Origin of the sequence: Streptomyces sp. NPDC055966, from assembly GCF_042269865.1 — a bacterium.
Classification (GTDB): Bacteria; Actinomycetota; Actinomycetes; order Streptomycetales; family Streptomycetaceae; genus Streptomyces.
Map to the genome: position 1 here is coordinate 1 of NZ_JBHJYK010000014.1, position 113,436 is coordinate 113,436.

Consider the following 113,436-nt stretch of genomic DNA (forward strand, 5'->3'; position numbering starts at 1 on the left):
CGCTCGGACCGGCCGGGCCGGCCGGTCCGAGCGGGCTGCGGCTGCCAGGTCCTTGCCGGCCCAGGGGCCGTCTCCTTGCGGTCCGGGGCGACCGCGTCCTCCAGGTCGATCACCACCACGTCGGCGCCCGCGGTCAGCGCCCCGGCCATGCTGCGCGGGCGGTCGCCGGGGACGTAGAGCCAGGTGAGCGGGGGCCGGGTCGCAGGGCGCCCGCCGCGCGCAGGGCGGCGATGCCGGCCTGTTCGAGGCCCAGTTCGGCGAGGGGCGGTGCCGACGGGGGTGTCGTCAGGGGTGTCGTCGTCCTCATGCGTGGTACTGGTCCTCGATCTCCGGGCGGTACGGCATCGACGCCGACGCCCCGGCCCGCTGGACGGAGATCGCCGCCGCGGCGGCCGCCCAGGACAGGGCCTCCCGCACCGGTTTCTCCTCGGCGAGGGCCACGGCGAGCGCGCCGACGAAGGTGTCCCCGGCGCCCGTGGAGTCGACGGCGGTCACCTGCGGCGCGGCGACGACGAGCGGTTCGGTGCCCCGGGACCGGTACAGACAGCCGGTCGAGCCCAGGGTGACGACGACCTCCGGCACCAGCTCCAGCAGCGCGGCGGCGGCCTCGCGCGGGTCGGTGCGGCCGGTGAGGGTGACCGCCTCGTACTCGTTGGGCACCAACAGGTCGGTCGCGGCGAGGAGTTCGGGCGGCAGCGGCTGGGCGGGGGACGGGGTGAGTACCGTACGGATGCCGTGCCGTCGGGCGGCCTGCGCGCCCGCGACGACCGCGGCCAGCGGGATCTCCAGCTGGAGCAGCAGCGCGTCGGCGGAGGCGATCAGTCCCTCGTCGCCGGGGGAGAGGTGGTCGACGGTGCCGTTCGCGCCGGGGATGACGACGATCGCGTTGCCGCCCTCGTCGTCGACCACGATGTGGGCGGTGCCGGACGGGCCCTCGACCGTGCGCAGGAAGTCGGTGTCCACGCCGGAGTGTTCGAGGGTGTCGCGCATCCGCAGCCCGAAGGCGTCGTTGCCGACCGCGCCGACCATCGAGACGGTGGCGCCGGCGCGGGCCGCGGCGATCGCCTGGTTGGCGCCCTTGCCGCCGGGGATCGTGCGGAACTCCCGTCCGGTCACGGTCTCGCCGCGCTGCGGGGCCTTCGCGACGTAGGTGACGAGGTCCATGTTCGTACTGCCGAGGACGACGATGTGGGTCATGAGCGGGTCGTCTCCACAAGGGTGAGGTGGGCGAGGGTGTCGAAGCCGGTGCCGTCGAAGTCGGCGACGGTGCTGGCGAGCCGGTTCTTCAGCGGGGCCCGCCAGTGCTCGGGGAGCGCCGTCGGTCCGCCCGCGAGGAGACCGGCGACGCTGCCGGCCGTGGCACCGTTGGAGTCGGTGTCCCAGCCGCCGGACACCGCACGGCGGACCGAGCCGGTGAAGTCGCCGTCGGCGTGGGCGAGGGCGGCGACGGTCAGGGCGGTGTTGGGGACGGCGTGCACCCAGTGGTGGGTGGGCCCGTACAGGGCGTGCAGCTCGTCCACGACCGCGTCGAAGTCCTCGTGGAGGCAGGCGAGTTGCAGTGCGTGGTCGATCGCCTGCGCGAGCCGTGAGCGGGGCGGGACCACGCTGCGGCCGGTGCGCAGACAGGCGTGGACGTCCTGGGTGCCGGTGGCGGCGGTGGCGATGACGGCGGCCGTGAACATCGCGGCGTAGACGCCGTTGGCGGTGTGCGTCAACGCCGCGTCGCGGTAGGCCTGTTCGGCGGCGCCGGCCGGGTTGCCGGGGTTGGTCCAGCCGTGCACGTCGGCGCGGATCAGGGCGCCGATCCACTCGCGGAAGGGGTTGCGGTGCCGGGCCGTGTACGGGGGTTCGATGCCGGAGAGGAGGTTGCGGTAGGCGATGCGCTCGGCGGTGAACGTGCGGCCGGGCGGGAGTTCGTCCAGCCAGAGCCGGGCCACGTCCGTGGTGGTGAACGTCCGTCCGTGCCGCCGCAGGAGCAGCAGGTTCAGCAGGGGGTAGTTGAGGTCGTCGTCCTCCGGCATGCCGTCGATGTTCTCGGCGAGGGAGGTGGCGGCCGAGCGGCGGTTCCAGGGGTGCTCGGCGAGCAGGTCGTCCGGTACGCCGACGGCGGTGAAGTAGTCGGCGAGGGGCCAGTTTCCGGCGGCGCGGGCGAGGGCGCGCAGGGCGTCGAGGGGGAGTTTCTCGACGGGTTTGCCGAGCAGACAGCCGACGGCCCGGCCGAGCCAGGCGGCTTCGAGTGCGGCGCGGGTGGTGGTGCCGCCGGACGGGGCGGGCCACTGGGGGCACCGGGACCTGATCCCGTCCAGGTCCGTCGGCTCGTCGTCGGCCAACCGGCTGGGCAGGTCGGCCAGTTCGTCCAGCAGGTCCTCCGCCAGCAGCCGCAGATACCGGGACACCCGGTGCGGCGACGCCCCCGCCCGTTCCGGCGCGTCCGGGCCGCCGGCCGCCCGCCAGCGGGCCTCGATCGCGGAGGGCGACCGGCCGTCCAGGCGGGCCTGGCGGAGTTCGTGGCCGAGCAGGTCCTCCGGCTGGACCCAGGTCAGTCGGAGCATGCGGCGCCTCCGAGTGCCGTGACGGCCCGCTCGTGCGCACGGCGGCGGCGTACGTCCGCCGCGAAGATCTCGCGCGTGACCTCGGTGAGCGTGCGGGCCGGCGCCCACAGGTCGAGCCGGCTGGCCTGCGCGACCGTCTTCGCCCACTCCTCGGGGACGGGCGAGCCGAGGGCGCCCGCGAGGGCACCGGCCATCGTGGCGATCGAGTCGCAGTCGCGGCCGTAGTTGACCGCGCCGAGCACGGCGTGTCGGTGGTCGCCGCCGGAGACGAGCAACATGCCGAGCGCGACGGGCAGTTCCTCGATCGCGTGCAGCCGGGAGGGGCGCCGGGCGGCGAGCGAGGGGGCGCGGTAGTCCGGGCCGACGGTGTCGTACGGGGCGACCGCCGCGCGCAGCGGGCCGAGCGCCGACTCGAAGTCCCGGTGCCGTACGGCGACTTCGCAGACCTTCTCGATCGCCTCGCGCGTGCCGTCCTTCGCCAGGGCGAGGCAGGCCGCGACGACCGACTCGGGGGTCGCGCCCGGGGTCGCGGCGGCGGCGACGGCCGCGGCGAGGACACCTGCCGCCTCCCGGCCGTACGACGACTGGTGCGCACCGGCGATGTCCAGCGCCTCGGCGTAAGCGGCGGCCGGGTTGGCCGCGTTGACCAGGCCGACGGGAGTCATGTACATCGCCGCACCGCAGTTGACGATGTTGCCGACGCCCGCCTCCCGGGGGTCGGCGTGACCGTGGGCGAGCCGGGCCACCAGCCACTTCTCGGCGAGGAAGAGGCGGTGCAGGGGCAGGGTTTCGGCCTCCAGCTCCGGGATCCAGCGGGGGGTGGTCATCAGGTCCGGGACCAGGTGCTCGGCGACGGCGTACGCGTCGAGGTGGTCGCGGACGCGGGCGTAGACCCGGACCAGCGCATGGGTCATCAGGGTGTCGTCGGTGACGTGGCCGTCACCCTTGTGGTACGGCGCGATCGGGCGGGCGGTGCGCCAGGCGTCGCCGTGCCAGGGGCCGACGACGCCGTGCACCCGGCCGCCGTGGCGTTCGGCGATCTGCTCGGGGGAGTACCCCTCGACCGGGCCGCCGAGGGCGTCGCCGACGGCGGCGCCGACGAGGGCCCGGGTGATGCGTTCGTCGAGACCGATGGGGTCTGTTTCGTGAATTAGTTCTGTTTCACAGCTCAGTTCATGTTCTGTGACGGCATGGGAATTGCTGGGCGTCATGCCCCGAATCATCCTCCTGGCCGGGCCGGTTGTGCGGCTTCCAGGAGTCCGGCGAGTTCCACCAGGTCGGTGCCGGTGAGGCGGGGCAGGGCGCAGCCGGACAGGGTGCGGCAGGCGTCCCGCCAGGCCTGCGGGATGCAGGCGCCGCCGCCCAGCGCCCCGGTGAGGGCACCGGCGAGGGCGGGCGCCGAGTCGGCGACACGGGACAGACAGGCGGCGGCGGGTACGGCCGTGTCGATCCGGCCGCCGGCCGCGGTGGCGAGGGCGAGGGCGACCGGCACGGTCTCCGCGGCGGCGATGCCGTAGCTGTAGACGTGGTCGACGATCTGGTGCTCCAGCAGCGGGACGAGGGCGAAGGCGGACTCGCAGCCCTCGGCGAGGGCCAGGGCGTGGCGCGCGTTGCGGCCGATCTCGGAGTCGGCGGGGAGCTCCGCGAGCGCGGCGCCCACGCAGCGCTCCGGGCCGGCGCCGGTGAGGGCGAGCGCGAGTGCCGCGGCCATGGCGCGGGCGCCGTGCACGCCGTCGCCGTCCTGGGTGTAGCGGGCGTCGAACTCGGCGAGTGCGGCGGCGCGTTCGGGATCGCCGGGGTGGGCGACGGCGAGGACGCAGGCACGGACGCAGGCGGCGTCGTCGAAGTAGTGCGGGTTGTCGTGGCCGGTGGCGGGCGGGCGCAGGCCGGTGGCGAGGTTGCCGAGACCGGCGCGGACCGAGATGCGGGCGCGCAGCGGGAGGACGGCGGACTCGATCTCGGGCGCGCGCTCGGCCGCGGCGGCGACCTCCGCGGCCACGGCGGTCCAGGTGAGGTCGATGGCGGCGCGGGTACGGCGCTCCCGGCTGAGGTCGCCGAGGACGTCGTCGTCGCCGGCCCGCAGCACCGCCTCCGCGGCGAAGGCCGCCCACTCGGCGTCGTCGGAGGGGCCGAGGCGCAGCGGCTCGGGCGGCTGGTTGAGGGCGATCGGCACCGGGAGGGTGGTGGTGGCGTTCTGTTCGGCGAAGGTGTCCAGCTCGCGGGTGAGCCGGCGGGTCCACTCGGGCATACGGGCGGCGCGGTGCCGCGCGGCCGGCCAGCCGGCGGCGTCGCCTGCCGCGAGGCCGAGCAGGAGCCCCTCGATACGGCGTACGGTCATGACAGCACCTCACTGCCCGGGTGCCCGGCCAGCGGGCTTCGTACCGTGGGGCGGGGCGGTCCGGGTTCGGGTACCAGCAGTTCCGCCACCTCCAGCACGTGGTGGCCCGCCATCGACGGCAGACAGCGGCCCCGGGACGGGCCGATCGCCGCGGACCAGTGGGCGGGGATCGCCGCCGCGCCCCGGGTCGCGCCGGACAGGGCGCCCGCCACCGCCGCCGTCGTGTCCGCGTCGCGGCCCATGTTGACGGCCGTCAGGACCGACTCCCGGAAGTCGCCGTCGGCCGCCGCGTACGCGCCGAAGGCGAGGGCGACCGCCTCGGGCGCCAGGTCGGTCCAGGGGTAGCCGCCGATGACCACCGCGCAGCGCACCGCCCGTTCGCCGCGGTGGGCCACCGCCACCGCACGCCGCAGGGAGCGTGCCGTCCAGGAGTCCTCGGGGATCACCGCCAGGGCCGCGGCGATCACCACCGGGAGCGGGGCGCCGGTCATCGCCGCCGCCACGCCCGCCGCCACCGCCTGGCCGCCGTAGATGCCCTCGCCCTCGTGGCTCACCGAGCCGTCGATCGCCACGAGACGGGCGGCCTCGGCGGGGCGGCCCGCCGCGAAGACGCCGAACGGCGCCGCCCGCATCGCCAGACCGTCGCTCCAGGCGTGGCGGTGCTGGGCGGAGATGGGGGCCGTGAGGCCCCGGCGCAGGTTCTCCAGCGTGCCGCGCTCACTGAAGCCGGCGCCGCGGAAGGGGCCTTCGGCCCGGTCGGCGATCCACTCGTGCCAGGCCGCCTCCACATGGGCCGGGGTGAGCGCCGAGCCGTGCCGGGCGAGCAGCAGTCCCGAGAAGATCGCGTACTCCGTGTCGTCCGTCCCGCAGGGGTGCTCGGTGACGTAGTCCGTGATGCGGCCCCAGCGGGCGCGGATCTCGGAGGGCTTGAGGTTCTCCGCGGGCGCGCCCAGCGCGTCGCCCACGGCGAGGCCGAGCAGCGCGCCGCGCGCCCGTTCGCGCGGCCCGGCGGTGTCCCCGTTCCCGTCCCCGGCGGCCGGGGACGGGGGAGTGCAGGCGATCGATGCCATGGCGGGCTCCTTCGGCGAGACCACGAACACGCTTTGCGGATGTGTCCCACGGGCCGCCGTCGGGTGTGCCTCCGAGCGGCTCCCGTCACCCAGTCGGCATCTGAGCCTCAGTAGGCACGGATGAGCAAAGTCGGGTAAAGCCGCAGGTTAGCCCAGCCTTCCCTTGCTGGCGGAGAGGAAGTGATCGGCGTACCTTCGGTGTTGTCGAAGAATAGAACTCGTCCAAAGTTAGCTTTGGCTAAGCTATCCCGGGGGCTCCCATGGCCATCATCGAAACCGAGGCCGCGCTGCACGAGGCGCACCGCGACAACCACACGCACCGCGATGTCAACGGCGGCTGGCTGCGCCCCGCCGTCTTCGGAGCGATGGACGGCCTGGTCTCCAACCTCGCCCTGCTGACCGGCGTGGCCGGCGGTTCCGTCGGCCACCAGACGATCGTCATCACCGGGCTGGCGGGGCTCGCCGCCGGTGCCTTCTCGATGGCCGCCGGCGAGTACACCTCCGTCGCCTCCCAGCGCGAGCTGGTCGAGGCCGAGCTCGACGTCGAGCGCCGCGAGCTGCGCAAGCACCCGCAGGACGAGGAGGACGAGCTCGCCGCACTCTACGTCTCCCGGGGCGTCGAGCCCGGGCTGGCCCGTGAGGTCGCGCGGCAGCTGTCCAGGGACCCCGAGCAGGCGCTGGAGATCCACGCCCGCGAGGAACTGGGGATCGACCCCGGCGACCTGCCGTCGCCGCTGGTCGCGGCCGTCTCGTCGTTCGGGTCCTTCGCGCTCGGCGCGCTGCTGCCCGTGCTGCCGTTCCTGCTCGGCGCGACCGCGCTGTGGCCCGCCCTGCTGCTGGCCCTCGTCGGGCTGTTCGGCTGCGGTGCCGTGGTGGCCCGGGTGACCGCGCGGAGCTGGTGGTACAGCGGCCTGCGGCAGCTCGGGCTCGGCGGTGCGGCTGCCGGTGTGACATACGCCCTGGGCAGCCTGTTCGGAACGGCCGTAGGATAGTGCTACCGGTACTTATGCGATGGGCCGCATAAGTACCCGTTACTCGCTGGTTTCGAATGCTTAACCACCGGGCATGAGCCGTAAGCGCCGCGGGCAACGACGCCTGTCGCACCCCCATGGGGCGAGTGAAGACGCTCTCCCCGCCCCCCCGTGGGCCGCCGGACACCGATCCGATCGATCTTTGTCCGCGACGGTCCCCTCGCCATGTCGCCGCCCCGCGCGGTACCGCCGTCACCCCGCGGCACCCCTCGCCGTCTCGTGCGGCACCGCTGCCATGTACCCCGTGGCGTCCGCATGTTGGAACGCGGTATCCGGTTCCCGAGAATCGCTCCATCATGTAACCTGCACGAAATTTTGATCTCACATAGAGATCTTTCGCAGAGGGCCAACGTCGTCCCTCGGCACCTGCCACATGCCACATGACGACGACGGGAGAGCCGATGCGTACGCCGCGCCAGCCGTCCCAGCACTCCGCGAATGGCCAGAACTGGTCGTTCATGGATGCTCGCCCTGCTGCACAGGGTATGTACGACCCCCGCAACGAACACGACGCGTGCGGCGTCGGTTTCGTCGCCACCCTCACCGGCGAGGCGTCCCACACGCTGGTCGAACAGGCCCTCACCGTCCTGCGCAACCTGGAACACCGCGGTGCCACCGGCTCCGAGCCCGATTCGGGGGACGGCGCCGGCATCCTCTCCCAGGTGCCCGACGCCTTCTTCCGCGAGGTGGCCGGATTCGACCTTCCCTCGGCGGGCTCGTACGCGGTAGGCATCGCCTTCCTTCCCGAGGAGGGGACCGAGGACGCCGTCTCACGGATCGAGACGATCGCCGGCGAGGAGGGCCTCACCGTCCTCGGCTGGCGCGCGGTCCCGGTCGCGCCCGAACTGCTCGGCGCCACCGCCCGCTCCACCATGCCGGTCTTCCGGCAGGTCTTCGTCACCGACGGCGCCAGCGAGGGCATCGCGCTGGACCGCAAGGCCTTCGTGCTGCGCAAGCGCGCCGAGCGCGAGGCCGGTGTCTACTTCCCGTCCCTGTCCGCGCGCACGATCGTCTACAAGGGCATGCTGACCACCGGCCAGCTGGAGCCCTTCTTCCCGGACCTGTCCGACCGCCGCTTCGGCTCCGCGGTCGCGCTCGTCCACTCGCGCTTCTCCACGAACACCTTCCCGTCGTGGCCGCTCGCGCACCCGTACCGCTTCGTCGCGCACAACGGTGAGATCAACACCGTCAAGGGCAACCGCAACTGGATGCGCGCCCGCGAGTCCCAGCTGGTCTCCGACCTGTTCGGCCCCGGCGACCTCGACCGCGTCTTCCCGGTCTGTACGCCGGACGCCTCCGACTCCGCCTCCTTCGACGAGGTCCTGGAGCTGCTGCACCTCGGCGGCCGTTCCCTCCCGCACTCCGTGCTGATGATGATCCCGGAGGCGTGGGAGAACCACGTCTCCATGGACCCGGCCCGGCGCGCCTTCTACGGCTTCCACTCCACGATGATGGAGCCCTGGGACGGCCCCGCCTGCGTCACCTTCACCGACGGCACCCAGGTCGGCGCCGTGCTCGACCGCAACGGTCTGCGCCCCGGCCGCTACTGGGTCACCGACGACGGCCTCGTCGTCCTCGGCTCCGAGGTCGGCGTCCTCGACATCGACCCCGCCAAGGTCGTCCGCAAGGGCCGCCTCCAGCCGGGCCGGATGTTCCTCGTCGACACCGCCGAGCACCGCATCATCGAGGACGACGAGATCAAGGCGACCCTCGCCGCCGAGCAGCCGTACGCCGAGTGGGTCGAGGCCGGCGAGATCGAGCTGGGCGACCTGCCCGAGCGCGAGCACATCGTCCACACCCACGCCTCGGTCACCCGCCGCCAGCAGACCTTCGGCTACACCGAGGAGGAGCTGCGCGTCATCCTCGCCCCGATGGCCCGCACCGGCGCCGAGCCGATCGGCTCGATGGGCACGGACAGCCCGATCGCCGCTCTCTCCGAGCGCCCGCGGCTGCTCTTCGACTACTTCACCCAGCTGTTCGCGCAGGTCACCAACCCGCCGCTGGACGCGATCCGCGAGGAGCTGGTCACCTCCCTGCGCTCGTCGCTGGGCCCGCAGGGCAACCTCCTCGACCCGACCGCCGCCTCCTGCCGGTCCGTCACGCTGCCCTTCCCGGTGATCGACAACGACGAGCTCGCCAAGCTCATCCACATCAACGCCGACGGCGACATGCCGGGCTTCAAGGCGGCGACCCTCTCCGGTCTGTACCGGGTCTCCGGCGGCGGTGACTCCCTCGCCGCGCGCATCGCCGAGATCTGCGCCGAGGCCGACACCGCCATCGACAACGGCGCCCACCTGATCGTCCTGTCCGACCGGCACTCCGACGCCGAGCACGCGCCGATCCCGTCGCTGCTGCTCACCGCAGCCGTCCACCACCACCTCATCCGCACCAAGCAGCGCACCCACGTGGGCCTGCTGGTCGAGGCCGGTGACGTCCGCGAGGTCCACCACGTCGCCCTGCTCATCGGCTTCGGTGCCGCCGCCGTCAACCCGTACCTGGCGATGGAGTCGGTGGAGGACCTGCTGCGCGCCGGTACGTTCCTCAACGGCATCGAGCCCGAGAAGGCCATCAAGAACCTGATCTACGCCCTCGGCAAGGGCGTGCTGAAGGTCATGTCGAAGATGGGCATCTCCACCGTCGCCTCCTACCGCGGCGCCCAGGTCTTCGAGGCCGTCGGCCTGGACGAGGCCTTCGTCGAGAAGTACTTCAACGGCACCGCCACCAAGATCGGCGGCGTCGGCATCGACGTCATCGCCGAGGAGGTCGCCGCCCGCCACGCCAAGGCCTACCCCGCCTCCGGCATCGCCCCCGCGCACCGCGCGCTGGAGATCGGCGGCGAGTACCAGTGGCGCCGCGAGGGCGAGCCGCATCTGTTCGACCCGGAGACGGTCTTCCGCCTCCAGCACGCCACGCGCACCGGCCGCTTCGACATCTTCAAGAAGTACACGGACCGCGTGAACGAGCAGTCCGAGCGCCTCATGACGCTCCGCGGCCTGTTCGGCTTCACCTCCGGCCGAGCCCCGATCTCCGTCGACGAGGTCGAGCCGGCGAGCGAGATCGTCAAGCGGTTCTCGACGGGCGCCATGTCGTACGGCTCCATCTCCAAGGAGGCGCACGAGACCCTCGCCATCGCCATGAACCAGCTGGGCGGCAAGTCCAACACCGGTGAGGGCGGCGAGGACCCGGAGCGCCTGTACGACCCGGCGCGCCGCTCGGCGATCAAGCAGGTCGCCTCCGGCCGCTTCGGCGTGACCTCGGAGTACCTGGTCAACGCGGACGACATCCAGATCAAGATGGCCCAGGGCGCCAAGCCCGGCGAGGGCGGCCAGCTGCCCGGCCACAAGGTCTACCCGTGGGTCGCGAAGACCCGGCACTCGACGCCGGGCGTCGGCCTGATCTCCCCGCCGCCGCACCACGACATCTACTCCATCGAGGACCTGGCCCAGCTGATCCACGACCTGAAGAACGCGAACCCGCAGGCGCGGATTCACGTGAAGCTGGTCTCCGAGGTCGGCGTCGGCACGGTCGCGGCCGGTGTGTCCAAGGCGCACGCGGACGTCGTCCTCATCTCCGGCCACGACGGCGGCACGGGCGCATCCCCGCTCACCTCGCTGAAGCACGCGGGCGGCCCCTGGGAGCTCGGCCTCGCCGAGACCCAGCAGACCCTGCTGCTCAACGGCCTGCGCGACCGCATCGTCGTGCAGACCGACGGCCAGCTGAAGACCGGCCGTGACGTCGTCATCGCCGCGCTCCTCGGCGCCGAGGAGTTCGGTTTCGCGACCGCGCCGCTCGTCGTCTCCGGCTGCGTCATGATGCGCGTCTGCCACCTGGACACCTGCCCGGTCGGCATCGCCACCCAGAACCCGGTGCTGCGCGACCGCTTCGCCGGCAAGGCCGAATACGTGGTGAACTTCTTCCGGTTCATCGCGGAGGAGGTCCGCGAGCTCCTCGCCGAGCTGGGCTTCCGCTCCATCGAGGAGGCCGTCGGCCACGCCGAGGTCCTCGACGTCCAGCGCGCCGTCGACCACTGGAAGGCGCAGGGCCTGGACCTGGAGCCGCTGTTCCACGTGCCGTCGCTGCCCGAGGGCGCCGTCCGCCACCAGCTGATCGCCCAGGACCACGGCCTGGAGAAGGCGCTCGACAACGAGCTGATCAAGCTCGCCGCCGACGCGCTGAGTGCGGGCTCGGCCGAGGACGCCCAGCCGGTGCGCGCCCAGGTCGCCATCCGCAACATCAACCGCACGGTCGGCACCATGCTCGGCCACGAGGTGACGAAGAAGTTCGGCGGTGCGGGCCTGCCCGAGGACACCATCGACATCACCTTCACCGGCTCGGCCGGCCAGTCCTTCGGCGCGTTCCTGCCGCGCGGTGTCACGCTGCGCCTGGAGGGCGACGCCAACGACTACGTGGGCAAGGGCCTGTCCGGCGGCCGGATCGTCGTCCGCCCGGACCGCGCGGCCGACCACCTCGCCGAGTACTCGACCATCGCGGGCAACACCATCGGCTACGGCGCCACCGCCGGCGAGCTGTACCTGCGCGGCCGTACCGGTGAGCGGTTCTGCGTCCGCAACTCCGGCGCGCTGGTCGTCTCCGAGGGCGTGGGCGACCACGGCTGCGAGTACATGACCGGCGGCCACGCGGTCGTCCTCGGCCCGACCGGCCGCAACTTCGCGGCGGGCATGTCCGGCGGCATCGCCTACGTCATCGACCTCGACCGCGACAACGTCAACGTCGGCAACGTCGATGCCGTCGAGGCACTGGACGACACGGACAAGCGGTGGCTGCACGACGTGGTGCGCCGCCACGCCGAGGAGACCGGCTCGACGGTCGCCGAGAAGCTGCTCGCCGACTGGGACGCGGCCGCGGCCCGGTTCAGCAAGATCATCCCCAGCACGTACAAGGCAGTGCTCGCCGCCAAGGACGCCGCCGAGCGAGCGGGTCTCACCGAGACCGAGATCACCGAGAAGATGATGGAGGCGGCGATCAATGGCTGACCCGAAGGGCTTCCTGAACCACGGCCGCGAGGTCGCCCGGACCCGTCCCGTCGGTGAGCGCGTCAAGGACTGGAACGAGGTCTACGTCCCCGGCTCCCTGCTGCCGATCATCAGCAAGCAGGCCAGCCGCTGCATGGACTGCGGCATCCCGTTCTGCCACAACGGCTGTCCGCTGGGCAACCTCATCCCCGAGTGGAACGACTACGCCTACCGCGAGGACTGGGCGGCAGCCCAGGAGCGCCTGCACGCGACCAACAACTTCCCGGAGTTCACCGGTCGCCTCTGCCCGGCGCCCTGCGAGTCGGCCTGCGTGCTCGGCATCAACCAGCAGCCGGTCACCATCAAGAACGTCGAGGTCTCGATCATCGACAAGGCGTGGGAGACCGGGGACGTCGCCCCGCAGATCCCCGAGCGCCTGTCCGGCAAGACGGTCGCGGTCATCGGCTCCGGCCCCTCGGGTCTCGCCGCCGCCCAGCAGCTGACCCGGGCCGGCCACACGGTCGCCGTCTACGAGCGCGCGGACCGCATCGGAGGCCTGCTGCGGTACGGCATCCCCGAGTTCAAGATGGAGAAGCGGCACATCAACCGCCGTATCGAGCAGATGCGCGCGGAGGGCACCCGCTTCCGTACCGGCGTCGAGATCGGCCGCGACATCAACGCGCGCGACCTGAAGAAGCGGTACGACGCGATCGTGATCGCCGCCGGTGCCACCATGGCCCGCGACCTCCCGGTCCCCGGCCGCGAGCTCAAGGGCATCCACCAGGCCATGGAGTACCTGCCGCTGGCCAACAAGGTCCAGGAGGGCGACTACGTGGCGCCCCCGATCTCGGCCGAGGGCAAGCACGTCGTCGTGATCGGCGGCGGTGACACCGGCGCGGACTGCGTGGGCACCGCCCACCGCCAGGGCGCGGCCTCCGTCACCCAGCTGGAGATCATGCCCCGCCCCAACGACGAGCGGCACCCGACCGGCCAGCCCTGGCCGACCTTCCCGATCCTGTACAAGGTCACCTCGGCCCACGAGGAGGGCGGCGAGCGGATCTACTCCGCCTCCACCACCCACTTCGAGGGCGACGAGGACGGCAACGTGCAGTGGCTGCACCTCGCCGAGGTCGAGTTCGTCGACGGCAAGCTGACCTCCAAGCCGGGCACCGAGCGCAGGATCCCGGCCCAGCTGGTCACCCTCGCCATGGGCTTCACCGGCACCGACCGGGAGAACGGCCTGGTCGAGCAGTTTGGTCTGGACCTCGACGAGCGGGGTAACATCGCCCGCGACGCCGACTTCCAGACCAACGTGCCGGGTGTGTTCGTCGCCGGTGACGCCGGCCGCGGGCAGTCCCTCATCGTGTGGGCGATCGCGGAGGGCCGCTCGGCCGCCCGCGGTGTCGACCGCCACCTGACCGGTGCCAGCGACCTGCCGGCCCCGATCCGCCCGACGGACCGCGCCCTGGCGGTCTGACCCCGGACCCCTCGGGTCCCCTGCAGACGTCCCGTACAACGGCGTACGGAACACTGACGACGCCTGCCCGACTGTCCCCGACCGGACGCTGGGCAGGCGTCGTCGCATGTCCGCACAGCCGAGGGGAAAGCATGACCGCGATCAGCCTGCGCAAGGTGGAGGAGACGGCCCCGGCGCTGGTCAGCCTGTACAAGACCGCCGGCGTGTCCCTGCGCGAGCACGGCCTGGACGGGCAGCGCGCCGCCGTCTACCTCGTGCTCGACCACTCGGGCTCCATGCGGCCGTACTACCAGGACGGCAGCGTGCAGGCGCTCGCCGACCGGGTGCTGGGGCTGTCCGCGCACCTCGACGACGACGGGCGGGTGCCGGTGGTGTTCTTCTCCACGGACGTCGACGCGGTCACCGACATCGCCCTCGACCGCCACGAGGGCGCCGTCGAGCGGATCGTGGCCGGGCTCGGGCACATGGGGAAGACCAGCTACCACCTGGCGATGGACGCCGTCATCGACCACTACCTGGACAGCGGCGCCACCGACCCCGCCCTCGTCGTCTTCCAGACCGACGGCGGTCCGATCAGCCGGCCCGCCGCCGAGCGGTATCTGTGCAAGGCGGCGAAACTCCCGCTGTTCTGGCAGTTCGTCGGCTTCGGCGACCCGGGCAGCCGGCAGTTCGACTTCCTGCGGAAACTGGACGAGCTGGCCGTCCCCGGCAAGCGGATCGTGGACAACGCCGGCTTCTTCCACGCCGGCGAGGACCCGCGGCGCCTGTCCGACGCCGAGCTGTACGACCGGCTCTGCGGGGAGTTCCCGCAGTGGCTGGCGGCCGCCCGCGCCGCCGGGATCCTCCGGCCGCCCGCTGCGTGAACCGGCCGTCGGTCAGGGCGAGTCCGAGGGGGCCGGCGTCTTGAGCGCGTCCTCCAGGAACACCTCCCGGCACTCCTCGGGGCTGCCCCACGCGGTGCGCAGCGCACGGGCCTTGGTCAGCCACAGGGACAGGTCGTACTCGGCGGTGTAGCCGATCGCGCCGTGCAGTTGCAGTGCCGTGCGGGCCGTCGTGTACGCCGCGTCGCAGGCCGTGAGCTTGGCGGCGGCCACGTCCGCCGGGCGCAGCGATACCGCCGCGCCGAACAGCAGCGGGCGCGCGAACTCCAGGGCCGTCGCGGCGTCGGCGAGGCGGTGCTTGACCGCCTGGAAGGAGCCGACGGGGACGCCGAACTGGGTGCGCTGCCTGACGTACGCCACGGTGCGGTCGAGCAGCGCCAGCCCGACCCCGAGGGCCTGGGCGGCGACGGCCAGCCGGGCCCAGGTGAGCGCGCGGTCGAACGGCGGGCCGGGGGCGAGGAGTTCGCCGTCCGGCACGAGCGGGGTCAGGCGGCGGGCCGGGTCGAGGGAGCGGCGCACCGGGCCTGCCGAGGCCAGGCGCAGCCCGTCGGGGGCGCGGGCGAGGCGGACCGCGGCCGCGTCGCCGTCGAGGGCATGGCCGTGCGGCACCGCTGCCGTCGTCGCGAGGTCCGTACCCGCCAGGAGGCCCGGCAGGAACCGCTTCGCGAGCGGGGGGTCGGCAAGCAGTACGGCCGCCGCGACCGTCTCCGCCAGCGGACCCGGCACCGCATGCCGCCCCAACTCCACGAAGGCGAAGGCCAGTTCCACCGGATGCCGACCCAGCCCGCCGTGCTCCTCCGGCACCGCCAGGCCGAACACCCCCGCCCGGGCGACACGGCGCCACAACGCGCGCCCGCGCGCATGGTCGCCGCGGCTCCAGTCGCGGATCACCGCCGGGGTGTCCGCGGCCGTCAGCATCGCGTGCAGCGAGTCGGTGAAGGCGCGCTGCTCGGCGTCGGGCAGGAAGCGCATCAGCGGCGTCCCTTCGGCAGGCCGAGCAGCCGCTCGGCGACGATGTCCCGCTGGATCTCGTTGGTACCGGCGTAGATGGGTCCGGCCAGCGCGAACACATACCCCTCGGACCAGCCGGAGTCGGCCGACTCGCCCTCGCCGTCCAGCAGATCGAGCGCCGTCTCGTGCAGCGCGAGGTCCAGCTCGGACCAGAACACCTTGTTCATGCTGGACTCGGGGCCGAGCCGCTCGCCCTCCAGGAAGCGGGCGGCGGCCGCGTAGGTGAACAGCTGGTAGGCGCGGGCGCCGATCAGGGCGTCGGCCACGCGCGCGCGTGCGTGCTCGGGGCAGCCGCGCTCCCGCCACAGCTCGGCCAGCCGGCCGGCCGCGGCGAGGAAGCGGCCCGGGGAGCGCAGGGTGAGCCCGCGTTCGTTGCCCGCCGTGGACATCGCGATCCGCCAGCCCTGGCCGGGCTCGCCGATCACGTCCTCGTCCGGGACGAACACGTCGTCCAGGAACAGCTCCGCGAAGGCCGGTCTGCCGTCCAGGCGGCCGACGGGGCGGACGGTGACACCGGGCGCGCGCAGGTCGAACATCAGGTACGTGAGCCCCTGGTGGGGCTTCGGGGTGTCGGGGTGACTGCGGAACAACCCGAAGGCCCGGTCGGCGAAGGCCGCCCGCGAGGACCAGGTCTTGTGCCCGTTGAGCAGCCAGCCGCCCTCCGTCCGCGCCGCCCGCGAGGTGAGGGAGGCCAGGTCGGAGCCCGCCTCCGGTTCGGACCAGGCCTGCGCCCAGACCACCTCGCCGGTGGCCATCGGAGGCAGCACGCGCGCGCGTTGCTCCTGCGTGCCGTGGTCGAAGAGCGTCGGCGCGAGCAGGCTGACGCCGTTCTGCCCGACCCGGCCCGGCGCGCCCGCCGCCCAGTACTCCTCCTCGAAGACCAGCCAGCGCAGCAGACCGGCGTCCCGGCCGCCGTACCGCTGCGGCCAGGACACCACCGACCAGCGGTCCGCGGCCAGTTCGGCCTCCCAGGCGCGGTGCGCCGCGAAGCCCTCCGCCGTCTCCAGGGACGGCAGCGGCGTGCGCGGCACGTGCGCCCGGAGCCAGGCGCGGGCCTCGGCGCGGAACTCCTCGTCGGCTTCGGAATGGGTCAGGTCCACGGCGGCTGCCCCTTTCTCCAGCAGGCTTCCCTAACAAGTGTTTGGTAGGTTAGCGTGACTCCATGACAGGCGTCGAGAGCCCGGCCTACGTCGTCGGGCACGGACTGCTCCGGGGCCGCACCGCCGTCATCACCGCGGCGGCCGGCGCCGGCATCGGCGGGGCGACCGCGCACCGCTTCCTGGAGGAGGGCGCGCGCGTACTGATCAGCGACGCGCACACGCGCCGGCTGCAGGAGCACGAGAGCGAACTGCGCCGCAAGTTCCCGGGCCGGGTGGCGGCGGTGCCGTGCGACGTCACCGACGAGGCGCAGGTGCGGACCCTGTTCGAGACGGCCGCGCAGGAGCACGGCAGACTCGACATCGTCGTCAACAACGCGGGCCTGGGCGGCACTTCGGACCTCGCCGACATGAGCGACGAACAGTGGTCCCGGGTCCTGGACGTGACCCTGAACGGCACCTTCCGCTGCACGCGCGCCGCCCTGCGGTCCATGCGCGAGACCGGCGGCGGGGTGATCGTCAACAACGCCTCCGTCGTCGGCTGGCGCGCCCAGGCCGGGCAGGCGCACTACGCCGCCGCCAAGGCCGGGGTGATGGCGCTGACCCGCTGCGCGGCGATCGAGGCCGCCGCCTACGGCGTCCGGGTCAACGCGGTCGCCCCCAGCCTCGCCATGCACCCCCACCTGGTGAAGGTCACCTCCGCCGAACTGCTGGAGGAACTGACCGGGCGGGAGGCCTTCGGACGCTGGGCGCAGCCCTGGGAGGTGGCCAACGTGATCGTGTTCCTGGCGTCCGGCTACTCCTCGTACCTGACCGGCGAGGTCGTCTCCGTCAGCAGCCAGCATGCCTAAGCCCACCGGTCCCGGCACCGGAAAGGGGCCGGGTACCAGAATGGGTCCGTGCCGACCAAGAAGAAGCCCCAGGTGACCCCGGCAGCGGCCCGGCGCGGCGAACTCCTCACCACCGCCGCCGAGGTCTTCGCCGAGCACGGCTACAACGCCACCACCGTCCGCAAGATCGCCGACCACGCCGGGATGCTCGCGGGCAGTCTCTACTACCACTTCGACTCCAAGGAGTCGATGCTTGAGGAGATCCTGCGGACCTTCCTCGACGAGCTCTGGGACGGCTACGACACCGTCCTCGACTCCGCACTCGGGCCCCGCGAGACGCTGGAGGCCCTGGTCACCGAGTCCTTCCGGGAGATCGACCGGCACCGCGCGGCCGTCGCCATCTACCAGAAGGAGAGCCGGCAGCTCGTCGCCCAGGACCGGTTCGCGTTTCTCGCCGAGTCCCAGCGCCGGTTCGAGAAGGCCTGGCTGTCCACGCTGGAACGCGGCGTGGCCGAGCACGTCTTCCGCGCCGACCTGGACGTCCGCCTCACCTACCGGTTCGTCCGCGACACCGTCTGGGTCGCCGCCTCCTGGTACCGGCCCGGCGGACAGCACAGCCCGGAGGAGATCGCCCGCCAGTACCTGTCGATGGTGCTGGACGGGATCGCCGTACGCGAGTGACACCGTCTGCATCACGCCCCTTTCCTGTGAGGGAGTTGTCATGGCCGAGGCCTACATCGTCGAAGCGGTCCGCACGCCCGTCGGGCGGCGCGGGGGAGGGCTCAGCGCGGTCCACCCGGCCGACCTGGGCGCACACGTGCTCACCGCGCTGGTACGACGGGCCGGGATCGACCCGGCCGCCGTGGAGGACGTGGTCTTCGGCTGCCTGGACACGGTGGGGCCGCAGGCCGGGGACATCGCCCGCACCTGCTGGCTGGCCGCGGGCCTGCCGGAGGAGGTGCCGGGCGTGACCGTCGACCGGCAGTGCGGGTCCTCCCAGCAGGCCGTGCACTTCGCCGCGCAGGCCGTGCTCTCCGGCACGCAGGACCTGGTGATCGCCGGCGGGGTGCAGAACATGTCCCAGATCCCCATCGCCTTCGCCTCCCGGCAGGCCGCCGCCCCCCTCGGCCTCACCGACGGTCCCTTCCTCGGCAGCTCCGGCTGGCGCGCCCGTTACGGCGACCGGCCCGTCAACCAGTTCGCCGGCGCCGAGATGATCGCCGCCAAGTGGGGCATCAGCCGCGAGGACCAGGAGGAGTTCGCCCTGCGCTCGCACCGGCGCGCCCTCCACGCCCTCGACACCGGCCGCTTCGAGCGCGAGACCGTCCCCCACGGTGAGGTCACCGTGGACGAGGGCCCCCGCCGGGACACCTCCCTGGAGAAGATGGCCACGCTGAAGCCCGTCCTCGACGGCGGCACCATCACCGCGGCCTGCTCCTCCCAGGTCTCCGACGGCGCCGCGGCCATGCTGCTCGCCTCGGAGCACGCCGTCCGCGAGCACGGGCTGCGCCCGCGCGCCCGCGTCCACCACCTCTCCGTGCGCGGCGAGGACCCGATCCGCATGCTCTCCGCGCCGATCCCGGCCACCGCCCACGCCCTGAAGAAGACCGGCCTGACGCTGGACGCCATCGACCTTGTCGAGATCAACGAGGCCTTCGCCCCGGTCGTCCTCGCCTGGCTGAAGGAGACCGGTGCCGATCCCGACAAGGTCAACGTCAACGGCGGCGCGATCGCCCTCGGCCACCCCCTCGGCGCGACCGGCGTCCGCCTGATGACGACCCTGCTCCACGAACTGGAACGCACCGGCGGCCGCTACGGCCTCCAGACCATGTGCGAGGGCGGCGGCCAGGCCAATGTGACGATCATCGAACGCCTCTGAGTCCCGGCAGGCGAGCCAGCACCTCCTCCGCCTCTTTCGCGATCCTCTCCACCAGCTCCGCGCACGACGGCAGGTCGTCGATCACCCCGGCGACCTGCCCGGACGCCATCACCCCGAGATCCGTACGGCCGTCCACCATCGCGGATCTCAGCAGCATCGGCGTGTTCGCCGCCAGCAGCACCTGGCTCCAGCTCAGCTCCTTTCCGTGCTTCATGGCCAGGCCGTCCCGCAGCATCTCCCGCCAGCCGAGACCCGACAGCCGCCGGAAGCCGGCCGCCTTCCGCAGCGCGTGGGCCAGGGCCCGGATCCGGCCCGACCGCTCCAGCGCGGCCACCAGGTCCGTGCGCAGCATCCGGTGCGGCAGGCCGTCCACCGCCCGGGTGACCGTGACGTCCCGGACCGTCGCGGCCAGATAGCGGGCCTTCACCGCGTCCGGCACCGTCGAGTCGGACGTGAGCAGGAACCGTGTGCCCATCGCCACCCCGGCCGCCCCGTACGCCAGCGCCGCCACCAGGCCCCGCCCGTCGAAGAAACCGCCCGCCGCCACCACCGGTATGTCCACCGCGTCCACGACCTGCGGCAGCAGCACGCTCGTCGCCACCTCGCCGGTGTGCCCGCCGCCCTCGCCGCCCTGCACGATCACCGCGTCCGCACCCCACGCGGCGACCTTCTCCGCATGCCGCCGCGCCCCGACGGACGGGATGACGACCACGCCCGCCTCCTTCAGCCGGGCGATCAGCCCGGCCGAGGGGGCCAGGGCGAAGGAGGCCACCCGGACGCCCTCCGCCAGCATGATCTCCACCCGGTCGGCCGCGTCGCCCGCGTCGGCCCGCAGGTTCACCCCGAACGGCGCGTCGGTGCGCGACCTCACCTCCCGTATCGCGTCCCGCAGTTGACCGGGCGTCATCGTCGCCGAGGCCAGGATGCCGAGCGCGCCCGCGTTCGCCGCCGCCGAGACCAGACGGGGGCCGGCCACCCAGCCCATCCCGGTCTGCACGATCGGATGCCGTATGCCGACCAGCCGGGTCAGCGCCGTCTCCATCCGCCCCTCACCCCCCGGCCGCCTCGGGGACCTCGCGCGTCCGCGCGCCGCCCGGGTCCAGCAGCTCGCGGATCAGCCGCAGTTCCGCCTCCGCCGGTTCCCGGGTGCGGGGCACCTCGTCCGGCACGGCGAGCGCGAAGCCCGTCGCCTCCCGCACCTGCTCCACGCTCACCCCGGGATGCAGCGAGGCCAGCCGCATCGAGTGGTCGGGGGTGGCGAAGTCGAAGGCGCCGAGGTCGGACACCACCCGCCCGAGGCGGTGGAAGCGAGCCGCGCCGCCCAGCCCGGCCGCCCGGTCGTACCCCACCCCGCAGACCACGTCCACCCGCTCCACGAACACCCGACGGGAGTGCCTCGGGATCCAGTAACTCGTCGGATTGTTCAGTGTGTTGAGCGGTGCTCCGCGCATTCCGAGCAACTGGCGGCGGGGGTGCGCCCAGTCGCCGATGCAGGAGATGTTCTGGTTGCCGTACCGGTCGATCTGGCTCGCGCCCATCATCACGTGCCGGCGCCCGCCCGCCACCAGCTCCAGATGCTGCCGGTACGGCAACCAGCCCTCGGGTGTGCCGTCCGGGCCGACCAGCAGGGCCTCGCCGTCGGTCAGCAGCAGGTCCGGCGCGAAGGTCAGCCGGGCCAGCCGCGCCCCCAGCGAGGGGATCAGACCCATCGGGCTCGCCAGGATCTCCCCGGCCCCGCGCCAGGCCTCGGCGCAGGCGATCACGCAGTACTCGGCGCGGGTGGGCGGGGGAAGGGGGGCCCGCGTGCCCGCCGTCTCCGGCGTGTTCGCTTCCGATGCGTTCGTCTTCGGTGTGCTCATCCCGTCTGCTCCTTCCGCCACTTCCGCACCGCCGCCCGATAGGTCTCCTCGTCCGGGCCGAGGAACCGCTCGGCGAACTCCGGCCAGGGCGTGGTGGCGTAGAGCCGCTGGAACTCCTCGTCCCTGTCGTAGTCCGGTGCGCAGGACGTGAAGTGCGCGCCGTTCGGGGCCTCCACCACGCCGGTCACCGCGAGGCGTTTGAGCAGCAGCGACTGCGGAGGCGCCGCCTTGGTCAGCTCGGCCGTGTCCACGATCCGTTCGCAGGAGACGTAGGCCGCGTCCGCCGCCGCGCAGAACAGGTCGTCGAAGTAGGGATCCGGGCCCAGGTACTGTCCGTTGCCCAGCCGGTCGGCGCGGCCCATGTGGACCAGGGCCGCGTCCAGCCGCAGGGCGGGCATCGCCACCAGCGTCTCGCCGTCCTCGTACGGCGACGTGACTGTCTTCAGGTGGGGGTTGATCCGCATGACGTCCGAGCCGAGGCCCGCCCGCACCGGCAGGAAGGGCAGCCGGTGCGCCGCCGCGCGCAGGCCTGAGAGGAACATCCCTTCGTCGACCTCCGTCAGCTCGAACCCGGCCCGCTCGCGCGCCGCCCGGTAGTGCGGTTCGAGCGGGATCGAGTCGAGGGTGACGAAGGCGGTGACCAGCGTGCGGATCCGGCCGGCCGCGGCCAGCATCCCGACGTCGGGGCCGCCGTACGACACGACCGTCAGGTCCGTGATGCCCGTCCGCAGCAGGGCTCTGACCAGCGTCATCGGCTTGCGCCTCGATCCCCAGCCGCCGATGCCGAGGGTCATCCCGCTCCGCAGCCGGGAGACCACCTCGTCCGCGCTCATCGTCTTGTCGCCCACCTACGCGCCCTCCTTCCCTGACGTTTCGCTCTCTGCCGATGCGCCGCCGTCCCCGGCTGTGCCGTCGCTCCGGGCCGCGCCGTCCCTGACGTCCGCACCGCCCCTGCCCGCCGCACCGCTCCTGCCGTCCGCGCCACCCCTACTGCCCTCTGCGCCCCCGCCCCCGTCAGCCGTCCCGAACGTGTCGCGGACCCGGTCCGCCAGTCCGCTGAGGTTGGCCTCGAAGGTGAAGCCCTGTTCGAAGCGGTAGCTGCGGCGGACGTCGACCGGGTCGATGCCGTTGATCGCGGCCTTCGCCATGCGCAGCAGCCGACCGTCCTTCGCGGCGATCTCGCGCGCCAGCGCCAGCGCCGCCTCCCGCAGTTCCGGCCGGGGCACCACCCGCCACACCGAGCCGTGCCGGTGCAGCTCGGCGGCGCTCGCCGTGCGCCCCGTGTAGTACAGGGCGCGCATCAGGTGCTGCGGGACCAGCCGGGCCAGATGGGTCGCGGCGCCCAGCGCGCCCCGGTCCAGCTCGGGCAGTCCGAAGGCGGCGTCCTCGCTCGCCACGATCGCGTCCGCGTTGCCCACCAGGCCTATGCCACCGCCCAGACAGAAGCCCTGCACCGCCGCGACCACCGGGACCGCGCACTCGTACACCGCCGCGAAAGCCTCGGCGCAGCCGTGGTTGGCGCCGATCAGGGCCTCCCGGCCGGCCGCCTGTATCTCCTTGATGTCCACGCCCGCGTTGAACCCACGGCCCTCGGCGGCCAGCACGACACAGCGGACGTCCGCGTCACGGCCGGATTCGCGCACGGCCGCGGCCAGCTCGGACCAGCCGCGCACCGGCAGCGCGTTCACCGGCGGGAAGTCGACCGTGACGACGGAAATCCCTTTTTCCGGGGACGAACGGGAGACACCCATGGCCGCATCAGCTACCTTTCCACCAAACATTTGTTAGGTGCAATGGCTTCGAAGCTAGCAGCCTGCGCGGACAAGCGGGAGGCCCTGTGGATAACTCGACGGCGCGCCCTGTGGGCAACGCATCGCGCGCCACCACCGTGGTGGTCACCGGCGGCACCCGGGGCGTCGGCGCCGGGATAGCGCGGGCCTTTGCCGAGGCCGGAGCCCGTGTCCTGGCCTGCGCCCGCCGTCCGCCCGAACTCCCCGTCGACGGCGTGGAGTTCGCCCCCCTCGATCTGCGCGATCCCCCTGCCGTACGGGACTTCTTCGCCGGGCTGCCCCGGCTGGACGTGCTCGTCAACAACGCCGGAGGCACCCCGTACCGGCTGCTGGCCGACGCCGACGCCGAGCGGCACGCCAGGGTCGTCGAGCTGAACCTGATCGCCCCGCTGACCGCGTCCCTCGCCGCGTACGAGCACCTGCGGCGCAGCCGGGGCTCGGTCGTCATGGTCGGCAGCGTCAGCGGCACCCGGCCCTCGCCTGGCTCGGCCGCGTACGGCGCCGCCAAGGCGGGCCTGGCGAACCTGGCCGCCTCCATGGCCGTGGAGTGGGCGCCCGAGGTCCGCGTCAACACGCTCGTGGTCGGCATGGTCCGCACCGAACTGGCACATCTGCACTACGGCGGCCCGGACGGCGTCGACGCCGTCTCCCGCACCGTCCCGCTCGGCCGGCTCGCAGCCCCCGCCGACGTCGGCGGCGCGGCGGTCTTCCTCGCCTCCGACGCGGCCGCCTACATCAGCGGAGCGAGCCTGCACGTGCACGGCGGCGGGGAGCGGCCCGCCTTCCTGAACGCCACAACAGCCAACCGTCAACCGGGAGATGTGAGATGAGCGCACTCTGCGACGGCCGGGTCGTCGTCGTCACCGGCGCCGGCCGCGGTCTCGGCCGTGCCCACGCCCTCGCCTTCGCGGCCGAGGGGGCTCGGGTGGTCGTCAACGATCTGGGGGTCGGACTGGACGGAGCCCGCGACGCGAAGAGCCCGGCCGAGACCGTCGTCGCCGAGATCCGGGCCGCCGGCGGCGAGGCGGTGGCGCACGGCGGCGACATCGCCACGGCCGAGGGCGCCGCGTCGCTGGTCCGGACGGCACTGGAGGCGTACGGCCGGCTCGACACGCTCGTCAGCAACGCCGGTTTCCTGCGCGACCGGATGCTCGTCAATCTCGACGAGGACGACTGGGACGCCGTGATCCGCGTCCACCTCAAGGGGCACTTCCTGCCGCTGAGACACGCCGCCGCGCACTGGCGGGCCGAGGCCAAGACCGGGCGCACGCCGGTGGCCCGGGTCGTCCACACCAGCAGCGGCGCCGGACTGCTGGGCTCGGTCGGACAGGGCAACTACAGCGCGGCCAAGGCCGGGATCGTCGGCCTGACCCTGGTCGCGGCCGCCGAGCTGGCCCGCTACGGCGTCCAGGTCAACGCCGTCGCGCCAGCCGCCCGCACCCGTATGACGCAGCGCACCTTCGCGGAGACGATGGCGGCTCCGGCGACCGGTTTCGACGTCATGGCGCCCGGGAACGTCTCGCCGCTCGTGGTCTGGCTGGGCTCGGCCGCGAGCGAGGGCGTGACGGGCCGGGTGTTCGAGGCGGAGGGCGGCCGGATCACGGTCATGGAGGGCTGGCGGCCGGGCCCCACCGCCGACAAGGGAGCACGCCGGACCCCGGCCGAGGCGGGCGAGACGGCGCGCGAACTCCTGGCGGCGGCGAAGGAACCGGGGCCGGTGTACGGCGCCTGAACCCCTCGGGGCTCCGGCCCACCGGCGGGAGACGGGCTACGTGTCGCACTCCAGCACCGTCCGGCACACCCCGCACCGCGCGCGGACGCGCCCTTTCACCGGCACCCGGATCCGCTGGTGGCAGGTGGGGCAGGGGAAGCTGACGCGGAGGTGGCCGGCGGGGTCGGGGGTGAAGGCGTAGGAGGCGCCCGGCGCGGTGGAGGGCGCGTGCCGGCGGTCGTGGGCGTAGCGGCGCCGGCCCGCCCAGCCCGCGCCGGTCAGCGGTGGCTGCTGCTCGTCCCGGCGGGCCTGGGCCATGCCCTTGGTGTAGGCGGTGTAGGCCTGCGGACTGGTGAACCACACCGACGGGTCCTCCTGGAACAGCAGCGCCCGCTTGGCCAGGACGTAGCCGAACTCCTCGGGGGTGAGATAGCCGAGCTTCTGCGAGGAGACCGCGTCCTCCCGGTAGGCGTCCAGCAGCAGCCAGCCCGCGCCCAGGTAGGTCGTCACCGTGTCCGTGAGGATCTCGTTCTCCGCCGTGGTCGGGAAGGAGAGGTCCAGGCGGTGCAGATAGACGTGCGCCACCTCGTGCGCGAGGGCGGCGCCGATGTCCCGGCGATGTGTGCGGAAACGGTCGTTCAGCTCGACGAAGTACTCGGGACCCGCCGCCAGTTCGACGTTCGCCGCGTGGGTCATCTCCCGGAAGCCGACGATCAGCCGCGCGTCCGGCAGCCGGAAGTGCCGCACGATCTCGTGGGCCACGCGCTGAGCGCCCAGGTGCAGGTCGTCGGTGTCGCAGAAGGCCACGTCGGCGGGGGCCAGACTGGTCGAGAACGTCTGGACGGTGTCGTAGGACAACCGCCTGTACAGCGCGTTGACGGCGGCCCGCACCGTCTCCAGGTGCGGATAGCCGTGCTCGACGGGTCCGCCGTTCGCCACGTCCGCACCCCCAATGACGCCGGAACTCCTCTCCACTCTAGGCGCGGCGGGCCGCCGGTCATACGGGGCACAGGCGGGGCGCCCGCCGGGCCGGGGGGCTCTCCTCCAGCTCCAGCACCCACAGCTCGTTGTCGCCCTCCCGCAGCACCGGACCGGGGACGTGCAGGGACCGCTGGGGGCCCGCCGACCAGTAGCGGCCGAGCCCGAAGCCGTTGATCCAGACGAAACCGCGCGTCCAGCCGGGCAGCTCCAGCCGGGCGTCCCCGGCCCCGCGCACCGTGAGCGTGCCCCGGTACAGGCCCGGGGCGCCCTCCTGTGGCGGCGGGCCGAACGGCACCGCGTCCACGCCGGCGTCGAAGGCGTCCAGATCCAGCCCACGCGCGCGTACCCCGTGCAGGAACTGCCGCTCGTGCACGATGCCCCCGGTGACGCCCTTCGCCTCGCCGAGCCGGGGCCCGTAGTTCACCCGGCCCAGGGACTCCACCCACAGCTCCACGCGCGCGGGGCCCGCGACGGGCTCCTTCAGGACCGGCTCCTCCTCGGTGAGCACCCCGGCCCGCGCCCCGTCGACGTACACCACCGCCAGATCCCGCAGCCCGCGCACGCCGAGCGGGTACGGCTGCCGCGGCCCCGGCACCTCCACCACGTAGCGCACCAGCCCCCGGGTGACCCCCAGCTCCTCGAAGGACGGCGGCACGGGCGTCGTACGCTCCTCGCCGCCCAGCGTCTCCAGTACGGCGTCCAGCCCTGCCCAGGCGGTGAGTGACGCCTCGGACGGTGACTCCAACACGGGTGGCCGCGGCGGAAGTTCGGGCAGCGGGCCGGAGCCGTACGCGGCGAGGACCTCGCGGAACGCCCAGAACTTCGCGGTGGGGCGGCCCTGTTCGTCGACCGGGGCGTCGTAGTCGTACGACGTCACGTCCGGCTCCAGCGGGCCCTCGTGCAGCGCGCCGCCGCCCCGGTTGGCGCCGGCCCAGCCCCCGAAACTCGTGCCGCCGTGCGCCATGTACAGGTTCACCGAGGCCCCCGCGTCGAGGATCTCCCGCAGCGCCCCCGCGGCCTCGTCGGGGTCGCGTACGACGTGCTCGCCGGACCAGTGGTCGAACCAGCCGCACCAGAACTCCATGCACATCAGCGGGCCCTCGGGGCGGTGGCGGCGCAGCGTCTCGAAGGCCACGCGCGCGTGCGAGCCGAAGTTCACCGTGGCGAGCACCCCGGGCAGCGAACCCCCGGTCAGCATGTGGTCCTCCGGCCCGTCCGAGGTGAACAGCGGGACCGTGACCCCTTCCGCACGCAGCAGGTCGGCCAGCTCGCCCAGATGGCCGGTGTCGCTGCCGTAGCTGCCGTACTCGTTCTCGACCTGCACCATGAGCACCGGGCCGCCGCGGTCCAGCTGCCGGGGCACGATCTCGGGCAGCAGACGGCGGAACCAGGCGCGTACATGCGACAGATACCGTTCGTCGCGCGTACGCGCGCGTGTGCCCACCTCATGTGTCAGCCACGCCGGCAGGCCGCCGTTCTCCCACTCGGCGCAGATGTAGGGGCCGGGCCGCACGATCGCCCACAGGCCCTCGTCCCGGGCCGCGTCGAGGAACCGGCCGAGCGCCTGCACGTCCCGGAACGTGCCGGGGCGCGGCTGGTGCAGATTCCACGGGACGTACGTCTCCACGCAGTTCAGGCCCATCGCCCGCAGCATCGCGAGCCGGTGCCGCCACTGCGCCTCGTGCACCCGGAAGTAGTGCAGGGCCCCGGACAGCAGCCGTACCGGTCGCCCGTCCAGCAGGAAATCGCTTTCCCCCACCGTGAACTCGCTCATGCCGCCCAGCCTCGCCCCTGGCGGAGCGCCACGCCATGGACGAAGATCGGCGGTGCTTGGACAAAACGCCGCTCGGCGGGAATCCGTGGTGGCCGACGCCGGGAGGAGCGCCGATGTACCAGACCTGGATGCGGTTCTTCAGCCCTGCTCCCGCCCACCACCGCCTCGGTCTGGTCTGTCTCGGCGTCGGCCTCCAGCACGGCGCGCTGCCCACGGTCGGCCCGCGCACCCTCGACCACCACGTGGCCGTCGTGATCAGCTCGGGCGGCGGCTGGTACCGGGCCGCCGACGGCCGCCGTACGGCCGTCACCGCGCCCGCGCTGCTCTGGCTCACGCCCGGCGTGCCCCACCACTACGCGCCCGACCCGGGCACCGGCTGGGACGAGGGCTTCGTCGACTTCACCGGGCCCGCCGCCGCGACGTACACCGAGCTCGGCTACATCGAGCCCGAGCGGCCCGTCGTACCGCTCTCCGACGCCTCCGGGCCCCGCGCGGTGGTCGCCCGCATCGTCCGCGCCGCCCGCCGGGGCAACCCCCTGCTGGAGGTGGAGACCGGCGCCGCCGTGCACGAACTCCTCGTCGCCCTGCGCCGGGCCCGCGCCGACCTCGCCCCGGACGGCGACCAGGTGCTGGAGGCCCTCGCCCGGGACGCCTGCACCCCGATGAGCGTCGCCGACCACGCGCGCGTGCACGGCATGACCCCCGCCGAGCTGCGCGGCGCCGTCCGCCGGGCCGCCGGGTGCAGCCCCAAGGACTACCTGCTCGGCATCCGCCTCGCCCGCGCCAAGGAACTCCTCGCCGCCACCGAGCTGCCCGTCGCGGCCGTCGCACGCCGCGTGGGCTACGACGACCCCGCCTACTTCTCCCGGCTCTTCACGCGCCGTGTGGGCCTCGCCCCCGTCCGCTTCCGGGCCCAGCAGGGCCGTGCCGTCCCCGGCGGCTGGAGCGACCGGGTGCCGGACCCCGCCGACCCCCCGATGATCCACTCTCCGGACACCCCGTAGACGTGGGCCGCCAACCGCATAGGGTTGACGGCCATGACCACCAGCAACACCGGCACCGGTGACATGCAGCCCGAGGTCCGCCTGGAACTGGAGCGGCTGCGCGACAGCATCGACAACATCGACGCGGCCGTCGTCCACCTGCTCGCCGAGCGGTTCAAGGCCACCCAGCAGGTCGGCCGGCTCAAGGCCGTGCACCAGCTGCCGCCCGCCGACCCGGGCCGTGAGTCCCGCCAGATCGAGCGGCTGCGCCGGCTCGCCGAGAACGCCAAGCTCGACCCGGCCTTCGCCGAGAAGTTCCTGAACTTCATCATCGCCGAGGTCATCCGCCACCACGAGCGCATCGCCGAGGACACCGCCAACGCCCAGCCCGCGGAGGACTGACCCGGAGGAGGGCGCGGGGTAGGGGCGGAGCGGGCGCGGGGCGCTCCGGCGATCGGAACGGGCCCGGTCGACGTTCCGGACATATGCGGCGAACCAGTCCACCCCCTGTCCGCTGTCAGTGCCATCGGGCAGCATGGCCTGCATGTCCGTACTCACGCGCGACGAAGCGCAGCTCCGAGCACAGCTCCTCGACGTCCACCGCTACACGGTCGAGCTGGACCTGACGACCGGGGACGAGACCTTCGACTCCCGCACCGTGATCCGCTTCACCGCGCGGTCCGCCGGGGACACGTTCGTCGAGCTGAAGCCCGCGGAGCTGCGCACGGTCACGCTCGACGGACAGCCCCTCGACCCGGAGTCGCTCGCCGACGGCCGGCTGCCGCTGGAGAACCTCACCGCGGGCGAGCACGAACTGCGTGTCGACACGGCCATGCGCTACTCCCGCACCGGCGAGGGCATGCACCGCTTCACCGACCCCAGCGACGGCGAGGCGTACGTCTACACGCAGATGTTCATGGACGACGTCCAGCGTGTCTTCGCCGCCTTCGACCAGCCCGACCTGAAGGCCGTCTTCGAGGTCTCCGTCAGGGCGCCCGAGAGGTGGACCGTCCTCGCCAACGGCGTCACCGAGCAGCGCGCCGACGGGGTCTGGGAGGCCGCGCCCACCCCGCTGATCTCGACCTACCTCGTCGCCGTCGCCGCCGGCCCCTGGCACTCGGTGCGCACCGAGCACCGCGGGCTGCCCTTCGGCATCCACTGCCGCCGCTCCCTCGCGCCGTACCTCGACACCGACGCCGACGAGATCTTCGAGGTCACGCGTGCGTGCTTCGACCGCTACCACGAGGAGTTCGAGGAGCCGTACCCCTTCGACTCCTACGACCAGGCGTTCGTCCCCGAGTTCAACGCGGGCGCCATGGAGAACCCGGGCCTGGTCACCTTCCGCGACGAGTTCGTCTACCGCTCCGCCGTCACCGACACCGAGCGGCAGACCCGCGCCATGGTCATCGCGCACGAGATGGCCCACATGTGGTTCGGCGACCTCGTCACCCTCAAGTGGTGGGACGACATCTGGCTGAACGAGTCCTTCGCCGAGTACATGGGCTACCAGACCATCGCCGAGGCCACCCGCTTCACCGACCCCTGGACCGAGTTCGCCGTCACCCGCAAGGCCTGGGGCTACGACGCCGACCAGCGCCCCACCACCCACCCGGTCGCCCCCGAGAACGTCGACGACACCGCCTCCGCGCTGCTCAACTTCGACGGCATCTCCTACGCCAAGGGCGCCTCCGCGCTGCGCCAACTGGCTGTCTGGCTCGGCGAGAAGGACTTCCTCGCCGGCATCAACACCCACTTCGCGCGGCACAAGTTCGGCAACGCCACCCTCGCCGACTTCATCGACTCCCTCGCCTCCGCCACCGACCGGGACGTGCCCGGCTGGGCCGACAGCTGGCTGCGCACCACCGGCGTCGACACGCTCACCCCCCGGATCGCCTCCGCCGACAGCACCTTCACCCTGGCCGTCGACCGCACGGGCAGCCGCCCGCACCGCCTCACCGCCGGCCTGTACGACCGCGACGTCGCCGACGAAGGGCACCTGGTGCTGCGAGAGCGCCGCGAGCTCGACGTCCCGCAGAGCGACCCACAGCCCCTCGGCAGGCGCCCCGCGCTGCTCCTGCTCAACGACGGCGACCTCACCTACGCCAAGGTCCGCTTCGACGCCGACTCCTTCGAGGCGCTGCGCGCCGGACTGTCCGGCCTGCCCGACCCGCTCACCCGCGCGGTCGTCTGGAACGCCCTGCGGGACGCCGTGCGCGACGGCGAACTGCCGCCCGCCGCCTACCTGGAGACGGCCCGCGCCCACCTGCCGCGCGAGACCGATCTGGCGATCGTCCAGGGCGTCCTCGCCTTCTCCTCCGGTCAGATCGCCGACCAGTACCTGAGCGCGCGGGAACGCCCGGCGGCCCTGTCCACCCTCACCTCCCTCTGCCGCGACCTGCTGCGCCGCACCGAGGACGGCGACCACCCCGGCCTGCGCCTGATCGCCGTGCGGCACCTGATCGGCGTCGCCGCCCACCCCGACACCATCGCCGCCTGGCTCGCCGACGGCACGGTGCCCGGCGGGCCGGAGATCGACCCGGAGCTGCGCTGGCGCATACTCGCCCGGCTCGCCGTCCTCGGCGCCACCGACGAGGCCACGATCGCCGCCGAGCTGGAGCGCGACCCGAGCGCCACCGGCCGCGAGGGCGCCGCCCGCTGCCGCGCGGCCCTGCCGGACCCGGAGGCCAAGCGCGCGGCCTGGGAGGCCATGTTCACGGGCGACGACCTGTCCAACTACCTCTTCACGGCCACCGCACAGGGCTTCTGGCAGCCCGAACAGGCCGATCTGGTACGGGAGTACGTGCCGCGCTTCTACCCGGACGCGGTCGCCGTCAGCGCCCGCCGCGGCCCCGCCATCGCGCAGGCCGCCGCCCGCTGGGCCTTCCCGGTGCACGCCGTCGACGCCGAGAACGTGGCCCTCGGCCAGGCCTGTCTGCGCGACGCCGATCCCACCCCGGCCCTGCGCCGGACCCTCGCCGACCGCCTCGACGACCTCTCCCGCGCCCTGCGCGTGCGCGGCGGGCAGGAGACACCGGGGGAGCCGCACGAGACGCGGGAGGCCCAGGGGGCGTAGAGGCAGCAGCGTGATCGTAGTGACGGGAGCGGCCGGCAACGTCGGCCGCGCCCTCCGCCTCAACGCGCGGGCGGGCATGACTCCGCAGGCATAATCCCAACGCATTTTCCCCGCACGGCAGTACCCACTTTCGGGTTCTGATCGTCGGTATTTCGGGACACACGGGCCACTTCCCGTACAAGCTGGAAAGCGAAGGCCGGCCCGAGAGCGCCCGAAAGCGGAGGACAGCCGATGCCCGGTGACCACCCTCTGCCCGCCCCGGCCCTCGCCTCGGGATCCGGGAGACCCGACGGCCCCGCAGCCCTGCGCCCCCTGCTCGGCACCGTCCTCGACGCGCTCGCGGCCGGTGCCCGGGCGCGGGGCGGGCCGGTGCCCGCCGGGGGACCCGAGGCGGTCGCGGCGCGCGTCGCCGACGTGCTCGGGGACGCGCTGCCGGAACGCGGTGACCCCGACGCCCTGCGCACGCTCGTGCAGGCCCTCGCCGAGGGTGCCGCCGACCCCGCCGACCCGCTGTGCGCGGCCCACCTGCACTGCCCGCCGCTCGCCGTGGCCACCGCCGCCGACCTCGCGGCGAGCGTGCTCAACCCGTCCCTGGACTCCTGGGACCAGGCCCCGGCCGCCTCCGTCCTGGAAGCCGCGGTCACCCGCGCGCTCGCCCACGCGGCCGGGCTCGCCGACGCCCTGGTCACCACCGGCGGCACCGAGTCCAACCAACTCGCCCTGCTGCTCGCCCGCGAGGCGCACGGCGCCGGCGTCCGGCTGGTCTGCGGGACGAACGCCCACCACTCGCTCGCCCGTGCCGCCTGGCTCCTCGGCCTGCCCGATCCGGTCGTCGTCCCCGCGCCGAGCGGCATCCTCGACCCGGCCGCCCTGGACGACGCCCTCACCACGCTCCCCGGTCCGCTGCTGGTCGCCGCCACCGCCGGCACCACCGACGCCGGCCTCATCGACCCGCTCCCCGAGATCGCGGGCCTGTGTGCCGCCCACGGCACCCGGCTGCACATCGACGCTGCCTACGGCGGAGGCCTGCTGTTCAGCGACCGGTACCGGGACCGACTCGCCGGACTCGAAGCCGCCCAGACCGTCACCCTCGACCTGCACAAGCTCGGCTGGCAGCCGGTCGCCGCGGGCCTCCTCGCCCTCGCCCGCCCCGCCGAACTCGCCGCGCTGCACCAACGCGCCGACTACCTGAACGCCGACGACGACACCGAGGCAGGCTTCCCCGACCTGCTCGGCCGCTCCCTGCGCACCACGCGCCGCCCCGACATCCTCAAGATCGCGGTCACCCTGAAGACCCTCGGCCGCACCGGACTCGGCGACCTGGTCGACCAGGTCTGCGCCCACGCACGCGCGTTCGCCGCCCTGGTCGACGCGCACCCCGGCTTCGAGCTGTACGACCGGCCGGCGATCAGCACGGTGCTGTTCCGGCCGGCGGGAGCCGACGACGACGCCGTGGCCGCCGTACGCCGGCGCCTGCTGCACGAGGGCCGGGCCGTCCTCGGGCGGGCCCGGCTCGACGGCCGGCTCTGGCTCAAGGCCACCTTCCTCAACCCCCGCACCCGGCCGGACGACCTGACCCGGCTGCTGGAACTCACACACACCCGGCCGGTGAACCCCGCAGAAGCCGGTCGGACGGAACCCGCAGAAGAAGGCACCCCCGCATGAGCAACCCCCCACGCCACGAGCCCGCCTCCCCCCGCGACCTCGTCGGCATCGGCATCGGCCCCTGCAACCTCTCCCTGGCCGCGCTCGCCCACCCGCTCGCCGGACTCGACGCCGTGTTCTACGAACAGCGCCCGGGCTTCGACTGGCACCCCGGCCTGCTCATCGAGGGCGCCACCATCCAAGTCCCGTTCCTCGCCGACCTGGTGACCCTCGCCGACCCCACCAGCCCCTGGAGCTTCCTGAGCTTCCTGCGGTCACGCGAGCGGCTCTTCCCCTTCTACTTCGCCGAGCGCTTCCACATCCAGCGCGCCGAGTACGACGCCTACTGCCGCTGGGTCGCGCAGAACCTGCCCGGGCTGCACTTCCGTCACCAGGTCGACTCGGTGCGCTGGAACCCCGAACGGGACGTGTTCGAGGTCGACTTCGCCCAGGTGGGCGCCGAGGGCGAGGCCGAGGCCCTGGGCCGTACGTACACGCGCAACATCGTCCTCGGAGTCGGCACCGCACCCCATGTGCCCGACCCGCTCAAGCCGCTGGTGGACGCCCCGGGGGTGCCGGTCGTCCACGCCGCCGACTACCTGGACCACCGCGCCGCCGTCCTGGCCGCCGAACACGTCACCGTCGTCGGCTCCGGACAGTCCGGCGCCGAGGTCTTCCTCGACCTGCTGCGCCACCGCCCGGCGGGCCGCGAGCAGCTGCACTGGATCGGCCGCAGCGAGGCGTTCGCGCCGATGGAGTACTCCAAGCTGGGCCTGGAGCACTTCACGCCCGACTACACGCGCTACTTCCACGCCCTCGCCGAGCCCGTCCGCGACCGGCTGATCGCCGCCCAGTGGCAGCTGCACAAGGGCATCGACGCGGGCACCCTCGCCGCCATCCACGACGAGCTGTACCGGCGCACCCTGCACGGCGGCTGGCCCGACGCCGTCCTCACCCCCGGCGTCCGGGTCCGCACGGCCGGCCGGATCGCGACCACCCAGGTCGAACTCCATCTGGAACACCTCCAGCAGGGCACCCGCACCCGGCTCACCACCGGCGCCGTCGTCCTCGCCACCGGCTACCGGGAGCGCCCGCTCGACCGCATCCTCGCCGGACTCGACCCCTACATGCGCCGCGACAGCAGCGAACGCCCGCGCATCGACGAGGAGTTCCGGCTCGTCCTCGACCCGTCCGTGACCGGCTCGGTCTACGTCCAGAACGCCGAGCTGCACACCCACGGCGTCGGCGCGCCCGACCTCGGCCTCGCCGCCTGGCGCAGCGCCACCATCATCAACTCGCTCACCGGAAAGAACCCTTACCCGCTGGCCGAGCGAACGGCCTTCACCACCTTCGGACTTCAGGACGGTCTGCCACGGGTGCCGCAGGCCCGGCAGGCCGTCCTGCAGCTGACGCCCCTCGCCGACGGAAGGTGAGGACCTCGCGAGGCCGGAAGAATCCCAGCGACGGCGGTGTTGGCGGTTTCCATGACCACGACATGGATCGCCGCCCACCGCACCGCCGTCATCGACCCCGACGAGGACTTCGCGCTCTTCCAGAGCCGGGGCTTCACCGATCAGACCGTACGGCAGACCCTGCGGCTGGCCGGGGGAGGCGAGGCGGTACGGATCATCCTCAGCAACCGTTACGGCAAGAAGCCACTGGAGATCGGCGGCGCGCACGTCCGGGGCGACGGGATCGACACCCCGCTCACCTTCGACGGGACCGGGGCCGTCACCGTCCCGGCGGGCGGGGACCTCGTCTCCGACCCCGTCGAGCGGCCCGTCACCGCGGGCCAGGTGCTCACGGTCGGCGTCTATCTGCCCGGTGACACCGGCCCGACGACCTTCTCCGCGGTGCCGTACGACATCGGCCGGGCGGCCCCCGGCGACCAGCTGACCGCGCGGACCCTGCGGGATGCCGAGGAGGTGCCCACCGGACACTTCGGGATCGGCGCCGACGTCCGCGCGCCCGAGGGCACCAAGATCGTGGTCGCCTTCGGGGACTCCTGGATCGAGGGCGCGGCCACCACGCCCGGCCTCGACAACAGCTTCCCCTCCCAGCTCGGCCGCCGGCTGCCCCACGGCTGGATCGTCAACCAGGGCATCTCCGGCAACCGCCTGCTGACCGACCAGATCGGCGAGCGCCTCCTCGCCCGCGTCGACCGGGACGTCCTCGCGGTGCCGGGCGTGAGCCACGTCCTGATCCACATCGGCCTCAACGACCTCGGCCTGCCGGGCCACATCGCCTTCCCCGACCCCGGCGAGCCGCCCACGGCCGACGCGCTCATCGCCGGGCTCACGGCCCTCGCCGACCGGCTGCACGCCGCCGGGCTGACCGTCGTCGGCTCCACCATCGGCCCGTACCGCGGCACGGTCTACGACGGCTACGACAGCGAGGCCGGGCAGGCCGTCCGTCGCGAGGTCAACGCCTGGCTGCTGGGGCAGGAGCACCCCTTCGACGGCATCGTGGACGTCGCCGCCGCCGTCGCGGACCCGGCCGAACCCGACCGGATCCGCGAGGAGTTCGACAGCGGTGACGGCCTGCACGTCAACGACGCCGGCGCGAAGGCGATCGCCGAGGCCGCCGAGCTGTCCCTGCTGAGGCTCTGAAGGCTCCGGAAGCCCTGCCGGATGCCCCGCAGGGAAATTCGCTCATCGGAGCGAGTGACCGCACAATTCAACACTTGTCAACGGCCCTTTACTCAAAGGTTGTTGAGTGGTCATGTGGGGCCGATTCTCTACCGGCGGGTAAGGCCTAGGCTCAAGGTATGCGCCGAGCAAAGATCGTCTGTACTCTGGGGCCCGCCACCGACTCGTACGACCAGATCAAGGCACTGGTCGAGGCCGGAATGGACGTCGCCCGCCTCAACCTCAGCCACGGCACGCACGCCGATCACGAGGAGCGCTATCAGCGCGTACGAAAGGCGGCCGACGAGACCGGCCGCAGCGTCGGAATTCTCGCCGACCTTCAAGGTCCGAAGATCCGGCTCGGCCACTTCGGTGAAGGCCCCGTACTCCTTGAACGCGGCGACGAGTTCACCATCACCGTCGAGGAGGGCGTCGCGGGCGACCGCCACCGGTGCGGCACCACCTACGCCGGCCTCGCCGCCGACGTCACCCCCGGTGAGCGCGTCCTCGTCGACGACGGCAAGGTCTGCCTGGAGGTCACCGCCGTCGACGGAGCGTGCGTGCACACCCGGGTGGTCGAGGGCGGCATGGTCTCCGACCACAAGGGGCTGAACCTCCCCGGCGTCGCCGTCTCCGTCCCCGCCCTCTCCGCGAAGGACGAGGACGACCTGCGCTGGGCGCTGCGCGCCGGCGTCGACGTCATCGCCCTGTCCTTCGTGCGCAGCGGCAGGGACGCCGAGGACGTGCACCGCATCATGGCCGAGGAGGGCCGCCGCCTCCCGGTGATCGCCAAGGTCGAGAAGCCGCAGGCCGTCGAGAACCTCGACGAGATCGTCGCCGCCTTCGACGGGATCATGGTCGCGCGCGGCGACCTGGGCGTGGAGATGCCGCTGGAGCAGGTGCCGATCGTGCAGAAGCGCGCGGTCAAGCTCGCCCGGCGCAACGCCAAGCCGGTCATCGTGGCCACCCAGATGCTCGACTCGATGATCGAGAACTCCCGCCCGACCCGTGCCGAGGCCTCCGACGTGGCCAACGCCGTCCTCGACGGCACGGACGCGGTGATGCTCTCCGGCGAGACCAGCGTCGGCAGGTACCCGGTCGAGACCGTGCGCACCATGGCGAAGATCGTGGAGGCCGCCGAGGAGGGCATGCTCGCGGCGGGCCTGCCCCCGCTGACCGAGAGCAACAAGCCGCGTACCCAGGGCGGCGCGGTCGCCCGGGCCGCCGCCGAGATGGGCGACTTCCTCGGCGCGAAGTTCCTGGTCGCGTTCACCCAGTCGGGAGACACCGCCCGCCGGCTGTCCCGCTACCGCTCGCCGATCCCGCTGCTCGCGTTCACGCCGGAGCCGGCCACCCGCTCCCAGCTCAGCTTCACCTGGGGCGCGGAGACCTTCCTCGGCCCGCACGTCGACTCCACGGACGCCATGGTCGACCAGGTGGACGAGCTGCTCCTGAAGTACGGCCGCTGCCGCAAGGGCGACGTCGTGGTGATCACGGCCGGCTCCCCGCCCGGGGTCTCCGGCTCGACCAACATGGTCCGGGTCCACCACATCGGTGAGGACGACAGCCCGAAGTAGTCACGGGTGACACGAAAAGGGCCCCTCGGTCGAGGGGCCTTGCATGTCTTTCTACACTGACCTTGGGATCCAAGGAAAAGTGCCCCGGGTCGGACTCGAACCGACACTGTACGGGTTTTGAATCCGTTGCCTGCTGCCAATTGGGCTACCGGGGCTCGCAGAATCCAAGGTTTCCCCCGACCCTCCGCGCGTCCACCATACCGTAGCTAGGTAGGCTCTTGTCAGCAGTACCCGTGCCCTGAACGAGGAGCCCCCGTGACCGCCGAGTCGCCCCAGCCCGTAGACGCGCCCGACGACGACAAGTCGCACGTGCCTCCGCTGACGACCCGCGTCGTCATCGCCGAGGACGAGGCCCTGATCCGGCTCGACCTGAAGGAGATGCTCGAAGAAGAGGGGTACACGGTCGTCGGCGAGGCCGGAGACGGCGAGCAGGCCGTCGAGCTGGCCCGCGAGCACCGGCCGGACCTGGTCATCCTGGACGTGAAGATGCCCAAGCTGGACGGCATCTCCGCGGCCGAGAAGATCGCCGAGGAGTCCATCGCGCCGGTCCTCATGCTCACCGCCTTCTCCCAGCGCGACCTCGTGGAGCGCGCCCGGGACGCCGGTGCCATGGCGTACCTGGTCAAGCCGTTCAGCAAGAGCGACGTCGTACCGGCGATCGAGATGGCCGTCTCCCGCTTCACCGAGCTGAAGCAGCTGGAGCAGGAGGTCGCCGACCTCACCCAGCGCCTGGAGACCCGCAAGCTCGTCGACCGCGCGAAGTCCATCCTCCAGACCGAGTACGGCCTGACCGAGCCGGCCGCCTTCCGCTGGATCCAGAAGACCTCCATGGACCGCCGCATGTCGATGCAGCAGGTCGCGGAGGCGGTGATCGCGGACAGCGAGGAGAAGAAGGCGGGCAAGAAGGGCTGAGCCCACCGCCCGTACGACGAGGCCCGTGCCCCGGAGAAGAGGGCACGGGCCTCGCCGTCGTCCTGGTCGGTCCTCGTCAGTCCTCGCCCAGATAGGCCTTGCGCACCGACTCGTCATGCAGCAGGTCCTGTCCGGTCCCGGACAGCACGATCGTGCCGACCTCCATCACATGCCCCTGGTCGGCCAGCGACAGCGCGGCCTGCGCGTTCTGTTCGACCAGCAGGATCGTCGTGCCCTGGGACTTCAGCTCGGCGATCGTCGCCATGATCTTCTGCATCATGATCGGCGACAGACCCATCGACGGCTCGTCCAGCATCAGCAGCTTCGGCTGGGACATCAGCGCCCTGCCCATCGCCAGCATCTGCTGCTCACCGCCGGAGAGGGTGCCGGCGGCCTGCTTCCTGCGCTCCCCGAGGATGGGGAACAGGTCGTAGGCGCGCTGGATGTCCTTCTCGACGCCCGGCTTGTCGCTGCGCAGGAACGCGCCGAGGCGCAGATTGTCCTCGATCGTCATGCGCGGGAAGATGTGCCGCCCCTCGGGGGAGTGGGCGAGGCCCAGCGCGACGATCTGATGCGCCGGGACCTTCTTCAACGACTTGCCGTTGAACCGGATCTGGCCGCCGACCGGCCTCAGCAGCCCGGAGAGCGTGCGCAGCGTGGTGGTCTTGCCGGCGCCGTTGGTGCCGATGAGGGTGACCACCTGACCGGCCTCGACCGTGAACGAGATGCCCTTGACGGCCTCGATCTTGCCGTAGGCGACCCTCAGGTCCTCGACTTCGAGCAGTGCGGTCATCGGTCGTTCTCCTTGCCGGGCGCGGCGTCGGTCGTGTTCTCGGAGTCCGCCGCGGCCGCTTCCGCGGGCTCGGCCGCCGCAGCAGTCCCGGTCTCGGCCGCCGCCTCCGCCGCCTCGACCTCGGCCACCTCCTCGTCGCCGGGCGCGTCCTCGAAGGGTTCGCCGAGGTAGGCCGCGATCACGCGCTCGTCGCCCTGGACGGTCGCGCTGTCGCCCTCGACCAGCTTCTCGCCCTGCACCAGGACGGCCACCCGGTCGCAGAGGTTGAAGATGAAGCGCATGTCGTGCTCGATGACGAGGACGGCGATGCCCTGGTCCCGGATGGCGAAGACCAGTTCCTCGGTGGCCCGGGTCTCCTGCGGGTTCATGCCGGCCGTCGGCTCGTCGAGCAGCAGCAGACCGGGCTCGCTGGCCAGGGCGCGGGCGATCTCCAGCTTGCGCTGCTCGCCGTAGGGGAGGTTGCGGGCGAGGTGCTCGGCCTTGCGGTCCAGGCCCACGAACCGGAGCAGTTCCATGGCCCGTTCGCGCGAGGCCGCCTCGGCGCGGTGGAATCCCGGGCCGCGCAGCAGCGCGGACCACAGGCCCTCCTTGGTACGGGTGTGGCGGCCGACGAGGACGTTCTCCAGCACGGTCATGTTGGCGAACAGCCGGATGTTCTGGAAGGTACGGGCGATGCCGGCCGCGGTGACCTTGAAGGACTTCGGCGGCAGCACCTGGCCCCGGTAGCGGACCTCGCCCTCGGTGGGCACGTACAGGCCGGTCAGGCAGTTGAAGAAGGTCGTCTTCCCGGCACCGTTGGGGCCGATCAGGCCGACGATCTCGCCGCTGTTGACGGTCAGGTCCACATCGCGTACGGCGGTCAGACCGCCGAAGCGCATGGTCACGCCGCGGGCGTCGAGGACGACCTGGCCGGGGGCGGGTGCGCCGGGGGCGGTGTCCTTCGTGGTGGTGTCGGTGGTCATCGTGGTCAGGCCCCTGCCTTGCTGAGGACGGCGGGCGTCTCGGACTCTTCGTGGAACTCCAGCTGGCGGCGCCGGTTCGGGATGAGCCCCTCCGGGCGGAAGCGCATCAGCAGGATGAGGGTGACGCCGAACGCGAAGAGCTGGTAGTCGCCCAGGAACTGGAGCTTGGCCGGGATCAGGTACAGCAGGGACGCGCCGACCAGCGGACCGGAGATGGTGCCCATGCCGCCGAGGACCACCGCGGCCAGCAGGAAGGCCGAGTTGGGCGGCACGGCGTAGGCGAACTGGTACTGCTCCGGGGTCACCGTGTAGGTGACATGGCCCTGGACGGAGCCGGAGAGCCCCGCCAGGCAGGCACCGAGCGCGAAGGCGATGAGCTTGACCCGGAAGCCGTTGATGCCCATGGCGAGCGCGGCGGTCTCGTCCTCGCGGATGGCGACCCAGGCGCGGCCGATCCGGGAGTCGCTGCTGCGCCGGAACACCACGACCACCACGAGCGTGATGATCAGCATCAGCAGCAGGTAGTTGGCGAACCGGCCGATGGTGGTGCCGAGGATCTGGTGCTGCGCGCCGAAGTCGAAGCCGAGGATGTTCAGGTTCGGGATCGAGGAGATGCCGTTGGAGCCGTTGGTGACGTCCGGGCCCGAGGTGCCGTCCATGTTGAGGACGGTGATCCGGAAGATCTCACCGAAGCCGAGCGTCACGATGGCCAGGTAGTCGCCGCGCAGCCGCAGGGTCGGGGCGCCGATGATGACGCCGAAGACCATGGCCACGACCGCGCCGAGCAGCGCCGAGGCCCAGAACGGCCAGTGCACGTGCAGCGGCGAGGACGGCGAACCGGAGACCAGGGCCGCGGTGTAGGCGCCGACACCGAGGAAGGCGACGTAACCGAGGTCGAGGAGGCCGGCGAGGCCGACGACGATGTTCAGGCCCAGCGCGACGGTCGCGAAGATGAGGATGTAGACGCCGATCGTCGCGTACTGGTCGCTGGTCTGGGTGAACGGGAAGGCCGCGGCGGCGACGAAGGCGCCGATCATGGTGATGTTCCGGTGCTTCGCGGTGATCGCCGAGACACGGGCCACGAGCCCGGCCTTGGAGACCGCGGCGAAACCGAAGCCGGCGGTGATCAGGAAGCCGACGAACAGCTCGTCGTACGCCGTGCCGACGCCGTAGCTGAAGACGGTCAGACCCACGGCCATGACGGCCACGATGACGAGGATCTCGGCCCAGGAGGGCAACGGGCGTGCCGGGGCCGGGGTTTCGGCGGCGAACGCCGCGCGGAACGTGCTCCAGCGCCGGCGGGCGTTGTGCCGGAACAGCTCCCAGCCGGTGTCGTCGGGGTCGACCGGGTCCGGCTCCGGCCGTGTGAACGGCAGGGCCAGCGCGCCGATCAGGGCGACGAGCGTGGTGATCGCGACGACGACGCCGCCCGGGTCCAGGTTGACCAGGCCGCCGAGTTCCACGCTGATGGCGATGACGGTGTACCAGGCCGCGCCGAAGGTGCCGAGCGCGGCCATCTTCAGTGCGGCGTCGGCGCTGCCGGGCGCCAGTGCGCGAAGGCCCCTGACGCCGTAGGAGGCGAGGCCGAACAGGGTGGTGAGGACGCCGCCGATCAGGACGAGGACCTGGAGGCCGCCCGGGTAGCCGTAGACGGTGAGGTCGCCGGGGAAATCGGTGGTCCAGGTCCAGGACAGGAAGGTGGACGCGATGGTGAGGACGCCGCCGCCGGTGGCGAGGGCCCGGCCGAGCGACGCCGGAAGGCCGACGAGGCCGGTGCGGGCGGCGGCAGGGGTGCTCGAAGTCTCCGGGGTCCCGGGGGACTCGGGGGACTCGGACGGTGTGGTCTGTGTGGTCATCGCTGTCACGCCCTGTCCGCGACGCGCTCGCCGAGCAGGCCCTGTGGCCTGAACAGCAGCACGAGGATGAGGAGTACGAACGCCCAGACGTCTGCCCAGGACTGGCTGCCGAACTTGGCCATTCCGGGGATGTCCGCGATGTAGGCGGTGGACAGGGCCTCGGCCACACCGAGGACGAGGCCGCCGAGCATGGCGCCGTAGATGTTGCCGATGCCGCCGAGGACGGCCGCGGTGAAGGCCTTGAGTCCGAGGAGGAAGCCCATCTTGAAGTCGATCTGGCCGTACTTGAGGCCGTAGGCCACGCCTCCGACGGCCGCGAAGGCGGCGCCGAGGGCGAACGCGATCACGATGATGCGGTCGGTGTTGACGCCCATCAGCCGTGCGGTGTCCGGATCCTGGGCGGTGGCCTGCATGCCGCGGCCGGTACGGGTGCGCATCACGAAGTAGGCGAGGAACGCCATGCTGAGCGGGGCCGCGACCACCAGGAAGATGTCACCGGTCTGGATCGTGACGTTGCCTATGTCGAAGGGGCCGCCCGGAATGGTGGGGAACGTGCGGGCGGACTTCGCCTGCGGGTACCAGGCCCACACCGCCTGCTGGAGCGCCAGGGACAGACCGATGGCGGTGATGAGGGGTGCGAGGCGCGGCGCGGTGCGCAGCGGGCGGTAGGCGAACCGTTCCGCCCCGACGGCGACGGTGACGGAGACCAGGACGGCGCCGATCAGCATCAGCGGCAGGGCCACCCACATCGAGGTGCCGTCGGGAAGGATGTAGACGTAGACCGTGAGCGCGCCGAACGCGCCGGTCATGAAGATCTCGCCGTGGGCGAAGTTGATGAGCTGGACGATGCCGTAGACCATGGTGTAGCCGATGGCGACCAGCCCGTACATGGATCCAAGTAGCAGGCCGTTGACCAGCTGCTGCGGCAGTTCGTTCACCGCATGTCCTCCGAGATGTTCGGACGTTCGACGGATGGAGCCGGATGCGAGACCGCGCGGGGCGCCAGTGGAACAGCGCCCCGCGCGGCTCGGTCGGTGCGGGTGGGCGGGGTCAGCCGCCGTTGTAGGTGCCGGACTCCACTGCCTTCCAGGCGCCGCCCGTCACGGAGTAGACGGTGAGCTGCTTGTTGGTCGCGTCACCGTACTGGTCGAAGGAGACCTTTCCGGTCACGCCGTCGAAGGACACGTTCTGCACCGCGGCGGTCACCTTCGCGCGGGCGTCGGACGGAAGCTTGCCGCCGTTGTCGTCGACGACCTTCTTCACGGCCTCGATGATCGACCAGGCCGAGTCGTAGGAGTAGCCGCCGTAGGCCGCGTAGTCCTCCTTGTAGCCCCCCGCCTTGTAGTCGGCGACGAACTGCTTGGCGGAGGCCAGCGTCTCGACCGGCGCGCCGACCGAGGTGGCGAAGTCGCCGGTGGCGGCGGAGCCGGCCAGCTTGATGAAGGTCGGGTCGTAGATGCCGTCGCCGCCGATCAGCGGGATGTTGGCGCCGGCGGACTTGATCTGCTTGCTGAGCGGACCGGCCTGCGGGTACTCGCCGCCGTAGTAGACCACCTCGGCGCCGGAGCTCTTGACCTTGGTGGCGACCGCGGAGAAGTCCTTGGTGTCGGGGTTGATGTGCTCGGTGCCGACCACCTTGCCGCCGAGCTTCGTGAACTCCTCGGTGAAGGTCTTGGCGAGACCGGCGCCGTAGGTCTTCTTGTCGTCGATGACGAAGACCTTGCTCTTCTTGGCCTTGTTGAAGATGTACTGGGCGGCGAACGGGCCCTGGACGGCGTCCGTGGTCGCCGTGCGGAAGTACGACTTGTACGGACGCGCCTTGGTCTGCTGCCAGTTGGTGCCCTGGGTCAGGTCCGGGCTGGTGTTGGCGGGCGAGACCTCCACCAGCTTGTTGTCGTCGAAGACCTTCTGCATCGACTGCGCGACCGAGGAGTTGAGCGGGCCGACGACGCCGAGGACGGAGTTGTCACCGACGAACGCGGTGGCGTTCTGCTGGCCGGAGGAGGGCTGTGCCTGGTCGTCCTTGGCCGAGATCGCGAAGGTGACGCCCTTGACGAGGTTCTGCTTGTTGGCCGTCTTGACCGCGAGGTCCACGGAGTTCTTGATACCCAGGCCGAGCGCGGACAGGTCGCCGGTCAGCGGGGCGTCGACGCCGATGGTGACGGTGGTGCCGCCCTTTCCGGAGTCGGAACCCTTGTCGCCGCCGCTGTCGCGCGAGCCGCAGGCGGTGAGGGTGAGTGCTCCCGCTGCCAGCGCGGCGGTGATGGCGATGAGCGAACGTTGACGCACGATCAGTCCTTTCCCCAGGACGACCGCCTCCCCATGGAGACGGCCGAGCCGCGCGCCTGAACGACATGACAAGCCCAGAAGGCGAGTCGAAGCGGTAATCCGACGGGCGCGGTGACTGGCGGTGACTCTAGGCGTGTGCAGGGAACGTGGAGGAGTACCTGTCCGAGGCTGTGACTCTCTTGTTATGACACGACGTAATGCAGAGCGGTACGCGCTGGGCGGAAGGTCGGAATTCCGTCCGGTTCGCCCCGTCCGGATGATGAGAACCCGCAGGAATTACCATGATCAATTCAGGCGTCTCGGGGGTTTTGGTGATGACGTGATCTTGCTGTCGCAGGCGGCTTTCAACGCCTGGGAGAGGTGGTGCGCATACTGCGAACCGAGGATGAAGCTCTGGATCTGTATTGCGCGCACATTACGCAGGGTTACGTCCAGGAAAGGGAGTCCGGCGTCCTTGGGCACTTTTCCGCATTCCGTCACGTGCATCGTTATCGTGATCTTGCGCTCGGAACTTTCCTTGGCGGCAAAGGGGGTTCGCGGGGTCGTCACCAGCGACAGGCCCGCGTAGGGCTGGGTCACCCGGGCCACGGTGACCGAGGGCCCGGACTCCACTCTCAGTAGCACTGCGAAGCTGAAACTGCGGGGCGGTGCGCCGGGCGGAGTGGGCCGGCCGCCCGCGTAGAACATGTCCACCATCTGAGCGGGATACGGCGTAGGAGGCGGCGGGGGAGACGCAGCCTGCCGGGGCCGGGTGGCGTAGAGGTAGCCGCCACCGCCCAGGAGTACGGCGGCCGCGGCGAGGGCGAGGGCGGCGCGGCGGTGGCGGTCGTACCGGGCCGCCGCGGCCCTGCGGATCCGGCTCGCGGGACCGGGAGCCGGGCCGGCCGGTTCCACGGCGTCCCACGCGCGCGTGCCCTCGCCGGGTTCCAGGGGGCCGATGGCGTTCACTGCCAGGGGCTTTCGCTCGGTGCGCCGTACCGGTAGCGGTCGGCGCAGGCCTGCCGCGCCCGACGGTCGATCAACGTGTCTGCCGCAGCGGCTCCTTGACGCCGTTTCACCACCCGTGCCGCGTCCACGACTTCACGCAGGATCTCGTACTGCCCGTTGGACAGCCCCATCGACTGGTAGTCGCCGTAGGTGGTGCCGTCCAGCGCCGCGCGCGACCAGTGGGAGACCAGGCGGGTGCACAGGCCGGCGGGGGAAGTGGGGCCGGGGGAGGGTGAATCGGAGCCCGTGGGGTGCGCGGAGGCGTGTTGCGAGGGGGCGTGCTGTGAGGAGGTGTGCTGCGCGGATGTGTGGCGTCCGGTGCCGCCGGTTCCGTGGCAGGCCGTGGCGAGCAGCACCAGCAGCGCGGGCAGCACCGGCCCGAGCAGCGGGAACCTCACCCCCGGCCGGGGGTCCCCTCGCCGTCCCATGCCCTGAAGCTAAGGGGCGGGACGGCGCGGGGCAACGCCCCGGCGAGAGACGCTCAGCCCGCGGTGGGCGGCACCTGTGCCGCGTCGCCCGGCCGCGCGTCCCGCAGCAGGCAGGTCAGCCGGGCACTGCACACCCGGCGGCCTTCCTCGTCGCTGATCACGATCTCGTACGTCGCCGTCGACCGGCCCCGGTGCACGGGCGTGGCCACACCGGTCACCAGGCCCGAGCGCACCCCGCGGTGATGCGTGCAGTTCAGGTCGACGCCGACCGCGATCTTCGAGCTGCCGCCGTGCAGCATGGAGCCGACCGAGCCCAGGGTCTCCGCCAGCACCGCGGAGGCGCCGCCGTGCAGCAGTCCGTACGGCTGGGTGTTGCCCTCCACCGGCATGGTCCCCACGACCCTGTCCGCCGAGGCCTCCAGGATCTGCACGCCCATCCGTGTGCCCAGGTGTCCTGCCGAGAACAGGGCGGGCAGGTCGACACCGAGCGCCGCGTACTCGTCGATGACCTCCTGCGGGAACTTCACTCGCTGCTGCTCACCCATGATCCCGGCTCCGTTCGTCGGCCAGCTGTCCGCTCACAGCTGTCTGCTCGCTGAGCAAACGCTCAGTCGGTCGCCGATTGTTCCAGACGACCCGCCGGCGCACCGGTGTGATCTTCGAGACGTACGACGACGGACTTGCTGGCCGGAGTGTTGCTGGTGTCGGCGGTGGCGTCGAGCGGGACCAGGACGTTCGTCTCGGGGTAGTAGGCCGCCGCGCAGCCCCGCGTCGTCGGGTAGTGCACGACGCGGAAGCCGGGTGCCCGCCGCTCCACGCCGTCCTTCCACTCGCTGACCAGGTCGACGTACGCCCCCTCGGCGAAGCCGAGCGCCCGCGCGTCCTCGGGGTGCACCAGCACCACCCGGCGGCCGCCCCTGATACCCCGGTAGCGGTCGTCGAGGCCGTAGATCGTGGTGTTGTACTGGTCGTGCGAGCGCAGGGTCTGCAACAGCAGCCGGCCCTCGGGCAGTTCGGGGTACTCCACCGGCGCCGCCGTGAAGTTCGCCCTGCCCGTGGCGGTCGGGAAGCGGCGCTCGTCGCGCGGGGCGTGCGGCAGCGTGAAACCGCCCGGCCGGGCCACGCGCGTGTTGAAGTCCTGGAAACCGGGGACCACGCGCGCGATGCGGTCACGGATCGTCGCGTAGTCCTTCGCGAAGTCCTCCCACGGCACCACGCTGTGCCCGCCGAGCACCCGGCGGGCGAGGCCGCAGATGATCGCGGGCTCGGAGCGCAGCAGCGGGCTCGCGGGCGCGAGCCGCCCGCGCGAGGCGTGCACCATGCCCATCGAGTCCTCGACGGTCACGAACTGCTCGCCGGCGGCCTGGAGATCCCGCTCGGTGCGGCCCAGCGTGGGCAGGATCAGCGCCCGCGCGCCGGTGACCACGTGCGAGCGGTTGAGCTTGGTCGACACGTGCACCGTCAGCCGCGCGCGCCGCATCGCGGCCTCGGTCACCTCGGTGTCCGGGGAGGCGGAGACGAAGTTGCCGCCCATGGCGAAGAACACCTTCGCCTCCCCGTCGCGCAACGCGCGGATGGCCCGTACGACGTCGAAGCCGTGCGCGCGCGGCGGCGCGAACCCGAACTCCTTCTCCAGCGCGTCCAGGAACGCCGGGGCGGGCCGCTCGAAGATGCCCATCGTGCGGTCGCCCTGCACGTTGGAGTGGCCGCGCACCGGGCACACGCCCGCGCCCGGGCGGCCGATGTTGCCGCGCAGCAGCAGGAAGTTGACCACCTCGCGGATGGTCGGGACCGCGTGCTTGTGCTGGGTGAGGCCCATGGCCCAGCAGACGATGGTGCGCTTCGAGGCGAGGGCCATGGACAGGGCCCGCTCGATCTCCGCGCGCGTGAGGCCCGTCGCCGCCAGAGTCTCGTCCCAGTCGGCGGCCCGGGCGGCCTCGGCGAACTCCGCGAAGCCGTGGGTGTGTTCGCGGACGAACTCCTCGTCGACCGCGCCCTCCGTCTCCAGGATCAGCTTGTTCAGGAGCCGGAAGAGCGCCTGGTCGCCGCCGATGCGGATCTGCAGGAACAGGTCGGTGAGGGCGGCGCCCTTCAGCAGGCCCTGCGGGGTCTGCGGGTTCTTGAACCGCGCCAGGCCGGCCTCGGGCAGCGGGTTGACGCTGATGATCTTCGCGCCGTTCGCCTTGGCCTTCTCCAGCGCGGAGAGCATCCGGGGATGGTTCGTGCCCGGGTTCTGGCCCGCGACGATGATCAGGTCGGCCTGGTGGAGGTCCTCCAGCAGGACGCTGCCCTTGCCGATGCCGATGGTCTCCGAGAGCGCCGAACCGGACGACTCGTGACACATGTTGGAGCAGTCCGGCAGGTTGTTGGTGCCCAGCTCGCGCGCGAAGAGCTGGTACAGGAACGCGGCCTCGTTGCTGGTACGGCCCGAGGTGTAGAAGACGGCCTCGTCGGGGGAGGCGAGGGCCGCGATGTCCTCGGCGACGATGTCGAAGGCGCGCTCCCAGGTGACCGGCTCGTAGTGCGTGCCGCCCTCGGGCAGGTACATGGGGTGCGTGAGCCGCCCCTGCTGGCCCAGCCAGTAGCCGCTGCGGCCGGTCAGGTCCGTCACGGGGTGCGCGGCGAAGAACTCCGGCGTGACCCGGCGCAGGGTGGCCTCCTCGGCGACCGCCTTCGCGCCGTTCTCGCAGAACTCCGCCGCGTGCCGGTGGTCCGGCTCCGGCCAGGCGCAGCCCGGGCAGTCGAAGCCGTCCTTCTGGTTCACCCGCAGGAGCGTCAGCGCCGTGCGGCGCACGCCCATCTGCCGCTGGGCGATGCGCAGGGTGTGGCCGATGGCCGGCAGCCCCGCGGCCGCGTGCTTCGGCTCCTCGACCTGCGGCGCGTCCTGGACCGGATCACCCTTGGGCGGCTTCGTCGCCATCGCCCGCTCCCCTCCGACTGCGTGTGCGTGTGCGTCGCCGATCCTCCCACGGCCCACCGACAACGGTGCCGCCCCGGTCTCCGCCTCTCCGTGCCCCCTGCTCCTCCCCTCTCCCGCGACACCGCCCGCACAGCGAGTGACCGCGCCGCGACCCTCGGCCGCCTCGGAACGGAGTGTCAGTGCGGCGTGGCAGGATCGGGGACGTGGCAGAGACAGCAGCGAAGAAGACCGACCAGACCCCCGGCGCCGCCCGTCCCCGGCTGATGCTCATGGACGGGCACTCGCTGGCCTATCGCGCGTTCTTCGCGCTGCCCGCGGAGAACTTCACGACCGCGACCGGCCAGCCGACGAACGCGATCTACGGCTTCGCGTCGATGCTGGCCAACACCCTGCGTGACGAGGCGCCCACGCACTTCGCGGTCGCCTTCGACGTCTCGCGCAAGACCTGGCGCTCCGAGCGCTTCACCGAGTACAAGGCGAACCGGTCCAAGACCCCGGACGAGTTCAAGGGCCAGGTCGAACTGATCGGCGAGCTGCTCGACGCGATGCACGCGCCCCGCTTCGCCGTCGAGGGCTTCGAGGCGGACGACATCATCGCCACCCTCGCCACGCAGGCCGAGGCCGCGGGCTTCGAGGTGCTCATCGTCACCGGCGACCGCGACTCCTTCCAGCTGGTCACCGAGAACATCACGGTGCTCTACCCGACGAAGGGCGTCTCGGAGCTGACCCGGTTCACCCCGGAGAAGGTTTTCGAGAAGTACGGCTTGACGCCCGCCCAGTACCCCGACTTCGCGGCCCTGCGCGGCGACCCCTCCGACAACCTCCCCGGCATCCCCGGCGTGGGCGAGAAGACCGCCGCGAAGTGGATCAACCAGTTCGGCTCCTTCGCCGAGCTGGTCGAGCGCGTCGAGGAGGTCAAGGGCAAGGCCGGGCAGAACCTCCGCGACCACCTGGAGTCGGTCAAGCTCAACCGCGTCCTGACCGAGCTGGAGCGCGCGGTCGAGCTGCCGAAGACGGTCGCCGAGCTGGAGCGGGCGCCGTACGACCGCAAGACCGTCGCGATGATCCTGGACACCCTGGAGATCCGCAACCCGTCGCTGCGCGAGCGGCTCTACGCCGTCGACCCCGGCGCGGAGGAGGCCGAGACCACCCCGGTCACCACCGAGGGCGTGGAGATCGACGGCGCGGTCCTGGGCACCGGCGAGCTGGCCCCCTGGCTCACCGGGCACGGCGCCGACACCCTGGGCGTGGCCACGGTCGACACCTGGGCGCTGGGCACCGGCTCGGTCGCCGAGGTGGCCCTCGCCGCGGCCGGGGGAGCGGCCGTCTGGTTCGACCCGGCCGAGCTGGACGAGGCCGACGAGAACGCGTTCGCGGCCTGGCTGGCCGACTCCGCCCGTCCCAAGGTGTTCCACAACGCCAAGGGCGCCATGCGCGTCTTCGCCGAGCACGGCTGGAGCGTCGACGGCGTCGCCATGGACACGGCGCTCGCCGCGTACCTGGTCAAGCCGGGCCGCCGCTCCTTCGACCTGGACGCGCTGTCCCTGGAGTACCTGCACCGCGAGCTGGCCCCGGCCGCCGCGGCCGACGGCCAGCTCGCCTTCGGCGCGGACGACGGCGCCGAGGCCGAGGCCCTGATGGTCCAGGCCCGCGCGGTCCTCGACCTGGGCGGGGCCTTCGGGACCCGCCTGGCGGAAGTCGGCGCGGCGGACCTGCTGCGCGACATGGAGCTGCCCACCTCCGCCCTGCTCGCCCGCATGGAGCGGCACGGCATCGCGGCCGACCGGGCGCACCTGGAGGCCATGGAGCAGACCTTCGCGGGCGCGGTGCAGCAGGCCGTGAAGGAGGCCCACGCCGCCGCCGGCCGGGAGTTCAACCTGGGCTCGCCCAAGCAGCTCCAGGAGATCCTCTTCGACGAGCTGGCCCTGCCGAAGACCAAGAAGACCAAGACCGGCTACACCACGGACGCCGACGCCCTGGCCTGGCTCGCCACCCAGACCGACAACGAGCTGCCGGTCATCATGCTCCGCCACCGCGAGCAGGCCAAGCTGCGCGTCACGGTCGAGGGCCTGATCAAGACCGTCGCGGCCGACGGCCGTATCCACACGACCTTCAACCAGACGGTGGCCGCGACCGGCCGGCTGTCCTCCACGGACCCGAACCTCCAGAACATCCCGGTGCGCACCGACGAGGGCCGGGCGATCCGCCGCGGCTTCGTGGTCGGCGACGGCTTCGAGTCCCTGATGACCGCCGATTACAGCCAGATCGAGCTGCGCGTGATGGCCCACCTCTCCGAGGACGAGGGCCTGATCGAGGCGTTCACCTCCGGCGAGGACCTGCACACCACGGTCGCCTCCCAGGTGTTCGCGGTCGAGCGGGACGCGGTGGACGCGGAGATGCGCCGCAAGATCAAGGCGATGTCGTACGGCCTCGCCTACGGCCTGTCCGCGTTCGGCCTCTCCCAGCAGCTGAACATCGACGCGGGCGAGGCACGCGCCCTGATGGACACCTACTTCGAGCGCTTCGGCGGGGTTCGCGACTACCTCCGCCGCGCGGTCGACGAGGCCCGGGCGACGGGCTACACGGCGACCCTCTTCGGCCGCCGCCGGTACCTCCCCGACCTCAACAGCGACAACCGCCAGCGCCGCGAGGCGGCCGAGCGCATGGCCCTCAACGCCCCCATCCAGGGGACGGCGGCGGACATCGTCAAGATCGCCATGCTCAAGGTGGACAGCGCGCTGCGGGCGGCGGACCTGAAGTCCCGGATGCTCCTCCAGGTCCACGACGAAATCGTCCTGGAGATCGCCCCCGGCGAGCACCGGGCCGCGGAGGAGCTCGTCCGCCGCGAGATGGCGAACGCCGTCCACCTCAAGGCCCCCCTGGACGTCTCGGTGGGCGCGGGCCCGGACTGGGAGTCCGCGGCGCACTAGCCCGCGGCGCTTCGGCGGAGGGGCGTTGCCGGCGAAGGCCCGGGATGACGCCCCTCTTCGGGTGCGGGGACTTTCTCCGCACCCGCCGAAGCCCGCCCGGACCCCGCCCGCCCGGATCCCACCCACCCGCAGCACCCGACCGACACCACCACGGCGAACCGGCCAGGCCTCCCCCGCAGGGGCCCGTCACTCACGTGGCCCCCGCCAAAACGCCCCGCACCCCCCGCAGCCGCAACACTGCGGGCATGGGTATACGCATGCTTCACCGCCGGACGCCCGAGGCACACATCCGGGCTGCCTGGCAAGGCATCTCCTCGACGCACGCCCGGCTGCCTGTCTCGCCGGTCCCAGCCCTCGCGGCCGGCGCCAGCACCGCCCGTCTCCCCGTCGACCTCGCGAGGACCGTCCGTACGGCCACCGCGGACCTGCGCCGCAGGTGTGCCGGTCCGGCCGCCCGTGCGGACCGCGTTCCGGACTGGCGCCAGTGGGCCGACCTGGCCCGCGGCTACCTCGCCCTCGCGCTCAGCCTCGTCCCGAGAGCGCGCCCCCGGCCCACCCTCACGGTCTTCGTCGCCTCCCTCACCGACCGGCGGGCCGACGCCGGCCCGCAGCGGCCGCCGCGCCGCGATCTCCGGGACCGTCCGGCGCCGGGACCGGACGCCACGCCCTGACCCCGGCGGCGTACAGCAGCAGCCCCGGGACCAGCCCCGCGCCCACCCCGAAACACAGGGCCGCCACCAGGTCACCCGGCCGGGCCGGAGCACCCCCGCCCGCCCACTCCCGCGCCACCCGCTGCACCGCGCAGCCGCCGACGACCACCCCGGCCCGCCAGCGGTCCCGCACGGACAGCAGCGGCACCCCCGCGGGCTCCCCGCCGGGCAGCCTGCGCAGCGCCCGTACGGCGAACGCGGCGAGTACGGCCGCACCTGCCACGGACGAGCCGTACTGGACCCACGCGACCAGCGGCACGCCCAGCAGCCGGTCCCGTTCGACAGCCGGAATCAGCCGGGTCCCCCGGCGGCCGTCATGGGGTGAACGCGTCCCACACCACATGCGTCAGCGCGCCCAGCGCCGCGGAGACGTACCACCACCCCACCGCGACGGCCCGCACGCGCGCGTGGCACACCGCAGCGCAGCAGCGCGGCCGGCCGGCCCTGCGCGCCCCGGGGCAACAGCGCGAGCAACGGTTCGCGGGCCGGCAGCCACAGCCCCACCAGCGCCCAGGCGATGAGCACATCGACCGTGACGACCCCGGCGAACGCGTGCGTGACCGCACCGAACTCTATGCCCCGGGAGGGATATTCGCCGCGTAGAAGGTCATGTCGGGCGCGAAGGAGCCCGCCACGAGCACCGCCGGCACCAGCGGGCCGCGCCCGGTCCCGTCCCGGCGCACCGCCGGCAGGACGGCCGCCGCATGGCTGAGTGTGAACGGCAACAGGGCCCCCTCGGACGGTCCTTGGCCGTGCCACCGGTGGCGGTGATCAGGCCCGTTCGGTATGCGGGACCTCCCTGAGCACCCGCGGGCGGGAACGAGAGTCGGCCAACCGGTGAAAACCGGACGTGAACAGGTGCCCGTGTCAGACAAGTTGCCGTAGGGTCGCGAGCGGCGCCGGACCGGCGCGCGCGGGGCGCACGCACCGCACAGCGGGCACGGCGCAACAGACGCAACCGGAGCGCCGGGTCAACCGTCACACCAGAGCGAGACGGACGGACGGAGACGGACGCAGGGGCGTCCACAGGAGGGGTCACTTTATGGCGGCGCATTTCGGCAGGCGGCTGCGCAAGGGGGCGGCGACCACCGCCGTGGCCGCGGCGGCGGTCGCGGCTCTGTCCGCGTCCCAGGCTCCGGGAGCGACCGGCGGGGACCACGACAGACAGACGGCGGCCGGGGCCTCCGCTCCCGTACCCGGCGCGGACGGGGGCGGCGCCACCGGCAACTCGCCGTACTACACGGACCTTCCGCCGCTGAACAGCCCCAACCCCAGCCCGAGCCCCAGCTCCACGCCGACCGCGGGCACCCCGGTCCCCCAGGGCGACGGGGAGGCCGGCATACCCGCGACGGTCCTCGACGCCTACAAGAAGGCCGAGGCCGAACTGCGCTCCTCCAAGCCCGACTGCAACCTGCCCTGGCAACTGCTCGCCGCCATCGGCAAGGTCGAGTCGGGCCAGGCCGACGGCGGCCGGGTCAGCGCCGACGGCACCACGCTGACCCCGATCCTGGGCCCGGTGCTCGACGGCAACGGCTTCGCGCTCATCAAGGACACCGACCACGGGGCGTACGACGGCAGCGCCGCGTACGACCGGGCCGTCGGCCCCATGCAGTTCATCCCGTCGACCTGGGCCTGGGCCGGCCGCGACGGCAACGGCGACGGCAAGAAGGACCCCAACAACGTCTACGACGCCGCCCTCGCCGCCGGGCACTACCTGTGCCGCAACGGCTGGGACCTCTCGCGCGAGGCCGACCTGAGCAGCGCGATCCTCAGTTACAACAACTCGCAGGACTACCTGAACACGGTCCTGAGCTGGCTGGAGTACTACCGGAAGGGCAGCCACTCCGTGCCCGACGGCACCGGCGGCCTGCCCAGCCACCGCAGCGACGACGGCACCGGGCGCACCACGTCACCGTCGCCGACGCCCTCCGGCCCGCCGAAGGCCAAGCCCGGCCCGAAGCCGCACCCGAAGCCCAGCGCACCGGGCAAGCCCGGCGGAAGCGGCAGCCCCGGCCCGACCCCGTCCAAGCCGCCCGTGCCGACGCCCGCACCGACCCCCACGGACACGGTGGACCACCTGGAGAACGCGGGCACCACCCAGCTCACCGCGATGGCCGGCGACACCTTCACCGAGCGGATCTCCACCCGCGCCGCGACCAAGCTGGGCAACGCCGTCGCCAAGGTGCGGATCCGGTTCACGATCAGCGGCGACACCGACACCACGTTCGCCGGCGGCGAGGGCGTGGCCACGGTCGTCACGGACACCAAGGGCGTCGCCCTCGCCCCCGCGCTCCAGGCGGGCGAGAAGACCGGCGACTTCAAGGTCACCGCGACCATCGTGGGCCGCTCGACCCAGGGCGTCGACTACACGGCCACCGTGACAGCGCGCGCCGCCGACACCCTGACCCGCACCAGCGACACCCCGCTGACCTGCACCCCGGGCGGCGAGTTCGCCGACCAGGTCCAGGTGAAGGCGACGTACAAGGGCGCCGTCGCGGACAAGGTCGCGGCCACCGCCGCCCTGATCAAGTCGCCCCTCGACCCGAGCGAGAACGACAAGGGCCCCTACTTCAAGGACGCGAAGGGCAAGACGGTCCGCACCCTCACCGGTCTCCAGACCGACGCCAAGGGCCTGCTCACGCTGCCGAAGCTGTACGCCGACGACGCCACCGGCACCTTCCTGCTCCGGATCACCACCACCGGCGGCGCGGTCCTCACGGTCGAGCTGAAGGTCGCCGCCGCCGACACCTCGGCGAGCCCCAGCCCGTCGCCGAGCCCGTCCGCGTAACCGCTCGTCGCCCGAGGGGCGTTCCTCCGCCACGGCGGTGGGGCGCCCCTCATCCATGTGTGCAACGTGTTCTCTTCTCGCCCGGGCGTTGCTACGGTGCCGGATCTGACGGAGTATCAGCTCAGGCCTGTCGGGAGGCCGTATGCGCGCCCTGATCGCCGCCGCGACCGGTCTCGTCGTCGCGGTCGCCCTGGTCCTCACGATCACCGCGATGGGCACACCGGACGCCGCGACCTCCCCGAAACCGCTGCTGACCACGGTGCCCGCGCACCCCTAACCGACCGGCAGGGAGGCCGAGATGCGCCGCAAGGCCAGTCTGATCCTGCTCGCCTGCGCCGTCTTCTGCGCGGCGCTGTCCCCGCTGATGCGCTGGTACGCCTTCCCGCGCCTGGCCAGGATCCCCGCGAACCAGTACCAGGACATGGTCCTGGAGGCCAAGGACGCCACCCTCCTCGACTACGGCACCATGCAGGCCAGGAAGGTCCCCGAGGTCACCATCGTGCAGACCCTCAAGGGCAACGTGGCGGCCGCGAAGAGGATCGAGAAGACGGCGGGGCGGCCGGTCGTCGTCTGGGACAGCCTGTCCTACGTCCAGGGCCCCGACGGCAAGATGGTCTCCAAGGTCCCCGAGCGCTACATCTTCGACGCACACACCCAGGACCCCGTGCACGCCACCGGCGAGATGGTCGACGGCGACCCGGTCACCCGCCAGGGCATCGAGTTCAAGTGGCCCTTCCTGACCCAGAAGCGCGACTACGAGTACTTCGACGCCCAGACCCGCACCACCAGCCCCATCCACTACAAGGGCACGCAGACCTTCCGCGGCCTGAAGGTCTACTACTTCGAGCAGACCATCCCCTGGACCAAGGTCCCCATGCCGAAGACGATGCCCGTGCAGGGCATCACGCCGGATTCGGTGGCCAGGACGGGCACGACCCGCTGGTACAGCACGGTCCGCAAGTTCTGGGTCGAGCCCGTCACCGGCGCGCCCGTCTACGGCGAGGAGGACCACAAGGAGGAGCTGCGCGGCGGCACCCTGCTCGGCGGCCGGGCGAGCGTCACGGCGTTCGCCGGTGACGTGAAGATGCGCGAGGACTACATCGAGCACACGGTCGCCCTGGTCAAGCACAACCGCACCCTCGTCCTGGCGCTCACCTCCTACGTCCCCTGGGGCTCGCTCGTCCTGGGGATCCTGCTCCTGGCGCTCTCCCTCCTCCTGGAGGCCCGCTCCCGCCACCCCCAGGACCCCGCCCCGGCGCAGTCGGCGGAGCCGGAGCCGGTCAGCGCCTGAGCCGCGCGTTGGTGTGCCGGGTGGGCTCGGCGGCCGTCGGGTCCTCGGGCCACGGATGCTTCGGATACCGTCCGCGCAACTCCGCTCGGACGCCCTTGTAGCCGTCCTTCCAGAAGGAGGCCAGGTCGGCCGTGACGGCGGCGGGCCGCCCGGCGGGGGAGAGCAGATGCACCAGGAGCGGCACCCCCGCCACGGCCGGTGTCTCGTCCAGCCCGAACATCTCCTGCAACTTGACGGCGAGCACCGGCCGTTCGGGATCGTCGTAGTCGATCCGGATGCTGGACCCGCTGGGTACGGCGATCCGCTCCGGCGCCAGCTCGTCGAGCCGGCCCGCCTCCCCGCTCGCCCACGGCAGCAGCCGCGTGAGCGCCTGTCCGGCGTCGATCCGCGCGAGATCGGCCCGCCGGCGAGCCCGGCTCAGCTCCGGCTCCAGCCACTCGTCCACGCGCGCGTGGAGCGCGTCGTCGGACACGTCCGGCCACGGATCCCCGAGATGCGTCCGCAGAAAGGCCAGCCGCCGGCGCAGCGTCTCCGCCTCCCGCGACCAGCGCAACAGCCCGAGCCCGTCCTGCCGGAGGCCGTCGAGGAGAGCGCCGCGCACGAGGGCAGGCTCGGCGTCCCGCAGCGGCCGCACGGCCAGCTCGATGGCCCCCAGCCGCTCGACCCGCCGGGCCACGACGTCCCCGTCGGCCCAGCGCACCTCGTCCCGCTCGCTCAGCAGGGACCCGGCGGCGGACCGGGCCACGTCCTCCCGCACGGCAGCCGCGAGCCGCACACGCGCGTGCCCCGTGCCGCCGGGCCGGTCGGCGACGGCCACCACGATCCACGGCGCCCCGCGCAACGCCGACCCGTCGGCCGGCTCGGCCCGGGTCCCGGAGGCCATGAGGTACGACCCGCCGTCGAGCTTGGCCACCCGCTCGGGAAAGGCGAGCGCGGCGACGAGTCCGGCGAGCCGGTCGACCTCGGTGCCCGGCCCCACGTGAACGGCACTCTCCGACCGGAAGCCGTCCGCTCGGGAGTCATCCGACGCGGAGTCCTGGGCCGGCGGTCGGGCGGGATCGGCGGCGACGGCCCGCAGCCGCCGAACCTCCGCGGCCCACCGCCCCGCGTAGGCGTCACCCCCACGCCGCGCACGTCGCAACGCACCCGCCAGATCGTCCCCGTAGTCCCGCGGCACCTCCTCGGAGAGCAGCGCGACCACCTCCGCACCCGCACCCGAGGTGTCCAGCAACGCCCGCCCCAGCCGGGGGTGCACCCCCAGCCGTGCCAACCGCACCCCGAGCCCCGTGGCCTGCCCGGCGGAGTCCACCGCCCCCACGGCCGCCAGCGCGGAGCGCCCGGCCGCCATCGCCCCACCCGGCGGCGGATCCAGCAGCGCCAGCCCGGAGGCGTCGGGATCGCCCCAGCAGGCCGCCTGAAGGGCGAACGCGGTCAGGTCGGCCAGCTTGATCTCCGGCGCCGGAAAGGCCGGCAGACGGCCGTCCTCAGCCTCCGTCCAGCACCGGTACACCGCCCCCGGCGCCTCACGCCCCGCGCGCCCGGCCCGCTGCCGCCCGGCCGCCCGCGACGCCCGTACGGTCGTCAGCCCGCTCAGCCCGCGCGCGTGGTCCACCCGCGGCTCCCGCGCCAGCCCCGCGTCGACCACCACGCGCACCCCGGGCACGGTCAGCGACGACTCGGCGACGGACGTGGCCAGCACGACCCGGCGCCGCTGACCGCCCGCCAGCACCGCGTCCTGCACCGCGGCCGGCGCCCGCCCGTGCACCTGGAGCACCTCGGCGTCCCCCAGGTCCCCGAGCTGCCCGGCCACGCGCGCGATCTCGCCGACACCGGGCAGGAAACACAGCACGTCGCCCGCCCGCTCGGCCAGCGCCCGCCGCACCACCGACGCCACGTGCGCCAGCAGCGCCGGATCGACCCGCATCCCGTGCGGCGGCCGTACCGGCCGCGCCGGGGGCGCCCACACCACCTCCACCGGATGCGCGACGCCCGCCGCCTCGACCACCGGTGCCCCGCCGAGCAGCCGGGCCCAGCCCGCCGCGTCCGTCGTCGCCGACGCGGCCACGAGCCGCAGCTCCGGCCGCAGCGTCTGCCGCACGTCCCAGAGGAAGGCGGCCGCCGTGTCGGCGTCCAGATGCCGTTCATGGCACTCGTCGAGCACGACGACGTCGACGCCCGGCAGCTCCGGGTCCCGTTGCAGCCGCTGGAGCAGCACACCGGTCGTCACGACCTCCACGCGCGTGTGCCGCCCCACGGCCCGCTCACCGCGCACCGTGAAGCCCACGCTCTCACCGGGCTTCTCGCCCAGCAGCCACGCCATCCGCCGGGCCGCCGCCCGCGCCGCGATCCGCCGCGGCTCGGCCACCACGACCCGCCGCGCCGGACCGCCCCCGACCAGCCCCGCCAGCACCAGCGGCACCAGCGTCGTCTTGCCGGTGCCGGGCGGCGCCACCAGGACGGCGGTGCCGTCCGCCTCCAGGGCGTCGGTCAGGTCGGGCAGGGCGGAGCGCACGGGCAGCGCGTCCAGGGCGTCGTAACGGATCACGCCCCCCAGTGTCGTACGACGGGAAACGCACCCCACGCGCGCGTGTGCCTCCCTTCGCAGGCGAAGGGAGGCACACGGAGAACACCGGTGAGGGTCAGTCGCGCTCGCACACGAAGATCGCCGTGCCCGGGAGCAGGCTCCCGCGCAGCGGGGACCAGCCGCCCCACTCCGAGGTGTTCCAGGCCGGCCACTCCGGTTCCACGAGGTCCACCAGCCGGAAACCGGAGGCCACGACGTCCCGGACGCGGTCGCCGAGAGTCCGGTGGTGCTCGACGTAGACCGCCCGCCCCTGCTCGTCCTGCTCCACGTACGGCGTCCGGTCGAAGTACGAGGAGGACACCGACAGGCCCTCGGGGCCCGGCTCGTCCGGGAACGCCCAGCGGATCGGGTGTGTCACCGAGAAGACGAACCGTCCGCCCGGCCGCAGCACCCGGCGCACCTCGCGCAGCACCAGCCGCGGGTCCGCGACGAACGGCAGCGCCCCGTACGCGGAACACGCCAGGTCGAAGGAGCCGTCCGCGAACGGCAGCGCGGAGGCGTCCGCGCAGACGAGCGGAAACGATCCGCCGATCCGCAGGGCGTGCTGGAGCTGGCGGTGCGAGAGGTCCAGCGCCACCGGCCGGGCCCCCTGGGCGGCCAGCCAGCGCGCGCACTGGCCCGCGCCCGCGCCGATCTCCAGGACCTCCTTGCCCTTCAGCTCCTCCAGCGGGCCGAGCAGCTCGGCCTCCACCTCGTCCAGGCCCTCCGGACCCCACACGAAGCGGTCGTCGCCGAGGAACGTGCCGTGCTCGACCTGGTACTCGTCCGCGTTGCGGTCCCACCAGCCCCGATTGGCCCGCGCGCTCTCCGTGACACCGGCGTCACGCCGTGTGGCCTCCGAGGTGGAATCCAGGGTGTTGCCCGGGTCATAGCTTTCCGGCTCTTGGATGATCGGCTCCCTCGTCGTACTCTTCCGTCCAACCCGCCGGGGTCTGCCACGGAAGGGTCCCGGAGGCCTGCGTGCGGCCAACCGGGACGTTTCTTCTGCCGGGTATGCGGCTATCCGCCCCCCGTGTGCGTCTTCGCGCATTGACCCTGTCCGGCTGCCCCCGTATGCTACAAGTTGCGCTGCGGGCCTGCGCACCTCAGACGTAGCAGGCTGCGCTCGCATCTGTTGTATGTCCCCTCGGTTGTCGAGGCGCCACCAGCGGTTTCGTGTGGCGCTTCCTTGGCTGTCCGGCTTCATCAGAGCGATACGGGCTCCCGGCGTAGCAGTACCTACGACTTCAATGTCCGTACCGGAGCCCTTTCCCACATGACGAGCAGCACCGAGACCACCGCCACCACCCCGCAGGTTGCGGTCAACGACATCGGTAACGAGGAAGCCTTCCTCGCCGCGATCGACGAGACGATCAAGTACTTCAACGACGGCGACATCGTCGACGGCGTCATCGTGAAGGTCGACCGGGACGAGGTCCTGCTCGACATCGGTTACAAGACCGAAGGTGTCATCCCGAGCCGCGAGCTCTCGATCAAGCACGACGTCGACCCCAACGAGGTCGTCGCCGTCGGTGACGAGATCGAGGCCCTCGTCCTCCAGAAGGAGGACAAGGAAGGCCGCCTGATCCTCTCGAAGAAGCGCGCCCAGTACGAGCGTGCCTGGGGCACCATCGAGAAGATCAAGGAAGAGGACGGCATCGTCACCGGTACCGTCATCGAGGTCGTCAAGGGTGGTCTCATCCTCGACATCGGCCTCCGCGGCTTCCTCCCGGCCTCCCTGGTCGAGATGCGCCGCGTCCGCGACCTCCAGCCCTACGTGGGCAAGGAGCTCGAGGCGAAGATCATCGAGCTGGACAAGAACCGCAACAACGTGGTCCTGTCCCGCCGCGCCTGGCTGGAGCAGACCCAGTCCGAGGTCCGCCAGACGTTCCTCACGACCCTCCAGAAGGGTCAGGTCCGCTCCGGTGTGGTCTCCTCGATCGTCAACTTCGGTGCCTTCGTGGACCTGGGTGGCGTCGACGGTCTGGTCCACGTCTCCGAGCTGTCCTGGAAGCACATCGACCACCCGTCCGAGGTCGTCGAGGTCGGCCAGGAAGTCACCGTCGAGGTCCTCGACGTGGACATGGACCGCGAGCGCGTCTCCCTGTCGCTGAAGGCGACCCAGGAAGACCCGTGGCAGCAGTTCGCCCGGACCCACCAGATCGGCCAGGTCGTCCCGGGTAAGGTCACCAAGCTGGTTCCGTTCGGTGCGTTCGTCCGCGTGGACGAGGGCATCGAGGGTCTGGTCCACATCTCCGAGCTGGCCGAGCGCCACGTGGAGATCCCGGAGCAGGTCGTCCAGGTCAACGACGAGATCTTCGTCAAGGTCATCGACATCGACCTCGAGCGTCGTCGCATCAGCCTCTCGCTGAAGCAGGCCAACGAGTCCTTCGGTGCCGACCCGGCCTCGGTCGAGTTCGACCCGACCCTGTACGGCATGGCCGCGTCCTACGACGACCAGGGCAACTACATCTACCCCGAGGGCTTCGACCCCGAGACCAACGACTGGCTCGAGGGCTACGAGAAGCAGCGCGAGGAGTGGGAGCGCCAGTACGCCGAGGCGCAGGCCCGCTTCGAGCAGCACCAGCAGCAGGTCATCAAGTCCCGCGAGGCCGACGCCGCTGCCGCGGCCGAGGGCGGCGAGGCTGCGGCTCCGGCCGCGACCGGTGGCTCGTACTCCTCCGAGGGCGCCGACACCTCCGGTGCGCTGGCCTCGGACGAGGCGCTGGCCGCGCTGCGCGAGAAGCTGGCCGGCGGCCAGAGCTGAACGCTCACCGCTGAGGCCTAGCCGATAGCTGGTCCTGAGGGGCCGTACCTTCCGAGGTGCGGCCCCTCAGGCGTTCTCCGGGGGACTGGCGCCTGCTTCCTTGATCAGGAAAGTGCCGGGCGGGAATGCCCCCGGTCCAGAGGGCGTTGACCCTGAGGAACACGAGGAGGAGCGGTCACAGTGCTTGATCCGCAGGGTTTGTACGCATGGGAGCCGAAGGGCCTCGCCGTTGTCGACATGGCGCTCGCCCAGGAGTCGGCCGGCCTTGTCATGCTCTACCACTTCGACGGATACATCGACGCGGGTGAGACCGGCGACCAGATCGTCGACCGGCTGCTCGACTCACTGCCCCACCAGCTCGTCGCCCGTTTCGACCACGACCGGCTCGTGGACTACCGGGCCCGCCGGCCCCTGCTGACCTTCAAGCGGGACCACTGGACCGAGTACGAGGACCCGACCCTGGAGGTCCGCCTCGTCCAGGACACCACGGGCGCCCCCTTCCTGCTGCTGTCCGGGCCCGAGCCCGACGTGGAGTGGGAGCGCTTCGCCGCCGCCGTACGGCAGATCGTGGAGCGGCTCGGCGTGCGCCTGTCCGTGAACTTCCACGGCATCCCCATGGGCGTCCCGCACACCCGCCCGGTCGGTCTCACCCCGCACGGGAACCGCACCGACCTCGTCCCCGGCCACCGCAGCCCCTTCGAGGAGGCCCAGGTGCCCGGCAGCGCCGAGTCGCTGGTGGAGTACCGCCTCAGCGAGGCCGGGCACGACGTCCTGGGCGTCGCCGCACACGTCCCGCACTACATCGCCCGCTCCCCGTACCCGGACGCGGCCCTCACGGTGCTGGAGGCCATCACGGCCGCCACCGGCCTGGTCCTCCCGGGCGTGGCGCACGCGCTGCGCACGGAGGCGCACCGCACGCAGACGGAGATCGACCGTCAGATCCGGGAGGGCGACGAGGAACTGACCGCGCTCGTCCAGGGCCTGGAGCACCAGTACGACGCCGCGGCCGGCGCCGAGACCCGGGGCAACATGCTCGCGGAGCCGGCGGAGATTCCGTCCGCCGACGAGATCGGCCGGGAGTTCGAGCGCTTCCTGGCCGAGCGGGAGGGCGACAACTGACCTCCGCCGGTTCCGTTGTCAGTGGCAGGGCCTAAGCTTCGGCACATGCTGAAAGTGGGCCTGACCGGTGGCATCGGCGCCGGCAAGAGCGAGGTGTCCCGGCTGCTCGTGGAGCACGGCGCCGTGCTGATCGACGCGGACCGCATCGCGCGCGAGGTCGTGGCGCCGGGCACCCCCGGTCTCGCGTCCGTGGTCGAGGCCTTCGGCACGGACGTCCTCGCGGCCGACGGCAGCCTGGACCGGCCCCGGCTCGGGTCCATCGTCTTCGCCGACCCCGAGAAGCTCGCCGTGCTGAACTCGGTCGTGCATCCCCTGGTCGGCCTCCGCTCCCGCGAACTGGAGGAGGCCGCGGCCCCCGACGCCGTCGTGATCCATGACGTACCCCTCCTCACCGAGAACGGTCTGGCGCCGCTCTACGACCTCGTGATCGTCGTGGACGCGAGCCCCGAGACCCAGCTCGACCGGCTGGTACGGCTGCGCGGAATGACCGAGGAGGACGCACGCGCGCGCATGGCCGCGCAGGCCACGCGCGCACAGCGCCGGGAGGCAGCGGACATCGTGATCGACAACGACGTCCCCCTGGACACGCTGCACAAGCGTGTCGCCGCCGTGTGGGACGAGCTCGTACGACGCGCTCGCGAGGCGTCCGCGGAATAGCGGGCCCCTGACCGGGCGTTGAACGCTCCGAGTGAGGGAAGGACTCTGCCGTGCCCGAGACCAGCGGTTCCACCGGACGTACTCCGGAAACGCATGTCATCGACTTCCGTGCAGCCGAGCAGCTGCTCAACTCACGGGACCCGCGGGGCGCGGTGAAACTTCTCGACGGAGTCATCGCCGCACACCCCGAGAACACCGCAGCCCGACTGCTCCGCGCGCGTGCCTTCTTCGCCGCGGCGCAACTGCGGCCCGCCGAGCTGGAGTTCACCATCGTGCTGGAGCGCGAGCCGGACAACGCGTTCGCGCACTTCGCGCTGGCCCGCACCTACGAACGCCAGGGCCGCTCCGACCAGGCCAAACGCCATTTCCGGCTGGCGGCCGCGCTCGACCCGAATCCGCAGTATCTGAAGGCGGCCCGCTTCGACGACTGACCGGCCCCGCGACCGGCGACCCGGTGCCGGGCGGTCACGGATGCCGGTGCCTCGGCCAGTGCGGGTACGGCGGCCGGCTCCGCGCCGGCCGGTACGGCGGCACGTCGTCCGGCGGCGGATACGGCGGTACGTCACGGCCCGGCTGGTAGTGCGGGCCCTGCCGCATGTGCCGGAGGATCATGGTCATGTCGACGGTGACGACCAGCCACAGCACCCCGCAGGCCGCCGCCCAGCCGGGGCGTCCGGCCAGCACGAACGCGGCCGTGCCGAAGATCGACCAGACCAGCCCCCACACGCTCAGCCAGAACCGCGCCCGCAGCGCACTGCGCGCGGTCGACGGTTCACTGCCCGTACGCATGGGACACCACCACTCCTCCCTGCAACGTACTCTTCGGGAACGACGTTCACCAACGGTGCGCATCGGGCCCTCGCGTGCCGGTGGCACGTCGTTCACCGAAGGGGGATCCCGTGCTGCCGGACGCCGACGACCTGCCCGAACTGCTCCTCGACCTCTCCGTGCCGCACGAGGACATCAACGACCTGGTGGCCGGACGGCGCAGGATCGCCGCCGATCCGGGCCTGCTGCGGCTCGTCGAGGAGTGCGTCGAGGCGCTGTTCCGCGGCCCGGAGGGGACCGGCCACCCGCCCGACCTGGCGGAACCCTTCGACGCGGCGCCGCAGCAGCTGAGCCGCACCTTCCCCGCATACGTCTTCCTCGCCGCGATCCCGCGCACCCTCGCCCGGCACCGGGACCGCGGCATCCCGCCCGAGATCTCCCGGCGCACCCTGGCCGACCTGGGCCGGCACATGGCGGCACACCGCAGACGGCACGGCACGACCGGCGTGCAGGCGCGGTGCTGGCTGGTCCGGCACTTCCGCGGTGAGCTGTTCCAGCTGGGCCGGTTGCAGTTCGAGCGGGCGCGGCTCGGGCAGCGCTCGGCGCCGGTGATCGCGGCGGCCGGAGCGGCCGCGGTGCCCGGCACACCCTGTCTGAACCTGCACATCCCCGACTTCCACGGCCCGCTGACCCCGGCCGCCTGCGACCGCTCGCTCGCGTGGGCCCGTGAGTTCTTCGCCCGGCACTTCCCCGAGGAGCGGCCGGTGGCGGCGCTGTGCCACTCCTGGCTGCTGGACCGGGAGTTGAGACGCTATCTGCCGGCCGACTCCAACATCATCCGGTTCCAGGACCGGTTCCGCACCGCTCGCGAGGACTCCGTACCGGCCGACACCGAGCCCGTCCAGTTCGTCTTCGGGGACCCCGGACTGCCGGTCGCGGAGCTGCCGCGGCGCACGTCCGTGGAGCGTGCGGTGGGGGACCATCTGCGGGCCGGCGGCCACTGGTACATCGGGCACGGATGGTTCCCGTTCCCCGGCTGAACGGCACGGGGCGGGCGCGGGGTAACTCGAACGGGTGAACTGGCGCGGAAGGGGAACGGGCGTGCGGGGACCGGCCGTTGTTCGGGCATGACGGTCGAAATGCGTGAGGGACACGAGGGCACGGGACCCGGAGCCATCACCCCGGACGGCTGCGCGGTCGAGCTGTACGAGCGGCTGCCGGCGGGCGACGCGCCGGACATCATCGCCGCGGCGGTGCCGGCGGGCGCACACATCCTGGAACTGGGCAGCGGAGTGGGCCGGATGACCCACCCCCTGCTCGAACGGGGCTTCACGGTCACGGCGGTGGACGAGTCCGCCGACATGCTGGCCCGCGTCCGCGGGGCACGCACGGTGTGCGCTCCGATCGAGGAACTGGACCTGGGCGGTGAGCGGTTCGACGTGGTGATGCTGGCGTCGTGCCTCGTGCACGCCGGCGACGAGGAGGTCCGCCGCGGCCTGCTGCGCACCTGTGCCCGGCATGTGGCGAAGGGCGGCTGGGTGCTCATCCAACGGGAGGGCGAGGACTACCACACGAACGTGCCGAGGGAGCGGGTCGACCCGAGCGGCTTCACGATACGGATCGCCTCGGTGGAGCCCGTCGGAGACGGGGTGAACTCGGTCCGGGCCGAGTACACGTTCCCGGACGCGGCCTGGACCCAGACCTTCCTGGCCCGGCCCCTGACGAAGGAGGCGTTCGAGTCGGCACTGGCGGAGGCGGGACTGGAGGTGGACGCGTACCTGACACCTGACCGGACGTGGGTGCGGGCCGTATCGAAGCCGTAGCGGACGTGCCGGTGTTGGCACCGACGCCGGTGCCGGCACCGGCGGTGGGCGGAGAGGCGGTAGGGCGGAGAGGCGGAGGCGATGAGCGATGAGTTTCCGGGACTCGTCGGGTCTACCTCGGTGAAAGCACACAGCACCGCTTCACCCAGGAGACCCTCATGTCCCAGACTGCCGCTTCCGCCAGCGCCACGACGTCCGCGTCCTCCGTCGGCACCCACACCGGCCGGGCCCGATGGGCCGGGGTCGCGCTGCGCTCGGTGCAGGTGTTGCTCGCCCTGTTCTACGGCATCGCGAGTGCCCTGCCCAAGCTCATCGCACACCCCTCCGCCGTCGAGTCCTTCGACAAGATCGGCTGGGGCGGCGGGGCCATGTACACCATCGGCGCGCTCGAACTCGCCGGAGCCGTCGCCCTGTTGATACCGCTGCTCCAGTCCGTGGCTGCGATCGCCCTCAGCGCGCTGATGGTGGGCGCGTTCGTCGTCCAGCTCACCGCCTTCCACGGCCAGAACGCGGCGACCCCGGTGATCCTGATGGTGCCGCTCATCGCGATCGCCTGGGCGCGCCGTGGGTCCAACCGTGCGTTGCTGGGGCTGGTTCGGCGGGGGTGAGCAGGGAGGCGAGCCGAGAGGAGAGAGGGGAGGAGACGGGAGGAGAGACGGGCGGCGGATCACCGACCCCGAGAGCGCCCACCCGATCCACCACGCCCACCGGATCCACCGGCCTGATCCCGCCCACCGGTTCCGCCGGGCCTGCCCGATCCGCCACCTCGGTCCGCACGGCCGCCGGCTCCCCCGGACGTGCCCCGCCCGCCCGCATCACCGGAGCCACCACGGCTGCCCCGTCCACCGCGCTCGCCGGCGCCACCCGGGCCGCCCGGACCACCGGGTCCGGCGAAGCCATCAGGCTTCGCGAAGCCGCCGAGGCCGGCGAAGCTTCCAGGGCCGGAGAAGCCTCTTGGTCCCGCGAGGCCGCTCGGGGCGCCGGGCAGGCTGCCGAGGCCGCGGAGGCGTTCCATCTCGCGGCGGTCTCGCTTGGTGGGGCGGCCGGTGCCCCGGTCGCGGAGGCCGGCCGGGGCCATGGCATCGCGGGGCGGGGGCGGCGGTGAGTTGTCGATGTAGCACTGGACGGCCACGGGGGCGCCGACCCGCTTGCGGATCAGGCGCTTGACGATCACGACCCGTTCCCGGCCCTCGTGCCGCAGACGCACCTCGTCGCCGACGTGCAGGGAGTGTGCGGGCTTCACCCGCTCGCCGTTCACGTGCACGTGGCCGCCCCGGCAGGCGGTTGCACCGAGGGAGCGCGTCTTGATCAGGCGTACGGCCCAGATCCAGCTGTCGATCCGGACCGATTCGCCGGTCGACGGCCCCGCGGCCTCGGCGGCGGCCACCGCGGCGGTGATCTCGGGATCGAGGGGGTGGGCGGCCGGTGTTCCGGAGCCGGAGGTGTTCGGGGCGGGGCTCGTTCCCCCCGGCCCGGCGGTCTCACGGTTCACGGTGTCGTCCGCATCCTCGGAAGCCATGTCCCGACCTTAACTCCCCGGGCGGACCGAGCCGGCCGTGTTTTTCCGGGGCGCGCTCCACAGCGCGAGGAGTGCGAGGGGCTGCCCTCGCCGCTCGCCGGCCGCACCCCCCTGGCTCACCCCGGATGCGTCGGACCGGTGTACCCCAGAGGCTGTTGTCGTTGACCGGACCCGAGCGCAGGAGGTGGCGTGGACACGGCGGGCAGGGTGGATGCGTTGATGGAGGGGCTGCGCGCCGATCTGGTGCGGCTGGCCGAGATTCCCTCCGTGGCGTATCCCGGCTATCCGGAGGAGCCGGTGCATGCGGCGCACGATCTGCTCGTGGAAATGCTGCGCGGCGTCGGCGTGGAGCACATCGAGCGGATCGATCTGCCCGGCACCGCGCCGGTGATCTTCGCGGAGATTCCGCCGCCGGATCCGGCCGCGCCGACCGTCCTGCTGTACTCCCACTACGACGTCCAGCCGGCCGGTGACGAGAGGCTGTGGCTGTCGCCGCCGTTCGAGCCCACGCCGATCGAGGGCGGGCTGCGCGCCCGTGGCATCGCGGACGACAAGGCGAACGTCATCGCACACCTCGGCATGCTGCGGGCGTACGAGGGGCGGCCGCCGGTCGGGGTGAAGATCGTTTTCGAGGGACAGGAGGAGTACGGCAGTCCGTTCGACGCATACCCGCCGACCGATCCGGAGCGGTTCGCGTGCGACGCGATGGTGATCGCCGACCTGGGAAATCTGCGGCCCGGCACCCCGACCCTGACCACCGGGCTGCGCGGGACCGCCGATGTGATCGTGGAGGCCCGTACCCTGGCCGAGCCCCGGCACAGCGGTGAGTTCGGCGGGGCCGCCCCCGATGCCCTGCTCGTCCTGCTCAAGGCGCTGGCGACGCTGCATGACGTGCACGGCGACGTCGCGGTGGAGGGGCTGTGGCGGGAGCCGTGGTCGGGGGCCGGGTACACCGACGACGAGTTCCGCGAGCTGGCCGGGGTGGGCGAGGACCTGCCGCTCATGGGGAGCGGGACGCTGGGGGAGCGGTTGTGGAGCGGCCCGGCGATCACGGTCATCGGGCTCGACGCCCCGAGCGTCGACCACGCCGCCTCCGCCGTCGTCCCGTACGCCCGGGCCAAGCTGAACCTGCGCTTCCACCCCCGGCAGGATCCACGCGAGGCGCTGTCGGCGCTGGCCGAGCATCTGCGGGTGCTCAGACCGTACGGCGTGCCGCTCACCGTCACCCCCGGCGGCACCGGCCCGGGATTCGAGGCCGTCACCGGTGGTCCGGCCTACCGGGCGGCGCTCGACGCGCTTGCGCGAGCATGGGGCACCGAGCCGGCGTACATCGCCACCGGGGGTTCGATCCCGCTGGTCAACGGGCTCGCCAGGGCCGCGCCGGACGCGGAGGTGCTGCTCTTCGGCGCCCAGGACAACCTGTGCAATCTGCATGCCCCGAACGAGCGCGTGCTGCTGTCGGAGCTGCGCAACACGGTCGTGGCGATGTGCGCGTTCGTGGAGAACTACGCGAGCCTCGCGGCGCAGGACCGGGCCGGGGCGGACAGGTGACATCGACGGCGACGGCGACGGCGACGTCGACATCGAGGCCGACGTCGACCTGCTGATCCGCGTCTTCGTGGCGCCGGCAGCCGCGTTCGCCTGAACCGCGCCCCGCGCGGGGGCATACGGTGACGGTATGGACGACAGCGCTGCCCTCGCCCGGCTCGACGGGCGCGTCGCGGACTGCCGGGCCTGTCCCCGGCTGGTGGAGTGGCGCGAGGAGGTGGCCCGGACGAAACGGGCCGCGTTCGCCGACTGGACGTACTGGGGGCGACCGGTGCCCGGCTTCGGCCCGGCCGACGCCCGGCTGGTGATCATCGGTCTCGCCCCCGCCGCGCACGGCGGCAACCGCACCGGCCGCATGTTCACCGGCGACCGCTCCGGGGACGTGCTCTACCAGGCGCTGTACGACGTGGGGCTCGCCTCGCAGCCCACCTCGGTCAGCGTCGACGACGGACTGGAGCTGTACGGCGTCCGCGTCACCGCGCCCGTGCACTGCGCGCCGCCCGCCAACAGGCCGACGCCCGGCGAGCGCGACGCCTGCCGCCCCTGGCTGGTCCAGGAGCTGAAGCTGCTGCGCCCGACGCTCAGAGCCGCCGTCGTCCTCGGTGCCTTCGGCTGGCAGGCCGCGCTGCCCGCGTTCGCCGAGGCGGGCTGGGCCGTACCCCGGCCGCGCCCGGCCTTCGCCCACGGCACCCGGGTCGCGCTCGACGGCCTCGACCTCTTCGGCTGTTTCCATGTCAGCCAGCGCAACACGTTCACCGGCAGGCTCACCCCCGAGATGCTGCGCGAGGTGCTGCGCACGGCGGCGCGGACGGCGGGACTGCCGTGACCGGTAACGCGCCTCGGTCAGACGGCGTCGTCCCCGAACAGGTGCCGGACCGTCGAGCGGTAGTTGGCGCGGACGTGGTCCAGCGCGTGGGCGCGGGCGCGGTCCGGGTCGCCGGAGGCGATGGCGTCGTACAACTCGCGGTGTTCACCGAGTAGTTGGGGCCATTCCTCGTTCTGGCGGGTGAGCCAGCGCAGGCGGCCGTCGACCGGCTCCATGACCGAGATCAGCAGGCTGTTGCCGGCCAGGGCGCGGATGCGGTCGTGGAAACGGGTGTTGATGTCCGTGATCGCCTCGGCGTCCCCCTCGTTCGTCGCCCGCGCCGCCTGGTCCAGCAGTGCGCGCAGCTCCGCCAGGGCCTGCGGCGTCACCCGGCTCGCCGCCAGCCCCGCCGCGTACACCTCCAACGCCTCGCGCAGCTCGAAGAGTTCCCGGACGTCGGTCGGGGTCAGCCGCCGCACGACCGTGCGCCGGGCCGACTCGAACAGGACGAAACCCTCGGCGACCAGTGCGCGGATCGCCTCGCGCACCGGCACGCGTGAGACGCCGAACCGCTCGGCCAGCTCCCGTTCGACGAGCCGGTCACCGGGTGCCAGGCGCCCGGCGATGATGTCCTCCCGCAGGCTCGCCAGCACGCGTTCGCGCACCGCGCCGAGGGGTTCGGTCTTCGTCGTCGCAGAGGCCGTCGTGGGGGTCATGAGCCCATCTTCGCCGACCCGGCGGCGCTTTTACGGGGCTGTAACGGCAACGACATCGGTCCGAACGGTTGACGGCGGGACCATGACGGGAGTTTGGTATACCAAACGGCTGCCGTCCTCCGTCTCCCCCTTGCCCCTGGAGGCCCCGTGTCCCTCGCCGATCGCGCCGAAGCCACCGGCGCCACCGCGTTCGTCCCCGACCCGCGCCTCGTCAACGAGGACCTCGCCCCCGCGAAGCAGCGGAACTGGAAGGTCTTCGACCTGTTCGCCATGTGGATGTCGGACGTCCACAACCTCGGCAACTACACCTTCGCCGCAGGCCTGCTGGTCCTCGGCATGAACGTCTGGCAGGTCTTCACGGCCCTGCTCGCCGGCTTCGTGCTCATCTACATCGGCATGAACCGCATGGGGAAGATCGGCCAGCGCCACGGCGTGCCGTTCCCCGTGGTCAGCCGCATCAGCTTCGGCATCTGGGGCGCCAACATCCCGGCGCTGATCAGAGCCGTGATCGCCATCATGTGGTACGGCATCCAGACCTATCTGGCCTCCGTCGCCGTCAACGTGATGCTGCTCGCCGCCTGGCCGGGCCTGGCGTCCCTCACCCACCACTCCTTCCTCGGCCTGGACGCGCTGGGCTGGATCTCCTTCGTCTCGCTCTGGCTGCTCCAGTGGGTGATCATCAGCCAGGGCATGGAGGCGGTGCGCAAGTTCCAGGACTTCTGCGGCCCGGTGATCTGGCTGGTGATGATCGCGCTCGCGGTCTGGGTCCTGGCCAAGGCCGGCTGGAGCATCTCGCTCACCTCCACCCCGCACCCGGTGTCCACGGGCGAACAATGGCGGCAGTGGTTCGGCGCGATCGGCCTGATCCTCGCCACCTACGGCACGCTGATGCTCAACTTCTGCGACTTCTCCCGCTTCGCACCCGACAACAGGACCGTCCGGCGCGGCAACTTCTGGGGCCTGCCCGTCAATTCCACCGCCTTCGTCGTCGTCTCGGTGATTGTCACGGCCGGTTCGCTGAAGGCGTTCGGGCAGGCCATCACCGACCCGGCGGAGCTGGTCGCCAAGGTGGGCAACACCTGGGTGCTGGTCGTGGCCGCGTTCGCCTTCGCGGTGGCGACCATGGGCGTCAACATCGTCGCCAACTTCGTCTCCCCGGCGTACGACCTCGCCAACGTCTGGCCGCAGAAGATCACCTTCAAGGTCGGCGGCATGATCAGCACGGTGGCCGCGCTGGTCGTCACCCCCTGGAACCTCTTCTCCAACCCGACGGTCGTCAACTACTTCCTCGGCGGCCTCGGCGCCTTCCTCGGCCCGCTGTTCGGCGTGATCATGATCGACTACTACTGGGTGAAGCGCGAGAAGATCGACGTCGACGCGCTGTTCGACGCCCGGCCGGGCAGCCCGTACCACTACCGCAAGGGCGTCAACCCCCGGGCGCTGTGGGCGTTCCTGCCCTCCGCGGCGGTCGCGGCCGTGCTGGCGCTGGTGAAGAGCTTCAGCGACGTGGCGCCGTACTCCTGGTTCATCGGCACCGCGCTCGGCGCCGGTCTCTACGCGCTGCTCAACCGGCGTGACCGCGCGGTCCGTACGACGGAGGAGGTCTGACGAGCGTGCGGATCATCGTCACCAACTGCAACACCACGCAGGAGATGACCGAGGAGATCGTGCGAGGTGCCCGGGCCGCCGCCGGCCCGGGCACCACCGTCACCGGTCTGACCCCTGCCTGGGGCCCCGCGTCCGCCGAGGGCTGGCTCGACAGCTACCTCTCGGCGGCGGCCGTCCTCGACACCCTGCGCACCTACGACGGTCCCGCGTACGACGCCGTCGTCCTGGCCGGTTTCGGCGAGCACGGCCGGGAAGGAGTACGGGAGCTGGTGGACGTCCCGGTCGTGGACATCACCGAGGCCGCCGCCCATCTGGCCTGTCTGCTCGGCCGCCGCTACGGCGTCGTCACCACCCTCGACCGCTCCCTCGGCCAGATCGAGGACAGCCTGGAGACCGCCGGGGTGGCCCGCAACTGCGCCGCCGTCGTCGGCACCGGCCTCGGCGTCCTCGACCTCGCCGAGGACCCCGGCCGCACCGAGTCGGCGTTCCTGTCCGCGGCCGAGCGGGCCCGGGACGCCGGCGCCGAGGTCCTGGTGCTGGGCTGCGCCGGGATGACGGGCCTGCAGCGGACGGTGGGCGAGAAGCTGGGGCTGCCGGTGGTCGACGGCGTGGCCGCGGCGGTCCGGCTGGCCGAGTCCCTGGTGGCCCTTGGCCTGACGACCAGCCGGGCGGGCAGCTACGAGAAGCCGCTGCCCAAGGAGCGGAGCTGGGGGCGGCCCCGCACCGATCAGTAGGGGTCAGTCCTGGGGCTGCCAGACGTACCGCACATCCGGCTCCCGCTCCTCGTTCCCGCTCCCGTCGGTGAACTCGACGGCCGTGAAGCCGTGCCGCTCGTAGAAACGGTGGGCGGGCTTGTTGACCTGGAAGGTCCACAGGGTCAGCCCGCCCGGGCTGCGCCCCTTGGCCAGCGCGACGAACCGGTCACCGATGCCCCGGCCCCGCCACGCGGGGTCCAGGTACAGCTGGGACAGCTCCTGCTCGTGCAGGACCATCACCCCGACGACCCCGCCGCCGGCCGCCTCCGCCAGCCAGGTCTCCCGCGCCGGTACGACGACGTTCTCGAAGTAGTCCCGGACGTCGTCGTCGGAGCGCGGCCGGACGACGGTGGGCAGCGCGGCGGTGAAGGAGCGCAGCCAGACGTCGGCGACGGCCCGGGCGTCCCCCGCGACGGCCCGCCGGAGCACGACATCCGCCACACCCGCCACATCCGGTTTGTCGGTCCTGGTCGGCACGGCGCTCGCGACGACCTGATCGTCCGTCTTCGTGGGCACCACGGCCGTGGCCGTGATCTCCACCAGTTGCCCGGGGTATCCGAGGCAGGTGACACCGAGCAGCGTCGAGGAGTGCGGCCCCGTGCTCAGCCCCGAGGCCTCCACCACGTCCCACACCGCCGACAGGTCGGCCGTATCGCCGCTGACCACGTACACGTCGGTGGCGATCACATGCTCCAAGTCGCTGCCGACGGCGCGCAGTTGCTCCCGCAGATTGGCGAGCACCCGCTCGGCCTGCCGTACGGGGTCGCCCGGGCCGACGATCTCCCCCTTCTCGTCGAGCGGCACCGAGCCGGCGAGGAAGGCGAGCCTGGTGCCCGTCTCCACCACCGAGGCGTGCGCATAGGCGGGCGGCGGGAAGAGGCCGGGTGCGTTCACTCGGCGGATCATGGCGGCTCCTGGGGTGGCGGTCGACGCCTCCCGATCATCCGCGTCCGACGGCACCGACGCATCCCGGTTTCCCGGCCGGCAGCGGCGAGGGATCCGCGAGCACGCCCAGCCGCCCCACCTGCGCCGGGCGATCCACCGTCGGACGAGGGCTTCAGCAGGTCACTGTCGTGACGGTTCTCCTGGGCATGGTGTTGTGCGGGCTCACCACCAGGTGGGCCGTCACCGCGTCGGTCAACATGCTCGATCGGGACTCCGGGTCCGGCGCCGGAGGCCCTGGGTGCGCGTGGTCCCTCTTCGGACGCGTCGTGCTTCTGGCGGCGGCGTTCTGGACACCCCTGAGCGCGCCGGGCCCCGCCGGCGCCTGAGGGCAGGGTCTCGCCGCCCTCGTGGGTTTGCGGTGACCGCACCCTCGGCTTGTCGGACAACGGGTGCGCGGAGCCCGCACGGGGCGGTGCGGGCGAGGCGAGGTCGACTCGCCGCGCTGCGTACGCCGTTGCGACGCACCAAGGAGGGGCTCGCGGAAATCTCGGGTGCGGACTTCGGGATGGCTGCGGCAGGCTGAAGGGCATGCCCAGCTCTTCCCACGCCGAGCCCGCGGACGGTGGGTCCCCGGGCCGTGAGGTCCCGGGCCGTGAGTCCCCGGACCACAAGTTCCCCGATCTCGGGTCTCCCGGTCCCCGGTTTCCCGATCCCGAGTGCTCCGATCGCGAGTTCCTCGCCGTCACCGCCGACCGTCTCGCCGCCCTCCCCACCGTCCGGGCGGTCGCCCTCGGCGGCTCCCGCGCGCAGGGCGTCCACCGCCCCGACAGCGACTGGGACATGGCGGTCTACTACCGCGGCTCCTTCGACCCCGACGACCTGCGGGCCGTCGGCTGGGAGGGGGAGGTGTCCGAGGTCGGGGGCTGGGGCGGCGGCGTGTTCAACGGCGGCGCCTGGCTGCAGGTCGACGGGCGCCGGGTCGACGTGCACTACCGGGACCTCGACGTGGTCGAGCACGAGCTGGCCGAGGCGACGCAGGGCCGGTTCCGGGTGGAGCCGCTGCTCTTCCATCTCGCCGGCATCCCCACCTACCTGCTCGTGGCGGAACTGGCCGTCAACCAGGTGCTGCGCGGCCAACTGCCGCGCCCGGCGGGCTATCCGGACAAGCTGCGCGTGAGCGCCGCCGAGCGCTGGCACGGCACGGCCCGCGCCACCCTCGACTACGCCAGGACCCACCACGCCCCGCACGGCCGCCTCACCGAGACCGCCGGGGCCCTCGCCACGGCCGCCGCGCAGGCCGCGCACGGCGTGCTCGCGGCACGCGGGGAGTGGGTGACCAACGAGAAGCGGCTGCTGGAGCGGGCCGGGCTGCGCGGGATCGACGCCGTGGCGGGCGCGTTGCGCGCCGAGCCCGAGGCCCTCGTCCACGCCGTCGTCCAGGCCGGAGAAGTCCTGGCGGAAGCCCGGCAGTAACGGCGGCCGGAACCGTTTCATCGGGGCAGTCGGGGCAGTCGGGGCAGTCGGGGCAGTCGGGGCGTTGCGTTCATAAAGAAACCGGGCGTTCCGGGCACCTTTCACCTCCCCGAAACGTGATCGCCCCGCTCGCCCGGCGAACTCGCCCTACCGTGGAAGCACGGTCCGCCGGCCGCCGTCGTCCGAAGGCACCCCACCCCGACCCGGCCCATGCCACCCCGCCCTCGGACGAACAGGAGCCCCGTGTCCCGGCCCGCCGCACCCCTCTGGCTCGCCCACGCCCTTCGCGCCCAGCGCGGTCCCGTGCCCTGGAGCGCGGTGACCCGGGGTGCGCTCGCGGCCGGGCCGCTGCTGCTCGCCGGGCTGCTGGCCGACCGGCTGCCCAGCGGTGTCCTCGCCGCCATCGCCGCGATGCTCGCCGGCATCAACGACCGCCCCGGCAGCAGGCGCGCCTCCGTCAGGCGGCTCGGGGTGCCCGCGCTGGCCGGTGCGCTGGGGCTGCTCGCGGGGACGTACGCCGGGCAGGGGCTGGCCGCCGTACCGCTCACCCTGGTGCTCACCCTGCTGGGGCTGGTCGCCGGCGGCATCAGTGCCGTCGGGCCCGTCGCCTCCGCCGCCGGGACGCAGTTGCTCGTCGGAGCCGCGCTCGGCGCCGGGATGCCCGCGGCCGCGAGCGGCTGGCAGCGCGCGCTCGCCTTCCTCGCCGGGGCCGGCTGGCTGATCCTGCTGCGGCTCGCGCTGCCCACGCCCGGTTCACTCGCCGGGGACTTCCGGTTCGACGGGGAGCGGGAGGCGGTCGCCGACGTGTACGGCGCCGTCGCCGATCTGCTCGACGCCGTGGGCGGTGACCTCGCCACCGCCCGGCGGGCCGCGCTGACGGCCGCGCTCGACCATGCGCAGGACGCCCTCGCCGGACCCCGGTTGCGCCGGTTCGCGAGCTCCGCCGCCGAGCGCCGGCTGCACGCCCAGTACGTGGCCGCGCTGCCCCTCGCCGAGGCCGCCACCGCCCTGTTCTGGGCGGGGGAGCCGGTTTCCGCGCGGGCCGCGGAGGGGCCCCGCAGGCTCGCCGCCGCGGTCCGCGGCAATACCGGCACCGGCCCGCTGCCCGCCCCCAGCCGGTCCGTACCCGCCCTGCGCGCCCTGGACGACGCTCTGTTGCGCGCCGCCGAGGCCTTCGACCGGGCCGAGGGCCCGCACCAGCGGCTGCCCGCCCGGCGACGCGGCCGCCGGGACGCCCTGCGCGCCGCGTTCGGCACCGGCGGGCGCGAGTACGGGCTGCGCGTCGCCCTCTGCTTCGGGGCCAGCGCCGCCATCGCCCAGGCGCTGCACCACACTCGCTGGTACGGCCAGCACCAGCACTGGTACTGGCTGCCCGCCACCGCCGTCTTCCTCGTCAAGCCCGACCTCGGGCCGCTCGCCTCCCGGGTGCTGTGCCGCGCCGCGGGGACCGTGCTGGGCGCCCTGGTGTTCGCCGGGTTCGCCGCGGTGCTGCCGCGCCCGGCGGGGCTGATCGCGCTGGTCGCGGTCTGCGGGGCGCTCGTCCCGGTCGCCACCCGGCACTTCGCCGCGCTGACCGCCGTCGTCACCGTCCTCGTCCTCGCCCTCGTCATGGTCGGCGGCGAACCGCAGGCCTCCGCCGGCCGGATCGGCGAGACGCTGCTCGCCTGCGCGCTCGTGCTCGTCGTCGGGCACCTTCCGATGCCGGGGGAGCGGGGCGGCGGGGTGCGGGCCCGGCTCGCGGCGGCCGGGAGCGCCGCGCACGCCTACCTCGTGCATGTCCTCGGCGAGTCCGGCGACCTCGGCGAGCCCGCCACCCGCGCTGCCGGCGAGTCCTTCGACGCCCGTGCCGAGCGCTGGGCGCTGCGCCGGGAGGCCTACCGCACCCTCGCCGAGGCCCGCACCGCCATCGCGCTCGCCGCCGCCGAACTGCCCGCCCTGGCCCGGCACTCCGCGGGCACCGAGGCCGTCGCGGACGTTCTGGAGCGACTTGTCGACACGACCACGGCCTGCGCCGTGCACCTCGACGACACCGGCCGCCTCACTCTCCGGCATGTCAAGCAACTGCGGGACACTCTGGGCGAGTTGGAACTCCAGGGGATCGAGGTGCCGCTGCCCGCCGCCGCGTAGCCGTACGGTGGCATGCGTCGGCCGACACCTGCCCGACGTGATCGGACGTGGCGTCCACTGCTGCCTCGGCGTGCCGCCGAAGGTGCCGGAAAATTCTTCGCGGACAGCGATGAGTTCCGCTCCCGGCGACGGTCACCACCCCGAACCGACCGTCGGACAGGAGGGCCCATGTCGCTTCCGGAGATCGTCTCGCGCGAGCAGTGGCGCGCGGCGCGCGAGGAGTTGCTGCGCAACGAGGAGGCGGTCCGACGGGCGCGCGAGGCACTCGTCGCGCAGCGGCGGCGGCTGCCCATGGTCGAGGTCGACACGGAGTACGTCTTCGAGGGCGGCGACGGCAAGGCCACCCTCCTCGACCTCTTCGAGGGCCGGTCCCAGCTCATCGTGCACCACTTCATGTTCGCCCCGGAGTGGCGGACCGGCTGTCCGTGCTGCTCGGCCTTCCTGGACCAGCTCGGCCACCTCGCCCATCTGCGCGCCCGGAACACCGCGTTCGCGTCCGTCTCCCGGGCCCCGTTCACCCGCATCCTGCCGTTCAAGGCACGGATGGGCTGGGCGGTGCCCTGGTACTCGTACGCGGCGTCCAACGGCGACTTCAACCGCGACTTCGAAGCCACCGTGGAGTCGGACCGGGGCCCGGTCGAGCGCGCGGGCATCAGCTGTTTCCTGCGCGACCACGACCGGGTCTTCCACACCTACTCGGCCTTCGACGACGGGCTGGACGGCGCCTGCACCATCGCCGGCCTGCTCGACCTCACCGCGCTGGGCCGCAGCCCCGCCGGCAGCGACCGGCTCCGGCTGCACGACGAGTACGACTGACGAGTACGACTACTGACACGAAGCATGCGATTCGCCTACGCAACGTGTGCGCTTCATGCCGTAACGTGAACGGGTTTTTCTGATTCGCGCCGAACGAGTGTAGGTAATGTCTCAGTGCCATCACTGAGCGAAGCGTTCGCCGTCCCCAGGGCGTTAACTCCTCCAAGAGTGACGCTTTCTGGAGGTGCGCGATGGTGAACGGGCGAACGGTGCTCGAGCGCTTTCCCGCCGGCGGTCCGCGGGGATCCTGGCCCGCGGAGGAGTTCGCGTACGCGCGGCGTATGGAAGGCCTGCCCGCCGAGGTCGTCATGGACCTCGCGACGGACACGTTCCTGGTGATCGTGCGCGGCGGCGACGGCTCGGAGTGACCGCCCGGAGGTTCGGACGCAGGGGGCTTACGCCGAGACCGCCCGCGACCAGTCCGGGGCCGTGCCGAGCACCCGGCACAGGGCCAGGTACAGCGGGATCGGCGGGGTGTACGGGACCGTGCCCTCGGGGCGGTGGACGAGCCGCGCGGGTCCGGTGACCAGCGCGCCGGGGGCGTACCGGGCCGGAGCCGGCCAGGGCAGGGCGTAGTCGGAGTCCGACGGAACGATCCACCACCACTGCGCGCCGTCGGTGTACACACAGCCCAGCCGGGGCAGCCGCGGTACGACCAGCGGGCCGAGGCGGTCCGGCACGGCCACGGCGTCACAGCCCAGCGGGGCCGTCATGCCCTCGGGCAGCAACAGCCGACGGGGTGCGTCCGGGACGGGCCGCCGGCGTTGCAGCCGTACGAGCGTGTCGAGACCGATCGCGCGCTCGGAGCCGGAACCGGCGCCGGAAGCCGGGCCGTTGTGCTCCGCGCCCGTGCTGTCGGGTCCGCCGCCGGTCACGGCCGCTCCCCGGTGCGGCGCTGTTCGGGGGCCCGGTGCAGCGGCTGGTGCCGAGGGCGGTCCGGGGACCGGTGCTGGTGGGGCTCCGACACGCCGTGCCGGTGCTGCTCGGATATCCCGAGGCGGTGCTGCTCGGACACCGGGTGCACCCGGTACTCGGCCGTCGCGGGCCGGTGCTGCCGCTCGGGCGACCGGGACGGCGACTGTTCCGGAGTCCCCTCGCTCCCACGGCCGAGCGGCTCCGCGGACATGCGGTCGTCGCGGCGGGGCTGCTCGGGGATCCCGCGTTTCCCGTGGACCTCGTCGGCGGGGCGCTCCGCGTCCTCGTGACTGGCCCCGGCCGGGCCGTCCTCGCGGGTGTCGGCAGGCCGGCCCGGCTTCGGGCGAGCACCCCAGCCGAGGTCGTTGCACGGCTCGGCGGTGTCGTGGGCCGCGTCGCTCTGGCGCGGCAGGTCGGCCCAGACCAGCAGGCCGGAGCCGTGCTCCTGCGCACCCCAGGCCCGGCACAACGCGTCGACGAGAAACAATCCCCTCCCGTGCTCCTCGTCCGGCCGCTGCGGGGACGGGTGGGGTTCGCCGGGAGCGCAGCCCTCGTCGAGGACGGCCATGCGCACGATGTCCTCGTGATCGTGCAGCTCGCACACGACATGGCTGCTCGCGGTGTGCACGATCGCGTTCGTGACCAGCTCGGAAATGACCAGGACCGCGCTGTCGCAGGTGTCCGCGCCGACGGACCAGCCGGTCAGCCGGGCATGCGCCAGGCGTCTCGCCTGGGCGACGGAACCCGGATGTGCGGCCAGCTCGAAGCGGAACCGGCGCTCGGCAGCGCCCCACCGGGGGGCCGCTCCCGACGCGGCACCGAGACCGGAACGGTCTGCGGCGGCATCTGTTCCTAAGGGCGCGGACGGAATCACGCTTGCCACTATCTCCCCGCCGTGAACACTTGGCAAGTGTCACTCTGAAAATTGCAGAGTGCTGTGTGACTCGGTCAGAGGCCGTGGCACACTGCTCGCAACAGCACGTCGAGCGGCGCCAATTGGGGTCATCGGAGATCCGCCCCGGTCTTCGAATGAGTCTTCGAATGGCGCCGCAGGGCTGTCGGGAGAGAGCGCGGTGTCAGGTGGAGTGGTGGGGCTTTCGGTGGATTCCGTGGAGGTGACAGCGTGAGCGAGCCGCGGTCCGCGCCGACGGTGGGCCAGGTGGTCCTCGGCCGGCGCCTGCTGGACCTGCGGGAACGCGCCGGGCTGAAGCGCGAGGAGGCCGCCCGCGTGCTGCGCGTCGCCCCCGCCACCGTCCGCCGTATGGAGATGGCCGAGGTCGCTCTCAAGATCCCGTACCTGCAACTGCTGCTCAAGGCGTACGGCGTGCCGGACGACGAGGCCGACGTGTTCGTCCAGCTCGCCGAAGAGGCCAACAAGCCCGGCTGGTGGCAGCGGTTCCACGACATCCTGCCGGGCTGGTTCTCGATGTACGTCAGCCTGGAGGGCGCGGCCGGCCTGATCCGCTCGTACGAGCCGCACTTCGTCCCCGGCCTGCTCCAGACCGAGGACTACGCGCGCGGTGTGCTGAAGTCCGGTGCCATCGGCCAGACCAGCCCGGACGACATCGAACGGCACGTCGCGCTGCGCATGCAACGTCAGAGCCTGCTCAGCCGTTCCGACGCCCCCCGCTTCTGGGCGGTGATGGACGAGACCGCCCTGCGCCGGCAGGTCGGCGGCCCGGAGGTGATGCGCGCGCAGATCGACAAGTTGCTGGAGGCGACGAAGCTGCCCCATGTGACGCTCCAGGTGGCCCCGTTCGCCCACGGGCCGCACCCGGGGACGTACGGGCCCTTCGTGCTGTTCCGATTTGCCATGTCAGAACTGCCGGACATGGTCTACAGCGAGTACCTGACCGGCGCGGTCTACCTGGACGCGCGCACCGAGGTGGCGACCCACCTTGAGGTCATGGACCGCATGGCGGCGCAGGCCGCTACGGCACAACGCACGAAGGAGATCCTCCAGGATCTCCGCAAGGAGCTGTGAATGGATCGCATCAAGCCGCGCGGACACGTCTACAACGGCATGCCCGCGCGGGAGCTGGGCAGCGAGGGGTGGCACAAGCCCTGGAGCGGCGGCAACGGCGGCAACTGCCTGGAGGCGATGAAGCTGGCCGACGGCCGGATCGCCGTACGCCAGTCCACCGACCCGGACGGGCCGGCGCTGATCTACACCACGGACGAGATGACCGCCTTCATCGAGGGCGCCAAGGCGGGGGAGGCCGACTTCCTGCTGTCCTGAGCCTGCCCCTGTTTCTCGTTGTTCAGCCGACTTCCTTACCCTGGCACCGACTTGACCCTGCTCTTGACCTTGCCCTTGGCCTCGGTCATCCCCCCGAACCTTGCTCGTCCCGCCCCCTGGTAGCCGCCTGATGACGACCCGCGCGTCGGCCGGCTCCGTCCCGCAGGAGTCGGCGCCGCCCCGCAGGAGTCGGCCACCCCACAGAAGTCGGTGGCCGCCGTCGAGAAGCCCCGTCCGGCCGGCGTCCCCCTCGCCCGCGCCGCCGTCCCTCACCCCGGTGGCAGCACCGCGCACAGCGCCTCCAGCGCCGCGCCGTAGGCGTGCTCGGCGGGGGCCGCGTACCCGACCACCAGCCCGTCGCCCGCCGTCGGCTCGCCCTGCGGATGACGGAACGCCGCGAGGCCGTCCAGGGCGACGCCCTGCCACGCGGCGGCCTTCACCGTCGACCGTTCGGTGCCCGGCGGCAGCCGCAGAACGGCATGCAGACCGGCCGCGAGGCCCGTCACCTCGACGTGCGGCGCGTGCGCCGCGAGCGCGGCCACGAGCCGGTCGCGCCGGTGCCGGTAGCGCTGCCGCATGCGCCGCACATGACGGTCGTACGCCCCGGAGACGATGAACTCCGCGAGCGCGAGCTGGTCCAGGACACTCGCCCAGGCCTCCCGCTCACCCTTCGCCGCGAGCACCGGCCCGACGTACCGCTCCGGCAGCACCATCCAGCCCAGCCGCAGCGCCGGCGACAGGCTCTTGCTGACCGAGCCGATATGAATCACACGCTCCGGATCGAGGCCCTGGAGCGCGCCGACGGGCCTGCGGTCGTAGCGGAACTCTCCGTCGTAGTCGTCCTCCAGCACCACCGTCCCCCGCGCGCGTGACCAGTCGATCACGGCCGCCCGGCGCTCCGGGTGCAGCGGCCCTCCGGTCGGGAACTGGTGCGCGGGCGTGAGCAGCACGGCCCGCTCCCGCCCGAGGGCGTCCACGCGCGCGCCGTCCTCGTCCAACGGCAGCGGCACCGTGCGCACCCCGGCCGTCGCGAGCAGCTCCCGGTGGAAGCCCAGCCCGTACGCCTCCACACCCAGCGGACCGCGCAGCACTCCGCCCGCGCCCTGCCCGAACAGCAGCCGCAGCGCGTGCGCGAAACCCGAGCAGACGACGATCCGGTCCGGCTCGGTGCGCACTCCACGCGCGCGTGCCAGATATTCCGCCAGCGCCTCGCGCAGCTCCCGGCGCCCGGCCGGATCCCCGGGCCCGAACGCCTCGCTCGGCGCCACCTGCACCGCCCGCCGGTACGCGGCCGCCCACGCTGCCCGCGGGAACGCCGACGCGTCCGGCGCGCCCTGCCGCAGGTCGTGCCGCGTCCCACGCGCGCGTACGGGCGTTCTCGCCGGTGTCCGTACGGCACCCCGCAGCGGCTCCGCCCGGTCGGCCACCCGGGTGCCCGACCCCTGCCGGGCGGTCAGCCAGCCCTCCGCGACCAGCTCGGCGTACGCGTCCGCCACCGTGTTGCGGGCCACGCCCAGATCCGCGGCGAGCGAGCGGTACGGCGGCAGGCGGGTGCCCGGAGCCAGCCGCCCACTGCGCACGGCCTCCCGCAGCGCCCGGATCAGCGCGGCCCGCCGACCGCCCGGACCCGACAGCTCCAGATGCAGGTCGACGCCGATCCGCTCGGCCGGATTGACCCACGATTCCGTCATGAAAATGCACCCTACAACCGGTCTTTCCGGCTCGTAGGTTGAAGCCATGACGACGCACACGATCACCAACACCGCCCATGTGACCAGCGCGGTCACCGCCGCCGGGGCCGCCCGTACCCGACTCGACCTCGCGAGGTCCGCGCCGAAGGTCTTCCGCGCCATCGTCGGCTTCGACGCCGCCGCCCGCGAGGGCCTCGACCCCGCGCTGGTCGAGCTGATCCAGATCCGCGCCTCGCACCTCAACCACTGCGCCTACTGCCTGCACATGCACACCAACGACGCCCGCAAGGCCGGCGAGAGCGAGGACCGGCTCCACATGGTCGCCGTCTGGCGCGAGGCACGGCACTTCTTCACCGCGAAGGAACAGGCCGCCCTCGCCCTGACGGAGGCCGTGACCCTGGTCGCCGGCGGAGGCGTCCCCGACACGGTCTACGCCGAGGCCGCCGCCCGGTTCGACGAGCAGGAACTGGCCCATGTCCTCGCCCTGATCCTCATGATCAACACCTGGAACCGGGTCGCCCTGTCGACGGGCAAGGTGGCGGGCACGGACGAGCGCAAGGGCTGACCGCCCGCCCGTCGTCGCGCCGGTCCACCACGACGGCGCACGGTGCACGGCGCGTCCCGGTGGTGCCGGACCGTCCACCGGCACAGCCGGGAACGACGAACGGTCACGACAACCGTCGGCCGAGGGCTACACCCTCATCGGCCGGTCTCCCGGAGAGACCGGCGCGGGCAGGCGCCAAGCGCCCGTCAGATAGTGGTCGACGGCCGCCGCCACCGCCCGGCCCTCCGCGATCGCCCAGACGATGAGCGACTGGCCGCGTGCCGCGTCCCCGGCGGCGAACACCCCGGGGACGTTGGTCGCGAAGCCGTCGTCCCGGGCGATCGTGCCGCGCGGAGTGAGCGCCAGCCCCAACTGCGCGATCATCCCGTCCTCCTGGTCCGGCCCGGAGAACCCGAGGGCGAGCAGCACGAGGTCGGCCGGGAGCGTCCGCCCGGTGCCCTCCACCGGCTCCCGCCGCTCGTCGACCTCCACCACGTGCAGCGACCGCACCCGCCCGCTCTCGTCCCCGGCGAAGTGGAGCGTGGACGCCGCGAACAGTCGCGCGTCCGCGTCCGCCGCCGGAGCCGTACGCAGATCCCGTGCCTCCTCGTGCGCGGCCGACAGCCGGTAGACCTTCGGGTACGTCGGCCACGGCTCGGTGTCCTCGTCCCGCTCGGCATCCGGCTGCGCGTAGATGTCCAGCTGGGTCACGGACGCGGCCCCCTCGCGCACCGCGGTACCCAGACAGTCCGCTCCCGTGTCCCCGCCGCCGACGATCACGACGTGCCGCCCGGCCGCCGACAGCGGTGATACCTCCAGATCCCCCTCGCACACCCGATTGGCCAGCGGCAGATACTCCATCGCCTGGTGTATTCCGTCCAACGCCCGGCCCGGCACCGGAAGTTCCCGCCACGCCGTGGCCCCCGTGGCGACGACGACCGCGTCGTACCGCCCGCGCAGCTCCACCGCCCCGACATCCCGCCCGACCACCGTCGACGTGCGGAACTTGGTCCCCTCGGCCCGCATCTGCCCGATCCGCCGCTCCAGATGGCGCTTCTCCATCTTGAACTCGGGGATGCCGTACCGCATCAGCCCGCCGAGCCGGTCGTCCCTCTCGTACACCGCGACCGTGTGTCCGGCCCGCGTCAGCTGCTGCGCCGCCGCAAGCCCGGTGGGCCCGGAGCCGATGACGGCGACCGTCATCCCCGACAGCCGCTCCGGCGGCCGTGCCGGGACGAAACCCTCCTCCCAGGCCCGGTCGGCGATCGCGCACTCGACGTTCTTGATGGTCACGGCCGGCTGGTTGATCGCCAGCACGCACCCCGCCTCGCACGGCGCCGGGCACAACCGCCCGGTGAACTCGGGGAAGTTGTTCGTCGCGTGCAGCCGGTCGCTCGCCGCCCGCCAGTCCTCCCGCGAGACCAGGTCGTTCCACTCGGGGATCAGATTCCCCAGCGGGCACGCGTCGTGGCAGAAGGGGACGCCGCAGTCCATGCAGCGGTCGGCCTGTTTGCTGATGATGGGCAGCAGCGCGCCCGGGACGTACACCTCGTCCCAGTCCCGTACCCGTTCCTCGACGGGCCGCCGCGGCCACTCCTGGCGCGGCGTGGTCATGAAACCCTTGGGATCGGCCATGATCGTCGCCACTCTTCCGGCACTCTTCCGGCCACGATACGTCCGTACCGTGGACCGCGCAGAGCGGCGGAGAGCGCTTTCCCGCGCGCCCTCGGAGACGGGTCCGGGGGAGGGGCGGGTCAGGCGGTCGGCCAGCGGTGGGGCAGGTCAGGTGAGGGCCAGGACGTAGACGAGGGCGGACGCGGCGGAGGCGGCGGTACGCACGTGGTTCCAGAACGTCCACTCGCGCACATACACCGGCCAGTACACCGCGGCCTCCGGCGCACCCGCGGTCAACCGGGCCAGCCTGTCGTTGCGGGGCGCGTTCGCGACCACCGTCAGTCCGAACGAGCCGAACAGATACAGCGCGCTGCCCAGCAGCAGCTCGACCGTCCCGTCGCCCGGCCACACCACGAACGTCACCACCGCGATCATCGCGCTCAGCACCGCCGCGCCCCCGAACACCGTCATGAAAGGGGGCCGCACCGCGGCCACGTTGATCGCCTTCATCGCCGCGACCCCCTGTGCGGGCGGCAACGCCGCGAGCCCCCGCATCACGAAGACCGAGAAGGCACAGAAGACCCCGGCCATCAGCCCGGTGCCGAGAACACCCGCCACGACCAGCACGAAGAACGGCCCGTCGATCATCCCCACGCCCTCATCCCGTCTCGTCCCGCCCACCGGGCCGGGCCCGGCAGCACCGTCACCTCCAGCCGACGCCCAGGACGGCGCACCGACCATGGCCGAACCGCCCGCCTCCATAAGCAGGCGTCTCCCTCGAACGCCCTCCCTCCGCTCGTCCTCTCCCGCTCATCCGACGTCCGTGTCCGCGCCCTGCCACGCCCGCAGCACCGCCTCCACGGCCGGGGCGATCCGGCGCCGTGCCTCGTACCGCGGCACCCCGCTCATCAGCAACTGGTCGTACGGCGTGTCCACGTGCCGCACGGCCGCCACGACCGCCGAGATCACCGCCCCCTCCGTCAGCGCCCGCCCCGCCGCACTGCGCCCGACCCGCCCACTGCCCCGCACGGACGCGTGCGCCGCGACGGCACGGGCCCGCTCGGCCGGGCAGCGCGGGAACAGCCGGAGGATCTCGGCCGCGAACGCCGCCACGAACCGCTCGTCCTCCACCGCCCTGCGCCGCGCGTCCCGCGCCCGCCGCCGGCGCCGGGCCTCGGCGTCCGCCAGACAACGGGCCTCCGCCCGGGCCAGCGCCTCCTCCTCCACGAGCACGCCCTGCCGCTCGTAGCGACTCCTGCGCCGGTTGAAGCGCACCACCACTGCCGACAGCGCGCTCTCCTCCCGCGATCTGCGGGTCAGCGCCGTGTCACCGCGCGACAGGAACACCAGGTGCCCGAGGTCGGCACAGTCCAGACAGCGCGGTGCCCCGTCCTCCAGCACGAGCAGCGACAGCGGCCCGCCCCGGCAGCCGGAACAGCGCTTGCGCTTGGCGCTCTGGACGACCACAAGCCGCCCGGGGGAGTGGGGAGTTGGCATCGAGGGAAGGCCCATACGCGGTACTTTCCCCGCCACCGCCGCCTGACTCCGTGTCCTTGCCTGCCGTCCTCCCTACCTCCTCCCGTCGCGCACGTTGAACACCGAGACCCGCGCACGGTGCCGTACGGGCGTCTCGATCTCGTCCACCACCGCCACCGCGAGATCGGCGTACGACAGCCACGGCTCACCATCGCCATCACCGTCACTGTCGCTCTGCTCACCGCTCTCGCCCGCCCCGACAGGCACCCGCTCCCCGCCGACGCGGTACCGCCCCGTCCGTGGCCCGCCGTGCTCCAGGAACCCGGCCGGTGTCAGCATCACCCAGTCGACGGGTCCGCCCCCGCGCTCCCGCAGCCGGTCCAGCCCGGCGGTGTGCGCCAGCGCGAAGGGCCGCAGCGCCGACGGGAAGGCCGCCGGGTCGTCCAGCACCATCCGTCCGTCCGTGCCGAGCAGGTTCGCACCGAGCCCCACGGCGACGAGCCGCGTCACCCCGGCCGTGCCGAGCCCGTCGAGCAGCGCGTCGGCGGCCTGCACGAAGAACCCCGGGTCCACCGCGTCGACCCCGTCGTCCGGCCCGCCCGCCGGTGACACGGCGTGCACGGCACCGACATGCCCGGCGGCGACCCTGGCGACCGACCCGGCGTCCAGGACGTCACCGCGCACGACCGTCACGCCCCGCGCACCCAGATCCGGATACCGTGCCGGCTCCCGCACCACCGCCGTCACCGTCAGACCCCGGGCCCGCGCCTCGGCCGTCACCGCCCGCCCGGCCCGGCCTCCAGCACCGAAGACCACGATCCTGCCCATCCCCAACCTCCGTGTCCTGCCCGGCTGTTCGTGTCGGACCAGGACGTTAGAGAGCGGACCCCCGGTTACTTCAACGGTATCGGCGCTACCCTCGACGCATGCCCGACGCACCCTGCAGGACGACCGACGGTCTTCGGCGGACAGCCGATGTGTCCCGGGAGACGGCCGATGCTCTTCGGCGGGCAGCCGACGCGTCTCGCGGGATGTCGGGCATCTCTCGCGGGATACCGGACGTGTCTCGGGGGACGGCGGGCGCGGTGCGGCCCGGCGCCGGTACGCCGGACGCCGACCGGCCCGCGCCTCTCGATCCCGACATGTTCCACCCCCTCTGTCCGTCGTCCGTGATGCCGGTCCGCGTGGGCGACAAGTGGGCCGGCATGGTGATCCGCTGCCTCCAGGACGGCCCGCGCCGCTTCGGCGAACTGCGGGTCCCGCTCAAGGCGGTCACCCCAAAGGTCCTCAGCGAGACCCTGCGCGCCATGGAGCGCGACGGCCTGATCACCCGCACCGCATACGACGAGAACCCCCCGCGCGTCGAATACGCCCTCACCTCTCTCGGCCGCACCCTGATCCCGCTCCTCGACGCGGCCCGTGCCTGGAGCGAGACCCATCTCCCGTCCCTCCTGGCGGCCCGGCAGACAGCTGCGGCCGACGCTGCCGCTGCCGCGGCGGACCAGGACTGAACCCGCCGCTCGCCGCCGAGCAGCCCGCCACCGACCACAGCGCGCCCCCGTCCCCGTCCTCGGCAGGCGTCCCGTTCCGGTAAGCGCCCCGTCCTTGGCAGGCACTCCGTCCCAGGCAGGCGCTGCCGTCCCGCTCCCGGCCACCCGGCATCATGGGCCGTGTGCGACTCGAAGCGATCACCTGGGACCGGCTTGCCGAGCTGCTTGCCGACCGGCTGGCCGGTGCGGAGCCGGCCGACGGAGGCGCCTGGCCGCGCGTCGGCTTCGACGGTGCCCCGGCCGCCCGCCCCGGAGACCTGGCCGAACGCGTCGGCGAGGCGCTGCGCGTGCGCGGCCGGCCCTCGCTCGTGGTCGGTACCGAGGGCTTCCTCCGGCCCGCCTCGCTGCGCCTCGAACACGGCCGGCGGGACGCGGAGTCGTACTTCGGCGGATGGTTCGACACCGGCGCCCTGTGGCGCGAGGTCTTCGGGCCGCTCGACCCCGGAGGCAGCGGGCGCGTCCTGCCCGACCTGTGGGACCCGGCCACCGACCGCGCCACCCGCAGCACCTACGTCCAACTCCCGCCCGGCGGGATCCTGTTGCTCCACGGCCCCCTCCTGCTCCACCACTGGTTCCCCTTCGACCTGACCGTGCACCTCCTCCTCTCCCCGGCCGCTCTGCGCCGCCGTACACCGGAAGCCGACCACTGGACGCTGCCCGCCTTCGAGCGCTACGCCTCCGAGACGGATCCCGCCGGCACGGCGGACGTCCTGGTGCGCGCCGACGACCCGCGCCATCCCGCCTGGAGCGGCTGACCCGAGTGGCCCGTCGAGCCGGTCGACGGGTCCCTGCGGCTCCCCCCGGCGCTTCTCCCCGGCTGTTTCTCCCGCCGCTTGTGCCGCTTGCCGCTGCCCGCCTGTCGCTGCCTGGTGCCGCTCAGAGCCAGCCGTTGCGCCGGAAGCCCCGGTACAGCACCACGCACGCTCCCGCCATGACGGCCATGGCCAGCGGATATCCGAACTGCCAGTGCAACTCGGGCATGTGGTCGAAGTTCATGCCGTACACACCACACACCATCGTCGGAACGGCGATGATCGCGGCCCAGGCGGTGATCTTCCGCATGTCCTCGTTCTGCGCGACGGTCACCTGCGCGAGGTGTGCCTGGAGGATGGAGTTGAGCAGTTCGTCGAAGGCGGCGATCTGCTCCTTGGCCCGGATCAGATGGTCGAGCACATCGCGGAAGTAGGCCTGTATCTCCGGCGGGACGACCCGTATGGGCCGGGTGGCCAGGTCCTCCACCGGGCGGCTCAGCGGCACCACCGCCCGCTTCAGCTCCAGCAGTTCGCGCTTCATCTGATAGATGCGGCCGGGGTCGAGCCGAGCGCCGTTCTCCGAGAACACGTCCGTCTCGACCTGGTCGATGTCGGCCTGCACCGCGTCCGTGACGCTCAGGTAGTCGTCCACGACATGGTCGGCGATCGCGTGCAGCACCGCCGCCGGCCCCTTCGACAACTGGTGCGGATGCGCCTCCAGCTCCTCGCGCAGCGGGCCCAGCGAGCCGTGCCGGCCGTGTCGCACCGTGATGACGAAGTCCTCGCCGACGAACACCATGATCTCGCCGGTGTTCACCACTTCGCTGGTCGCCGTCAGCCGTTCGTGCTCGACGTAGCAGACGGTCTTGAAGACCGCGAAGAGCGTGTTGCCGTAATGCTCCAGCTTCGGGCGCTGATGGGCCTCGACCGCGTCCTCCACCGCCAGCGGATGCAGGTCGAACAGCTCCGCGATCCCGGCGAACTCACGGTCCGTCGGCTCGTGCAGCCCCAGCCAGACGAAGCCCTCGCCGGTCTTGCGCACCATCTTCACGGCGTCCACGAGGTCGTGGCAGGTCGGGACCCGCACGCCGTCCTGATACGTCACGCAGTTGACCACCGAGGACCCGAGCGGTGATCTGGCGGGATGGCTCAGGTCCACGCGCGGCTGCCGCCGGGCCAGCCGCGCCACCTTGCGCAGGCCGGAGGCTTTGCCCAGTCCCGTGACCTTGCGCAGATTCCCTGCCATGGACATCTGGGTCTCCTCGCTCGGATCTCCTCGCGTAACGCTTTTCGCGCCTTGCCCGAGCAGTTTGCCAGGCGAGAGCAAAACGCGGGTGAGCCTGTGGGAACGCAAGGTTCCGCTTGGTTCCCGCCTGTGGACAAAGGGCCGGCTCCGCCGGTCTCCCGCGCTCGTAGCGTGGGCGGATCCGGACAAGCCGGGTGGGATGATCCTCACATGACGCGATCCGACGGGTACCTTCTGGACAACCGGCAGAACGAGGCGGGACAGCGCTTCGACGCCTTCGCCACGCTCTTCGACCCGACGACCTTCCGGCACATCGAGGGCCTCGGTATCGGACCGGGGTGGCGCTGCTGGGAAGTCGGGGCCGGCGGCACCTCCGTGGTGTCCTGGCTCGCCGAGAAGGTCGGCCCCGCCGGCAAGGTCGTCGCCACCGACATCGACACCTCGCTGATCGCCGCCGCGGCCCACCCGCCGGTCGAGGTTCGCGTCCACGACGTGGGCACCGAGGAACCGCCGGCCGAGGGCTTCGACCTGGTCCACGCCCGGCTCGTGCTCGTCCATGTCCCGGACCGCGAAAGGGCGTTGCGGTCCATGATCCAGGCGCTGCGCCCCGGCGGCCTGCTGCTGGTCGAGGACGCGGACCCTGCCCTCCAACCTCTGATCTGCCCCGACGAGTACGGCCCCGAGCAGCGGCTCGCCAACCGGCTGCGCCAGGGCTTCCGCAAGCTTCTCGCCGAACGGGGCGCCGACCTCTCGTACGGCCGCAGGCTGCCGCGCCTGCTCCGCGAGGCCGGGCTGAGCGAGGTGGCGGCCGACGCGTACTTCCCGATGACCTCGCCCGCGTGCACCGCGCTGGAGGCCGCGACCGTCCGTCAGATCCGCAGCCGCCTCGTCGCCGCCGGACTCGCCACCGACGAGGAGATCGACCAGCACCTGGCCCACGTCGAGACCGGCTCCATGGACCTGGCCACCGCACCGATGATCTCGGCGTGGGGGAGGAAGAGGAAGGCGTAGGAGACGGCGCGGGGCAAGGCGTCGGGGACGCGGGCGACCGTACGGCCTGGGCCGCCGCAATCACCCCTACGGGCGGACAGAGCCCGGGTTGTCCGCCGAGCGGGCCATGGCCCGCGACCGGTCGGGGCCCGGCGGCCATGGCCCGGGATCGATCAGGGCCCGAGCTGTCCGCAGGCCCCGGCAATCGGCGTCCTGTGGCGCTTGTCCGGGCGTTCGCGGCATCGGGGACCTGCGGAGCGCACACGGCGCCGACGTAGCCCGGCCGCGGCCGTCCGAGCGTGCGTGGCACCGGGCCGTCGCCACAGCGGCTGGGCCATCTGCGGCGCCCTGCGACGTCGCCAGGCCATGCGCGTCGCATGGCCATGCACGCCGCCCGGCATCTCGCCGCAGCCGCCCCGGCCTGCTCTGCCCCCTGGACCCGCCGCACCCGCCCGACATGCACCATCTGCGGTACCCGCCGCAGTGATCCGGGAGTGCGCAGAGTCCAGCTTCCGTCACGGTCGACCGAACGTGCACTGTGGCCGGTGGCCCCTGCTGACGGCCCCGCCTCCTACCCCCGCCGCCGGCTGGCCGACGTCTAGGCGCCGCTCCCCGGAATCGGTGGTCTGGCCCCCACTCGGCCCACCGCTCGCGCGCCCGCCCGGCAGCCCTGGGCCGCCGCCTCCTGCGGATCCGCGCCCGCGAGCAGGGCGGCGAGGAACGCGCCGGTGAAGGCGTCGCCGGCGCCCGTGGTGTCCCGGGGGACCGCCGGTGACGCCGGGATGCGCGTCGGCGCGGCGCCGGAACGGGCCACCAGGGCCCCGTCCGCGCCCGCCTTGGCCACCACCAGCGGCACCAGACGGCTCAGCTTGGCCGCCGCGTCCGCCGGATCCGGCAGGCCGGTCAGCAGGCATGCCTCGTCCCGGCTGGGCAACAGCACGTCCAGCTCCTCCGCGAACGCGAGGAACCGGTCCACGCCCAGCCGCGTCAGGAAGCCGGCGGAGGCCGGATCCAGACTGACGGGCACTTCACGCGCGCGTGCCGCCGCGAGTGCGGTACGTGCCAGGGCCCTGCTCGGCTCGGTGAACAGCAGATAGCCCGACAGGTGCAGCCGGGCGACCCCGTCGAGCAACGCGTCGGACCAGTCGTCGGGTTCGAGCCGCAGAGAAGCCCCGCTGTCCGTGAGGAACGTGCGCTCGGCCGCGGCTCCCGTGTCGACGAGGCAGATCACCGTCCCGCTCGCCGCCTCCGGATCGACCACCAGCCGGGGCTGTACACCGGCGGCGAGCAGCTCCCGCTCGTGCCAAGCGGCCGTGTCCGCGCCCACCCGTCCCAGCAGCCGTACGTCCGCACAGCCCGCGTGGGCGGCCCAGCAGGCCACGTTCGCGCCCGCCCCGCCGGGCAGCGTACGGATCGAGGCGACCGTGTCGGTGCCGGCCGCGAGCGGCCCCCGGTGCCGGGCGACCACGTCCGTGATCACGTCCCCGACGACCAGCAGGGCCCCGTTCCGACGCGTGGTCACTCCCTGGTCCAGGCCGTGGCGATCCGAGCCGCCAGCCGTACGTTGCCGCGCACGGCCGCCAGATTGGCGCTCAGGGACGCGCCGTCCGTGTGCCGGACCAGGTAGTCCAGCAGGAACGGGGTCACGGCCTGCCCGCTGACGCCCTGCTCCGCGCAGGCCCGCAGCGCGTCGGCGAGCACGCGCGCGTGCAGCTCGGGATCGAGCTGTTCCGCCTCCGGGACGGGGTTGGCGACGATCAGCGCCGACTCCACGGCGCCCAACGTGTCCTGGGCCCGCATGACCTCGGCGACCTCGTCCGGGCCGTGCAGGGTCCAGTCGACGGGATGCCCCGAGTCGGAGAGGTAGAAGCCGGGGAAACGGTCCGTGCCGTACCCCGCCACGGCCACGCCGAGGGTCTCCAGCCGCTGGAGCGTCGCCGGCACGTCCAGGATCGACTTCACGCCCGCGCAGACCACCGTGATCCTCGTGCGCGCCAGCAGCCCCAGATCGGCCGACTCGTCCTGCGTCACCGTCCACTCCCGGTGCACACCGCCCAGCCCGCCCGTGGCGAACACCCGGATGCCCGCGAGCGCGGCCAGCTGCGCCGTGGCCGACACCGTGGTCGCCCCGCTCGCCCGCGCGGCCACGGCGAGTGGCAGGTCGCGGTGGCCCAGCTTGCGGATCCCGTCCTCGTTCGCGACGCGCTCCAGCTGCTCCTTGTCCAGCCCGACATGAGGGCGTCCGTCCAGGACGGCGATGGTCGCCGGTACGGCGCCCTCCCGCCGCACCGCGTCCTCCAGCTCCCGCGCCACGTGCAGATTGCGGGGACGAGGCAGGCCGTGCGCGATGATCGTGGACTCCAGGGCCACCACCGGCCGCCGCGCGTCGATCGCTTCCCGGACCTCTTCCGACACCACGAGCACCACGCGCATCGCCTCCTGTCCGTCGGCTGTTCGTACCTGGATCTCTGGCGGGCGCCGGGCGCGCCTAAACGCTTGCGGCCTGTGGGAGACGCCACCAGCCTGGAGCGCATGACGAAGAACAGCACGCGTCTCGACCATGTCGTCCTGTGGGTGGCCGACCCGGTGGCCGCGGCCCGTTTCTACACCGAGGCCGTCGGTCTGGAGCCCGTCAGACTCACCGAGTTCGTCGAGGGGAAGGTGCCGTTCCCCTCGGTGCGCGTCAACGAGGAGACCATTTTCGACCTCGCCCCGCACACCTTCGCGGACCGCATGAGGATGCTGCCCGGCGCGGCCGACAGCGCGGGCCATCCGGTCAACCACGTCTGCCTGTCCCTGCCGGCCGACGCCTTCGAGGCCCTGCGCGCCCGGCTGGAGAGCAACGGCGTCCCCCTGTCCGACATCGGCCACGACTCCTTCGGCGCCCGCGGCAGCGCCCCGCGATCGTTCTATTTCCGGGACCCCGACGGCAATGTCTTCGAGGCCCGGCACTACGACGCGTAGCAGCCGAGCAGTCGGCGAGCGGTCCCCGGGGGCGGTCAGAACAGCGGCTCGGGCAGCACGCCCTCCAGGGCGAGCAGCTTCCGCTTGGTCTCCAGCCCGCCTCCGAAGCCGCCGATACCGCCGTCGCTCTCCACCACCCGGTGGCACGGCACGACCACCGGCAGCGGATTGGCGCCCATGGCCGCGCCGACGGCCTGCGCCCCGCCGGGCTGCCCGACCCGCCCCGCGAGATCGCCGTACCCCACCACCGTGCCGTACGGCACCCCGGAGGCCAGCTCGCGCAGCACCTGGCGGTTGAAGCCGGAGATCAGCGACCAGTCCAGCGGCAGGTCGAAGTCGTGCCGCTCGCCCGCGAAGTACGCGCGCAACTGGCGTATGGCCTCGGTGAGCGGCGGCGCGTCCGGATCCTCGACGGGGGCGGCGCCGAACCGGGACGCCAGCCGCTCCAGCGCCCGGTCGCGCACCGCGTCCGTGGCGTGGAAGACGACGTTGACCAGGCCGTCCCGGGTCGCGGCCAGCATCAGCGGACCGATGTCGCTGCCGACGACGGCCCATACGACGCGCTGCTCATCCTGCCGTTCGCTGTCCATGCGACCACCGTACGGCCCGCCACTGACAACGCCCGTCCCGGCTCAGTGCGAGCCCAGCGCCGCGCGCACCACGTCGGCCTTGTTGGTGATGATCCCGTCGACGCCGTACTCCGCGGCCGTGTGGGCGCCGGCCGCGTCGTCCACCGTCCAGGCGAACACCTTGAGCTTCCTGCCGTGCGGCCCCTTGAACGTGTGCACGGCCGCGACATAGCCGCGCGAGAGCGACCCGTACGAGGGATTGATGAGATCGGCGAAGCGCGCGTCCTGGTACAGCTGCTCCACCTTGGGCGAGCCGAGCAGGGCCGTGGTGACCGCGGGCTTCAGCTCGTGGACGGTCCGGATGCTGTCGGCGCTGAAGCTCTGCACGATCAGCCGCTCCAGATGGCTCCCGTCCAGCCAGCCCTCGTTGCCGAGGAGCTTCAGGGTCTGCTGCTCGATGCCCGGGTACAGCTCTGGGTTCTTGATCTCCAGGAGCAGTTTCTCGTGGTTGTGCTCGATCCGCCGCATGTACTGCGCGAGCGTCGGCACGCGGGTGCCCGCGTAGGCGGGGGAGTACCAGCTGCCCGCGTCCAGCCGGGCGATCTCGGCCGCGGTGAAGTCCTTCACCTTCCACGGCGCCCGCCCGGGGAAGACCTGCTCGACGTCGGTGGTGCGCTTCAGGCTGTCGTCGTGGATGACGACCAGCTCGCCGTCCTTGGTGCGCTGGACGTCGTTCTCGACCCAGGTGATGCCCAGCGTCGCGGCCTTGTCGATCGAGGGCAGTGTGTTCTCGGGCGCGTAGGCGGCGGCGCCCCGGTGCCCGACCACCGTCGGCTCGCCGGAACCGCCGGCCCGGGCGTCGGGGGTGGTGATCAGCAGGACCGTCGCGATCCCCAGGACCGCGGCGGCGGTGGCCACTACGCGCGCGTGCATACGGACTCCTCGCGTCGAGTTGATACCGACTGCCACAAGAGTGACAGCAGACGACCGATGGCACCGGGCACACGAGAAGCGCACAACGCGGACAAACACCCAAGTCCGCTCACGGGTACCGCACAAGTGCGGCAACGCCGTGTTTCTTTGCCGGAAAATCGTTCGACCATTCCGGTGGGGGTCATACTCTCTGCGACAACCCTGACCGCCCGCGCGGTCCTGGGGCAGGGGGAACGTTTCAGGTGATCCAGGACGCAAGAGGGCGGAAGGGCAGCCGCGGATGCAAGGCACGGTCGACGGATTCAGCTACGGGGCCGTCACCCCGTTGGCGGCCTATCTGATGGCCTGCCTGGGTGGTGCCCTCGGCCTGCGCTGCACCACGCGCGCGTTGCTGGTCTCGCACTCTCGGCGGCCCGCCTGGCTGGCCCTCGGCTCCGCCGCGATCGGCTCCGGCATATGGACCATGCACTTCGTCGCCATGATGGGCTTCGCCGTCAAGGAGGCGCCGATCCACTACGACAAGCCGATCACCTACGCGAGCCTCGGCCTCGCCATCGTCATGGTCGGCGTCGGAATCTTCATCGTCGGCTACCGCGGGGCCACGGGTGCCGCGCTGTTCACCGGCGGCACCGTCACCGGTCTGGGCGTCGCCTCCATGCACTACCTGGGCATGGCCGGAGTCCGCTTCCACGGCCGGTTCACGTACAACACCGTCACGGTCGCGGCCTCCGTCGCCATAGCGGTCGTGGCCGCCACCGCCGCCCTGTGGGCCGCCGGACGCGTGCGCGGCTTCCTGTGGAGCGTGGGGGCGAGCCTCGTCATGGGGCTCGCGGTCAGCGGCATGCACTACATGGGCATGGCAGCCCTGGGGGTCCACCTCGACGGCCACTCCCACGCCGTCGGCGGCGCGCCGGAGCCGTCCGTGCTCGTGCCCATGCTGATCGGCCCGCTCGTCTTCCTGCTCCTCGCGGCCGTGGTCGTGGTCTTCGACCCGATGATGGTCATGGGCCGGCCCGTCCGTGCGCCCGTCGAGCGGAAACCGGGCGTCCCGGCCGCCGCCGTCGTCTCCCACCTGGACCGCCGGCCCGCGCTCCACGAGGGACGCCGGCCCGAGCACCACGGCTCCAGGACGCCGTAGAACCGCTGATCGGGACCCGTTGTCAGTGCGGGGTCGTACGGTGGATGGCATGCGGCCCGTTTCCCACATCGAACGCACGGTGGCGCCCTTCGAGGTCGTCAGCCCCTACCAGCCCAGCGGTGACCAGCCGGCAGCCATCGCCGAGCTGGCCAAGCGCATCGAGGCCGGTGAGAAGGACGTCGTCCTGCTGGGCGCGACCGGCACCGGCAAGTCCGCCACCACTGCGTGGATGATCGAGAAGCTCCAGCGCCCCACGCTCGTGATGGCGCCGAACAAGACCCTGGCCGCCCAGCTGGCCAACGAATTCCGCGAACTCCTGCCGAACAACGCGGTCGAGTACTTCGTCTCGTACTACGACTACTACCAGCCCGAGGCCTACGTCCCGCAGTCGGACACCTACATCGAGAAGGACTCCTCGATCAACGAGGAGGTCGAGCGCCTGCGCCACTCGGCGACGAACTCGCTGCTCACACGGCGCGACGTCATCGTGGTCGCCTCGGTCTCCTGCATCTACGGCCTCGGTACGCCGCAGGAGTACGTGGACCGGATGGTCCCCCTCCGGGTCGGCGACGAGATCGACCGGGACGATTTGCTGCGCCGCTTCGTCGACATCCAGTACACGCGCAACGACATGGCCTTCAGCCGCGGCACCTTCCGGGTCCGCGGCGACACCATCGAGATCTTCCCGGTCTACGAGGAGCTGGCCGTCCGCATCGAGATGTTCGGCGACGAGATCGAGGCGCTGTCCACGCTGCACCCACTGACCGGTGAGATCATCAGCGACGACCAGCAGCTGTACGTCTTCCCCGCCTCCCACTATGTCGCCGGCCCCGAGCGCATGGAGCGGGCCGTCAACGACATCGAGAAGGAGCTGGGGGAGCGCCTCGCCGAGCTGGAGAAGCAGGGCAAGCTCCTGGAGGCCCAGCGCCTGCGGATGCGCACGACGTACGACATCGAGATGCTCCGCCAGATCGGCACCTGCTCCGGCGTGGAGAACTACTCGATGCACTTCGACGGCCGCTTGCCCGGCTCCCCGCCGAACACCCTGCTCGACTACTTCCCGGACGACTTCCTGCTCGTCATCGACGAGTCGCACGTCACCGTCCCGCAGATCGGCGCCATGTACGAGGGCGACGCCTCCCGCAAGCGCACCCTGGTGGACCACGGCTTCCGTCTGCCGTCCGCGCTGGACAACCGCCCCCTGAAGTGGGAGGAGTTCCAGGAGCGCATCGGCCAGACCGTCTACCTGTCGGCCACCCCGGGCGCGTACGAGCTGTCGCGTTCCGACGGTGCGGTCGAGCAGATCATCCGTCCCACGGGCCTCGTCGACCCGGAGGTCGTCGTCAAGCCCACCGAGGGTCAGATCGACGACCTGGTGCACGAGATCCGCAAGCGCACCGAGAAGGACGAGCGCGTGCTCGTCACCACGCTGACCAAGAAGATGGCCGAGGACCTCACCGACTACTTCCTCGAACTGGGCATCCAGGTCCGCTATCTGCACAGCGACGTCGACACCCTGCGCCGCGTCGAGCTGCTGCGCGAGCTGCGCGCCGGCGAGTTCGATGTCCTGGTCGGCATCAACCTGCTGCGTGAGGGCCTCGACCTGCCGGAGGTGTCCCTGGTGGCGATCCTGGACGCCGACAAGGAGGGCTTCCTGCGCTCCGGCACCTCGCTGATCCAGACGATCGGCCGCGCGGCGCGCAACGTCTCCGGTCAGGTCCACATGTACGCCGACAAGATCACCCCGGCGATGGAGAAGGCCATCGAGGAGACCAACCGCCGCCGGGACAGGCAGATCGCCTACAACAAGGCCAACGGCATCGACCCGCAGCCGCTGCGCAAGAAGATCAACGACATCGTCGCGCAGATCGCCCGGGAGGAGGTCGACACCGAGCAGCTCCTCGGCAGCGGCTATCGCAAGTCCAAGGACGGCAAGGGCGCCAAGGCACCCGTCCCGTCGCTGGGCGACAAGGCGGCCAAGGGCGCGAAGGCCGGCAAGGCGGCCAAGGGCCAGGCGGTGCCCACGGATCGTCCGGCGGCCGAACTCGCCGAGCAGATCGAGGAGATGACCGAGAGGATGCGCGCCGCCGCCGCGGAGCTCCAGTTCGAGATCGCGGCCCGGCTGCGCGACGAGGTCTCGGAGATGAAGAAGGAGCTGCGCCAGATGCGGGAGGCCGGGCTCGCCTGAGCCCGTGACACCCTGCCGGACCTCGGCATACGCGCCAAGTGTTGCAACACCGACACAAAGCGCGGGCCGGGGTTCGGCACTGTCGGTGCGCCTGCGTAGGGTTTTGGTCAACCGCGCACTGCGCGGCAACAGGGGACCATCGAGAGGGGAAATCAGCGGTGTCCGTCAACTTGAGCAAGGGTCAGGCCATCAGCCTGGAGAAGAAGGACGGGGCCACCCTGACCGCGGTCCGCATGGGGCTCGGCTGGCAGGCGGCGAAGCGGCGTGGTCTCTTCGGCTCCCGCACCCGGGAGATCGACCTCGACGCCTCGGCGGTGCTCTTCGCCGAGAAGCAGCCGGTCGACGTCGTCTTCTTCCGCCACCTGGTGAGCGACGACGGCTCCGTCCGCCACACCGGCGACAACCTCGTCGGCGGTGCCGGCCAGGGCGGGGACGACGAGTCGATCCTGGTGGACCTCCAGCGCGTTCCGGTCCACATCGACCAGATCGTCTTCACCGTGAACTCCTTCACGGGCCAGACCTTCCAGGAAGTGCAGAACGCGTTCTGCCGCCTCGTGGACGAGACCAACGGCCAGGAACTCGCCCGCTACACACTGGACGGCGGCGGCGACTACACCGCCCAGATCATGGCGAAGGTGCACCGCGCGGGTCCGGGCTGGACGATGACCGCCCTGGGTTCCCCGGCCAACGGCCGCACCTTCCAGGACCTGATGCCGTCGATCCTGCCGCACCTGTAGGCCCGACCGCTCGACCGGCAAGGCGCACGACACAACGACACAGGGGGGCACGGCGATGACGGCCGAGCTGGTGCGGGGGCAGAACCACCCGCTGTCCCAGATCCGGCTGACGGTCCGGATCTCGGCCGGGGTGCCGGTCCTGGCCGGAGCCACGCTCGGCGACGAGAACGGCACGGTGCCCGGCCCTCAGTGGGTGGCCCATCCCGGCGCCCCCGAGCTGCCGGGCGTCGAGGTGCCCCGGCAGACCGCCGCCGAACACCGGCTGGCCGTCGACCTGGGCGCCCTGCCCGAGGCCGTGCACCGCGTCGGTGTGTTCCTCGCGCTGCCCACCGGGCCCGCCGGCCCGCTCCGGTTCGGTGCCGTCGCAGCCCCGCACACCGCGGTCGACGGCCCCGACGACACCGAGATCGTCAGCTACACCTTGACCGGCCTGGACACCGAGACGGCCGTGGTCGCCCTGGAGCTGTACCGCAGACAGGGCGCCTGGAAGGTCCGCGCGACGGGCCAGGGCTACGCGGCCGGCCTTCCCGCACTGCTGGCCGACCAGGGCCTGCCGGAGTCCGCGGACCTGGTGGCCACCATCCAGCGGACACCGGCCCCCGCCCCGGCTCCGCCCCTGCCGGCGCCCACCCCCGCGCCCGGCCCGGGGACGCCGACACACTCGTACGCACCCCAACTCCCGGAGCCCGCACCGTCGTACGAGACACAGAGCCCGTACGACGTGCAGAACCCGTACGACACCCAGGCACCCGGCGCCGCTCCGGCGGACCCCGAAGCTCCGCGAACCCCCGGGGCCCCGGTGGACTACACACACCCGCGCCGCCGCCCACCCGGCACCGCGCAGTCTCCGGCGCCCGCGACGGATGCCGCCACCGACGACCGGCCCGCGCAGCCGGTCGCGGGGGACGCCGTGGGCTGGTCGATGGAGGAGCGGCTGTACAACCAGGTCTGGGGCATGTTCGAGGACCTGGCCCGCACCACGGCCGCGTACCGCAGCGCCGTCGAGTTCGCCGACTCCCGTCTGGAGAGGGAACTGGACCAGGCGCTGGCCGACCCCGGCAGCCGGCTCGGCGCGGCGGGCGACACCGCGCGCGAGGCGGCCCACGCCCGCCGGACGCAGCTGATCGACCAGGCCCGCGCGGTCCTCGACCGCGACCTCGCCCAGCTCTCCGCCGAGTCCGATGTGGTCGAGCCCGCGCTTCCGCCCGCGTACGCCCGCTGGGACAATCCCGTCTGGCACGGCTACCGAGTGCCGGACGAGGAGCCGATGGCTCTGCGGCTGGGCGATCTTCACCTGCCGGAGAGCAAGCCGCTGCGCATTCCCATGCTGGTCAGACTGCCGCTGGAGCGTGGCCTGTGGCTCGACAGCGGCCCGGGGAACGCCCACGGTGTCCCGGACTCCGCCGAACTGCGGCACCTGGCCATGGAGGCCGCGGTCGCACTCGCCGCGCGCCTGCTCGCCGTGCATCCACCGGGCGGTTTCGCCCTCCAGGTCATCGACCCGGCCGGTGCCGGGGCGGCGGCGCTCGGCGTGCTGACCCGGACGGGGGTGCTCGCCATGCCGCCCACGACCGGGGCGGCGGGTGTCACGGAGGTGCTGGAGAGACTCACCCGTCGGGTCGACCTGGTGCAGATGGCGGTGCGCGGTGGCACGCCCGAGTCACTGCCACCCGACGTCGACACCGCGCAGCAGTTGCTGATCGTCAACGACTTCCCGCACGGCTTCGACGACCGTGCGGTGACCCGGTTGCGCTACCTCGCCGACGAGGGGCCCGCTGTCGGCGTGCACCTGCTGCTGGTGGCGGACCGCGAGGACGCCGCCGCCTACGGCCCGTTGCTCGATCCTCTGTGGCGTTCGCTGATGCGACTCACACCCGTCGCCGACGACCATCTCGCCGACCCCTGGGTCGGGCACGCCTGGACCTACGAGCCTTCGCTGGTGCCGGCCGGCAGCCAGATCGTGCAGCACGTGCTCACCGAGGCGGCCAAGGCTAGGGGCAAATACAAGTAAAGCCGCCCTGAACTGGTAACTTTGTCTTTATTTTACCTTTAACTTTACCTTTCATTGGTTATTGGGTAGGGTCTTCGGTGCGGAGGGGAGTACTCCCTGAGTGCGGCGCACCCGTCAGTACGGACCGGTTCCGGTCCCGGGGCGTCGGCCCCGAGCGGGTGGAAGAGACCTCCGGCAGCGACAGCGCTGAAAGTGTTTGCCGTTACGTAATGCCGGAGGAACAGTGGATGTTTCCGTGACCCTGTGGGTCCTGACCATCGCGGGCCTGGCCGCCCTGATCGCGGTCGACTTCTTCATCGGTCGCAAGCCGCATGAGGTGTCGATCAAGGAAGCCGGTATCTGGACCGTCGTCTGGATCGCCCTGGCCGGACTCTTCGGCCTCGGCCTGTTCCTCTTCGGCGGTGGACAGCCGGCCGGTGAGTTCTTCGCCGGCTTCATCACCGAGAAGTCGCTCAGCGTCGACAACCTCTTCGTCTTCGTCCTGATCATGGCGAAGTTCGCGGTGCCGACCCGGTACCAGCAGCGCGTCCTGCTCGTCGGCGTGCTCATAGCCCTGGTGCTGCGGGCGATCTTCATCGCCGCGGGAGCCGCCATCCTCGCCAGCTTCTCCTGGGTGTTCTACCTCTTCGGTGCCTTCCTGATCTGGACGGCCTGGAAGCTCATCCAGGAGGCCCGCGCGGACGGGGAGGACGAGGAGTTCGAGGAGAACAAGCTGCTGAAGGCCGCGGAGCGCAGGTTCGGCGTGGCGGACCGCTATCACGGCACCAAGCTGTGGATCCAGGAGAACGGCAAGCGGGTCATGACCCCGATGCTGGTCGTGATGCTCGCCATCGGCACCACGGACGTCCTGTTCGCCCTGGACTCCATCCCCGCGATCTTCGGCCTGACCCAGGATCCGTACATCGTCTTCACCGCCAACGCCTTTGCCCTGATGGGTCTGCGGCAGCTGTACTTCCTCATCGGCGGCCTGCTGCGGAAGCTGGTCCACCTCTCGTACGGCCTGTCGATCATCCTCGGCTTCATCGGCGTCAAACTGGTGCTGCACGCCCTGCACGAGTCCGGTGTCCACGTGCCCGAGATCAGCATCCCGGTCTCGCTCGGCGTGATCTGCGCCGTCCTGATCGTCACCACGATCACCAGCCTGATGGCCGGCAAGAAGCAGACGGCCGCCGAGGCGGCGGGTGCCGGCGGTGAAGGTGCCGCGAGGGACAGCGTCGACGCCTGACCCGGCCGACGGCAGAAGCGCCCACCGGCGGGAGCGGGACCGTGCCATGCGGTTCCCGCTCCCGCCGGTGGGATGAGGGCAACGGAAGGATGAGAGGTATCCGAAAAGAGCAGAATGCGAATCCTGTACGCCTCTGCGACGATCGCCGCATGATCAGTAGGCTGCGGTCGCTCACCCGGCAATGGACGACGCTCGTGCCGGTGCTCGCGATCGTCCTCCTGGTCTTCACCTGGGGCCGTGGCCTGCCGGGTGCGGCCGTCGCCCTGGTCACCCTCGTGCTCGCCGGGTCCGTCCTCGCGGCGGTGCACCATGCCGAGGTCATCGCCCACCGCGTCGGTGAACCCTTCGGTTCCCTCGTCCTGGCCATCGCCGTCACGATCATCGAGGTGGCGTTGATCGTCACCCTCATGGCCGACGGCGGCGACAAGAGTTCCACCCTGGCCCGGGACACCGTCTTCGCCGCCGTGATGATCACCTGCAACGGCGTCGTCGGGATCTGCCTGCTCGCCGCTTCCCTGCGGCACGGCACCGCGGTCTTCAACCCCGAGGGCACCGGCGCCGCCCTGGCGACCGTGGCGACGCTGGCCACGCTGAGCCTGGTCCTGCCGACGTTCACCACCAGCAAGCCCGGGCCCGAGTTCTCCTCGGTGCAGCTGACGTTCGCCGCGTTGTCCTCGCTGATCCTGTACGGCTTGTTCGTGGCCACGCAGACCGTGCGCCACCGCGACTACTTCCTTCCGATCACCCGGCAGGGCGAGGTCATCACCGCCGAAGAGCACGCGCGGCCGCCGTCCGCGCGCACCGCCTGGACCAGCCTCGGTCTGCTCGGACTGGCCCTCATCGGCGTGGTCGGGCTGGCCAAGGGCGTGTCGCCCGCCATCGAGTCGGGCGTGGCGGCCGCGGGCCTGCCCCAGGCGGTCGTCGGCGTGATCATCGCCCTGCTCGTGCTGCTCCCCGAGACGATCGCCGCGCTGCGCTCCGCCCGCCGCGACCGGGTGCAGACCAGCCTCAACCTCGCGCTGGGCTCGGCCATGGCCAGTATCGGCCTGACCATCCCCGCAGTCGCCCTCGCCTCCGTCTGGCTGTCCGGCCCGCTCGTCCTCGGCCTCGGCTCGACTCACATGCTGCTGCTCGCGCTGACCGTGGTGGTCAGCTCTCTGACGGTCGTGCCGGGCCGGGCCACCCCTCTGCAGGGCGGCGTCCACCTGGTGCTCTTCGCGGCCTATCTGGAGCTGGCGATCAACCCGTGACCGGCTCCACCACCGGCATCGGCACCGGGCGGGTCTCGGGCAGCAGGGCGAAGCAGGCGAGGCTGAGCAGCGCGACGCCCGTCAGATAGACGCCCACGCCCCAGGGGACCCGCCCGCCGTGTTCCGCGAGCGCCGTGGCCACGATCGGGGTGAGAGCGCCGCCGAGGACTCCGCCGAGGTTGTAGCCCACCGCGGCACCCGTGCAGCGCACCCGCGCCTCGTACAGCTCCGGCAGATACGCGGCGATCACCGCGAACATGGTGATGAAGGAGACCAGAGCGCCCAGGATGCCGAGGAACATCAGCAGCGGCTGACCGGTGCCCAGCAATGCGACCATCGGCAGCATCCACAGGCCGCATGCCGCGCATCCGGTGAGGCACATCGGCCGGCGTCCGAAGCGGTCGGCGAGCAACGCCATGAACGGCGTGAGGGACGCCTTCACCACCACCGCGGCCATGACACAGGTCAGCATCACCGTCCGGCTCACCCCGAGCCGCTCCGTCGCGTACGTCAGCGACCAGGTCGTCACCGTGTAGAAGACCGCGTACCCGGCGGCCAGCGCCCCGGCCGTCAGCAGCACCAGCCGCCCGTGATGCCGTACGACCTCGACGAACGGCACGCGCGCGTGGTCGTCGATCTCCAGGAACCGGGGGCTCTCCACGATCGACCAGCGCAACAACAGCCCGCCGAGCGCCAGCGCCCCAGCCGCCCAGAACGGCACCCGCCAGCCCCAGCGAGCGAACTCCGCGTCGGACAGCGTCGCCGACAGCGCGAGCACCACCCCATTGGCGAGCACGAACCCGATGGCCGGGCCCACCTGCGGAAAGCTCGACCACAGGGCGCGACGGCCGGGCGGCGCGTGCTCGGCGGTCAGCAGCACCGCTCCGCCCCACTCCCCGCCGAGCCCCAGACCCTGGAAGAAGCGCAGCACGAGCAGCAGCACCGGCGCGGCGACGCCGATCGACCCGTACGACGGCACACAGCCCACCGCGACCGTCGAGGCGCCCGTGAGCAGCAGTGACAGGACCAGCACCGGCCGGCGTCCGCGCCGGTCACCGAGGTGCCCGAACAGCACCGAGCCGAGCGGCCGGGCCAGGAACCCGACCCCGAACGTCCCGAACGCCGCCAGCGTCCCGGCGAGCGGTGAGAACGTCGGGAAGAACAGCGGTCCCAGGACCAGGGCCGCCGCGGTCCCGTAGACGAAGAAGTCGTAGAACTCGATCGCGGTCCCCGCGAGGGAGGCGGCGGCGAGCCGCGGCATCGATGGTGTGCTTACGGTGCGTACAGGCTCCATGTCGCGTCAACTACCCCTAGTGATCAGGGGTTACGGGGGCGCATGGGGGTGCTGAAGTCACCGGAGTGCGCGCCGAGGCGACGGCGCACGCAGCGCGTCGTCCGCCGTGGTCACCGTGATAGACCGGGTGCGAGCGGCGGTCGTCGACGCACCGCCCCGAACGGACCGGAGGAACCGTGCCCCGCACCCTGGCCAACGCCCCGATCATGATCCTCAACGGGCCCAACCTGAATCTGCTCGGCCAGCGCCAGCCCGAGATCTACGGCAAGGACACGCTGGCCGACGTGGAGGCGCTGTGCGCCAAGGCGGCGGCCGCACACGGGGGCATGGTGGACTTCCGGCAGTCCAACCACGAGGGCGAACTGGTCGACTGGATCCACGAGGCACGCCTGAACCACTGCGGGATCGTCATCAACCCCGCTGCCTACTCCCACACGTCGGTCGCGATTCTGGACGCACTCAACACCTGCGACGGCCTGCCCGTCCTGGAGGTGCACATCTCCAACATCCACCAGCGCGAGTCGTTCCGGCATCACTCCTACGTCTCGCTGCGCGCCGACGGCGTGATCGCGGGCTGTGGCGTCCAGGGCTACGCCTTCGGCGTCGAGCGGGTCGCGGCCCTGCTGGGGGCCGCGCAGGCCGAGGCGTAGCGGCCGCCACGCGCGCGTGGCGGCCGCCCGCCGGGGGCGTCGCGCCACGACCTCACAGGCGGCCGGCCTCCACGATGCGCCGCAGGAAGCGCCGCGTGCGCTCCTGCTGCGGATCGCCGAAGACCTCATCGGCGGTGCCGCGCTCCAGCACGACGCCACCGTCCAGAAAACAGACCTGGTCGGCGACGTCCCGTGCGAAGCCCATCTCGTGCGTCGCCAGGACCATGGTCATGCCGTCGCCCTTGAGGCCGCGGACCACCTCCAGCACCTCGCCGACGAGTTCGGGGTCGAGCGCCGCCGTGATCTCGTCCAGCAGCAACAGCCGGGGCCGTACGGCGAGGGCCCGTACGATCGCCACGCGCTGCTGCTGACCGCCGCTGAGCCGGTCGGGGTAGGCAGTTGCCTTGGCGCCCAGTCCGAGGCGCTCCAGCAGCTCCCTGGCGCGTTCCTCGGCCTCCTCGCGGGGGACGCCGTGCACCCGCCGCGGCGCCAGCGTCACGTTGTCCAGCACGGTCATGTGCGGGAAGAGGTTGTACGCCTGGAAGACGACGCCGATCCTGCGCCGCACCGCGTCCTGGTCGACGCGCGGATCGGTGATCTCCTCGCCGTCCAGCCAGATCGCGCCGTCGTCGATCTCCTCCAGCAGGTTGGCGCAGCGCAGCAGCGTCGACTTTCCCGAACCGGAGGCGCCGATCAGGGCGGTCACCGTGTGCGGGGCGACCTCCAGGCCGACGTCGCGCAGGACGACGGAGCCGGCGAAGGTCTTGCGGACGGACTCCATGCGCAGCACGGGCGCGTCGCTCATAGGGATCCTCCCTGGGCCCGCCGCCGGTCCATCCGGGCCGTCACCCAGTCCGTGAAGCGGGTCATCGGAATGGTCAGCGCCACGAACACCAGCCCGGCGACGATGTACGGCGTGTAGTTCAGACTGCGGCCCACGATGATGTCGGACGCCCGGACGGCGTCCACCGCGCCGCCGATCGACACGAGGCCGGTGTCCTTCTGGAGCGACACCAGGTCGTTGAGCAGGGGCGGGACCTGACGGCGCACCGCCTGTGGCAGTACGACGTGGCGCAGCGCCTGTCGGTTGGTCAGGCCCAGCGAGCGGGCCGCGGCGAACTGCGAGGGGTGCACGGACTCGATGCCGGCGCGGAACACCTCGGCCACGTACGCCGAGTACGTGAGCGTCAGCGCGGTACCGCCGAGCAGCACCGGATCGACCGTCACGCCCTGAAGACGCAGCGCCGGCACGCCCAGGACCACGATCATCAGGTTGATGATCAGCGGAAGGCCGCGGAAGAAGTCGGTGTACGCCGCGGCCAGCACGCGCAGCGGGAAGAACACGGGTCCGCGCAGGGTACGCGCGATGGCGATCAGCATGCCGAGGACCAGGACGGCGGCGCCGCAGATCACCAGCAGACGGACGTTCAGCCACAGCCCTTCGAGGACTTTCGGCAGCGCCTCGCGCGCGTACTGCGCGCTGAAGAACGTCTCCTTGGTGCGTGGCCAGCCCGGTGCGTCGACGACGACGAGGTAGAGCACGACAGCTGTGACGAGCGTCGAGAGTGCCGCGACGGCCGTGGCGCGCCGCGCACGCGCGCGTTTGTGGCGTTCCCGCTCCAAACGTCGCTCGGAGGGCACGTAGTTGTCGTCGACGGCGCCGGTCATGTCTCCCTTGTCGTCGGCTCCCTCCGGGGCCGACTCGCCCTTGGTGACCGTCACTTGAGCACCGGGGCGTCGACGGCGTCCGAGAGCCACTGCTTCTCGAGCCGGGCCAGTGTGCCGTCCTTGCGCAGGGAGTCGACGGCGCCGCTCACGCACGGGGTCAGCGCGCTGCCCTTGTCCAGCACCAGCCCGAACTGCTCGGGCGCGCCGCCCTGGTTCTCGAACTGGCCGACGACCTTCGCGTCCGTCACCTCGGCCGAGGTGATGTAGAACGCGGTCGGCAGGTCGACCACGATGGCGTCCACCTGGCCGTTCTTCAACGCGGACTTGGCCTGGTCGTTCTTGGCGAACGCGGCCGCCTCCTGCTTCGGCTTCACCACGTCGGTGATGTAGTCCAGGCTCGTGGTGCCCACCTGGGCGCCCAGCTTGAGGTTCTTCAGATCCGCGATGCTCGCCGCCTTGGCCGCCTTGCTGCCCTTCAGCGCGATCACCGCCTGGCGCACGTCGTAGTAGCCGGAGGAGAAGTCCACGGCCTTCTTGCGCTCGTTGCTGATCGACACCTGGTTGATGTCGAAGTCGAAGGTCTTCACGCCGGGCGCGAACGCCTTGTTGAATGGCACGCTCTGCCACACGACCGCGTTCTTGCCGTATCCGAGCTGCTTGGCCACGGCATAGGCGACCGAGGACTCGAAGCCCTTGCCGTCGGCGGGCTTGTCGTCCTGGAACCAGGGCTCGTACGCCGGTTCGTCCGTCGCGATCGTGAGCTTTCCGGACGTCCTGGTGGCCAACTTGCCCGGGGCGCAGCTCTTCGCGGCCGATCCGGAGGCAGGGGTCGACGCCTTCCCGTCGGGCTGCGGAGCACAGCCGACAGCGGTGGCGAGCAGGGCTACGGTGGCGGCGGCCACCGCGTGGCGCAGGGTGCGAGGGGCAGGATGCATGGCGGGAGATTGGCAGCGAACCCGGCGTTTGTCCAGGTCACAGCGGTAACTGTCCGCATGGTGGGAACGGGTGTTGCGGCTGTGTGAACAGCTTCCGCGAACCTCGCCGCGCGTGTGCCGCAGGCCTGGGCCGCCGGTCGAGGGGCGGGGTGGGAAGACCGGCGGCCCTTCCGCACAGGAGCCGTCGGCCTGCGCGGTACTGCCACCAGTTGACCGCATGGCGGCGTCGCCCGGGAGCGTGCGCAGGGATCCGGCGCGTGTGAAGCGTTCACACGGGGCGCGCGCAGGAGAAAGCGCGCCGGGCGCATGCGAGAGGCGTGCGCGCCCGACGTGCGAACTCCGTGCCATGGAGCGCGCGATGGACCGTGGCGCGCTCGGTCTCCGGGATGCCGCGCCTCACCACCCGCGCGCGTGCCACTCCGGCAACTGGGGCCGCTCCGCGCCCAGCGTGGTGTCCTTGCCGTGTCCGGGGTACACCCAGGTCTCGTCGGGCAGTACGTCGAAGATCTTCGTCTCCACGTCGCGGATGAGGCTGGCAAACGCCCCCGCGTCCTTGAACGTGTTGCCGACCCCGCCCGGGAAGAGGCAGTCGCCGGTGAAGACGTGCGGGTGGCCGTGCGGGTCGTCGTAGACGAGAGCGATCGAACCCGGGGTGTGCCCGACCAGGTGCCGCGCGGTGAGTTCCACGTTGCCCACCCTGATGACGTCGCCGTCGTCCACGAGTACATCGGTGGGCACCGGGATGCCGGGAGCGTCCTCGCGGCCCGCGTACGTACGCGCGCCCGTGGCCGCGACGACCGCGGCCAGTGCCTGCCAGTGATCGCCGTGCCGATGGGTGGTGACGACGGACGCGATGCCGTCGTCACCGATCATGCCCAGGAGCGTCTCCGCCTCGTTGGCGGCGTCGATCAGAAGCTGCTCGTCGGTGGCGCGGCAGCGCAGCAGATAGGCGTTGTTGTCCATCGGGCCGACCGCGATCTTCGTGATCATCAGGTCTTTCAGCTCGTGCACGTCCGCCGGTCCGCCGACCTTGACCTCTCCGGTGTACGTCATGGCGATCAGCCTATAGCGGGGGCGGGGCCCGCGGACCGTCGTCGGCCTACAGGGGAGGCAGCTTGGGCAGCGTGCCGTCCGTGGTCAGACCGGAACCGTCCCGCCGGCCGGCGAGCCAGCCCAGCAGGTCGGCGGGCGTGCCATGGGCCGCGACCGGCGCGCCGTCGGCGCCGCCGCCCGTGGTCCAGTTCCGGCCGTCCCCGGCGGACAGGCTGGTCGACGGGACCTCCTTGTGCCCGGCGAAGCGCCGGGCCAGGAAGTCGATCTCCCGCTCGGTGAACTCCGCCGGGAGATCCTCCAGCTCGTACCCGATCCCGAGATCCACGTGGTGCAGCTCCACCTCGGCCCACCGGCGGAACGGCACCCGGGACGCGGAGTCGGTGACCCCGTTGCGCAGCTCGACGGTGCGCGACCAGTCCGCCGGCGCGTCCCCCAGCGCCTGGAGGCGGGCCGCGCTTTCGCGCAGGTCGGTGAGCTGCACGTCGAGGGGGCGCGGGGCGTCGCGTTCGATGTCGGCGTCGCGCACCTCGGCGCTCGCGTACATGGGCCGGCCTTCGAGAACGTTCACGAGCGCGTCCGTGTTGCGGGAGAGGTGCGCGAGGACGTGCCCGCGGCTCCAGCCCGGAAGCCGTGACGGCTCGGCGAGCGAAGCGTTGTCCAGTTTGGCGACCGCGGTGAGGAGCCGTTCGGTCGCGTCACGTACACATGCCAGGTCATGAGCGTGATCGGTCATGGACCTGACCTTAGCCTCACCACACCTTTGGGTGAAGGTGGTGAAGCTCGCCCGCAAATCGAAAGCACGTGCTATATCGTCGAGAGCGGCGTCGGGCATGCTGGATGGCCGGGGGTTGTTATGCAACCGGGCAATCCGACCGGCGTTGTCAGTGGCTCCCCCTAGTCTGAAGAAGCACGGGGGCCCCGCCCCTGTCACTTCTCTCAAGAAAGGTGCGGACCGGCGTGGCCGACCGTCTCATCGTCCGTGGCGCGCGCGAGCACAACCTCAAGAATGTCTCGCTCGACCTGCCTCGCGACTCGCTCATCGTCTTCACGGGCCTGTCCGGGTCGGGCAAGTCCTCCCTGGCCTTCGACACGATCTTCGCGGAGGGCCAGCGCCGCTACGTGGAGTCGCTCTCCTCGTACGCCCGGCAGTTCCTCGGCCAGATGGACAAGCCGGACGTCGACTTCATCGAGGGCCTGTCCCCGGCAGTCTCCATCGACCAGAAGTCGACCTCGCGCAACCCGCGCTCGACGGTCGGCACCATCACCGAGGTCTACGACTACCTGCGTCTGCTCTTCGCACGTATCGGCAAGCCGCACTGTCCCGAGTGCGGCCGCCCGATCTCGCGCCAGTCGCCCCAGGCCATCGTGGACAAGGTCCTGGAGCTGCCGGAGGGGAGCCGCTTCCAGGTGCTCTCGCCGCTCGTGCGCGAGCGCAAGGGCGAGTTCGTCGACCTCTTCGCCGACCTCCAGACCAAGGGCTACTCCCGCGCGCGCGTGGACGGCGAGACGATCCGGCTCTCCGACCCGCCGGCGCTGAAGAAGCAGGAGAAGCACACCATCGAGGTGGTCGTCGACCGCCTCACGGTCAAGGACTCCGCCAAGCGCCGCCTCACCGACTCCGTGGAGACCGCCCTCGGGCTGTCCGGCGGCATGATCGTGCTCGACTTCGTCGACCTCCCCGAGGACGACCCCGAGCGTGAGCGCATGTACTCGGAGCACCTCTACTGCCCGTACGACGACCTGTCGTTCGAGGAGCTGGAGCCCCGCTCCTTCTCCTTCAACTCGCCCTTCGGCGCCTGCCCCGAGTGCACCGGTATCGGCACGCGCATGGAGGTCGACCCGGAGCTGCTCGTCCCGGACCCGGACAAGTCCCTGGACGAGGGCGCCATCCACCCCTGGTCGCACGGGCACACCAAGGACTACTTCGGCCGGCTGATCGGCGCCCTCGCCGACGCGCTCGGCTTCCGCACGGACATCCCCTTCGCGGGCCTGCCCCAGCGCGCCAAGAAGGCCCTGCTCCACGGCCACAAGACCCAGATCGAGGTGCGGTACCGCAACAGGTACGGCCGCGAGCGCGTGTACACCACCCCCTTCGAGGGAGCGGTGCCGTTCGTCAAGCGCCGGCACAGCGAGGCCGAGAGCGACGCCAGCCGCGAGCGCTTCGAGGGCTACATGCGCGAGGTGCCCTGCCCCACCTGCGAGGGCACCCGCCTGAAGCCGATCGTCCTCGCGGTCACGATCATGGACAAGTCGATCGCGGAAGTCTCCGCGATGTCGATCAGCGACTGCGCGGACTTCCTGGGCCGGCTGACGCTGAACGCCCGCGACAAGAAGATCGCCGAGCGGGTGCTGAAGGAGGTCAACGAGCGGCTGCGCTTCCTGGTCGACGTCGGCCTCGACTACCTCTCCCTCAACCGCGCGGCCGGCACGCTCTCCGGCGGCGAGGCCCAGCGCATCCGCCTGGCCACCCAGATCGGTTCCGGCCTCGTCGGCGTGCTCTACGTCCTCGACGAGCCGTCCATCGGTCTGCACCAGCGGGACAACCACCGGCTGATCGAGACCCTGGTCCGGCTGCGCGACATGGGCAACACGCTCATCGTCGTGGAGCACGACGAGGACACCATCAAGGTCGCCGACTGGGTCGTGGACATCGGCCCCGGCGCCGGTGAGCACGGCGGCAAGGTAGTGCACAGCGGCTCTCTGAAGGAGCTGCTCGCCAACACCGAGTCGCAGACCGGCGCGTACCTGTCGGGCCGCAAGGCGATCCCCCTGCCCGACATCCGCCGTCCCCGCGACCCCTCCCGCCGGCTCACCGTGCACGGCGCCCGCGAGAACAACCTTCAGGACATCGACGTGTCCTTCCCCCTGGGCGTCTTCACGGCCGTCACGGGCGTGTCCGGCTCCGGCAAGTCGACGCTGGTCAACGACATCCTCTACACGCACCTGGCCCGCGAGCTGAACGGCGCGAGGAACGTCCCGGGACGGCACACGCGTGTGGACGGCGACGACCTGGTCGACAAGGTCGTGCACGTCGACCAGTCGCCGATCGGCCGCACCCCGCGGTCCAACCCGGCGACGTACACCGGTGTCTTCGACCACGTCCGCAAGCTGTTCGCCGAGACCACCGAGGCGAAGGTCCGCGGCTACCTGCCCGGACGATTCTCCTTCAACGTCAAGGGCGGCCGCTGCGAGAACTGCGCGGGCGACGGCACGATCAAGATCGAGATGAACTTCCTCCCGGACGTCTACGTCCCGTGCGAGGTCTGCCACGGCGCCCGGTACAACCGGGAGACCCTGGAGGTCCACTACAAGGGCAAGTCCATCGCCGACGTGCTGAACATGCCGATCGAGGAGGCCACCGACTTCTTCGAGGCGGTTCCGGCGATCTCCCGCCACCTGAGGACGCTGAAGGACGTCGGCCTCGGCTATGTCCGCCTCGGCCAGTCCGCCACGACCCTCTCCGGTGGTGAGGCCCAGCGGGTGAAGCTGGCCAGCGAGCTGCAGAAGCGCTCCACCGGACGCACGGTCTACGTCCTCGACGAGCCGACCACCGGTCTGCACTTCGAGGACATCAGCAAGCTGCTGAAGGTGCTCGGCGGCCTGGTCGACAAGGGCAACACGGTCATCGTCATCGAGCACAACCTCGACGTGATCAAGACCGCCGACTGGGTCGTGGACATGGGCCCGGAGGGCGGCGCCGGCGGTGGCCTCGTGGTCGCCGAGGGCACGCCCGAAGAGGTGGCCGGGGTACCGGCCAGCCACACCGGCAAGTTCCTGCGCGAGATCCTCGGTGCCGACCGCATCAGCGACGCGGAGCCGGTCAAGGCGTCC

At 72.1% G+C, this 113,436-nt stretch carries 98 protein-coding genes, 1 tRNA gene and 4 pseudogenes (1 of these 103 only partly in view); 52 read left to right on the top strand and 51 right to left on the bottom strand.

From position 1 onward, the window contains the following. The 7 genes from ACFC8N_RS27465 to ACFC8N_RS27495 all read right to left on the bottom strand — a co-directional run. Positions 1–149, bottom strand: a 149-nt coding sequence (locus ACFC8N_RS27465; protein ID WP_376290991.1) for an aldolase/citrate lyase family protein, incomplete at its 3' end; no start/stop codon positions are given. Then, the gene (locus ACFC8N_RS27470; RefSeq protein WP_376290691.1) at positions 134–307 is read right to left on the bottom strand and encodes a hypothetical protein; all 174 of its coding nucleotides are present in this window, start codon (positions 305–307) and stop codon (positions 134–136) included. The genes ACFC8N_RS27465 and ACFC8N_RS27470, both read right to left, overlap by 16 nt. Further along, entirely contained in the window at positions 304–1,197 is an 894-nt protein-coding gene (gene rbsK, locus ACFC8N_RS27475) for a ribokinase (RefSeq protein WP_356021114.1), read from the bottom strand. The genes ACFC8N_RS27470 and rbsK overlap by 4 nt, the downstream gene beginning before the upstream one ends. Next, a complete protein-coding gene (locus ACFC8N_RS27480) occupies positions 1,194–2,552 on the bottom strand; it encodes an ADP-ribosylglycohydrolase family protein (protein ID WP_356021116.1) in 1,359 nt (452 codons plus the stop codon). The genes rbsK and ACFC8N_RS27480 overlap by 4 nt, the downstream gene beginning before the upstream one ends. Continuing rightward, entirely contained in the window at positions 2,540–3,763 is a 1,224-nt protein-coding gene (locus tag ACFC8N_RS27485) for an ADP-ribosylglycohydrolase family protein (protein WP_376290694.1), read from the bottom strand. The genes ACFC8N_RS27480 and ACFC8N_RS27485 overlap by 13 nt, the downstream gene beginning before the upstream one ends. Before the next feature lie 8 nt (positions 3,764–3,771). Next, a complete protein-coding gene (locus ACFC8N_RS27490) occupies positions 3,772–4,890 on the bottom strand; it encodes an ADP-ribosylglycohydrolase family protein (protein ID WP_356021120.1) in 1,119 nt (372 codons plus the stop codon). After that, positions 4,887–5,960, bottom strand: coding sequence for an ADP-ribosylglycohydrolase family protein (locus ACFC8N_RS27495; RefSeq protein WP_376290696.1), 1,074 nt, complete (start codon positions 5,958–5,960; stop codon positions 4,887–4,889). The genes ACFC8N_RS27490 and ACFC8N_RS27495 overlap by 4 nt, the downstream gene beginning before the upstream one ends. 260 nt (positions 5,961–6,220) lie before the next feature. Here ACFC8N_RS27495 and ACFC8N_RS27500 point away from each other — a divergent pair, with 260 nt between their 5' ends. From ACFC8N_RS27500 to ACFC8N_RS27515, 4 genes are all read left to right on the top strand, one after another. Continuing rightward, positions 6,221–6,952, top strand: coding sequence for a VIT1/CCC1 transporter family protein (locus ACFC8N_RS27500; protein WP_376290698.1), 732 nt, complete (start codon positions 6,221–6,223; stop codon positions 6,950–6,952). Between the two features lie 440 nt (positions 6,953–7,392). Beyond that, a complete protein-coding gene (gene gltB, locus ACFC8N_RS27505; protein ID WP_376290994.1) occupies positions 7,393–11,985 on the top strand; it encodes a glutamate synthase large subunit in 4,593 nt (1,530 codons plus the stop codon). Then, a complete protein-coding gene (locus tag ACFC8N_RS27510; protein WP_356021130.1) occupies positions 11,978–13,441 on the top strand; it encodes a glutamate synthase subunit beta in 1,464 nt (487 codons plus the stop codon). Before gltB ends, ACFC8N_RS27510 begins: the two co-directional genes overlap by 8 nt. Positions 13,442–13,572: 131 nt before the next feature. Continuing rightward, positions 13,573–14,304, top strand: a complete 732-nt coding sequence (locus ACFC8N_RS27515; RefSeq protein ID WP_356021131.1) for a VWA domain-containing protein — start codon at positions 13,573–13,575, stop codon at positions 14,302–14,304. A gap of 12 nt (positions 14,305–14,316) precedes the next feature. Here ACFC8N_RS27515 and ACFC8N_RS27520 read toward each other — a convergent pair whose 3' ends face one another. Together ACFC8N_RS27520 and ACFC8N_RS27525 are read right to left on the bottom strand one after the other, a co-directional pair. After that, positions 14,317–15,294, bottom strand: coding sequence for an acyl-CoA dehydrogenase family protein (locus ACFC8N_RS27520; protein ID WP_376290701.1), 978 nt, complete (start codon positions 15,292–15,294; stop codon positions 14,317–14,319). Then, on the bottom strand, positions 15,294–16,433 hold the full coding sequence (locus ACFC8N_RS27525; protein WP_376290704.1) for an acyl-CoA dehydrogenase family protein: 1,140 nt from the start codon (positions 16,431–16,433) through the stop codon (positions 15,294–15,296). The genes ACFC8N_RS27520 and ACFC8N_RS27525 overlap by 1 nt, the downstream gene beginning before the upstream one ends. A gap of 62 nt (positions 16,434–16,495) precedes the next feature. Between ACFC8N_RS27525 and ACFC8N_RS27530 the strand changes: the two genes are divergently transcribed. Genes ACFC8N_RS27530 through ACFC8N_RS27540 form a run of 3 tightly spaced genes read left to right on the top strand, consistent with a single transcriptional unit; the run spans position 16,496 to position 19,139 of the window. Continuing rightward, positions 16,496–17,281 carry an SDR family oxidoreductase gene (locus ACFC8N_RS27530; RefSeq protein WP_376290706.1) on the top strand — a complete coding sequence of 262 codons (786 nt, stop codon included), beginning with the start codon at positions 16,496–16,498 and terminating at the stop codon, positions 17,279–17,281. 48 nt (positions 17,282–17,329) lie between these two features. Continuing rightward, on the top strand, positions 17,330–17,941 hold the full coding sequence (locus ACFC8N_RS27535) for a TetR/AcrR family transcriptional regulator (protein ID WP_356021139.1): 612 nt from the start codon (positions 17,330–17,332) through the stop codon (positions 17,939–17,941). A 40-nt stretch (positions 17,942–17,981) separates the two neighbouring features. Further along, a complete protein-coding gene (locus tag ACFC8N_RS27540) occupies positions 17,982–19,139 on the top strand; it encodes an acetyl-CoA C-acetyltransferase (protein WP_356021140.1) in 1,158 nt (385 codons plus the stop codon). On the opposite strand, the gene ACFC8N_RS27545 is transcribed toward ACFC8N_RS27540, so the two are convergent. The 4 genes and pseudogenes from ACFC8N_RS27545 to ACFC8N_RS27560 form a co-directional block, all read right to left on the bottom strand. Continuing rightward, positions 19,123–20,181, bottom strand: coding sequence for a nitronate monooxygenase (locus ACFC8N_RS27545; RefSeq protein ID WP_356021142.1), 1,059 nt, complete (start codon positions 20,179–20,181; stop codon positions 19,123–19,125). The two genes, ACFC8N_RS27540 and ACFC8N_RS27545, sit on opposite strands and share 17 nt — an antisense overlap. Before the next feature lie 7 nt (positions 20,182–20,188). Continuing rightward, on the bottom strand, positions 20,189–20,998 hold the full coding sequence (locus tag ACFC8N_RS27550) for a CoA-transferase subunit beta (RefSeq protein ID WP_376290708.1): 810 nt from the start codon (positions 20,996–20,998) through the stop codon (positions 20,189–20,191). Beyond that, positions 20,995–21,846 carry a CoA-transferase gene (locus ACFC8N_RS27555; protein WP_356021146.1) on the bottom strand — a complete coding sequence of 284 codons (852 nt, stop codon included), beginning with the start codon at positions 21,844–21,846 and terminating at the stop codon, positions 20,995–20,997. Before ACFC8N_RS27555 ends, ACFC8N_RS27550 begins: the two co-directional genes overlap by 4 nt. Before the next feature lie 168 nt (positions 21,847–22,014). After that, positions 22,015–22,749: pseudogene (locus ACFC8N_RS27560) on the bottom strand (enoyl-CoA hydratase family protein); the annotation flags it as partial. Between the two features lie 110 nt (positions 22,750–22,859). Between ACFC8N_RS27560 and ACFC8N_RS27565 the strand changes: the two are divergent. Both ACFC8N_RS27565 and ACFC8N_RS27570 read left to right on the top strand, forming a co-directional pair. Then, positions 22,860–23,618, top strand: a complete 759-nt coding sequence (locus tag ACFC8N_RS27565; protein ID WP_356021149.1) for an SDR family oxidoreductase — start codon at positions 22,860–22,862, stop codon at positions 23,616–23,618. After that, the gene (locus tag ACFC8N_RS27570) at positions 23,615–24,520 is read left to right on the top strand and encodes an SDR family oxidoreductase (RefSeq protein ID WP_376290711.1); all 906 of its coding nucleotides are present in this window, start codon (positions 23,615–23,617) and stop codon (positions 24,518–24,520) included. Before ACFC8N_RS27565 ends, ACFC8N_RS27570 begins: the two co-directional genes overlap by 4 nt. A gap of 36 nt (positions 24,521–24,556) precedes the next feature. Here the strand turns inward: ACFC8N_RS27570 and ACFC8N_RS27575 are convergent, their stop codons facing one another. Together ACFC8N_RS27575 and ACFC8N_RS27580 are read right to left on the bottom strand one after the other, a co-directional pair. After that, entirely contained in the window at positions 24,557–25,438 is an 882-nt protein-coding gene (locus tag ACFC8N_RS27575) for a hypothetical protein (RefSeq protein ID WP_356021152.1), read from the bottom strand. A 58-nt stretch (positions 25,439–25,496) separates the two neighbouring features. After that, a complete protein-coding gene (locus ACFC8N_RS27580) occupies positions 25,497–27,254 on the bottom strand; it encodes a beta-galactosidase family protein (RefSeq protein ID WP_376290714.1) in 1,758 nt (585 codons plus the stop codon). A 113-nt stretch (positions 27,255–27,367) separates the two neighbouring features. Here ACFC8N_RS27580 and ACFC8N_RS27585 point away from each other — a divergent pair, with 113 nt between their 5' ends. The 7 genes from ACFC8N_RS27585 to pyk all read left to right on the top strand — a co-directional run bounded on the left by ACFC8N_RS27585 (position 27,368) and on the right by pyk (position 37,158). Then, a complete protein-coding gene (locus ACFC8N_RS27585; protein ID WP_376290716.1) occupies positions 27,368–28,258 on the top strand; it encodes a helix-turn-helix domain-containing protein in 891 nt (296 codons plus the stop codon). Positions 28,259–28,291: 33 nt separating this feature from the next. After that, positions 28,292–28,639: a chorismate mutase gene (locus ACFC8N_RS27590; RefSeq protein ID WP_356021158.1), complete on the top strand. Its 348-nt coding sequence runs from the start codon at positions 28,292–28,294 to the stop codon at positions 28,637–28,639. 142 nt (positions 28,640–28,781) lie between these two features. Further along, positions 28,782–31,310 (top strand): aminopeptidase N, encoded by a 2,529-nt coding sequence (gene pepN, locus ACFC8N_RS27595; RefSeq protein WP_376290718.1) that lies wholly within the window; start codon positions 28,782–28,784, stop codon positions 31,308–31,310. Positions 31,311–31,541: 231 nt separating this feature from the next. Beyond that, positions 31,542–32,975, top strand: a complete 1,434-nt coding sequence (locus ACFC8N_RS27600; RefSeq protein ID WP_376290721.1) for a pyridoxal phosphate-dependent decarboxylase family protein — start codon at positions 31,542–31,544, stop codon at positions 32,973–32,975. Next, positions 32,972–34,387, top strand: coding sequence for a SidA/IucD/PvdA family monooxygenase (locus tag ACFC8N_RS27605; RefSeq protein ID WP_362819156.1), 1,416 nt, complete (start codon positions 32,972–32,974; stop codon positions 34,385–34,387). Before ACFC8N_RS27600 ends, ACFC8N_RS27605 begins: the two co-directional genes overlap by 4 nt. Before the next feature lie 51 nt (positions 34,388–34,438). Continuing rightward, positions 34,439–35,563 (top strand): GDSL-type esterase/lipase family protein, encoded by a 1,125-nt coding sequence (locus tag ACFC8N_RS27610; protein WP_356021167.1) that lies wholly within the window; start codon positions 34,439–34,441, stop codon positions 35,561–35,563. Positions 35,564–35,721: 158 nt separating this feature from the next. Then, positions 35,722–37,158, top strand: a complete 1,437-nt coding sequence (gene pyk / locus ACFC8N_RS27615; RefSeq protein WP_356021169.1) for a pyruvate kinase — start codon at positions 35,722–35,724, stop codon at positions 37,156–37,158. A gap of 80 nt (positions 37,159–37,238) precedes the next feature. Here the strand turns inward: pyk and ACFC8N_RS27620 are convergent. Further along, a tRNA-Leu gene (locus ACFC8N_RS27620) sits at positions 37,239–37,313 on the bottom strand. A gap of 100 nt (positions 37,314–37,413) precedes the next feature. Between ACFC8N_RS27620 and ACFC8N_RS27625 the strand changes: the two genes are divergently transcribed. Next, on the top strand, positions 37,414–38,070 hold the full coding sequence (locus tag ACFC8N_RS27625) for a response regulator (RefSeq protein WP_356021172.1): 657 nt from the start codon (positions 37,414–37,416) through the stop codon (positions 38,068–38,070). A 76-nt stretch (positions 38,071–38,146) separates the two neighbouring features. On the opposite strand, the gene ACFC8N_RS27630 is transcribed toward ACFC8N_RS27625, so the two are convergent. The 9 genes from ACFC8N_RS27630 to ACFC8N_RS27670 all read right to left on the bottom strand — a co-directional run bounded on the left by ACFC8N_RS27630 (position 38,147) and on the right by ACFC8N_RS27670 (position 48,305). Further along, the gene (locus tag ACFC8N_RS27630) at positions 38,147–38,863 is read right to left on the bottom strand and encodes an ABC transporter ATP-binding protein (protein ID WP_356021174.1); all 717 of its coding nucleotides are present in this window, start codon (positions 38,861–38,863) and stop codon (positions 38,147–38,149) included. After that, the gene (locus ACFC8N_RS27635) at positions 38,860–39,825 is read right to left on the bottom strand and encodes an ABC transporter ATP-binding protein (protein WP_356021175.1); all 966 of its coding nucleotides are present in this window, start codon (positions 39,823–39,825) and stop codon (positions 38,860–38,862) included. The genes ACFC8N_RS27630 and ACFC8N_RS27635 overlap by 4 nt, the downstream gene beginning before the upstream one ends. A gap of 5 nt (positions 39,826–39,830) precedes the next feature. Further along, positions 39,831–41,681, bottom strand: coding sequence for a branched-chain amino acid ABC transporter permease (locus ACFC8N_RS27640; RefSeq protein ID WP_356021177.1), 1,851 nt, complete (start codon positions 41,679–41,681; stop codon positions 39,831–39,833). 5 nt (positions 41,682–41,686) lie between these two features. Continuing rightward, positions 41,687–42,619, bottom strand: coding sequence for a branched-chain amino acid ABC transporter permease (locus tag ACFC8N_RS27645; RefSeq protein ID WP_356021179.1), 933 nt, complete (start codon positions 42,617–42,619; stop codon positions 41,687–41,689). A gap of 112 nt (positions 42,620–42,731) precedes the next feature. Beyond that, positions 42,732–43,970 carry a branched-chain amino acid ABC transporter substrate-binding protein gene (locus tag ACFC8N_RS27650; RefSeq protein WP_356021181.1) on the bottom strand — a complete coding sequence of 413 codons (1,239 nt, stop codon included), beginning with the start codon at positions 43,968–43,970 and terminating at the stop codon, positions 42,732–42,734. A 285-nt stretch (positions 43,971–44,255) separates the two neighbouring features. Continuing rightward, the gene (locus ACFC8N_RS27655) at positions 44,256–44,549 is read right to left on the bottom strand and encodes a hypothetical protein (RefSeq protein WP_376290726.1); all 294 of its coding nucleotides are present in this window, start codon (positions 44,547–44,549) and stop codon (positions 44,256–44,258) included. A gap of 365 nt (positions 44,550–44,914) precedes the next feature. Then, positions 44,915–45,385 (bottom strand): hypothetical protein, encoded by a 471-nt coding sequence (locus ACFC8N_RS27660; protein ID WP_356021185.1) that lies wholly within the window; start codon positions 45,383–45,385, stop codon positions 44,915–44,917. A gap of 53 nt (positions 45,386–45,438) precedes the next feature. Next, the gene (locus ACFC8N_RS27665) at positions 45,439–45,930 is read right to left on the bottom strand and encodes a hotdog fold thioesterase (protein WP_356021186.1); all 492 of its coding nucleotides are present in this window, start codon (positions 45,928–45,930) and stop codon (positions 45,439–45,441) included. A gap of 62 nt (positions 45,931–45,992) precedes the next feature. Then, entirely contained in the window at positions 45,993–48,305 is a 2,313-nt protein-coding gene (locus ACFC8N_RS27670; RefSeq protein ID WP_376290729.1) for an FdhF/YdeP family oxidoreductase, read from the bottom strand. A 203-nt stretch (positions 48,306–48,508) separates the two neighbouring features. On the opposite strand from ACFC8N_RS27670, the gene polA reads away from it, so the two are divergent. Together polA and ACFC8N_RS27680 are read left to right on the top strand one after the other, a co-directional pair. Next, positions 48,509–51,235 carry a DNA polymerase I gene (gene polA / locus ACFC8N_RS27675; protein WP_376290731.1) on the top strand — a complete coding sequence of 909 codons (2,727 nt, stop codon included), beginning with the start codon at positions 48,509–48,511 and terminating at the stop codon, positions 51,233–51,235. 245 nt (positions 51,236–51,480) lie between these two features. Then, on the top strand, positions 51,481–51,906 hold the full coding sequence (locus ACFC8N_RS27680; RefSeq protein WP_376290733.1) for a hypothetical protein: 426 nt from the start codon (positions 51,481–51,483) through the stop codon (positions 51,904–51,906). On the opposite strand, the pseudogene ACFC8N_RS27685 reads toward ACFC8N_RS27680, so the two are convergent. Next, positions 51,815–52,670: pseudogene (locus ACFC8N_RS27685) on the bottom strand (DUF4184 family protein). The gene ACFC8N_RS27680 and the pseudogene ACFC8N_RS27685 overlap by 92 nt on opposite strands. Positions 52,671–52,987: 317 nt before the next feature. Between ACFC8N_RS27685 and ACFC8N_RS27690 the strand changes: the two are divergent. From ACFC8N_RS27690 to ACFC8N_RS27700, 3 genes are all read left to right on the top strand, one after another. Then, on the top strand, positions 52,988–54,733 hold the full coding sequence (locus tag ACFC8N_RS27690) for a lytic transglycosylase domain-containing protein (RefSeq protein ID WP_376290735.1): 1,746 nt from the start codon (positions 52,988–52,990) through the stop codon (positions 54,731–54,733). Between the two features lie 142 nt (positions 54,734–54,875). Continuing rightward, entirely contained in the window at positions 54,876–55,010 is a 135-nt protein-coding gene (locus ACFC8N_RS27695; RefSeq protein ID WP_356021197.1) for an SPW_0924 family protein, read from the top strand. 21 nt (positions 55,011–55,031) lie between these two features. Beyond that, positions 55,032–56,024, top strand: coding sequence for a DUF3068 domain-containing protein (locus ACFC8N_RS27700; RefSeq protein WP_356021199.1), 993 nt, complete (start codon positions 55,032–55,034; stop codon positions 56,022–56,024). On the opposite strand, the gene hrpB is transcribed toward ACFC8N_RS27700, so the two are convergent. Both hrpB and ACFC8N_RS27710 read right to left on the bottom strand, forming a co-directional pair. Beyond that, on the bottom strand, positions 56,014–58,569 hold the full coding sequence (gene hrpB, locus ACFC8N_RS27705) for an ATP-dependent helicase HrpB (protein WP_376290738.1): 2,556 nt from the start codon (positions 58,567–58,569) through the stop codon (positions 56,014–56,016). The two genes, ACFC8N_RS27700 and hrpB, sit on opposite strands and share 11 nt — an antisense overlap. A 94-nt stretch (positions 58,570–58,663) precedes the next feature. Continuing rightward, positions 58,664–59,638, bottom strand: a complete 975-nt coding sequence (locus ACFC8N_RS27710) for a class I SAM-dependent methyltransferase (RefSeq protein ID WP_376290741.1) — start codon at positions 59,636–59,638, stop codon at positions 58,664–58,666. Positions 59,639–59,863: 225 nt separating this feature from the next. On the opposite strand from ACFC8N_RS27710, the gene rpsA reads away from it, so the two are divergent. The 4 genes from rpsA (at position 59,864) to ACFC8N_RS27730 (ending at position 63,561) form a co-directional block, all read left to right on the top strand. Further along, on the top strand, positions 59,864–61,354 hold the full coding sequence (gene rpsA, locus ACFC8N_RS27715) for a 30S ribosomal protein S1 (protein WP_071375501.1): 1,491 nt from the start codon (positions 59,864–59,866) through the stop codon (positions 61,352–61,354). Between the two features lie 180 nt (positions 61,355–61,534). Further along, the gene (locus ACFC8N_RS27720) at positions 61,535–62,473 is read left to right on the top strand and encodes a PAC2 family protein (RefSeq protein WP_356021206.1); all 939 of its coding nucleotides are present in this window, start codon (positions 61,535–61,537) and stop codon (positions 62,471–62,473) included. A 45-nt stretch (positions 62,474–62,518) separates the two neighbouring features. Further along, positions 62,519–63,130: a dephospho-CoA kinase gene (gene coaE, locus ACFC8N_RS27725; RefSeq protein ID WP_356021208.1), complete on the top strand. Its 612-nt coding sequence runs from the start codon at positions 62,519–62,521 to the stop codon at positions 63,128–63,130. Between the two features lie 50 nt (positions 63,131–63,180). Next, positions 63,181–63,561, top strand: coding sequence for a tetratricopeptide repeat protein (locus tag ACFC8N_RS27730; RefSeq protein ID WP_356021210.1), 381 nt, complete (start codon positions 63,181–63,183; stop codon positions 63,559–63,561). Positions 63,562–63,658: 97 nt separating this feature from the next. Here ACFC8N_RS27730 and ACFC8N_RS27735 read toward each other — a convergent pair. After that, positions 63,659–63,919: pseudogene (locus ACFC8N_RS27735) on the bottom strand (DUF6343 family protein); the annotation flags it as partial. 110 nt (positions 63,920–64,029) lie between these two features. Here ACFC8N_RS27735 and ACFC8N_RS27740 point away from each other — a divergent pair. The 3 genes from ACFC8N_RS27740 (at position 64,030) to ACFC8N_RS27750 (ending at position 66,329) form a co-directional block, all read left to right on the top strand. Further along, on the top strand, positions 64,030–64,938 hold the full coding sequence (locus ACFC8N_RS27740) for an acyltransferase domain-containing protein (protein ID WP_376290744.1): 909 nt from the start codon (positions 64,030–64,032) through the stop codon (positions 64,936–64,938). A gap of 99 nt (positions 64,939–65,037) precedes the next feature. Next, positions 65,038–65,721, top strand: coding sequence for a class I SAM-dependent methyltransferase (locus ACFC8N_RS27745; RefSeq protein ID WP_376290747.1), 684 nt, complete (start codon positions 65,038–65,040; stop codon positions 65,719–65,721). A 158-nt stretch (positions 65,722–65,879) separates the two neighbouring features. Continuing rightward, positions 65,880–66,329, top strand: a complete 450-nt coding sequence (locus tag ACFC8N_RS27750) for a DoxX family protein (protein WP_376290750.1) — start codon at positions 65,880–65,882, stop codon at positions 66,327–66,329. 59 nt (positions 66,330–66,388) lie between these two features. Here the strand turns inward: ACFC8N_RS27750 and ACFC8N_RS27755 are convergent, their stop codons facing one another. Next, positions 66,389–67,240 carry an RNA-binding S4 domain-containing protein gene (locus ACFC8N_RS27755; protein ID WP_376290751.1) on the bottom strand — a complete coding sequence of 284 codons (852 nt, stop codon included), beginning with the start codon at positions 67,238–67,240 and terminating at the stop codon, positions 66,389–66,391. A gap of 189 nt (positions 67,241–67,429) precedes the next feature. On the opposite strand from ACFC8N_RS27755, the gene ACFC8N_RS27760 reads away from it, so the two are divergent. Both ACFC8N_RS27760 and ACFC8N_RS27765 read left to right on the top strand, forming a co-directional pair. Beyond that, positions 67,430–68,791 carry a M20/M25/M40 family metallo-hydrolase gene (locus tag ACFC8N_RS27760; RefSeq protein ID WP_356021222.1) on the top strand — a complete coding sequence of 454 codons (1,362 nt, stop codon included), beginning with the start codon at positions 67,430–67,432 and terminating at the stop codon, positions 68,789–68,791. Positions 68,792–68,918: 127 nt separating this feature from the next. After that, on the top strand, positions 68,919–69,614 hold the full coding sequence (locus ACFC8N_RS27765) for a uracil-DNA glycosylase (protein WP_376290753.1): 696 nt from the start codon (positions 68,919–68,921) through the stop codon (positions 69,612–69,614). Between the two features lie 17 nt (positions 69,615–69,631). On the opposite strand, the gene ACFC8N_RS27770 is transcribed toward ACFC8N_RS27765, so the two are convergent. Then, positions 69,632–70,309: a GntR family transcriptional regulator gene (locus ACFC8N_RS27770; protein WP_356021225.1), complete on the bottom strand. Its 678-nt coding sequence runs from the start codon at positions 70,307–70,309 to the stop codon at positions 69,632–69,634. Between the two features lie 147 nt (positions 70,310–70,456). Between ACFC8N_RS27770 and ACFC8N_RS27775 the strand changes: the two genes are divergently transcribed. Together ACFC8N_RS27775 and ACFC8N_RS27780 are read left to right on the top strand one after the other, a co-directional pair. Beyond that, positions 70,457–71,917, top strand: a complete 1,461-nt coding sequence (locus ACFC8N_RS27775) for an NCS1 family nucleobase:cation symporter-1 (protein WP_362819133.1) — start codon at positions 70,457–70,459, stop codon at positions 71,915–71,917. A gap of 5 nt (positions 71,918–71,922) precedes the next feature. Beyond that, entirely contained in the window at positions 71,923–72,651 is a 729-nt protein-coding gene (locus ACFC8N_RS27780) for an aspartate/glutamate racemase family protein (RefSeq protein WP_376290758.1), read from the top strand. A gap of 3 nt (positions 72,652–72,654) precedes the next feature. On the opposite strand, the gene ACFC8N_RS27785 is transcribed toward ACFC8N_RS27780, so the two are convergent. Beyond that, a complete protein-coding gene (locus ACFC8N_RS27785) occupies positions 72,655–73,113 on the bottom strand; it encodes a GNAT family N-acetyltransferase (RefSeq protein WP_376290997.1) in 459 nt (152 codons plus the stop codon). Positions 73,114–73,245: 132 nt separating this feature from the next. After that, positions 73,246–73,578, bottom strand: a pseudogene (locus ACFC8N_RS27790) (RidA family protein); the annotation flags it as partial. A gap of 567 nt (positions 73,579–74,145) precedes the next feature. Here ACFC8N_RS27790 and ACFC8N_RS27795 point away from each other — a divergent pair. The 4 genes from ACFC8N_RS27795 to ACFC8N_RS27810 all read left to right on the top strand — a co-directional run bounded on the left by ACFC8N_RS27795 (position 74,146) and on the right by ACFC8N_RS27810 (position 78,341). After that, positions 74,146–75,030, top strand: a complete 885-nt coding sequence (locus tag ACFC8N_RS27795; protein ID WP_376290761.1) for a nucleotidyltransferase domain-containing protein — start codon at positions 74,146–74,148, stop codon at positions 75,028–75,030. A 210-nt stretch (positions 75,031–75,240) separates the two neighbouring features. Continuing rightward, on the top strand, positions 75,241–77,157 hold the full coding sequence (locus tag ACFC8N_RS27800) for an FUSC family protein (protein ID WP_376290764.1): 1,917 nt from the start codon (positions 75,241–75,243) through the stop codon (positions 77,155–77,157). Between the two features lie 168 nt (positions 77,158–77,325). Then, entirely contained in the window at positions 77,326–77,973 is a 648-nt protein-coding gene (locus ACFC8N_RS27805) for a DUF899 domain-containing protein (RefSeq protein ID WP_356021238.1), read from the top strand. A gap of 191 nt (positions 77,974–78,164) precedes the next feature. Continuing rightward, the gene (locus tag ACFC8N_RS27810; RefSeq protein ID WP_356021240.1) at positions 78,165–78,341 is read left to right on the top strand and encodes a hypothetical protein; all 177 of its coding nucleotides are present in this window, start codon (positions 78,165–78,167) and stop codon (positions 78,339–78,341) included. A 27-nt stretch (positions 78,342–78,368) separates the two neighbouring features. Here the strand turns inward: ACFC8N_RS27810 and ACFC8N_RS27815 are convergent, their stop codons facing one another. Next, the gene (locus ACFC8N_RS27815) at positions 78,369–78,767 is read right to left on the bottom strand and encodes a hypothetical protein (protein ID WP_356021354.1); all 399 of its coding nucleotides are present in this window, start codon (positions 78,765–78,767) and stop codon (positions 78,369–78,371) included. Between the two features lie 77 nt (positions 78,768–78,844). Further along, positions 78,845–79,762, bottom strand: coding sequence for an ATP-binding protein (locus ACFC8N_RS27820; RefSeq protein WP_376290768.1), 918 nt, complete (start codon positions 79,760–79,762; stop codon positions 78,845–78,847). A gap of 249 nt (positions 79,763–80,011) precedes the next feature. On the opposite strand from ACFC8N_RS27820, the gene ACFC8N_RS27825 reads away from it, so the two are divergent. Next, a complete protein-coding gene (locus tag ACFC8N_RS27825; RefSeq protein WP_356021242.1) occupies positions 80,012–80,872 on the top strand; it encodes a helix-turn-helix transcriptional regulator in 861 nt (286 codons plus the stop codon). After that, entirely contained in the window at positions 80,873–81,127 is a 255-nt protein-coding gene (locus ACFC8N_RS27830) for a DUF397 domain-containing protein (RefSeq protein ID WP_071382716.1), read from the top strand. Between the two features lie 269 nt (positions 81,128–81,396). Here ACFC8N_RS27830 and ACFC8N_RS27835 read toward each other — a convergent pair whose 3' ends face one another. Beyond that, positions 81,397–82,818 carry a PLP-dependent aminotransferase family protein gene (locus ACFC8N_RS27835; protein WP_376290771.1) on the bottom strand — a complete coding sequence of 474 codons (1,422 nt, stop codon included), beginning with the start codon at positions 82,816–82,818 and terminating at the stop codon, positions 81,397–81,399. Between the two features lie 46 nt (positions 82,819–82,864). Between ACFC8N_RS27835 and ACFC8N_RS27840 the strand changes: the two genes are divergently transcribed. Next, the gene (locus tag ACFC8N_RS27840) at positions 82,865–83,383 is read left to right on the top strand and encodes a carboxymuconolactone decarboxylase family protein (protein WP_376290774.1); all 519 of its coding nucleotides are present in this window, start codon (positions 82,865–82,867) and stop codon (positions 83,381–83,383) included. Between the two features lie 126 nt (positions 83,384–83,509). On the opposite strand, the gene ACFC8N_RS27845 is transcribed toward ACFC8N_RS27840, so the two are convergent. The 4 genes from ACFC8N_RS27845 to ACFC8N_RS27860 all read right to left on the bottom strand — a co-directional run bounded on the left by ACFC8N_RS27845 (position 83,510) and on the right by ACFC8N_RS27860 (position 87,280). Further along, positions 83,510–84,997, bottom strand: a complete 1,488-nt coding sequence (locus tag ACFC8N_RS27845) for a glutamate synthase subunit beta (RefSeq protein ID WP_362819128.1) — start codon at positions 84,995–84,997, stop codon at positions 83,510–83,512. 147 nt (positions 84,998–85,144) lie between these two features. After that, complete coding sequence (locus ACFC8N_RS27850) at positions 85,145–85,624, bottom strand: DUF1772 domain-containing protein (RefSeq protein WP_376290776.1); 480 nt, start codon at positions 85,622–85,624, stop codon at positions 85,145–85,147. Between the two features lie 162 nt (positions 85,625–85,786). Continuing rightward, on the bottom strand, positions 85,787–86,473 hold the full coding sequence (locus tag ACFC8N_RS27855) for a DUF2293 domain-containing protein (protein WP_376290779.1): 687 nt from the start codon (positions 86,471–86,473) through the stop codon (positions 85,787–85,789). 72 nt (positions 86,474–86,545) lie between these two features. Then, entirely contained in the window at positions 86,546–87,280 is a 735-nt protein-coding gene (locus ACFC8N_RS27860; protein WP_356021255.1) for an NAD(P)H-binding protein, read from the bottom strand. A 224-nt stretch (positions 87,281–87,504) separates the two neighbouring features. Here ACFC8N_RS27860 and ACFC8N_RS27865 point away from each other — a divergent pair, with 224 nt between their 5' ends. Beyond that, a complete protein-coding gene (locus ACFC8N_RS27865; RefSeq protein ID WP_376290999.1) occupies positions 87,505–87,963 on the top strand; it encodes a winged helix-turn-helix transcriptional regulator in 459 nt (152 codons plus the stop codon). 152 nt (positions 87,964–88,115) lie between these two features. Further along, positions 88,116–88,757, top strand: coding sequence for a uridine kinase (locus ACFC8N_RS27870; protein WP_356021257.1), 642 nt, complete (start codon positions 88,116–88,118; stop codon positions 88,755–88,757). Between the two features lie 121 nt (positions 88,758–88,878). On the opposite strand, the gene corA is transcribed toward ACFC8N_RS27870, so the two are convergent. Then, entirely contained in the window at positions 88,879–90,006 is a 1,128-nt protein-coding gene (corA, locus tag ACFC8N_RS27875; protein WP_356021260.1) for a magnesium/cobalt transporter CorA, read from the bottom strand. A 204-nt stretch (positions 90,007–90,210) separates the two neighbouring features. Here corA and ACFC8N_RS27880 point away from each other — a divergent pair, with 204 nt between their 5' ends. Then, positions 90,211–91,011: a methyltransferase domain-containing protein gene (locus ACFC8N_RS27880; protein WP_356021262.1), complete on the top strand. Its 801-nt coding sequence runs from the start codon at positions 90,211–90,213 to the stop codon at positions 91,009–91,011. A gap of 577 nt (positions 91,012–91,588) precedes the next feature. On the opposite strand, the gene ACFC8N_RS27885 is transcribed toward ACFC8N_RS27880, so the two are convergent. Together ACFC8N_RS27885 and ACFC8N_RS27890 are read right to left on the bottom strand one after the other, a co-directional pair. After that, on the bottom strand, positions 91,589–92,524 hold the full coding sequence (locus ACFC8N_RS27885) for a carbohydrate kinase family protein (RefSeq protein ID WP_376291001.1): 936 nt from the start codon (positions 92,522–92,524) through the stop codon (positions 91,589–91,591). After that, positions 92,509–93,414 carry a pseudouridine-5'-phosphate glycosidase gene (locus ACFC8N_RS27890; protein ID WP_376291003.1) on the bottom strand — a complete coding sequence of 302 codons (906 nt, stop codon included), beginning with the start codon at positions 93,412–93,414 and terminating at the stop codon, positions 92,509–92,511. The genes ACFC8N_RS27885 and ACFC8N_RS27890 overlap by 16 nt, the downstream gene beginning before the upstream one ends. A 108-nt stretch (positions 93,415–93,522) precedes the next feature. Here ACFC8N_RS27890 and ACFC8N_RS27895 point away from each other — a divergent pair, with 108 nt between their 5' ends. Further along, a complete protein-coding gene (locus ACFC8N_RS27895) occupies positions 93,523–93,954 on the top strand; it encodes a VOC family protein (protein WP_356021266.1) in 432 nt (143 codons plus the stop codon). Between the two features lie 35 nt (positions 93,955–93,989). On the opposite strand, the gene ACFC8N_RS27900 is transcribed toward ACFC8N_RS27895, so the two are convergent. After that, a complete protein-coding gene (locus ACFC8N_RS27900; protein WP_071370825.1) occupies positions 93,990–94,544 on the bottom strand; it encodes a methylated-DNA--[protein]-cysteine S-methyltransferase in 555 nt (184 codons plus the stop codon). 42 nt (positions 94,545–94,586) lie between these two features. Then, a complete protein-coding gene (locus tag ACFC8N_RS27905; protein ID WP_356021268.1) occupies positions 94,587–95,456 on the bottom strand; it encodes a glycerophosphodiester phosphodiesterase family protein in 870 nt (289 codons plus the stop codon). A gap of 280 nt (positions 95,457–95,736) precedes the next feature. On the opposite strand from ACFC8N_RS27905, the gene ACFC8N_RS27910 reads away from it, so the two are divergent. The 6 genes from ACFC8N_RS27910 (at position 95,737) to ACFC8N_RS27935 (ending at position 104,005) form a co-directional block, all read left to right on the top strand. Beyond that, positions 95,737–96,594: an MHYT domain-containing protein gene (locus ACFC8N_RS27910; RefSeq protein ID WP_376290785.1), complete on the top strand. Its 858-nt coding sequence runs from the start codon at positions 95,737–95,739 to the stop codon at positions 96,592–96,594. Positions 96,595–96,643: 49 nt separating this feature from the next. Next, complete coding sequence (gene uvrB, locus ACFC8N_RS27915) at positions 96,644–98,782, top strand: excinuclease ABC subunit UvrB (protein WP_356021273.1); 2,139 nt, start codon at positions 96,644–96,646, stop codon at positions 98,780–98,782. A 158-nt stretch (positions 98,783–98,940) separates the two neighbouring features. Next, entirely contained in the window at positions 98,941–99,519 is a 579-nt protein-coding gene (locus ACFC8N_RS27920) for a TerD family protein (protein WP_071370829.1), read from the top strand. A gap of 55 nt (positions 99,520–99,574) precedes the next feature. Continuing rightward, complete coding sequence (locus ACFC8N_RS27925) at positions 99,575–101,530, top strand: TerD family protein (protein WP_376290790.1); 1,956 nt, start codon at positions 99,575–99,577, stop codon at positions 101,528–101,530. 223 nt (positions 101,531–101,753) lie between these two features. Beyond that, positions 101,754–102,755: a TerC family protein gene (locus tag ACFC8N_RS27930; protein WP_376290792.1), complete on the top strand. Its 1,002-nt coding sequence runs from the start codon at positions 101,754–101,756 to the stop codon at positions 102,753–102,755. Positions 102,756–102,904: 149 nt separating this feature from the next. After that, positions 102,905–104,005 carry an ionic transporter y4hA gene (locus ACFC8N_RS27935; RefSeq protein WP_362819116.1) on the top strand — a complete coding sequence of 367 codons (1,101 nt, stop codon included), beginning with the start codon at positions 102,905–102,907 and terminating at the stop codon, positions 104,003–104,005. Here ACFC8N_RS27935 and ACFC8N_RS27940 read toward each other — a convergent pair. Further along, a complete protein-coding gene (locus ACFC8N_RS27940; protein ID WP_356021282.1) occupies positions 103,995–105,266 on the bottom strand; it encodes an MFS transporter in 1,272 nt (423 codons plus the stop codon). The two genes, ACFC8N_RS27935 and ACFC8N_RS27940, sit on opposite strands and share 11 nt — an antisense overlap. Before the next feature lie 209 nt (positions 105,267–105,475). Here ACFC8N_RS27940 and aroQ point away from each other — a divergent pair, with 209 nt between their 5' ends. Beyond that, a complete protein-coding gene (gene aroQ, locus ACFC8N_RS27945; protein ID WP_376290797.1) occupies positions 105,476–105,949 on the top strand; it encodes a type II 3-dehydroquinate dehydratase in 474 nt (157 codons plus the stop codon). Positions 105,950–106,001: 52 nt separating this feature from the next. Here the strand turns inward: aroQ and ACFC8N_RS27950 are convergent, their stop codons facing one another. The 5 genes from ACFC8N_RS27950 to ACFC8N_RS27970 form a co-directional block, all read right to left on the bottom strand. Continuing rightward, positions 106,002–106,754, bottom strand: coding sequence for an amino acid ABC transporter ATP-binding protein (locus ACFC8N_RS27950; protein ID WP_376290799.1), 753 nt, complete (start codon positions 106,752–106,754; stop codon positions 106,002–106,004). After that, positions 106,751–107,671 (bottom strand): amino acid ABC transporter permease, encoded by a 921-nt coding sequence (locus ACFC8N_RS27955; RefSeq protein WP_356021288.1) that lies wholly within the window; start codon positions 107,669–107,671, stop codon positions 106,751–106,753. The genes ACFC8N_RS27950 and ACFC8N_RS27955 overlap by 4 nt, the downstream gene beginning before the upstream one ends. Continuing rightward, positions 107,668–108,552 carry an ABC transporter substrate-binding protein gene (locus tag ACFC8N_RS27960; protein WP_356021290.1) on the bottom strand — a complete coding sequence of 295 codons (885 nt, stop codon included), beginning with the start codon at positions 108,550–108,552 and terminating at the stop codon, positions 107,668–107,670. The genes ACFC8N_RS27955 and ACFC8N_RS27960 overlap by 4 nt, the downstream gene beginning before the upstream one ends. Before the next feature lie 396 nt (positions 108,553–108,948). Beyond that, the gene (locus ACFC8N_RS27965; protein WP_356021292.1) at positions 108,949–109,605 is read right to left on the bottom strand and encodes an MBL fold metallo-hydrolase; all 657 of its coding nucleotides are present in this window, start codon (positions 109,603–109,605) and stop codon (positions 108,949–108,951) included. 46 nt (positions 109,606–109,651) lie between these two features. Beyond that, positions 109,652–110,338: a maleylpyruvate isomerase family mycothiol-dependent enzyme gene (locus ACFC8N_RS27970; protein ID WP_376290804.1), complete on the bottom strand. Its 687-nt coding sequence runs from the start codon at positions 110,336–110,338 to the stop codon at positions 109,652–109,654. Positions 110,339–110,562: 224 nt separating this feature from the next. Between ACFC8N_RS27970 and uvrA the strand changes: the two genes are divergently transcribed. Next, positions 110,563–113,436, top strand: partial view of an excinuclease ABC subunit UvrA gene (uvrA, locus tag ACFC8N_RS27975; protein ID WP_376290807.1) — the 5' portion only. 162 nt of this gene lie beyond the right edge of the window; 2,874 of the gene's 3,036 nt are visible here — the first part of the coding sequence; its start codon is at positions 110,563–110,565; its stop codon lies off the right edge, out of view.

What these genes read in the sequence shown, in the direction of transcription:
- ACFC8N_RS27870 (WP_356021257.1), top strand. Translation starts at nt 88,116, where the DNA reads ATGGGCCGTGTGCGACTCGAAGCGATCACCTGGGACCGGCTTGCCGAG.
- rbsK (WP_356021114.1), bottom strand. Translation starts at nt 1,197, where the DNA reads ATGACCCACATCGTCGTCCTCGGCAGTACGAACATGGACCTCGTCACC.
- gltB (WP_376290994.1), top strand. Translation starts at nt 7,393, where the DNA reads ATGCGTACGCCGCGCCAGCCGTCCCAGCACTCCGCGAATGGCCAGAAC.
- ACFC8N_RS27690 (WP_376290735.1), top strand. Translation starts at nt 52,988, where the DNA reads ATGGCGGCGCATTTCGGCAGGCGGCTGCGCAAGGGGGCGGCGACCACC.
- ACFC8N_RS27605 (WP_362819156.1), top strand. Translation starts at nt 32,972, where the DNA reads ATGAGCAACCCCCCACGCCACGAGCCCGCCTCCCCCCGCGACCTCGTC.
- ACFC8N_RS27965 (WP_356021292.1), bottom strand. Translation starts at nt 109,605, where the DNA reads ATGACGTACACCGGAGAGGTCAAGGTCGGCGGACCGGCGGACGTGCAC.
- ACFC8N_RS27970 (WP_376290804.1), bottom strand. Translation starts at nt 110,338, where the DNA reads ATGACCGATCACGCTCATGACCTGGCATGTGTACGTGACGCGACCGAA.
- ACFC8N_RS27510 (WP_356021130.1), top strand. Translation starts at nt 11,978, where the DNA reads ATGGCTGACCCGAAGGGCTTCCTGAACCACGGCCGCGAGGTCGCCCGG.
- ACFC8N_RS27830 (WP_071382716.1), top strand. Translation starts at nt 80,873, where the DNA reads ATGGATCGCATCAAGCCGCGCGGACACGTCTACAACGGCATGCCCGCG.
- ACFC8N_RS27600 (WP_376290721.1), top strand. Translation starts at nt 31,542, where the DNA reads ATGCCCGGTGACCACCCTCTGCCCGCCCCGGCCCTCGCCTCGGGATCC.
- ACFC8N_RS27880 (WP_356021262.1), top strand. Translation starts at nt 90,211, where the DNA reads ATGACGCGATCCGACGGGTACCTTCTGGACAACCGGCAGAACGAGGCG.
- ACFC8N_RS27550 (WP_376290708.1), bottom strand. Translation starts at nt 20,998, where the DNA reads ATGAGCACACCGAAGACGAACGCATCGGAAGCGAACACGCCGGAGACG.
- ACFC8N_RS27850 (WP_376290776.1), bottom strand. Translation starts at nt 85,624, where the DNA reads ATGATCGACGGGCCGTTCTTCGTGCTGGTCGTGGCGGGTGTTCTCGGC.
- coaE (WP_356021208.1), top strand. Translation starts at nt 62,519, where the DNA reads ATGCTGAAAGTGGGCCTGACCGGTGGCATCGGCGCCGGCAAGAGCGAG.
- rpsA (WP_071375501.1), top strand. Translation starts at nt 59,864, where the DNA reads ATGACGAGCAGCACCGAGACCACCGCCACCACCCCGCAGGTTGCGGTC.
- ACFC8N_RS27695 (WP_356021197.1), top strand. Translation starts at nt 54,876, where the DNA reads ATGCGCGCCCTGATCGCCGCCGCGACCGGTCTCGTCGTCGCGGTCGCC.
- ACFC8N_RS27925 (WP_376290790.1), top strand. Translation starts at nt 99,575, where the DNA reads ATGACGGCCGAGCTGGTGCGGGGGCAGAACCACCCGCTGTCCCAGATC.
- ACFC8N_RS27755 (WP_376290751.1), bottom strand. Translation starts at nt 67,240, where the DNA reads ATGGCTTCCGAGGATGCGGACGACACCGTGAACCGTGAGACCGCCGGG.
- corA (WP_356021260.1), bottom strand. Translation starts at nt 90,006, where the DNA reads ATGTCCATGGCAGGGAATCTGCGCAAGGTCACGGGACTGGGCAAAGCC.
- ACFC8N_RS27480 (WP_356021116.1), bottom strand. Translation starts at nt 2,552, where the DNA reads ATGCTCCGACTGACCTGGGTCCAGCCGGAGGACCTGCTCGGCCACGAA.
- ACFC8N_RS27750 (WP_376290750.1), top strand. Translation starts at nt 65,880, where the DNA reads ATGTCCCAGACTGCCGCTTCCGCCAGCGCCACGACGTCCGCGTCCTCC.
- ACFC8N_RS27670 (WP_376290729.1), bottom strand. Translation starts at nt 48,305, where the DNA reads ATGGCGACGAAGCCGCCCAAGGGTGATCCGGTCCAGGACGCGCCGCAG.
- ACFC8N_RS27580 (WP_376290714.1), bottom strand. Translation starts at nt 27,254, where the DNA reads ATGAGCGAGTTCACGGTGGGGGAAAGCGATTTCCTGCTGGACGGGCGA.
- ACFC8N_RS27745 (WP_376290747.1), top strand. Translation starts at nt 65,038, where the DNA reads ATGCGTGAGGGACACGAGGGCACGGGACCCGGAGCCATCACCCCGGAC.
- ACFC8N_RS27910 (WP_376290785.1), top strand. Translation starts at nt 95,737, where the DNA reads ATGCAAGGCACGGTCGACGGATTCAGCTACGGGGCCGTCACCCCGTTG.
- ACFC8N_RS27810 (WP_356021240.1), top strand. Translation starts at nt 78,165, where the DNA reads ATGGTGAACGGGCGAACGGTGCTCGAGCGCTTTCCCGCCGGCGGTCCG.
- ACFC8N_RS27710 (WP_376290741.1), bottom strand. Translation starts at nt 59,638, where the DNA reads ATGCGCGAAGACGCACACGGGGGGCGGATAGCCGCATACCCGGCAGAA.
- ACFC8N_RS27530 (WP_376290706.1), top strand. Translation starts at nt 16,496, where the DNA reads ATGACAGGCGTCGAGAGCCCGGCCTACGTCGTCGGGCACGGACTGCTC.
- ACFC8N_RS27680 (WP_376290733.1), top strand. Translation starts at nt 51,481, where the DNA reads ATGGGTATACGCATGCTTCACCGCCGGACGCCCGAGGCACACATCCGG.
- ACFC8N_RS27490 (WP_356021120.1), bottom strand. Translation starts at nt 4,890, where the DNA reads ATGACCGTACGCCGTATCGAGGGGCTCCTGCTCGGCCTCGCGGCAGGC.
- ACFC8N_RS27855 (WP_376290779.1), bottom strand. Translation starts at nt 86,473, where the DNA reads ATGCCAACTCCCCACTCCCCCGGGCGGCTTGTGGTCGTCCAGAGCGCC.
- ACFC8N_RS27800 (WP_376290764.1), top strand. Translation starts at nt 75,241, where the DNA reads ATGCCACCCCGCCCTCGGACGAACAGGAGCCCCGTGTCCCGGCCCGCC.
- uvrB (WP_356021273.1), top strand. Translation starts at nt 96,644, where the DNA reads ATGCGGCCCGTTTCCCACATCGAACGCACGGTGGCGCCCTTCGAGGTC.
- ACFC8N_RS27545 (WP_356021142.1), bottom strand. Translation starts at nt 20,181, where the DNA reads ATGGAGACGGCGCTGACCCGGCTGGTCGGCATACGGCATCCGATCGTG.
- ACFC8N_RS27495 (WP_376290696.1), bottom strand. Translation starts at nt 5,960, where the DNA reads ATGGCATCGATCGCCTGCACTCCCCCGTCCCCGGCCGCCGGGGACGGG.
- ACFC8N_RS27630 (WP_356021174.1), bottom strand. Translation starts at nt 38,863, where the DNA reads ATGACCGCACTGCTCGAAGTCGAGGACCTGAGGGTCGCCTACGGCAAG.
- ACFC8N_RS27470 (WP_376290691.1), bottom strand. Translation starts at nt 307, where the DNA reads ATGAGGACGACGACACCCCTGACGACACCCCCGTCGGCACCGCCCCTC.
- ACFC8N_RS27845 (WP_362819128.1), bottom strand. Translation starts at nt 84,997, where the DNA reads ATGGCCGATCCCAAGGGTTTCATGACCACGCCGCGCCAGGAGTGGCCG.
- ACFC8N_RS27795 (WP_376290761.1), top strand. Translation starts at nt 74,146, where the DNA reads ATGCCCAGCTCTTCCCACGCCGAGCCCGCGGACGGTGGGTCCCCGGGC.
- ACFC8N_RS27500 (WP_376290698.1), top strand. Translation starts at nt 6,221, where the DNA reads ATGGCCATCATCGAAACCGAGGCCGCGCTGCACGAGGCGCACCGCGAC.
- ACFC8N_RS27950 (WP_376290799.1), bottom strand. Translation starts at nt 106,754, where the DNA reads ATGAGCGACGCGCCCGTGCTGCGCATGGAGTCCGTCCGCAAGACCTTC.
- ACFC8N_RS27700 (WP_356021199.1), top strand. Translation starts at nt 55,032, where the DNA reads ATGCGCCGCAAGGCCAGTCTGATCCTGCTCGCCTGCGCCGTCTTCTGC.
- ACFC8N_RS27515 (WP_356021131.1), top strand. Translation starts at nt 13,573, where the DNA reads ATGACCGCGATCAGCCTGCGCAAGGTGGAGGAGACGGCCCCGGCGCTG.
- ACFC8N_RS27520 (WP_376290701.1), bottom strand. Translation starts at nt 15,294, where the DNA reads ATGCGCTTCCTGCCCGACGCCGAGCAGCGCGCCTTCACCGACTCGCTG.
- ACFC8N_RS27860 (WP_356021255.1), bottom strand. Translation starts at nt 87,280, where the DNA reads ATGGGCAGGATCGTGGTCTTCGGTGCTGGAGGCCGGGCCGGGCGGGCG.
- ACFC8N_RS27665 (WP_356021186.1), bottom strand. Translation starts at nt 45,930, where the DNA reads ATGGGTGAGCAGCAGCGAGTGAAGTTCCCGCAGGAGGTCATCGACGAG.
- ACFC8N_RS27835 (WP_376290771.1), bottom strand. Translation starts at nt 82,818, where the DNA reads ATGACGGAATCGTGGGTCAATCCGGCCGAGCGGATCGGCGTCGACCTG.
- ACFC8N_RS27905 (WP_356021268.1), bottom strand. Translation starts at nt 95,456, where the DNA reads ATGCACGCGCGCGTAGTGGCCACCGCCGCCGCGGTCCTGGGGATCGCG.
- ACFC8N_RS27840 (WP_376290774.1), top strand. Translation starts at nt 82,865, where the DNA reads ATGACGACGCACACGATCACCAACACCGCCCATGTGACCAGCGCGGTC.
- ACFC8N_RS27805 (WP_356021238.1), top strand. Translation starts at nt 77,326, where the DNA reads ATGTCGCTTCCGGAGATCGTCTCGCGCGAGCAGTGGCGCGCGGCGCGC.
- pepN (WP_376290718.1), top strand. Translation starts at nt 28,782, where the DNA reads ATGTCCGTACTCACGCGCGACGAAGCGCAGCTCCGAGCACAGCTCCTC.
- ACFC8N_RS27960 (WP_356021290.1), bottom strand. Translation starts at nt 108,552, where the DNA reads ATGCATCCTGCCCCTCGCACCCTGCGCCACGCGGTGGCCGCCGCCACC.
- ACFC8N_RS27935 (WP_362819116.1), top strand. Translation starts at nt 102,905, where the DNA reads ATGATCAGTAGGCTGCGGTCGCTCACCCGGCAATGGACGACGCTCGTG.
- ACFC8N_RS27765 (WP_376290753.1), top strand. Translation starts at nt 68,919, where the DNA reads ATGGACGACAGCGCTGCCCTCGCCCGGCTCGACGGGCGCGTCGCGGAC.
- ACFC8N_RS27660 (WP_356021185.1), bottom strand. Translation starts at nt 45,385, where the DNA reads ATGGGACGGCGAGGGGACCCCCGGCCGGGGGTGAGGTTCCCGCTGCTC.
- ACFC8N_RS27900 (WP_071370825.1), bottom strand. Translation starts at nt 94,544, where the DNA reads ATGGACAGCGAACGGCAGGATGAGCAGCGCGTCGTATGGGCCGTCGTC.
- ACFC8N_RS27610 (WP_356021167.1), top strand. Translation starts at nt 34,439, where the DNA reads ATGACCACGACATGGATCGCCGCCCACCGCACCGCCGTCATCGACCCC.
- ACFC8N_RS27540 (WP_356021140.1), top strand. Translation starts at nt 17,982, where the DNA reads ATGGCCGAGGCCTACATCGTCGAAGCGGTCCGCACGCCCGTCGGGCGG.
- ACFC8N_RS27895 (WP_356021266.1), top strand. Translation starts at nt 93,523, where the DNA reads ATGACGAAGAACAGCACGCGTCTCGACCATGTCGTCCTGTGGGTGGCC.
- ACFC8N_RS27770 (WP_356021225.1), bottom strand. Translation starts at nt 70,309, where the DNA reads ATGACCCCCACGACGGCCTCTGCGACGACGAAGACCGAACCCCTCGGC.
- pyk (WP_356021169.1), top strand. Translation starts at nt 35,722, where the DNA reads ATGCGCCGAGCAAAGATCGTCTGTACTCTGGGGCCCGCCACCGACTCG.
- ACFC8N_RS27485 (WP_376290694.1), bottom strand. Translation starts at nt 3,763, where the DNA reads ATGACGCCCAGCAATTCCCATGCCGTCACAGAACATGAACTGAGCTGT.
- ACFC8N_RS27940 (WP_356021282.1), bottom strand. Translation starts at nt 105,266, where the DNA reads ATGCCGCGGCTCGCCGCCGCCTCCCTCGCGGGGACCGCGATCGAGTTC.
- ACFC8N_RS27570 (WP_376290711.1), top strand. Translation starts at nt 23,615, where the DNA reads ATGAGCGCACTCTGCGACGGCCGGGTCGTCGTCGTCACCGGCGCCGGC.
- ACFC8N_RS27640 (WP_356021177.1), bottom strand. Translation starts at nt 41,681, where the DNA reads ATGACCACACAGACCACACCGTCCGAGTCCCCCGAGTCCCCCGGGACC.
- ACFC8N_RS27585 (WP_376290716.1), top strand. Translation starts at nt 27,368, where the DNA reads ATGTACCAGACCTGGATGCGGTTCTTCAGCCCTGCTCCCGCCCACCAC.
- ACFC8N_RS27590 (WP_356021158.1), top strand. Translation starts at nt 28,292, where the DNA reads ATGACCACCAGCAACACCGGCACCGGTGACATGCAGCCCGAGGTCCGC.
- ACFC8N_RS27635 (WP_356021175.1), bottom strand. Translation starts at nt 39,825, where the DNA reads ATGACCACCGACACCACCACGAAGGACACCGCCCCCGGCGCACCCGCC.